The 113064-nt window shown below is 70.3% G+C and carries 104 protein-coding genes and 2 pseudogenes (1 of these 106 cut by a window edge); 42 read left to right on the top strand and 64 right to left on the bottom strand.

What is annotated here, in order from left to right:
• Window positions 1-260: 260 nt before the first annotated feature.
• Window positions 261-1436 (top strand): M23 family metallopeptidase, encoded by a 1176-nt coding sequence (locus J8G10_RS05580; protein WP_251440574.1) that lies wholly within the window; start codon window positions 261-263, stop codon window positions 1434-1436.
• 236 nt (window positions 1437-1672) lie between these two features.
• On the opposite strand, the gene J8G10_RS05585 is transcribed toward J8G10_RS05580, so the two are convergent.
• The 7 genes from J8G10_RS05585 to J8G10_RS05615 all read right to left on the bottom strand — a co-directional run bounded on the left by J8G10_RS05585 (window position 1673) and on the right by J8G10_RS05615 (window position 6257).
• A complete protein-coding gene (locus J8G10_RS05585) occupies window positions 1673-2743 on the bottom strand; it encodes a YifB family Mg chelatase-like AAA ATPase (RefSeq protein ID WP_292888466.1) in 1071 nt (356 codons plus the stop codon).
• Window positions 2740-3102 (bottom strand): YraN family protein, encoded by a 363-nt coding sequence (locus J8G10_RS05590; protein WP_251440577.1) that lies wholly within the window; start codon window positions 3100-3102, stop codon window positions 2740-2742. The genes J8G10_RS05585 and J8G10_RS05590 overlap by 4 nt, the downstream gene beginning before the upstream one ends.
• A gap of 173 nt (window positions 3103-3275) precedes the next feature.
• On the bottom strand, window positions 3276-3602 hold the full coding sequence (locus J8G10_RS05595) for a DUF2469 family protein (protein WP_045252131.1): 327 nt from the start codon (window positions 3600-3602) through the stop codon (window positions 3276-3278).
• Window positions 3603-3647: 45 nt separating this feature from the next.
• Window positions 3648-4307, bottom strand: coding sequence for a ribonuclease HII (locus J8G10_RS05600; protein WP_251440579.1), 660 nt, complete (start codon window positions 4305-4307; stop codon window positions 3648-3650).
• Window positions 4288-5070 carry a signal peptidase I gene (lepB, locus tag J8G10_RS05605; RefSeq protein WP_251440582.1) on the bottom strand — a complete coding sequence of 261 codons (783 nt, stop codon included), beginning with the start codon at window positions 5068-5070 and terminating at the stop codon, window positions 4288-4290. Before lepB ends, J8G10_RS05600 begins: the two co-directional genes overlap by 20 nt.
• Before the next feature lie 119 nt (window positions 5071-5189).
• On the bottom strand, window positions 5190-5540 hold the full coding sequence (rplS, locus tag J8G10_RS05610) for a 50S ribosomal protein L19 (protein ID WP_251440594.1): 351 nt from the start codon (window positions 5538-5540) through the stop codon (window positions 5190-5192).
• Window positions 5541-5729: 189 nt separating this feature from the next.
• The gene (locus tag J8G10_RS05615; protein WP_251440608.1) at window positions 5730-6257 is read right to left on the bottom strand and encodes an MFS transporter permease; all 528 of its coding nucleotides are present in this window, start codon (window positions 6255-6257) and stop codon (window positions 5730-5732) included.
• Between the two features lie 103 nt (window positions 6258-6360).
• Here J8G10_RS05615 and map point away from each other — a divergent pair, with 103 nt between their 5' ends.
• On the top strand, window positions 6361-7143 hold the full coding sequence (gene map / locus J8G10_RS05620) for a type I methionyl aminopeptidase (RefSeq protein ID WP_251440624.1): 783 nt from the start codon (window positions 6361-6363) through the stop codon (window positions 7141-7143).
• A 6-nt stretch (window positions 7144-7149) separates the two neighbouring features.
• On the opposite strand, the gene J8G10_RS05625 is transcribed toward map, so the two are convergent.
• Window positions 7150-7887, bottom strand: a complete 738-nt coding sequence (locus tag J8G10_RS05625; RefSeq protein WP_251440629.1) for a class I SAM-dependent methyltransferase — start codon at window positions 7885-7887, stop codon at window positions 7150-7152.
• A gap of 129 nt (window positions 7888-8016) precedes the next feature.
• On the opposite strand from J8G10_RS05625, the gene J8G10_RS05630 reads away from it, so the two are divergent.
• Both J8G10_RS05630 and J8G10_RS05635 read left to right on the top strand, forming a co-directional pair.
• Window positions 8017-8610 carry a histidine phosphatase family protein gene (locus J8G10_RS05630; protein WP_251440630.1) on the top strand — a complete coding sequence of 198 codons (594 nt, stop codon included), beginning with the start codon at window positions 8017-8019 and terminating at the stop codon, window positions 8608-8610.
• A 79-nt stretch (window positions 8611-8689) separates the two neighbouring features.
• Complete coding sequence (locus tag J8G10_RS05635; RefSeq protein ID WP_251440638.1) at window positions 8690-9196, top strand: DUF4190 domain-containing protein; 507 nt, start codon at window positions 8690-8692, stop codon at window positions 9194-9196.
• A 36-nt stretch (window positions 9197-9232) separates the two neighbouring features.
• Here the strand turns inward: J8G10_RS05635 and trmD are convergent, their stop codons facing one another.
• The 4 genes from trmD to rpsP are packed head-to-tail and all read right to left on the bottom strand — an operon-like array spanning window position 9233 to window position 11221.
• On the bottom strand, window positions 9233-9961 hold the full coding sequence (gene trmD, locus J8G10_RS05640) for a tRNA (guanosine(37)-N1)-methyltransferase TrmD (RefSeq protein ID WP_251440640.1): 729 nt from the start codon (window positions 9959-9961) through the stop codon (window positions 9233-9235).
• The gene (gene rimM, locus J8G10_RS05645) at window positions 9951-10550 is read right to left on the bottom strand and encodes a ribosome maturation factor RimM (protein ID WP_251440655.1); all 600 of its coding nucleotides are present in this window, start codon (window positions 10548-10550) and stop codon (window positions 9951-9953) included. The genes trmD and rimM overlap by 11 nt, the downstream gene beginning before the upstream one ends.
• A 2-nt stretch (window positions 10551-10552) precedes the next feature.
• Window positions 10553-10783 carry an RNA-binding protein gene (locus tag J8G10_RS05650; RefSeq protein ID WP_251440658.1) on the bottom strand — a complete coding sequence of 77 codons (231 nt, stop codon included), beginning with the start codon at window positions 10781-10783 and terminating at the stop codon, window positions 10553-10555.
• 6 nt (window positions 10784-10789) lie between these two features.
• Window positions 10790-11221, bottom strand: coding sequence for a 30S ribosomal protein S16 (gene rpsP / locus J8G10_RS05655; protein WP_233309342.1), 432 nt, complete (start codon window positions 11219-11221; stop codon window positions 10790-10792).
• 362 nt (window positions 11222-11583) lie between these two features.
• On the opposite strand from rpsP, the gene J8G10_RS05660 reads away from it, so the two are divergent.
• The gene (locus tag J8G10_RS05660) at window positions 11584-12768 is read left to right on the top strand and encodes an amidohydrolase family protein (protein ID WP_251440661.1); all 1185 of its coding nucleotides are present in this window, start codon (window positions 11584-11586) and stop codon (window positions 12766-12768) included.
• Window positions 12769-13014: 246 nt separating this feature from the next.
• Window positions 13015-13101: pseudogene (locus J8G10_RS05665) on the top strand (transcriptional regulator); the annotation flags it as partial.
• A 5-nt stretch (window positions 13102-13106) separates the two neighbouring features.
• Here the strand turns inward: J8G10_RS05665 and J8G10_RS05670 are convergent.
• The 7 genes from J8G10_RS05670 to J8G10_RS05700 form a co-directional block, all read right to left on the bottom strand.
• A complete protein-coding gene (locus tag J8G10_RS05670) occupies window positions 13107-14585 on the bottom strand; it encodes an aldehyde dehydrogenase (NADP(+)) (protein WP_251440664.1) in 1479 nt (492 codons plus the stop codon).
• A gap of 8 nt (window positions 14586-14593) precedes the next feature.
• Window positions 14594-15595, bottom strand: coding sequence for a proline racemase family protein (locus J8G10_RS05675; protein WP_251440667.1), 1002 nt, complete (start codon window positions 15593-15595; stop codon window positions 14594-14596).
• The gene (locus tag J8G10_RS05680) at window positions 15595-16527 is read right to left on the bottom strand and encodes a dihydrodipicolinate synthase family protein (protein ID WP_251440671.1); all 933 of its coding nucleotides are present in this window, start codon (window positions 16525-16527) and stop codon (window positions 15595-15597) included. Before J8G10_RS05680 ends, J8G10_RS05675 begins: the two co-directional genes overlap by 1 nt.
• A gap of 176 nt (window positions 16528-16703) precedes the next feature.
• Window positions 16704-18062 (bottom strand): FAD-dependent oxidoreductase, encoded by a 1359-nt coding sequence (locus J8G10_RS05685; RefSeq protein ID WP_251440693.1) that lies wholly within the window; start codon window positions 18060-18062, stop codon window positions 16704-16706.
• A complete protein-coding gene (locus tag J8G10_RS05690) occupies window positions 18059-18304 on the bottom strand; it encodes a (2Fe-2S)-binding protein (protein WP_251440696.1) in 246 nt (81 codons plus the stop codon). Before J8G10_RS05690 ends, J8G10_RS05685 begins: the two co-directional genes overlap by 4 nt.
• Window positions 18301-19521 carry an FAD-binding oxidoreductase gene (locus J8G10_RS05695; RefSeq protein ID WP_251440710.1) on the bottom strand — a complete coding sequence of 407 codons (1221 nt, stop codon included), beginning with the start codon at window positions 19519-19521 and terminating at the stop codon, window positions 18301-18303. Before J8G10_RS05695 ends, J8G10_RS05690 begins: the two co-directional genes overlap by 4 nt.
• Before the next feature lie 220 nt (window positions 19522-19741).
• On the bottom strand, window positions 19742-20404 hold the full coding sequence (locus J8G10_RS05700) for a GntR family transcriptional regulator (RefSeq protein ID WP_251440722.1): 663 nt from the start codon (window positions 20402-20404) through the stop codon (window positions 19742-19744).
• 92 nt (window positions 20405-20496) lie between these two features.
• On the opposite strand from J8G10_RS05700, the gene J8G10_RS05705 reads away from it, so the two are divergent.
• Window positions 20497-21636, top strand: coding sequence for a glutamate--cysteine ligase (locus J8G10_RS05705; protein WP_251440734.1), 1140 nt, complete (start codon window positions 20497-20499; stop codon window positions 21634-21636).
• 21 nt (window positions 21637-21657) lie between these two features.
• Here the strand turns inward: J8G10_RS05705 and J8G10_RS05710 are convergent, their stop codons facing one another.
• Window positions 21658-22620 carry a sugar-binding transcriptional regulator gene (locus tag J8G10_RS05710; protein WP_251440758.1) on the bottom strand — a complete coding sequence of 321 codons (963 nt, stop codon included), beginning with the start codon at window positions 22618-22620 and terminating at the stop codon, window positions 21658-21660.
• Window positions 22621-22728: 108 nt separating this feature from the next.
• On the opposite strand from J8G10_RS05710, the gene J8G10_RS05715 reads away from it, so the two are divergent.
• The 3 genes from J8G10_RS05715 (at window position 22729) to glpK (ending at window position 26824) form a co-directional block, all read left to right on the top strand.
• Window positions 22729-24438 carry a glycerol-3-phosphate dehydrogenase/oxidase gene (locus J8G10_RS05715; protein WP_251440760.1) on the top strand — a complete coding sequence of 570 codons (1710 nt, stop codon included), beginning with the start codon at window positions 22729-22731 and terminating at the stop codon, window positions 24436-24438.
• Between the two features lie 86 nt (window positions 24439-24524).
• Window positions 24525-25280 carry an MIP/aquaporin family protein gene (locus J8G10_RS05720; protein ID WP_251440775.1) on the top strand — a complete coding sequence of 252 codons (756 nt, stop codon included), beginning with the start codon at window positions 24525-24527 and terminating at the stop codon, window positions 25278-25280.
• Between the two features lie 29 nt (window positions 25281-25309).
• Window positions 25310-26824, top strand: coding sequence for a glycerol kinase GlpK (gene glpK / locus J8G10_RS05725; RefSeq protein ID WP_251440798.1), 1515 nt, complete (start codon window positions 25310-25312; stop codon window positions 26822-26824).
• A 146-nt stretch (window positions 26825-26970) separates the two neighbouring features.
• On the opposite strand, the gene ffh is transcribed toward glpK, so the two are convergent.
• Window positions 26971-28521 carry a signal recognition particle protein gene (gene ffh / locus J8G10_RS05730; protein ID WP_251440800.1) on the bottom strand — a complete coding sequence of 517 codons (1551 nt, stop codon included), beginning with the start codon at window positions 28519-28521 and terminating at the stop codon, window positions 26971-26973.
• A gap of 46 nt (window positions 28522-28567) precedes the next feature.
• On the bottom strand, window positions 28568-29155 hold the full coding sequence (locus tag J8G10_RS05735) for a TetR/AcrR family transcriptional regulator (RefSeq protein WP_251440802.1): 588 nt from the start codon (window positions 29153-29155) through the stop codon (window positions 28568-28570).
• Window positions 29156-29240: 85 nt separating this feature from the next.
• On the opposite strand from J8G10_RS05735, the gene lipB reads away from it, so the two are divergent.
• On the top strand, window positions 29241-29882 hold the full coding sequence (gene lipB / locus J8G10_RS05740; RefSeq protein WP_251440804.1) for a lipoyl(octanoyl) transferase LipB: 642 nt from the start codon (window positions 29241-29243) through the stop codon (window positions 29880-29882).
• On the top strand, window positions 29879-30868 hold the full coding sequence (gene lipA / locus J8G10_RS05745) for a lipoyl synthase (RefSeq protein WP_251440821.1): 990 nt from the start codon (window positions 29879-29881) through the stop codon (window positions 30866-30868). Before lipB ends, lipA begins: the two co-directional genes overlap by 4 nt.
• A gap of 72 nt (window positions 30869-30940) precedes the next feature.
• Here the strand turns inward: lipA and J8G10_RS05750 are convergent, their stop codons facing one another.
• The 3 genes from J8G10_RS05750 to smc all read right to left on the bottom strand — a co-directional run bounded on the left by J8G10_RS05750 (window position 30941) and on the right by smc (window position 36034).
• On the bottom strand, window positions 30941-31441 hold the full coding sequence (locus J8G10_RS05750; RefSeq protein WP_251440824.1) for a DUF2004 domain-containing protein: 501 nt from the start codon (window positions 31439-31441) through the stop codon (window positions 30941-30943).
• 68 nt (window positions 31442-31509) lie between these two features.
• Window positions 31510-32385 carry a signal recognition particle-docking protein FtsY gene (gene ftsY / locus J8G10_RS05755; protein WP_251440829.1) on the bottom strand — a complete coding sequence of 292 codons (876 nt, stop codon included), beginning with the start codon at window positions 32383-32385 and terminating at the stop codon, window positions 31510-31512.
• A gap of 76 nt (window positions 32386-32461) precedes the next feature.
• Window positions 32462-36034 (bottom strand): chromosome segregation protein SMC, encoded by a 3573-nt coding sequence (smc, locus tag J8G10_RS05760; RefSeq protein ID WP_251440832.1) that lies wholly within the window; start codon window positions 36032-36034, stop codon window positions 32462-32464.
• 512 nt (window positions 36035-36546) lie between these two features.
• On the opposite strand from smc, the gene J8G10_RS05765 reads away from it, so the two are divergent.
• The 4 genes from J8G10_RS05765 (at window position 36547) to J8G10_RS05780 (ending at window position 40035) form a co-directional block, all read left to right on the top strand.
• Window positions 36547-36825 (top strand): hypothetical protein, encoded by a 279-nt coding sequence (locus tag J8G10_RS05765; protein ID WP_251440835.1) that lies wholly within the window; start codon window positions 36547-36549, stop codon window positions 36823-36825.
• On the top strand, window positions 36825-37931 hold the full coding sequence (locus J8G10_RS05770) for a GNAT family N-acetyltransferase (protein WP_251440839.1): 1107 nt from the start codon (window positions 36825-36827) through the stop codon (window positions 37929-37931). Before J8G10_RS05765 ends, J8G10_RS05770 begins: the two co-directional genes overlap by 1 nt.
• Before the next feature lie 95 nt (window positions 37932-38026).
• Window positions 38027-38722: an ABC transporter ATP-binding protein gene (locus J8G10_RS05775; protein ID WP_251440843.1), complete on the top strand. Its 696-nt coding sequence runs from the start codon at window positions 38027-38029 to the stop codon at window positions 38720-38722.
• Complete coding sequence (locus J8G10_RS05780; RefSeq protein ID WP_251440856.1) at window positions 38719-40035, top strand: permease; 1317 nt, start codon at window positions 38719-38721, stop codon at window positions 40033-40035. The genes J8G10_RS05775 and J8G10_RS05780 overlap by 4 nt, the downstream gene beginning before the upstream one ends.
• Window positions 40036-40038: 3 nt before the next feature.
• Here J8G10_RS05780 and J8G10_RS05785 read toward each other — a convergent pair whose 3' ends face one another.
• Window positions 40039-40677 (bottom strand): HAD-IA family hydrolase, encoded by a 639-nt coding sequence (locus J8G10_RS05785; RefSeq protein ID WP_251440859.1) that lies wholly within the window; start codon window positions 40675-40677, stop codon window positions 40039-40041.
• 120 nt (window positions 40678-40797) lie between these two features.
• Here J8G10_RS05785 and J8G10_RS05790 point away from each other — a divergent pair, with 120 nt between their 5' ends.
• Complete coding sequence (locus J8G10_RS05790) at window positions 40798-41259, top strand: phage tail protein (protein ID WP_251440862.1); 462 nt, start codon at window positions 40798-40800, stop codon at window positions 41257-41259.
• A gap of 34 nt (window positions 41260-41293) precedes the next feature.
• Here the strand turns inward: J8G10_RS05790 and mutM are convergent, their stop codons facing one another.
• The 7 genes from mutM to J8G10_RS05825 all read right to left on the bottom strand — a co-directional run bounded on the left by mutM (window position 41294) and on the right by J8G10_RS05825 (window position 47371).
• A complete protein-coding gene (mutM, locus tag J8G10_RS05795) occupies window positions 41294-42196 on the bottom strand; it encodes a bifunctional DNA-formamidopyrimidine glycosylase/DNA-(apurinic or apyrimidinic site) lyase (RefSeq protein WP_251440865.1) in 903 nt (300 codons plus the stop codon).
• Window positions 42189-42881: a ribonuclease III gene (gene rnc, locus J8G10_RS05800; protein ID WP_251440868.1), complete on the bottom strand. Its 693-nt coding sequence runs from the start codon at window positions 42879-42881 to the stop codon at window positions 42189-42191. Before rnc ends, mutM begins: the two co-directional genes overlap by 8 nt.
• Before the next feature lie 14 nt (window positions 42882-42895).
• Entirely contained in the window at window positions 42896-43105 is a 210-nt protein-coding gene (gene rpmF / locus J8G10_RS05805; RefSeq protein ID WP_013586329.1) for a 50S ribosomal protein L32, read from the bottom strand.
• A 32-nt stretch (window positions 43106-43137) separates the two neighbouring features.
• Window positions 43138-43605 carry a DUF177 domain-containing protein gene (locus tag J8G10_RS05810; protein ID WP_251442367.1) on the bottom strand — a complete coding sequence of 156 codons (468 nt, stop codon included), beginning with the start codon at window positions 43603-43605 and terminating at the stop codon, window positions 43138-43140.
• A 150-nt stretch (window positions 43606-43755) separates the two neighbouring features.
• Window positions 43756-44253, bottom strand: a complete 498-nt coding sequence (gene coaD, locus J8G10_RS05815) for a pantetheine-phosphate adenylyltransferase (RefSeq protein ID WP_251440871.1) — start codon at window positions 44251-44253, stop codon at window positions 43756-43758.
• Between the two features lie 90 nt (window positions 44254-44343).
• The gene (locus J8G10_RS05820; RefSeq protein WP_251440885.1) at window positions 44344-46518 is read right to left on the bottom strand and encodes an ATP-dependent DNA helicase RecG; all 2175 of its coding nucleotides are present in this window, start codon (window positions 46516-46518) and stop codon (window positions 44344-44346) included.
• Between the two features lie 82 nt (window positions 46519-46600).
• On the bottom strand, window positions 46601-47371 hold the full coding sequence (locus J8G10_RS05825) for an alpha/beta fold hydrolase (RefSeq protein WP_251442369.1): 771 nt from the start codon (window positions 47369-47371) through the stop codon (window positions 46601-46603).
• Between the two features lie 103 nt (window positions 47372-47474).
• Between J8G10_RS05825 and rsmD the strand changes: the two genes are divergently transcribed.
• Entirely contained in the window at window positions 47475-48065 is a 591-nt protein-coding gene (gene rsmD / locus J8G10_RS05830; RefSeq protein WP_251440899.1) for a 16S rRNA (guanine(966)-N(2))-methyltransferase RsmD, read from the top strand.
• A gap of 73 nt (window positions 48066-48138) precedes the next feature.
• Here rsmD and thiL read toward each other — a convergent pair whose 3' ends face one another.
• A complete protein-coding gene (gene thiL / locus J8G10_RS05835; protein ID WP_251440902.1) occupies window positions 48139-49167 on the bottom strand; it encodes a thiamine-phosphate kinase in 1029 nt (342 codons plus the stop codon).
• A gap of 23 nt (window positions 49168-49190) precedes the next feature.
• Between thiL and J8G10_RS05840 the strand changes: the two genes are divergently transcribed.
• Window positions 49191-49706 carry a DUF3515 family protein gene (locus tag J8G10_RS05840; protein WP_251440904.1) on the top strand — a complete coding sequence of 172 codons (516 nt, stop codon included), beginning with the start codon at window positions 49191-49193 and terminating at the stop codon, window positions 49704-49706.
• A gap of 30 nt (window positions 49707-49736) precedes the next feature.
• Here the strand turns inward: J8G10_RS05840 and J8G10_RS05845 are convergent, their stop codons facing one another.
• The 7 genes from J8G10_RS05845 to J8G10_RS05875 all read right to left on the bottom strand — a co-directional run bounded on the left by J8G10_RS05845 (window position 49737) and on the right by J8G10_RS05875 (window position 57269).
• Window positions 49737-50819: a D-alanine--D-alanine ligase family protein gene (locus J8G10_RS05845; RefSeq protein ID WP_251440907.1), complete on the bottom strand. Its 1083-nt coding sequence runs from the start codon at window positions 50817-50819 to the stop codon at window positions 49737-49739.
• The gene (locus tag J8G10_RS05850; RefSeq protein ID WP_251440910.1) at window positions 50725-51876 is read right to left on the bottom strand and encodes an NAD(P)H-dependent glycerol-3-phosphate dehydrogenase; all 1152 of its coding nucleotides are present in this window, start codon (window positions 51874-51876) and stop codon (window positions 50725-50727) included. The genes J8G10_RS05845 and J8G10_RS05850 overlap by 95 nt, the downstream gene beginning before the upstream one ends.
• Window positions 51866-52618, bottom strand: a complete 753-nt coding sequence (locus tag J8G10_RS05855) for a 1-acyl-sn-glycerol-3-phosphate acyltransferase (RefSeq protein WP_251440913.1) — start codon at window positions 52616-52618, stop codon at window positions 51866-51868. Before J8G10_RS05855 ends, J8G10_RS05850 begins: the two co-directional genes overlap by 11 nt.
• A gap of 1 nt (window position 52619) precedes the next feature.
• Window positions 52620-53978, bottom strand: a complete 1359-nt coding sequence (gene murA, locus J8G10_RS05860; RefSeq protein WP_251440916.1) for a UDP-N-acetylglucosamine 1-carboxyvinyltransferase — start codon at window positions 53976-53978, stop codon at window positions 52620-52622.
• Window positions 53979-54053: 75 nt separating this feature from the next.
• Window positions 54054-54650: a 3-isopropylmalate dehydratase small subunit gene (gene leuD / locus J8G10_RS05865; RefSeq protein ID WP_251440919.1), complete on the bottom strand. Its 597-nt coding sequence runs from the start codon at window positions 54648-54650 to the stop codon at window positions 54054-54056.
• A gap of 2 nt (window positions 54651-54652) precedes the next feature.
• The gene (gene leuC, locus J8G10_RS05870; RefSeq protein ID WP_251440921.1) at window positions 54653-56092 is read right to left on the bottom strand and encodes a 3-isopropylmalate dehydratase large subunit; all 1440 of its coding nucleotides are present in this window, start codon (window positions 56090-56092) and stop codon (window positions 54653-54655) included.
• Between the two features lie 175 nt (window positions 56093-56267).
• Window positions 56268-57269, bottom strand: coding sequence for a TerC/Alx family metal homeostasis membrane protein (locus J8G10_RS05875; protein WP_251440944.1), 1002 nt, complete (start codon window positions 57267-57269; stop codon window positions 56268-56270).
• A gap of 292 nt (window positions 57270-57561) precedes the next feature.
• Here J8G10_RS05875 and J8G10_RS05880 point away from each other — a divergent pair, with 292 nt between their 5' ends.
• On the top strand, window positions 57562-59025 hold the full coding sequence (locus J8G10_RS05880) for an HNH endonuclease signature motif containing protein (protein WP_251440947.1): 1464 nt from the start codon (window positions 57562-57564) through the stop codon (window positions 59023-59025).
• Between the two features lie 33 nt (window positions 59026-59058).
• Here the strand turns inward: J8G10_RS05880 and J8G10_RS05885 are convergent, their stop codons facing one another.
• Window positions 59059-59868 (bottom strand): isoprenyl transferase, encoded by an 810-nt coding sequence (locus J8G10_RS05885; protein ID WP_251440962.1) that lies wholly within the window; start codon window positions 59866-59868, stop codon window positions 59059-59061.
• The gene (gene recO, locus J8G10_RS05890; RefSeq protein ID WP_251440963.1) at window positions 59865-60593 is read right to left on the bottom strand and encodes a DNA repair protein RecO; all 729 of its coding nucleotides are present in this window, start codon (window positions 60591-60593) and stop codon (window positions 59865-59867) included. The genes J8G10_RS05885 and recO overlap by 4 nt, the downstream gene beginning before the upstream one ends.
• Window positions 60594-60628: 35 nt before the next feature.
• Here recO and J8G10_RS05895 point away from each other — a divergent pair, with 35 nt between their 5' ends.
• The gene (locus J8G10_RS05895) at window positions 60629-61315 is read left to right on the top strand and encodes a TRIC cation channel family protein (protein ID WP_251440977.1); all 687 of its coding nucleotides are present in this window, start codon (window positions 60629-60631) and stop codon (window positions 61313-61315) included.
• A gap of 170 nt (window positions 61316-61485) precedes the next feature.
• Here the strand turns inward: J8G10_RS05895 and leuA are convergent, their stop codons facing one another.
• Window positions 61486-63249 carry a 2-isopropylmalate synthase gene (gene leuA, locus J8G10_RS05900; protein ID WP_251441012.1) on the bottom strand — a complete coding sequence of 588 codons (1764 nt, stop codon included), beginning with the start codon at window positions 63247-63249 and terminating at the stop codon, window positions 61486-61488.
• Between the two features lie 271 nt (window positions 63250-63520).
• On the opposite strand from leuA, the gene thrC reads away from it, so the two are divergent.
• Together thrC and J8G10_RS05910 are read left to right on the top strand one after the other, a co-directional pair.
• Window positions 63521-64942 (top strand): threonine synthase, encoded by a 1422-nt coding sequence (thrC, locus tag J8G10_RS05905; protein WP_251441059.1) that lies wholly within the window; start codon window positions 63521-63523, stop codon window positions 64940-64942.
• 86 nt (window positions 64943-65028) lie between these two features.
• Window positions 65029-66597, top strand: a pseudogene (locus tag J8G10_RS05910) (DUF2207 domain-containing protein); the annotation flags it as partial.
• Between the two features lie 228 nt (window positions 66598-66825).
• Here J8G10_RS05910 and J8G10_RS05915 read toward each other — a convergent pair.
• From J8G10_RS05915 to hrcA, 9 genes are read right to left on the bottom strand one after another with little or no spacing between them, the layout of a single operon-like run.
• Window positions 66826-67767, bottom strand: coding sequence for an NADP-dependent oxidoreductase (locus J8G10_RS05915; RefSeq protein WP_251442372.1), 942 nt, complete (start codon window positions 67765-67767; stop codon window positions 66826-66828).
• 1 nt (window position 67768) lies between these two features.
• The gene (era, locus tag J8G10_RS05920; protein ID WP_251441062.1) at window positions 67769-68689 is read right to left on the bottom strand and encodes a GTPase Era; all 921 of its coding nucleotides are present in this window, start codon (window positions 68687-68689) and stop codon (window positions 67769-67771) included.
• On the bottom strand, window positions 68679-69995 hold the full coding sequence (locus J8G10_RS05925; RefSeq protein WP_251441065.1) for a hemolysin family protein: 1317 nt from the start codon (window positions 69993-69995) through the stop codon (window positions 68679-68681). The genes era and J8G10_RS05925 overlap by 11 nt, the downstream gene beginning before the upstream one ends.
• A complete protein-coding gene (ybeY, locus tag J8G10_RS05930; RefSeq protein ID WP_251441092.1) occupies window positions 69992-70456 on the bottom strand; it encodes an rRNA maturation RNase YbeY in 465 nt (154 codons plus the stop codon). Before ybeY ends, J8G10_RS05925 begins: the two co-directional genes overlap by 4 nt.
• Window positions 70453-71478, bottom strand: coding sequence for a PhoH family protein (locus J8G10_RS05935; RefSeq protein WP_251442375.1), 1026 nt, complete (start codon window positions 71476-71478; stop codon window positions 70453-70455). The genes ybeY and J8G10_RS05935 overlap by 4 nt, the downstream gene beginning before the upstream one ends.
• Before the next feature lie 52 nt (window positions 71479-71530).
• Window positions 71531-71878 carry an HIT domain-containing protein gene (locus tag J8G10_RS05940; RefSeq protein WP_251441107.1) on the bottom strand — a complete coding sequence of 116 codons (348 nt, stop codon included), beginning with the start codon at window positions 71876-71878 and terminating at the stop codon, window positions 71531-71533.
• Between the two features lie 39 nt (window positions 71879-71917).
• On the bottom strand, window positions 71918-72646 hold the full coding sequence (locus J8G10_RS05945; protein WP_251441121.1) for a 16S rRNA (uracil(1498)-N(3))-methyltransferase: 729 nt from the start codon (window positions 72644-72646) through the stop codon (window positions 71918-71920).
• A gap of 5 nt (window positions 72647-72651) precedes the next feature.
• Complete coding sequence (dnaJ, locus tag J8G10_RS05950; RefSeq protein WP_251442379.1) at window positions 72652-73758, bottom strand: molecular chaperone DnaJ; 1107 nt, start codon at window positions 73756-73758, stop codon at window positions 72652-72654.
• Between the two features lie 49 nt (window positions 73759-73807).
• Window positions 73808-74842 (bottom strand): heat-inducible transcriptional repressor HrcA, encoded by a 1035-nt coding sequence (gene hrcA / locus J8G10_RS05955; RefSeq protein WP_251441135.1) that lies wholly within the window; start codon window positions 74840-74842, stop codon window positions 73808-73810.
• A gap of 151 nt (window positions 74843-74993) precedes the next feature.
• Here hrcA and J8G10_RS05960 point away from each other — a divergent pair, with 151 nt between their 5' ends.
• A complete protein-coding gene (locus J8G10_RS05960) occupies window positions 74994-76436 on the top strand; it encodes a carboxylesterase/lipase family protein (RefSeq protein ID WP_251441181.1) in 1443 nt (480 codons plus the stop codon).
• A 27-nt stretch (window positions 76437-76463) separates the two neighbouring features.
• Here the strand turns inward: J8G10_RS05960 and hemW are convergent, their stop codons facing one another.
• The 3 genes from hemW to J8G10_RS05975 are packed head-to-tail and all read right to left on the bottom strand — an operon-like array spanning window position 76464 to window position 79319.
• Window positions 76464-77714, bottom strand: a complete 1251-nt coding sequence (hemW, locus tag J8G10_RS05965) for a radical SAM family heme chaperone HemW (RefSeq protein WP_251441184.1) — start codon at window positions 77712-77714, stop codon at window positions 76464-76466.
• A 13-nt stretch (window positions 77715-77727) separates the two neighbouring features.
• The gene (locus tag J8G10_RS05970; RefSeq protein ID WP_251441199.1) at window positions 77728-78378 is read right to left on the bottom strand and encodes a DUF1990 family protein; all 651 of its coding nucleotides are present in this window, start codon (window positions 78376-78378) and stop codon (window positions 77728-77730) included.
• A gap of 32 nt (window positions 78379-78410) precedes the next feature.
• Window positions 78411-79319 (bottom strand): DMT family transporter, encoded by a 909-nt coding sequence (locus tag J8G10_RS05975; protein ID WP_251441213.1) that lies wholly within the window; start codon window positions 79317-79319, stop codon window positions 78411-78413.
• A 33-nt stretch (window positions 79320-79352) separates the two neighbouring features.
• Between J8G10_RS05975 and J8G10_RS05980 the strand changes: the two genes are divergently transcribed.
• Entirely contained in the window at window positions 79353-79574 is a 222-nt protein-coding gene (locus J8G10_RS05980; protein ID WP_251441227.1) for a hypothetical protein, read from the top strand.
• 9 nt (window positions 79575-79583) lie between these two features.
• Here J8G10_RS05980 and lepA read toward each other — a convergent pair whose 3' ends face one another.
• Complete coding sequence (gene lepA / locus J8G10_RS05985; protein WP_251441255.1) at window positions 79584-81437, bottom strand: translation elongation factor 4; 1854 nt, start codon at window positions 81435-81437, stop codon at window positions 79584-79586.
• Window positions 81438-81781: 344 nt separating this feature from the next.
• Between lepA and J8G10_RS05990 the strand changes: the two genes are divergently transcribed.
• The 5 genes from J8G10_RS05990 to J8G10_RS06010 all read left to right on the top strand — a co-directional run bounded on the left by J8G10_RS05990 (window position 81782) and on the right by J8G10_RS06010 (window position 88407).
• Window positions 81782-82765, top strand: a complete 984-nt coding sequence (locus tag J8G10_RS05990; RefSeq protein ID WP_251441354.1) for an ABC transporter permease — start codon at window positions 81782-81784, stop codon at window positions 82763-82765.
• Between the two features lies 1 nt (window position 82766).
• Window positions 82767-83687 carry an ABC transporter permease gene (locus J8G10_RS05995; RefSeq protein ID WP_251441357.1) on the top strand — a complete coding sequence of 307 codons (921 nt, stop codon included), beginning with the start codon at window positions 82767-82769 and terminating at the stop codon, window positions 83685-83687.
• Window positions 83684-85738, top strand: coding sequence for an ABC transporter ATP-binding protein (locus J8G10_RS06000; protein WP_251441364.1), 2055 nt, complete (start codon window positions 83684-83686; stop codon window positions 85736-85738). The genes J8G10_RS05995 and J8G10_RS06000 overlap by 4 nt, the downstream gene beginning before the upstream one ends.
• A 122-nt stretch (window positions 85739-85860) precedes the next feature.
• Window positions 85861-87570: an ABC transporter family substrate-binding protein gene (locus J8G10_RS06005; protein ID WP_251441371.1), complete on the top strand. Its 1710-nt coding sequence runs from the start codon at window positions 85861-85863 to the stop codon at window positions 87568-87570.
• Window positions 87571-87669: 99 nt separating this feature from the next.
• The gene (locus J8G10_RS06010; protein WP_251441390.1) at window positions 87670-88407 is read left to right on the top strand and encodes an alpha/beta fold hydrolase; all 738 of its coding nucleotides are present in this window, start codon (window positions 87670-87672) and stop codon (window positions 88405-88407) included.
• Here the strand turns inward: J8G10_RS06010 and J8G10_RS06015 are convergent.
• Complete coding sequence (locus J8G10_RS06015; RefSeq protein ID WP_251441420.1) at window positions 88358-89641, bottom strand: MFS transporter; 1284 nt, start codon at window positions 89639-89641, stop codon at window positions 88358-88360. The two genes, J8G10_RS06010 and J8G10_RS06015, sit on opposite strands and share 50 nt — an antisense overlap.
• Window positions 89638-90993 (bottom strand): GH1 family beta-glucosidase, encoded by a 1356-nt coding sequence (locus J8G10_RS06020; RefSeq protein WP_251441533.1) that lies wholly within the window; start codon window positions 90991-90993, stop codon window positions 89638-89640. The genes J8G10_RS06015 and J8G10_RS06020 overlap by 4 nt, the downstream gene beginning before the upstream one ends.
• 235 nt (window positions 90994-91228) lie before the next feature.
• On the opposite strand from J8G10_RS06020, the gene rpsT reads away from it, so the two are divergent.
• A complete protein-coding gene (rpsT, locus tag J8G10_RS06025) occupies window positions 91229-91489 on the top strand; it encodes a 30S ribosomal protein S20 (RefSeq protein WP_251441545.1) in 261 nt (86 codons plus the stop codon).
• Window positions 91490-91706: 217 nt separating this feature from the next.
• Here rpsT and holA read toward each other — a convergent pair whose 3' ends face one another.
• From holA to J8G10_RS06045, 4 genes are all read right to left on the bottom strand, one after another.
• The gene (gene holA / locus J8G10_RS06030) at window positions 91707-92759 is read right to left on the bottom strand and encodes a DNA polymerase III subunit delta (protein WP_251441547.1); all 1053 of its coding nucleotides are present in this window, start codon (window positions 92757-92759) and stop codon (window positions 91707-91709) included.
• 29 nt (window positions 92760-92788) lie between these two features.
• Window positions 92789-95134 carry a ComEC/Rec2 family competence protein gene (locus J8G10_RS06035; RefSeq protein WP_251442384.1) on the bottom strand — a complete coding sequence of 782 codons (2346 nt, stop codon included), beginning with the start codon at window positions 95132-95134 and terminating at the stop codon, window positions 92789-92791.
• Window positions 95135-95223: 89 nt separating this feature from the next.
• Window positions 95224-95859 (bottom strand): ComEA family DNA-binding protein, encoded by a 636-nt coding sequence (locus tag J8G10_RS06040; protein WP_251441569.1) that lies wholly within the window; start codon window positions 95857-95859, stop codon window positions 95224-95226.
• A gap of 180 nt (window positions 95860-96039) precedes the next feature.
• The gene (locus tag J8G10_RS06045) at window positions 96040-97131 is read right to left on the bottom strand and encodes a zinc-binding dehydrogenase (protein WP_251441578.1); all 1092 of its coding nucleotides are present in this window, start codon (window positions 97129-97131) and stop codon (window positions 96040-96042) included.
• Window positions 97132-97355: 224 nt separating this feature from the next.
• Here J8G10_RS06045 and J8G10_RS06050 point away from each other — a divergent pair, with 224 nt between their 5' ends.
• The 4 genes from J8G10_RS06050 to J8G10_RS06065 all read left to right on the top strand — a co-directional run bounded on the left by J8G10_RS06050 (window position 97356) and on the right by J8G10_RS06065 (window position 102782).
• Window positions 97356-98297, top strand: coding sequence for an alpha/beta hydrolase fold domain-containing protein (locus J8G10_RS06050; RefSeq protein WP_251441586.1), 942 nt, complete (start codon window positions 97356-97358; stop codon window positions 98295-98297).
• Window positions 98294-99772, top strand: a complete 1479-nt coding sequence (locus tag J8G10_RS06055) for an NAD(P)/FAD-dependent oxidoreductase (protein ID WP_251441588.1) — start codon at window positions 98294-98296, stop codon at window positions 99770-99772. The genes J8G10_RS06050 and J8G10_RS06055 overlap by 4 nt, the downstream gene beginning before the upstream one ends.
• A gap of 84 nt (window positions 99773-99856) precedes the next feature.
• Window positions 99857-101176: an MFS transporter gene (locus tag J8G10_RS06060; protein WP_251441596.1), complete on the top strand. Its 1320-nt coding sequence runs from the start codon at window positions 99857-99859 to the stop codon at window positions 101174-101176.
• A gap of 19 nt (window positions 101177-101195) precedes the next feature.
• Window positions 101196-102782 carry an AMP-binding protein gene (locus J8G10_RS06065; RefSeq protein ID WP_251441613.1) on the top strand — a complete coding sequence of 529 codons (1587 nt, stop codon included), beginning with the start codon at window positions 101196-101198 and terminating at the stop codon, window positions 102780-102782.
• Between the two features lie 24 nt (window positions 102783-102806).
• Here J8G10_RS06065 and J8G10_RS06070 read toward each other — a convergent pair whose 3' ends face one another.
• Window positions 102807-104045 carry a helix-turn-helix domain-containing protein gene (locus tag J8G10_RS06070; protein ID WP_251441615.1) on the bottom strand — a complete coding sequence of 413 codons (1239 nt, stop codon included), beginning with the start codon at window positions 104043-104045 and terminating at the stop codon, window positions 102807-102809.
• Between the two features lie 468 nt (window positions 104046-104513).
• Here J8G10_RS06070 and J8G10_RS06075 point away from each other — a divergent pair, with 468 nt between their 5' ends.
• The 7 genes from J8G10_RS06075 to J8G10_RS06105 all read left to right on the top strand — a co-directional run.
• On the top strand, window positions 104514-105566 hold the full coding sequence (locus J8G10_RS06075; RefSeq protein ID WP_251441617.1) for a hypothetical protein: 1053 nt from the start codon (window positions 104514-104516) through the stop codon (window positions 105564-105566).
• 369 nt (window positions 105567-105935) lie between these two features.
• Window positions 105936-108287, top strand: a complete 2352-nt coding sequence (locus J8G10_RS06080) for an arylsulfatase (protein ID WP_251441619.1) — start codon at window positions 105936-105938, stop codon at window positions 108285-108287.
• Between the two features lie 135 nt (window positions 108288-108422).
• Window positions 108423-109454 (top strand): LacI family DNA-binding transcriptional regulator, encoded by a 1032-nt coding sequence (locus tag J8G10_RS06085; RefSeq protein WP_251441626.1) that lies wholly within the window; start codon window positions 108423-108425, stop codon window positions 109452-109454.
• Window positions 109451-110707, top strand: a complete 1257-nt coding sequence (locus tag J8G10_RS06090; RefSeq protein WP_251441628.1) for a sugar ABC transporter substrate-binding protein — start codon at window positions 109451-109453, stop codon at window positions 110705-110707. The genes J8G10_RS06085 and J8G10_RS06090 overlap by 4 nt, the downstream gene beginning before the upstream one ends.
• Before the next feature lie 17 nt (window positions 110708-110724).
• On the top strand, window positions 110725-111621 hold the full coding sequence (locus J8G10_RS06095; RefSeq protein WP_251441629.1) for a carbohydrate ABC transporter permease: 897 nt from the start codon (window positions 110725-110727) through the stop codon (window positions 111619-111621).
• Entirely contained in the window at window positions 111621-112457 is an 837-nt protein-coding gene (locus tag J8G10_RS06100) for a carbohydrate ABC transporter permease (protein WP_374208765.1), read from the top strand. Before J8G10_RS06095 ends, J8G10_RS06100 begins: the two co-directional genes overlap by 1 nt.
• Window positions 112458-112472: 15 nt before the next feature.
• Window positions 112473-113064: the 5' portion of a glycoside hydrolase family 130 protein gene (locus tag J8G10_RS06105; RefSeq protein WP_251441633.1), read on the top strand. Its footprint extends 383 nt past the window's final position; the window shows 592 of its 975 coding nt (coding positions 1-592); the start codon lies at window positions 112473-112475; its stop codon lies off the right edge, out of view.

Consider the following 113064-nt stretch of genomic DNA (forward strand, 5'->3'; position numbering starts at 1 on the left):
GCGATGCCCGGGACTATGGAATCGTCGGAGGCCGCCACAACACCGAGCACCGTTCCCTCCCGACTTGACACGCCGCTCCAATCGCCCACCGAAAGGGCAAAGTGAACGACCAGACTCCGAAACACCCCCGACGAGAAGCTGAGCCGCGAGGATTCGGCTCCACGACGACGGCACGCGACTCTGTTTGGAAGTTGCACGTCAGCCGACGCGGGGCCCTGGGAATCGGAGCACTGAGCCTCGCGGCCTTCTCCTCGCTCGGCATGGGCATCCCCGCCGCGTTCGCATCGTCGTATCCCAGCTGGGACGACGTACAGCGCGCAATGAACGACGAGGGCGCCAAGGCAACAGAGGTCGCTCGCATCCAAGCGCTCATTAGCGACCTGACGCAGAAGGTCGCCGACACTCAATCCGCCGCCGCCGCAGCCTCGGACCAGTTGTATGCCGCTCAGCAACAGTTCTTCGCCGCGATCACCAAAGCAGATCTCCTACAGGCGCAAGCTGACTCGAGTGCACAAGCCGCAGACCAGGCGGCACGCAAAGCGAATCAGGTCGCCGCGCAGCTGGCCCGCGACGAGGGCAACGACCCCTCCCTCCGCCTTTTCTTCGCCGGTAACGCGGAGAACACCGATGACCTGCTCACCCGTCTGGGCACGATGGACAAGTTCCTCGACTACAGCCGGTCTGTCTACGAAAACGCAGTCTCGACGCGGAATACTGCGCAATCGCTCGCCGACCAGGCAAAGGTCGCGCGAAACGAGAGAGACCGGCTCAAGCAGGCCGCGGAAGAGAAGATGAAGGCCGCGCAGGCAGCAGCCCAAGCAGCCAAAGCGGCCCTGGACGAGCAGGCTTCCAATGTCGAGACCCTGAAGGCACAACTCGCGGCGTTGAAAGACACGACGACCAACACCGTCGCGGGGTACCAAGCCGGCGTTGCCGCCCGAGCGGCGGAAGAGCAGGCACGACGTGAACGCGAAGCGGCCGAAGCCGCAGCGAACGGAGGTGGCGCGGCCGCCGGATCAGGCGGATGGGTCCGACCCCACGGCGGCGCACGCAGCTCGAGCTACGGCCCCCGCACACCCGACTGCGGTCCACAGGGCTGCTCCTCCAGCTACCACTATGGCGCTGACCTCGCGAACGGGTGCGGAGCCCCCATCTATGCCGCCAACTCCGGCACGGTGGACTACGCCGGCCGCAACGGAAACTACGGCAACTACATCCGCATCCAGCACGGCGCAGGCATCAGCACCGGCTACGCGCACATCATGGATGGCGGCATCATCGTCGACAGCGGTCAGCAGGTCGGCTCGGGCCAAATCATCGCCTACGCCGGCGACACCGGACGCTCCTTCGGATGCCACCTGCACTTCGAGGTCTACATCGACGGCGGATACACCAACCCCATCCAATTTATGGAAGACCGCGGAGTCTACGTCTGATCTCAACGCACTCCACGAAGCAGAGCTCGCAGTAGACCTCAGATACGCCCTTGTCGCCGAGCAGCGTCCACCCGCAGAACGGCCGGCTTCGCCGACGACATCTGATGGGCGCCTTCTCGCTCGTTTGACGCACGCAACTTCCGCAGGCCGTGACCTCGGAGTGCGCTCCGTCCTCGTTGATTCTGCGTTTGGGTCCGAGGTTGCTCGTGGTCCGACGTGCCGTGGTCGCCGAGTGCCTACTGGACAGTGTCGAGACGTACACAATGTGCAACCAACTGGAAACGGGCGGGGAACCGTGCTGTGAAACCCGCGCGGTGGATCTCGATGGATCCCGACTCCAGGGGCTGACGCAGGGCATCGAGCACCGCGCCGGGGGCTTCGGCGGCCTCATCGAGGAAGAGCAGTCCGCCATGCGCCCGCGCGATCGCGCCAGGACGTGCGGTGCGCGAGCCCCCGCCGATCATCGCCACCGCGGAGGCGCTGTGGTGCGGGGCCACGAACGGCGGACGCAGCTCCAAGCGGCTCAGCGTCTCGCCGGCGAGCGACCGGATCGACGCGGCCTCCAGCGCGAGTCCCTCGTCCAGATCGGGCAGTATGCCGGCAAGCCGCCGCGCCAGCATGGTCTTGCCGGCCCCGGGTGGGCCGGAGAGCAGAAGGTGGTGCCCCCCGGCCGCCGCCACGACCAGCGCGGCCACGGCATCGTCCTGCCCGATCACGTCGGCGAGCTCGAGAGCGGGCGCACTCGTCTGGGGAGTGGCGGCGGACAGCACCGGCTCCGGCTCCCCCAGCTCCGGGACATCCGCTCCGTGCAGGAGGGCCACCTGCGCGAGGCTGACCGCCGCGTGCACCTCCATCCCGGGCACGAGACGCGCCTCCGCCTCGTTCGCGAACGGGACCACGGTCCGCTCGAACCCGGCCTCGCGCGCGGCGTGCAATGCGGGGAGCACGCCCGGCACCGGGCGCAGCCTGCCGTCGAGCCCCAGCTCGCCCAGATGCACGGTGCGCGCGAGGGACACCGGATCGAGGGCGCCCCCGGTGCCGAGAGCGGCGATGGCGATCGCCACGTCGAACGCCGAGCCGTGCTTGGGCAGACTGGCCGGTGACAGGTTCACCGTGAGCTTGCGGCGCGGCAGGTCGAGTCCGCTGTTCCTGCAGGCGTTGTGCACGCGCCGCGCCGCCTCTCCGAGCGCACGGTCCCCCAGGCCGATCAGGTCGAACCCCGGTGTCTGCTGCGAGAGATCGGCCTCCACGTCGACCATGTGCCCGTTCAGGCCGGTCAGCGCGACCGCCCAGGTGCGCGCGGTCACCGCAGATCCTGCAGGTGCTCGAGCGCCCCGCGGGCCGGATCCGCGCCGACGATGCCGATCGCCTCGAGTCGCAGGACGGCCCCGGGAGCCGTCGCCGGATGCGCGCGCACCCAGAGCTGCGCGAGTCGCCAGAGGCGTCGGCGCTTCGGGCGGTCGATGGCCTCGAACGGGTGCCCGTAGTCGAGCGTCCGCCGTGTCTTCACCTCGACGAAGGCGAGCGCGTCCCGATGGTGCGCGACGATGTCGAGCTCACCCTGCTCGCATCGCCAGTTCCGGTCGAGGATCGCGTATCCGCGCCCGATCAGGTACGCGACGGCGCGGTCTTCGCCCGCGCGTCCGAGTTCGTCCTTGGCTGCCATGATGGACAGCCTGATCGAGCGCGCAGCTCCTCGGCGCCCTGATCCCGCAACCGGTGGGAAAGTCCGCAAGAGGTCGACCTGTGGAGGACATCACCCTCTCGGTCGGCACCGCCGATCGGCGAGCGTCCCGCCCCGCCACCGCGGGCGAGAAGCCGCGGCGGGCGCCTCCTGCGTCACTCGCCGTCGAGCGACAGCTCCTGCGGGAGCTCGAACTCGCGGCGGGACAGCTCCTCGACGTTGACGTCCTTGAAGGTCAGCACCCGCACCGACTTGACGAAGCGATCGGCCCGGTAGATGTCCCACACCCAGACGTCGTTCATCGCGACCTCGAAGTAGAAGTCGTGCTCGGTGTCGCGGCGGACCACGTTGACCTCGTTCGCGAGGTAGAAGCGACGCTCGGTCTCGACCACGTACTGGAACTGCAGGACCACATCGCGGTACTCGCGGTACAGGGCGAGCTCCAGCTCGCGGTCGTAATCGTCGAAGGCGTCGTCATCCATGATCCCTCCATCCTACGAGAGGCCGCCGCATCCCGAACGCGCGGCTCAGAACAGCGTCGGCGCGTCTGCGATGGCCCAGGAGGAGCGGTGGTGGCGGGTGAGCCCGCCACGCCGGATGGCGTCACGGTGCTCGATGCTGGCGTACCCCTTGTTACGCTCCCACTGGTAGTCGGGGAACTCCCCCGCCAGCTGAACCATGAGCGCGTCGCGCGCGACCTTCGCCAGCACCGACGCCGCCGAGACGGACGCGCAGTCCCGGTCGGCCTTGACGATCGAACGCACGGTCAGCGCACCGGGGTGCACCGCCGACACGTAGTCGTGGTTGCCGTCGAGGATCACGAGCCCGGCCGCGGGATCCCAGACGTCTCCGCAGGCGGCGATGATCGCTCGCGACGCGGCGAGGCCGAGGGCGCGCATGATGCCCACATCGTCGATCTCCGCGTTCGACGCCCAGCCCACCGCGCTCGCGGGCGCCCACGCGCCGGCCCGCGCCGCGACCTCGGGGCGCCGCTTCTCCGGGACGAGCTTGGAGTCGCGCAGCCCCTGAGGAACCCGCCGTCGCGCTGCGGCCGCGTCCACGACCGTGGCGCCCACGGCGACCGGGCCGGCCAGGGCGCCGCGTCCGACCTCGTCGAGGGCGATCACGTGCGTGTGCTCGCGCAGCAGCCGCCGCTCGAGCACCAGGCTAGGCTCGGCGACCGCCACGGCGGCGCCCCTGCGGTTTCGGATTCGAGACCCCGTTGAACACGGCGTAGTGCCCGTCGATCAGGCCGAACCTGTCGAAGGGCCAGGTGATCAGGAACGCCCGTCCGACGATGTTGTCCATCGGCACGAAGCCGCCGCCGGGCTGATCCTGGTGATACCGGGAGTCCTCGGAGCGGGTGCGATTGTCGCCGAGCACCCAGATGGCGTTCTTGGGAACCGTGACGTCGAACGGGATGCTGGACGCCCGATCGTCGCCCACCCCCTGCTTCAGATACGAGGACTCGTCGATCGGCGCGCCGTTGACGGTGAGCTGGCCCAGGGAGTTGCAGCACACCACGTGGTCTCCCGGCAGTCCGATCAGGCGTTTGACGAGATGGTCATCCGAATCGGGTGCGGCGATGCCGATGAGCGTCAGGAACCATTCCCCCGCCTCGAGCAGGGGGGATCGGGGCGGGACCTGCGGCGCGGGCGGAAGCCAGCCTCCCGGATCCTTGAACACGACGACGTCGCCGCGGTGGTAGCCGTTCCAATGCGGCGTGATCTCGTCGACCAGGATGCGGTCCTTGACGAGGAGCGTGTTCTCCATCGATCCCGAGGGGATGTAGAAGCTGCGGACCACGAACGTCTTGACGAGGAAGGACACGAGCACGGCGATGAGTAGGATCACCACGATGTCGCGGAGGAAGACGACCCAGCCGCGTCTGCGCGGCGCCGCCGGCTCCCGCACTGCGTCGACGGGTCCGGCCGCGATCTCTTCCGTCATGCGTCATCCTTCACGGCTCGGGCCGTCGGACGACGGCGCCCTCCAGCTTCTCATGCCCGGTCACGAAGAAGCGCCCCGGGACGCGTGTCCCGGGGCGCTTCTTCTCACACGGAGAGGGATCAGCGCGCGTCGCGCTTCTCCTTGATCTTCGCCTTCTTGCCGCGCAGGCTGCGCAGGTAGTAGAGCTTCGCGCGGCGCACGTCACCGCGGGTGACGACCTCGATGTGGTCGATCACCGGGGAGTGCACCGGGAAGGTGCGCTCGACGCCCACCTGGAAGCTGATCTTGCGGACCGTGAAGGTCTCGCGCACGCTGTCGCCCGAGCGGCCGATGACGACGCCCTGGAAGACCTGGATACGGGAGCGGCTGCCCTCGATGATGTTGACGTGCACCTTGACGGTGTCGCCGGGGAAGAACTCGGGGATGTCGGAGCGGAGCGAAGCCGCGTCGACGACGTCGAGGATCTGCATGATCGTCTCTCTCTGCACTCGCCTCAGGTCGCATGCATGTAGGAAGGGATGAAGGTGTGGTGTGTGCCGAACGGAGCGCTGAGCGTCCGCGGGCTCCCCTGAGGCAGAACCGGGTCACGGCACAAGGAACAATTCTGCCATGGATCCGGGTCCGCGCCAAAACCGGACGCGGCGCAGGACCCGACGGCGTCAGCGCTCCGGACGGTCCCCGTCGGACTGCCCCGTCTCGGTGATGACGATGACGTCGCCGTTCCGGCTCGCCCGCTCCCGCACGGGGCCGCTCGGATCCCCGTAGACGGGGGGACGCATCGCGTCGCCGTCGATCACGAAACCCGCCCTTCCGCGCTCCGCCACATCCTTCCAGAGCTGCCAGAGCGTCGACCAGAACAGGCCGAGGAAGGCGACGATCGTGCCGGTGAGGAGCCAGCCGAAGGCGCTCTCGGGGAAGAACCCGAGCGCGATCGTGAGGCCGTGCCACACGGTGAAGCCCAGGACATCGCGCCAGGAGACGGCGCGCTCCGCACGCACGGTCGGGCGAGCGCGCACGAGCAGCCCGAGCGCCACCTCGCCGACGAGCACGGACGGCAGCGCGATGAACAGCACCCAGAGGAACGCCCACCCGCCGGCGTGGAACACGCCCCAGCCGATGAAGAGCCACAGCGGCAGCACGAGGGCGGCCGGGAACAGCCAGGAGAAGAAAGCGCGCCGGATCCACATACCGCGATGGTACGTCGGGGGCGCCGGCCCGGATCCGGGCGTTCGCTGTGAGCGTCGGCCCGCAGAGAGGTAGGAGAGAATGGACAGGACGAGAGGACTGGGAATGATCGAACTGCGCACCCCCGCCGAGATCGAGGAGATGCGGGCGGCCGGACGCTTCGTGGCGGAGACGCTGGCGACGCTGCGCGCCGAGACCAAGGTGGGCACGAACCTGCTCTCGATCGATCGGCGCGCGCACGACATGATCCGCAAGGCCGGTGCCGAGTCCTGCTACATCGACTACCACCCCTCGTTCGGCGCCAGCCCGTTCGGGAAGGTCATCTGCACGTCGGTGAACGACGCGGTGCTGCACGGTCTGCCGCACGACTACACGCTGCGCGACGGCGATCTCGTCTCCCTCGACTTCGCGGTCTCCGTCGACGGCTGGGTCGCCGATTCCGCGGTCTCCTTCGTGGTGGGCACCCCGCGCGACGAGGACCTGCGCCTCATCGACACCACCGAGCGCGCACTGGACGCCGCGATCGCGGCGGCCGTGGTCGGCAACCGCATCGGCGACATCTCGGCCGCGATCGCCGGCGTCGCGCACGGCGAGGGCTACTCGATCAACACCGACTTCGGCGGGCACGGCGTGGGCCGCATCATGCACGGAGACCCGCACGTGCCCAACGACGGCCGCCCCGGACGCGGATTCCCGCTCCGCGCGGGCCTGGTGATGGCCCTGGAGCCGTGGTTCCTCGCCACGACCGATGAGCTCGTGACCGATCCGGACGGCTGGACGCTGCGCAGCGCGGACGGCTCGCGAGGCTCCCATTCCGAGCACACCGTGGCGATCACCGAGGACGGCCCCCTCATCCTCACCGACCGCTCCTTCCTCGGCGTCGACTGACGCCGTTCACACCGCCCGGTACACGTACACGTCCGTGACCTGCGGCAGCTCGAAGGCGTCGCGCCCGGCCGTCTCGGGGTCCTCATCGAGGATGCGCTCGACCCGCGCGACCATGCCCGCGCGCACGTCGTCGTCGGCGGCGAGGAAAGAGCTGACGGTCAGCCAGCGGGCCACGTAGTCGGCACGGGTGATCGTCTCGCGCCAGGAGACCTGCGTGAACCTCGGCGGCGCGAAGCCCGGCAGCAGCTCCTTCGTGACGTCGTCTCCCGAGAGCCCGCCGCTGAGCGCCGGGTGCGCGACCCGCGTGCAGGCGCGATCCCAGCTGCACGACGGATCGGAGTGGTTCCAGACCAGGCCCAGCACGCCATCCGCGGTCAGCACCCGTCGGATCTCGGCACTGGCGGCCTCCCGGTCGAACCAGTGGAACGCCTGCGCGACGGTCACCACCTCGACGCTCCCATCAGGGACCGGGATCCGTTCCGCAGATCCGTCGAGGGCCTCAACCTCCGGCAAGCGGCGCCGGAGCACGTCGAGCATGGCGCGGGACGGCTCGACGGCGATCACCCGTTCCGCGAGTGCGGTCAGCAGAGCCGTGAACTTGCCGGTCCCCGCACCGAGATCGAGGATGGTCCGCACCGGGACGGGGACGATCTCATCCGCGGTCGCCGCGGGGAAGCCGGGCCGCCTCCGGTCGTACTCCTCGCCGATGGTGCGGAACGATTCGGCCAGACGGTGATCCACCATGCCGCCGACGCTACCGCGTACGGCCGGAGAAGCGCCGTCGGCCGGCGCCGGAAGGAAGGCGCGGGGCATGCCGCTCGGCGGTGGCACGCGCTGCCGCCCTGCGGAGCCGAGGTGTGCCATTCTGTGGACATGTCCCGACACGACCTGCGGATGCCGGAGCGCCTGTTCCTGGCACGGCACGGCCAGACGGCGTGGAACCACGAGCATCGGCTGCAGGGACGGCTCGACTCCCCTCTGACCGACGCCGGCATCGGGCATGCGCGCGAGATCGCCCACCGGCTCGAGGGCGCCGGCGTCGGCATCGTCTGCACCAGTCCCCTCGGGCGTGCCCGCCGGACGGCGGAGATCGTCGCGGAGCACCTCGGTGCAGAGATCGTCGTGGTGGACGAACTCGCCGAGGTCGATCACGGCTCCTTCGCGGGCCGCACCTGGGCCGAGCTCGAGGAGGCGTACCCGGGCGTGCGCGCCCTGCGGTCGGAGAATCGGTACGGCTGGGCCTTCCCCGGCGGCGAGAGCTATGCATCGGCCCGGCCGCGGGCTCTGCGCGCGCTCGAGGAGTGCGCGTGGGCGGGCACCGGCACCCCGCTGCTCGTCACGCACGAGATGATCGGCCGGCTTCTGCGCGGGGCGATGCGCGGATACGGCCACGGAGACACGCTCGCGCTCCGGCACCCGCACGGCATCGTCCTCGAGGTCTCCCGGGCATCCGAGCGCGTGCTGTGACCCGAGACCCCTGTCCCGCGTGCCGTCGGCGCTCTAGGATCTGTGCTGTCCGTTCCATCGCGATGAAGGAGAGAGCGTCATGACGTACCCCGAGCAGCCCGGCCAGCCCTCTCCGCAGGGCGGGCAACCTCCGCAGTACCCCGCCGCCCCGGTGCCGCCGGCGGGACCGGGATACGCCCCCGCTCCGGCGCAGGGCGGCTATCCGGCCCAGAACGGCTACCCGACGCCGCAGCCCAGCACCGCTCCGGATCCGTACGCCGGGCAGGTCCCCGCGTATCCCGCCAGCCAGGGCCCCTACGCGGCCCCGGTCCCCGGCAAGGGTCTTGCGATCGCCGGACTCATCCTCGCGTTCCTGCTCCCGCTCGTCGGGTTCATCATCAGCCTCGTCGCCCGCGCCAAGCTCAAGAAGGCGAATGCGCCGACCGGCCTGGCCGTCGCCGGCATCATCATCGGGGCGGTGCTCACGGTGCTCGCGATCATCGGCATGATCATCGGCGGCATCGCGATCGCGAACGTCGTGTCGATGTGCGCGCAGCTCGGCCCGGGAACGTGGCAGGTCGGCGGGGTCACCTACACCTGCGGCTGACGATGGTCGGCGACCACGCCTGGAGGCGGGACGAAGTCAGTCCTCGTCGCCCGGGAGCAGATCGGGCCGACGACGCCGGGTCCGCTCCCACTGCTGCTCGCGTCGCCAGGCGGCGATGGCGCCGTGGTTGCCGCTCAGCAGGATCGGCGGCACCTCCCGGTCACGCCACACCGACGGCTTCGTGTACGAGGGGTACTCGAGGAGGCCGTCCTCGTGCGACTCCTCGACCAGGCTCTCGGGGTTGCCGACCACACCGGGGATGAGCCGGCCGATGGCCTCGATCATCGCCATGACGGCGACCTCTCCCCCGTTCAGCACGTAGTCGCCCAGGCTGATCAGCCGCACCTCGCCGAGGGTCGCGGCTTCTTCGAAGACCCGTTCGTCGATGCCCTCGTAGCGGCCGCAGCCGAAGATGAGGTGCTCCCGATCGGCGAGCTCGCGCGCGGTGGTCTGATGGAAGACCTCGCCGGCCGGCGACGGGAAGATGATGGTGGGCCGGGCATCGGCGGAACCGGCCGACGAAGCCGTACCCCTGGACGCAGCCGTGAGGTCGTCGAGCGCGAGGCCCCAGGGTTCCGGCTTCATGACCATGCCGGCGCCGCCGCCGTAGGGCGTGTCATCGACCGTGCGGTGCCGATCGCCGGTCCAGTCGCGCAGATCGTGGACGTTCAGGTCCAGGATGCCGTTGCCCTGCGCCTTGCCGAGCAGGGAGAGGGTCAGCCCGTCGAAGTACGACGGGAAGATCGAGACGACGTCAATCCGCACCGGGAGCGTCCTGCTCGGCGGCATCGTCTTCGGCGAGCTCTTCGAAGAGCCCGGCCGGAGGGGTCACGACGATCCTGCCCCCGGGGATGTCCACCGTCGGCACGATCGCCGAGACGAACGGCACCATGATCTCGGATCCGGTCCCCGTCGCGGGCCGCACGATGAGCAGGTCCTGTGCGGGGAGGTGGTCGACTCGGATCACACGGCCGACGACGACATCGTCGCGGACGACGTCCAGCCCGGTGAGCTGGTGGTCGTACCAGGCGTCGTCCTCGGGCTCTTCTGCGTCGTCCTGGTCGATCCAGAGGATCGCCTTCACCAGGCCCTCGGCCGCGGTGCGATCGTCGACGCCCTCGAAGAACACGACGGAGCTGCCGTTCATCACGCGGTGCTCACGGACGGTGATGGACTTGCCGTGCCACGGAGATGCCTCGGGCACCTGCAACGTGAACTCGGCTCCGGGCACGAAGCGCCCGGCGGGGTCGTCGGTGTAGAGCTCCAGCTTGAGTGCGCCCTTGAGCCCGTGCGCCTTGACGAGGCGCCCCACGCGCAGCTGGTTGCGTCCGGAGGGGCGATCGGTGACGGCCACGCTCAGTCGTCCGCGACGTCGACGCGAACGCGACGTCCGTCCGCGAGCGCGGTGATCAGCGTCCGGAGGGCCTTGGCGGTGCGGCCGCCGCGCCCGATCACGCGACCCCTGTCGTCGGGGTGCACATGCACCTCGAGGACGTCGCCGCGGGGCGACGAGGTGGCGGTGACGGTCACGTCGTCCGGGTGATCGACGATCCCCGAGACGATGTGCTCGAGCGCGGCAGCCAGCACGACGGATTACTCCGCGTCGGCCGCAGCGTCCGCTGCGTCCTCGGCGGGGGTCTCGACGGGAGCCTCCTCGGCGGGAGTCTCCTTCTTCTCGACCTTGGGCTTGATGACCGACTTCTTGGAGGAGTCGGCCTCGAAGGCGACCTTCTCGCCGGCGACCTTGAGGGTGGACTTCGCGTCCTTGTCACCCTTGAAGATGCCCCAGTCGCCCGTGATCTTGAGGATCGCGGCGACCTGCTCGGTCGGCTGCGCGCCGACGGACAGCCAGTACTGCGCCCGCTCGGAGTCGACCTCGATGAACGAGGGCTCCTCGGTGGGGTGGTACTTGCCGATCTCCTCGATCACACGACCGTCGCGCTTGGTGCGCGAGTCGGCGACGACGATGCGGTAGTAGGGCGCACGGATCTTGCCCAGGCGCTTGAGACGGATCTTGACAGCCACGATTCTCCTGAATGGTGTGGAAGGAAGACGAACTGATCACCGACCGCGTGGGGTGCACATCCGGTGGAAGCTCTGAGGGTGGATCACGGCCGGATAGAGGGTCGAGCGGCGATCCAGCTATCTATTCTGCCAGATCTCGGGCGAACCCGCGAAACCGCCCCGGCCCGTGTCGCTCCGGGCAGGGTCCTTCCATGTACTGCATGACATATTACGGATAGGGTCGGGGCATGACCGATGTGATCGGATCTGGCGGTCGGTCGCACGAGCCGTCTCGGCTTCGGCCGTTCGCCCGACCGGATGGGCACCGCACCGCGTGATGCGCACCCGCACCACGCACCCTCACCACGAACACAAGGAGCCCCATGCGCACCGGATCCCTCAGCATCCTCGGCGCCGCCGTCTGGGACGGCGAACGCTTCACCGACCGCGACGTGTACATCGTCGACGGGGTCGTCGCCGATCGTCCGCTCGGCGATCCGGTCTCCATCGACGGACGCGGCCGATCGCTCATCCCCGGCCTGATCGACGCGCACTTCCACGCCTACGCGACCAGCCAGGACGGGCTGGAGGACGAACGGGGCCCCCTCAGCTACGCGGCCATCAACGGCACCCGCCGGCTCCGCGCGGCCCTGCACCGCGGCTTCACGACGGTGCGCGACGTCGCCGGCGGCGACATCGGCCTCGCCCGCGCCGTGGACGGGGACCTGTTCGACTCGCCGCGCTATCTGTTCACCGGGCCGGCGCTGAGCCAGACCGGCGGCCACGGCGATCCGCGTTCGGCGCACGTCGACATCTGCTTCGCGCACGGTCACCTCAGCGAGATCGTGGACGGGGTGGATCCGCTGCGGATCGCCGTGCGCAACCGTCTGAGGACGGGAGCACACGCGATCAAGGTCATGGCGTCCGGAGGCGTGTTCTCGCTGACGGATCCGATCCGGGTGCCGCAGTACTCGGATGAGGAACTGCGCGCGGTCGTCGAGGAGGCCACCCGCCGCGGCTCCTATGTCGCGGCGCATGCGTACTCCTCCGAGGCCGTGCTGCACGCGATCACCAACGGGGTCCGCTCGATCGAGCACGGCAACCTCATCGACGCGACGACCGCCGGTCGCATGGCGGACGCCGGCGCGTTCCTCGTGCCGACCCTTGCCGCCTACGACGCCATGGACCGGCGCGGCGCGGGGATCGGCCTGAACGCGATCTCCCTGGCCAAGAACGCCGAGGTGCTCTCGCAGGGACAGGAGGCCGTGGCTCTCGCGCTCGCCGCCGGCGTGCAGGTGGGCTTCGGCACCGACCTCATGGGCGAGCTGGAGGACGACCAGCTCTGCGGAGTGCGTCTGCAGATCGAGGCGAGCGACGCGGCGACGACGCTGCGGTCGATGACCACGGTCAATGCGGCGCTCATCCGCGATCCGCGCGCCGGGCATCTCGGCGTCGGCGCCCACGGCGACGCCGTGCTGCTGTCCGCCGATCCGATCTCCGACCCCTCGGCGCTCTGGGAGCAGGACGCCCGCGTCGCCGTGGTGCGCGGCGGCATCGTGTTCGACTGAGTCCCGGCACGGAGAGCCCCCGTCCGGCGAGGACGGGGCGCACGCAGTAAGGAACCGGCGGAGAACCCGCGCGCCGAGCTTCTGGCGAAGGCGCGGGCGTGATGAGCGCCTCCGCTCGGGCCCGCTCCGTGCCGAGAACGGGCGAACTGACCGAGATCAGGTGGATCCCTGTGGATTCTCCTGATCTCGGTCAGTCGACCTTGTGCCGGCAGAGCCGAAACGCGGTGCGCCATGGGCGATGAGCGCATGAGCGCCGACACCCCGATCTTCGCGATCGCGGTCGCCGCCGAACTGGCCGGCATGCACCCACAGACCCTCCGCCAGTACGGACGGCGTGCTCAGCGCGAGAGGGCTCCCCACTCGGTGGAACGGCCTGCAGCGCTGCGGTGCTGCGGCACGCGCCACGGATTGTCGTCCCGCAGCGGTGGAGGAAGCAGCTCCTGAGGCGCGTTCTGATAGGCCACGCCGCGCAGGAACCGGGTGATTCCCGCGGTGCCGACGCTGGTCGCATCGGTCGTCGTCGCCGGATACGGCCCGCCGTGCTGCATCGCCGGAGTGACGGAGACCCCGGTGGGCCAGCCGCCGAACAGCACCCGGCCGCTCGTCTCGGCGAGGGCGTCGACGAGCGCATCCAGGGAGCCGTCCGTCAGCTCCGCCGGGCGCGCGTGCAGGGTGGAGGTGAGGTTGCCCGGGAACAGCTCGCGATGCACCGCAGGCAGATCCGCGACGCCCTCGTAGCGCACGATCACCGACAACGGCCCGAAGGACTCCTCGAGCAGTTCGTCGCGGTGGGTGCGGAGCGTGTCCAGGTCCACCGCCACGACCGTCGGCGTCGCGTGCCGCTGACCGTCCTCGTCCTCGCGGATCCCCCCGGCCGCCAGCACCGTGGCGCCGTCCGCGGCGAGCACCGCGGCACGGCGTCCCTCGAACGCGCGGCCGATGCCCGGGTTCAGCAGCCGGTGCTCGGCGACGAGGTCGGCCGCGGGTGAGACCGCGGAGAGGTCGGCGTCCGCGGGCACGAAGAGGAAGCCGGGCTTGGTGCACAGCTGCCCCGCGGAACCCGCGACGGAGGCGACGAAACCCTGCAGCAGCGTCTCGTCGACGTACGTGGCGTACACCGGGTTCACACTGCCGAGCTCGCCGAAGAACGGGATGGGACGAGGCCGCGCGGCGGCGATGTCGGCGAGCAGGCGGCCGACGTGCGTGGAGCCCGTGAACGCGCCGGCGCGGATCCGCTCGTCCTGCAGCAGCTCGACGCCGTTCTGCTGCCCCTCGATGAGCTGGAAGACCCCGGGCGGCATGCCGGCGGACTCGAGCGCCTCTGCGACGATCGCCGCGGTCCGCCGGGACAGCTCCGGGTGTCCCGAGTGCGCCTTCACGATGACCGGGCACCCCGCGGCCAGCGCCGCCGCCGAGTCCCCGCCGGCGACCGAGAACGCGAACGGGAAGTTCGACGCGGCGAAGTTCAGCACGGGCCCGACCGGTTCGAGCACGCGACGCACATCGGGTCGCGGGCCGATCGCGTAGTCGGGATCCGCGTCGTCGATCCGCGCGTCCAGGTAGGCGCCACAGACGATGGTGTCGGCGAAGAGCCGCAGCTGCCCCGTGGTGCGCCGCACCTCGCCGGTCAGGCGCGGCTCGGTGAGTCCGGTCTCCCTCATCGCGATGGCGACGAGTTCGGCGGCGTGGGCATCGAGTGCGTCGGCCGCGGCCACGAGAGCTGCGGCGCGCTCGCGCGGAGAGGTGGCCGCATACGGCCCGGCGGCGCCCGCGGCGCGTGCCGCGGTCTCGGACACGGCGATCGTGCTGTCGGTCATCTGTCCTCCTAGAAGACGAAGCCCTCGGGGAACGGATCGTTCTCGTCGAGCATGTACTGGGCTGTGCCGGTGATCCAGGCGCGCCCGGTGATCGTCGGGATGACGGCGGGGCGTCCGCCGACGGTCGTCTCGCCGATCAGCCGTCCGGTGAACTCCGTGCCGATGAAGGACTCGTTCACGAACGGGGCGTCCAGCGCGAGCTCGCCGCGCGCGTGCAGCTCGGCCATCCGCGCGCTCGTACCCGTCCCGCAGGGCGAGCGATCGAACATGCCGGGGTGGATGGCCATCGCGTGCCGTGACCGCACCGCGTCCGATCCCGGCGCGATGAACTCGACGTGGTGCACGTGGTCCGTGCCGTCGATCTCCGGGTGGTGCGGGGGCCGCTGCGCGTTGATCGCGTCCATGATCGACAGGCCGCAGCGGAGGATCTCGTCCTTGTGCGCGCGATCGAACGGCAGGCCGACGTCGTCGAGCGAGACGAGCGCGTAGAAGTTGCCGCCGAAGGCGACCGAGTATCCGATCTCGCCGTAGCCGGGCACGTCGATCCGCTCGTCCAGCCGTTCCACCCAGCTGGGCACGTTCTCGATGGTGACGGCGGTCGCCCGGCCGTTCTCGACCGCGACGCGTGCGATCACCAGCCCTGCGGGCACGTCGAGCCGGATCTCCGTGACGGGTTCGGTGACCTCGACCATCCCGGTCTCGACCAGGACGGTGGCGACCCCGATCGTGCCGTGCCCGCACATCGCGAGGAACCCCGAGGACTCGATGAAGACCACACCCCAGTCGGCGTCCTCGCGGGCCGGCGGCTGCAGCAGCGCACCGGACATCGCCGCATGCCCGCGCGGCTCGTTCATGAGGAGGCGGCGGAGACCGTCGAGATGCTCGATCGCGTGGATCCGCCGCTCCCCCATGGTCTCGCCGGGGATGCGCCCCACTCCTCCGGTGATGACCCGCACCGGCATGCCCTCGGTGTGCGCGTCCACCGCGTGCAGGATGCGGCTCGTGCGCATCAGGCGACCACCGCGCGGCGGGCGGCGAGGGCAGCGAGAGCCCGCTCGGTGTCGGCGGTCACCTGCGCGTGCTGCTCCGCGCTCAGCGGGCCGCGCGGCGGCCGCGTGGGGCCGCCGTAGGAGTTGCCGCAGATGTCCATGGAAAGCTTGATCGCCTGCACGAACTCGGTACGCGAATCCCAGCGGAACACCGCGACGAGCTGCTCGTACAGCGACCTCGCCTGGTGCCATTCGCCGTCCCTGCAGAGGTTGTAGAGCTCCACCGCCTCGCGCGGGAAGGCGTTCGGGTACCCCGCGAACCAGCCGACCGCTCCGTTGACCATGAGTTCGAAGAGCACGTCGTCGGCGCCCGCGATGATGTCGATGTCGCAGAGCTCCTTGATCTCGTAGACGCGTCGCACGTCGCCGGAGAACTCCTTGATCGCGACGACCTCGGGGATGTCAGCGAGCTTGGCGACCAGCGACGGCACCAGATCGACCTTGGTGTCGTAGGGGTTGTTGTACGCCATGATCGGCAGACCCGCCTTCGCGACCTCGGCGAAGTGCGCGACCACCTCGCCCTCGTTGGCGCGGTAGAGGGTCGGCGGCAGCAGCAGCACACCGTCCGCACCGTCCTCCCGGGCGAGCTCCGCCCACTTCCGCGCCTGGTGGCTCCCCACGCCGTGCACACCGGCGATGACGATGCCCCGCCCGTCGACCGCGTCGACCGCGACCTGGATGACCTTGCGCCGCTCCTCGTCGGTGAGCGACGAGTACTCCCCGAGCGAGCCGTTCGGGCCGACGCCCCGGCAGCCGTTCGACATGAGGAAGTCGACGTGCTCGCCGAACCTGTCGTAGTCCACGGCGAGCCCCGCCGGGGCCGCGGCGTCCTCGGTGAAGGCCAGCGTCGTGGCGACGACGACGCCCCCGAGATCCATGGTCTGCTCAGTCATTGCGTTGTCCGTGCTCTCTGCTCGTGGCCGCTCAGGGCCGATTCTCGTCCAGGATCCGGGAACCGTTCCGGCTGTCGCCGTGACGTCCGACCGGAAGTCGCACCGAGGACGACTTCGTCCTCGGTAATACGTAACATATCACCCACTACTTGCCGATATCAAGGGGCGGGGCCCCGTCAGGCCCCGCTCTCGGGCCGGATCGCAGCGAGCTCGCCGACGCGGACCGAACCGAGCACGGGGCGCCGATCGAACCCCACCGTCTCGCCGACGATCTCCTCCACGCTGCGTCCGCAGGTGCGCCCCTGGCAGGCGCCGAGCCCGACCCGCGTCGCCAGACGCACGGCGCGCGACGACGCGCCGGCGAACCCGTCGAGCGCGCTCCTGCGCACCGACTCGCACCGGCAGACGACGGTCTGCGCATCCAGCCAGCCGGTCCAGCCTGCCCCGATCCGATGGGTCGCCAGCCTGCCGGCGAATGCGCGCATCCGGCGACGCTCGGCGAGCGGGCGGCGGTACCGGAGATCGGCGGGGGCGACGCCCGCCGCCGCGAGCCCCGCGACCGCACCCTCGGCGAGAGCCGCATCGGCACCGCCGATGCCGGTGATCTCGCCGGCCGCGTACACGCCGACCGCGCTCGTCTCCTGCTGCGAACCGACCCGCACGAAACGGTCGGGCGCGATCTCGCAGCCCGCCTGGATCGCCGCCTCGAGCCGGGGCGTGAAGCCGTGACCGAGCGCGACCGAGTCGCACTCCACGGTGCGCGCCGTGCCCTCCACCGGGCGCCAGTCGGCGTCGATCCGCTGCACCGTGACGGCCTCGACGGCGGAGCCGCCGTGGATGCGGGTGACCGCCGCGCCGAATCGGTACGGCGTGCGCCGCGCCGCGAGGGATCCGAGATAGGAGGCGAGCTCCCCCGCCTTCGCCGCGGCGGCCGCGAGCTCCCAGGGACGGCGCCCCCAGCCCCTCAGCACGGCGCCGGGTGCCGCCGCCTCCACGATCTCGGCGACCACGCCGCCGACGAGGCCGATGCTCTGCGCCACGGGCAGCAGGAAAGGGCCGGCGCCCGCCACGACGGTGCGGGATCCGAGCCGTGCGCCGTCCCGCTTGGCGAGCGCCTGCGCCGCGCCCGCCGAGGCGACCCCGGGAAGCGTCCAGCCCGGCACCGGCAGCACCCGGTCGTGGGCACCCGTGGCGATCACGAGGGCGTCGGCCTCGATCGTCTCGCCCCGCCGCTGCGCGGCATCCGCGGGGCCGACGAGGACGTGCACGCGCACGGGTGCCCCGGGCTCGATCCGCCACACCACGGCCGAGGAGACGACCCTGGCTGCCGCGATCTCGTCCTGCAGTCGACGGAACCGGCCGGTCTGGTGCTGCAGACGCGGATCCGTGAGCTCCGGATGATGGCGCCAGAACTGCCCGCCGATGCGCTCGCCCTCGTCCAGCAGGGTGACCTCCGCCCCCGCGGAGAGGGCCGCAGCGGCGGCCGAGAGACCGGCGGGCCCCGCACCGATCACGACCACGCGTCGCGACGTCATGCCCGGACCTCCCGCTCGACGACGTCGCCGTCGCACGCCGCGCGCTGGCAGGCGCGCACGCCCTCGACGCCGTTGACCGTGAGCACGCAGTCCTGGCAGATGCCCATCCCGCAGAAGATGCCGCGCTCCTGACCCGCCGCGGCGCGCCAGGTGCGTCGCCCCGCGCCGAGCAGGACGCCCGCGATGGTCTGCCCGTCCCGTCCCTCCAGGTCGACCCCGTCGACCGTGATCCGCACGCTCATGCCGCGACCCCCTTCCCGTGCCGGGCGTCCGGCTGCGCACCCCGGCCGTCGGCGCCCCGGCCGTCCGCCCCCTGCAGCGTCGCCCGCGCGGGCAGGAAGGGCGTCGGGTCCAGAGGGGCCGGCGCGCCGAGCAGGGCGTGGGCGATGAGGGCGCCCGTCGTCGGGGCGAGGCCGATGCCCGCCCCCTCGTGGCCGGCCGCATGGAACAGCCCGGCGACCGTGGCGTCCGCGCCGATCGCGGGGAGGTGGTCCGGTGCATACGGCCGGAACCCGTGATAGGTCCGCAGCAGCATGGTGTCGCGCAGGAAGGGGAACACGCGCTGCGCCTTCGCCGCGATCTCCGACAACGGGGCGAGCAGCCCCCGGTCGGAGAAGCCGACGCGCTCGCGACTGGATCCGATCAGCACCGTGCCCGACGGCGTCGACTCGACGACGGTGGACGTCTGCAGCGCCGCGTCCCCGGATCCGACGGCGCCGACGTAGTCCGCGTCGTAGACCTTGTGGAACACCCGCTGCGGCATCGCCGCGGTGACCAGGATGGTGCCGCGACGCGGCCGGATGTCCAGGATGCTGCCGAACAGCGCCGCCGCCTCACCCGACCAGGGACCCGCGCAGTTCACGACGGCGTCTGCCTCGATCGCGCCGGTGCGGGTGCGCACGCCTGTCGCTCGGCCGGCCGCGACGACGCCCGCGACCACCTCGTCGACCACCAGGCGCGCGCCGAGGTGCACGGCACGCGCCAGCATGGCCTGCGTCGCGAGACTCGGCTGAACCTGCGCGTCGTCCGGGTAGTGCATCCCGAACGCGATCTCGGGGCTGAGGTGCGGCTCCGCTTTTCGAAGTGCCCGCGCATCGAGCGCGTCGGAGCGGATGCCGATGGCGTGCTGCGAGAGGGCGAAGGATCGCAGCGCCTCGGCGCCGGCGCCGAACGCGACGACGATGCCGCCCTTCGCCTCGAACTCCGTCGCCCGCTGGCCGGGCACCCGCTCGGCGTCGAGCCGTTCCGCGAGCGTCCGCCATGCTCGGTTCGCCTCGATCGCCAGCTCCGCCTCGGGTCCTGGCTCCTTGTCCGAGACCAGGATGTTGCCCTCACACCGGCTCGAGGTCTCCCCCGCCACCCCTGCGCGATCGATGACGACCACCTCGGCGCCCGCTTCGGCCAGGGCCAGCGTGCACGCCGCGCCGATGGCTCCGGCGCCGATCACGACGACCTTCATCCGCGCTCCCTCCTCGCTGCGGAGCGGAGCACGGACCCCGGCGTCCGGGGTGACATCTTCGTCCTCATCCGTCGCGTCGCCGAGCAGGACGGAGGTGCGATGAGCGTTGAATGTGCATGGCGGATCTCCTGGCTGCGTGATCGCACGAGTGATCTATAACACGTGACATATTACCTGCTCGGCGTCCGGGCCGGAAGGATCGGTCCTGCCTGCAGGACTCTCAGTGCTCCTCGTGCCCGCTCCAGACGCCGCCCACATGTCCGATGTGCCGGCGCATCAGCTGCTCGGCGCCCTCGCCGTCACCCGCGACCAGGAGGTCGACGAGTTCGGCGTGCTCCCGCGCGGTGGACACGAGCGTGTCGGAGTCCGCCAGCTGGACGAGCCCGACCAGCCGCGTCTGCTGACGGAGCTCCCGGACGGTCTCGACCAGCTTCTGGTTGCCGGTCACGGCGAGGATCCGGAGGTGGAAAGCCGTGTCCGCCTCCAGGTACTCCTCGAACTGCCGGTCCTTCGCCGCGACGACGATCCGATCCGCCAGCGCGCGCAGCTCCGCCTCCAACGGCGCACCGACCGTTCCGGCGATCCGGCGCATGGGCGGCGCCTCCAGCAGCAGACGCACGTCGGTGAGCTGATTCAGCTCCTCCGGCGACACCTCCGTGACCTGGAAGCCGCGATTGCGGATCGGGCGCAGGAAGCCGCGGCGGGCGAGATTGAGCATCGCCTCGCGCACCGGCGTCGCACTCACCCCGAAATCACCGGCGAGAGTGGGAACCGTGAGCACCTCCCCCGGCGGCGTCTCCCCCGACACGATCCGTGCGGCGATCATGCGCTCGACCTGCTCGCGCAGACTCTCGGCAGGCACCAGAATGGACCCGGCGCTCATGCCCTGAACCCGTCGCAAAACGTCATACGGCACATGCTAGCGCCGGGCGTGCGATCATTGGCCGACGATCTCCCCTCCCGAATCGAGGTCCCATGCCGATCGAGTTCGCCTCCTCGCGGCGTTCCACCGTGGGCCTGGAGTGGGAGCTCATGCTCGCCGACCCGGCATCGGGTGATCTCGTGGGCCGCGCCCCCGAACTGCTGCAGGAGCTGGAGCAGGCGAGCGCGGACGAACGGCACACCGTCACCGGAGAACTGCTGACGAACACGATCGAGGTGACGAGCGGGGTCGGATCCAGCGTGTCCGCCGCGGTCGGCGACATCGCCGCCGCGATCGCCGCCGTCCGGGCCGCGACCGATCCGGCGGGCATCGAGCTGCTGTCCGCCGGGAGCCACCCGTTCGCGCAGTGGTACGACCAGCAGGTCACGGACAAGACGCGTTACCACTCGCTCATCGAGAAGACCCAGTGGTGGGGTCGCAACATGATGATCTGGGGCATCCACGTGCACATCGGGGTGGAGAACCGCGCCAAGGTGCTGCCGATCATCGGCGCGCTCACCTCCTACCTCCCCCACCTCCAGGCCCTCGCCGCATCCAGCCCGTTCTGGGCCGGCGAGCGCACCGGCTACGCCTCGAACCGCGCGCTCGTGTTCCAGCAGCTCCCCACCGCGGGACTCCCCTGGCCGCTCCCCGACTGGGCCGCGTACGAGGCGTACCTCGACGACATGGCCCGCACCGGCGTGATGTCCGACGCGACCGAGGTGCGCTGGGACATCCGCCCCGCGCCGCGCTGGGGCACCATCGAGGTGCGCGCCTGCGACGGGATGTCCACGCTGCACGAGCTCGCGGCCGTGGCTGCGCTCACTCAGGTGCTGGTGGAGTCGTTCTCCCGCGATCTCGACGAAGGACGCGTCCTTCCCGTGCTAGCACCGTGGTTCCACCGCGAGAACAAGTGGCGCGCGGCGCGCTACGGTCTCGACGCCGAGGTGATCATCGCCCCCGGCGGCGCACAGCGCTCGGTGCGCGCGCACCTCGCGGATGAACTCGACCGGCTCGCTCCCCTCGCGGCCGATCTGCAGTGCTCCGCGGAGTTCGCCGGCGTGGCGGACATCCTCGAGGGCGGCGCGAGCTACGAGCGACAGGTGGCTGTCGCCGATGCGACCGGTGGGGACCTGCACGAGGTGGTCGATCACCTCATCCGCGAGTTCCGCTCCGGACCCGAGACTCTCTGACCCCCGGCCCGCGGTGCCGCCTCACCCCTCCACGAGCTGCCGGGCGAGCCCCTCGTCCAGCACGACGTCGGTCACCAGCCGAGCACCGATCGCCGCGCGCAGCGACGGCAGCTTCTGAGAGCCGGCGACGACGCAGAAGCGCCGGGCGACGCGGCGCAGCCGGTCCAGTCCCGGGCCCGTCGCCCGGGCGTTCACGGCGATGTCCTTCCAGGTGCCGTCCGCACGGAAGAAGACGGTCGCGACATCGCCGATCGCCCGATCCTCGCGCAGGCTCCGGTAGTCGTCCCGGCCGAGATAGCCGCCCACGTACACGCGGCTCGGCACCTCCGCACTCGGCGAGCCCACGCTGAACACCGCGAGATCCATCTTCGCCTGCAGGTCGAGCACGCGCAGCGTGCTGCGCTCGCGCCACATCGCCTCCCGCGTGCGCGGGTCGTCGAAGAACGCCGGCACGGGGAACTGCTGCACCTGCGCTCCGAACGCCGAGCCGAAGCGCTGCAGGATCTCACTGGAGTACTCCACCCCACTGGTGAGCGTGTTGCCCGCGCCGTTGAGCTGCACGATCGTCGTGCCCCGCGTCTCCTTCTGTCCGAGCTCGCGGCTGACCGCGCTGATCGTGGAGCCCCACGCCAGGCCGACGACCATGTTCGAGTCGATGACCTGGGTGAGCAGCCGCCCGGCGGTGAGCGCCACGCGCTCCAACCGCTCCACCTCGGTCACGCTCTCGGGCATCGGCACCACGTGCGCGGTCACCTGCAGCCGGTCGTGCAGCTGCTGCTCGAGCTCGCCGGCGTGCTCGAGCGGCGAGTTGATCCTGATGTCGACGAGTCCCACCTCGCGCGCGTAGCTCAGCAGGCGTGACACGGAGGAGCGCGATGTGCCGAGCTCCTCGGCGATCACGTCCATCGTCTTGTCCTGCAGGTAGTACAGGCGGGCGGCCGTGAGAGCCGCGACGGCCTTCGACTGGCGCTTCCGTTCAGACATTTCGGACCCTTTACATATCGATTCAGGCGATTCTTGCACATTCGTGCAGCTTGCTTGACCATAAGGGCGGCTGGGGGAATGCTGTGAGAAATCGGGAAGGAGACGATGATGACCGATCACATCCACAACGCCGCGGAACGCCCTGAGGTGACCGAGGTGCGCGAGGCAGGACGCACCACGGTGCTGGTGATCGGCGGAGGGATCAACGGCATCTCCACCTTCCGCGATCTCGCCCTGCAGGGCGTCGACGTCGTCCTCGTCGAGCGCGGCGACTTCGCCTCCGGCGCGTCCTCGGCCTCCAGCCACATGATCCACGGCGGCATCCGCTACCTGGAGAACGGCGAGTTCCGCCTCGTCAAGGAGTCGGTGACGGAGCGCAACGGCCTGATCAGGATCGCGCCGCACTACGTCAAGCCACTCGAGACCACGATCCCGATCTACTCGACCTTCTCCGGGATCCTGTCCGCACCGCTGCGCTTCCTCACCCACAAGTCCGGCAAGCCGCAGGAGCGCGGGGCCTTCCTCATCAAGATGGGCCTGACCATCTACGACACGTTCTCGCGCGACGGCGGAATGGTTCCGCGGCACAAGTTCCTCGGCCGCAAGAAGTCGCTCGCCGAGCTTCCCGCGATGGATCCGAAGATCAAGTACACGGCGACCTACTACGACGCCTCGATGCACGACCCCGAGCGACTGGCTCTGGACGTGCTGCAGGACGGCCGCGCCGCGCACCCCGGCGCACACGCGCTCAACTACGTCGAGGCGATCGGCCACGACGGCGACGCCGTGCTCGTGCGCGATCGCGAGAGCGGCACGGAGTTCCCCATCGCCGCGGACGTCGTCGTCAACACCTCCGGCCCGTGGACGGACCTCACGAACGAGGCCATGGGCGAGCTGACCCGCTTCATGGGCGGCACCAAGGGCTCGCACATCGTGCTGGACAACCCCGAACTGCTCGCCGCCACCCGCGGCCGTGAGATCTTCTTCGAGCATTCCGACGGTCGCATCGTGCTCATCTACCCGCTCAAGGGCAAGGTCATGGTCGGCACGACGGACATCGACGCCGACCCGCGCGAGGTGCCGCTGTGCACCGAGGAGGAGATCGACTACTTCTTCGACCTCGTGCACCACGTGTTCCCGAGCATCGACGTGAACCGGGACCAGATCGTGTACCGGTTCAGCGGGATCCGTCCCCTCCCCCGCCATGAGGACACGGCACCGGGGTTCGTCTCGCGCGACTACCGCGTCGAGGTGGACGACAGCCACGCCGTTCCCCACCTCAGCCTGGTGGGCGGCAAGTGGACGACGTTCCGCGCCCTCGGCGAGTCGCTCTCGGACAAGATCCTCGAGCTGCTGGGCCGCACCCGCGTCGTCTCGACGCTGGGACGGGCGATCGGCGGCGGCAAGGACTACCCGCAGAACGATGCCGCTCGTGCCGCCTGGATCTCGGCGCACCTCGCGGGCGCCGGAGAACGCGCCGAGCTGCTGCTCAAGCGCTACGGCACCCGAGCCGCGGACGTGTGGCAGTACGTCGAGCAGGGTCCCGACGCGCCCCTCGCGGCCGGGCAGCTGTCCACCCGTGAGCTGGAGTGGATGGTGCAGAACGAGCTGATCGTGCGCCTCGAGGACGTCATCCTGCGCCGCACCAGCCTGGCCTTCACGGGCGACGTCACCGAGGAGATCCTCGAGGAGGTCGCCGAGGCCCTGGCTCCGCTGAAGGGCTGGGATCGCGCCAGGACCGCGCGCGAGATCGACCTGACCCGGGAGCTGCTCAACACCCGGCACGGACTTTCCCTCACCGCCCGCACCCACGGGTAGCGGGGTTCCACCGCCGCCCTCATCGGCGTCCATCTCGAACACCGCATCGGCAGAGGGGCCGATGTCTGCGAAAGGTCAATGGAGACATGACTGAACCGAATCTCGGACTGTACTTCCTGTCCGAACTGGTCGGAACGGCGATGCTGCTGCTGCTCGGCTGCGGCGTCGTCGCGAACGTCGCCCTCGCCAAGAACAAGGGCAACGGCGGCGGATTCCTCATGGTCAACTGGGGATGGGGCCTGGCGGTCTTCGCCGGTGTGCTCGTCTCGGCGTACTCGGGTGCCATCCTGAACCCGGCTGTCGGAATCGGCCTGCTGGTCGCCGGCAAGATCACCTTCACGATGTTCCTCGTCGCCACCGGCGCGGAGCTGCTCGGCGCCATCATCGGCGCCGTCCTGTGCTGGCTCGCCTACAAGCAGCACTTCGACGACGAGCCCGACCCGGCCAACAAGCTCGGCGTCTTCTCGACCGGCCCGGCGATCCGCTCCTACGGCTGGAACCTCGTGACCGAGATCATCGGCACGTTCGTCCTCGTCTTCGTGATCTTCGCCTTCGCGGACTACGGCGACGTCAAGGTCGGCACGCCCGGAGGCCTCGGCCCGCTCACGGCGCTCCCGGTCGCCCTCCTCGTGGTCGCGATCGGCGCCTCCCTCGGTGGTCCGACCGGCTACGCGATCAACCCCGCCCGTGACCTCGGCCCGCGCATCGCGCACGCGATCCTGCCGATCAAGGGCAAGGGCTCGAGCGACTGGGCCTACTCCTGGGTGCCCGTCGTGGGCCCGCTCATCGGCGGCGTCCTCGCCGCGCTCCTCGCACCGGTGCTGCTGCACCTCGTGAAGTAACCCGACCCTGATTCAAAGGAGAACAGCACATGGCTGACTACGTCATCGCCATCGACCAGGGCACGACCTCGAGCCGCGCCATCATCTTCGACCGCAAGGGCAGCACCATCGCCACCGGTCAGAAGGAGCACGAGCAGATCCTGCCGCAGGCCGGCTGGGTCGAGCACGACGCCTCGGAGATCTGGGCAAACGTCCAGGAGGTCATCGGTCTCGCCCTCACGCGCGCGCACCTGACCCGCCACGACATCGCCGCGGTCGGCATCACCAACCAGCGCGAGACCGCGGTGGTCTGGGACAAGACCACCGGCAAGCCGGTGTACAACGCCATCGTCTGGCAGGACACCCGCACGCAGCCGATCGTCGACCGCCTCGCGGCGGACGGCGGCGTCGAGCGGTTCAAGCCGATCGTCGGCCTGCCCCTGGCGACCTATTTCTCCGGCACCAAGATCGCGTGGATCCTGGAGAACGTCGAGGGAGCGCGCGAGAAGGCCGAGGCCGGAGACCTGCTCTTCGGCACGACCGACTGCTGGGTGCTGTGGAACCTCACCGGCGGCGTGAACGGCGGCGTGCACGCGACCGACGTCACCAACGCCTCGCGGACCATGTTCATGGACCTCGAGACCCTGCAGTGGCGCGACGACATCCTCGAGGCGTTCGGCGTCCCGAAGTCGATGATGCCGTCGATCCGCTCCTCCTCCGAGGTGTACGGCGCGGCGGAGGACTCCTCGCTCCTGCGCGAGACCCCGATCGCGGGCATCCTCGGCGACCAGCAGGCGGCGACCTTCGGCCAGGCGGCGTTCAACTCCGGCGAGAGCAAGAACACCTACGGCACGGGCTGCTTCCTCATCTTCAACACGGGCGAGGAGATCGTCCATTCGAAGAACGGACTGCTCACCACCGTCGGCTACAAGCTCGGCGACGGCCCGACGCACTACGCGCTGGAGGGCTCGATCGCGGTCACCGGATCCCTGATCCAGTGGCTGCGCGACCAGCTCGGCATCATCGACTCCGCGCCTCAGGTCGAGGAGCTCGCCGACAAGGTCGAGGACAACGGCGGCGTGTACATCGTGCCCGCGTTCTCGGGTCTGTTCGCACCGTACTGGCGTCCGGACGCCCGTGGTGCGATCGTCGGCCTCACCCGCTACGCGAACAAGAACCACATCGCCCGCGCGGCGCTGGAGGCCGTGGCCTTCCAGACCCGCGACGTGCTCGACGCGGTCAACGCCGACGCCGGCGTGGACCTGACCGAGCTCAAGGTCGATGGCGGCATGGTCGCGAACGACGCTCTCATGCAGTTCCAGGCGGATGTGCTGGGCGTGCCGGTCGTGCGCCCGGTGGTCGCGGAGACCACGGCTCTGGGCGCCGCCTACGCGGCCGGCCTCGCCGTCGGGTTCTGGACGGGTCTGGACGACCTGTCCGCGAACTGGCAGGAGGACCGTCGCTGGGAGCCGAGCATGGACGTCGCCGAGCGCGACCGCCAGCTGCGCCTGTGGCACAAGGCCGTCACCAAGTCGATGGACTGGGTCGACGAAGACGTGAAGTGATCTGACACGACGAAAAGGCGGGCCCGGAGGAGCGATCCTCCGGGCCCGCCTTTTCGTCTCCGATGCGCGAGGCTTCTTCGTCTCCGATGCGCGAGGCTTCTTCGTCTCCGATGCGCGAGGCTTCTCGCGATGCCCCGCGGCCGCGGTCAGTTCTTGCCGAAGAGCTTCTGGATCTCCGCCATGTCGGCTTCGGACGGGGCCTTCTGCCCGCCGAGACCGAAGCCGGTGCCGCTCGGCGCCTGGCTCGTGGCGAGCCCGGAGTTCTCCGCCGCACGCTTGGCGGGGTTGCCGGAGCGCGATCCGGCGCTCTTGCCCTTCTTGCCGCGCTTGGACGACGCGCCGGGGCGGCCCATGCCGGGCACCGATCCCATGCCGGGGATGTTCGGGGTGCCGCCGCGGGCGACGGTCTTCATCATCTTCGCGGCCTGCTCGAACCGCTGCACGAGCTGATTCACGTCGGTCACCGTCATGCCGGAACCGCGCGCGATGCGCAGGCGGCGGGAGCCGTTGAGCACCTTCGGGTTGCGCCGCTCCCCCGGGGTCATCGAGCGGATGATCGCCTCGGTGCGATCGATCTCGCGCTCGTCGAAGTCCTCAAGCTGCTGCTTCATCTGGCCCATGCCCGGGAGCATCCCGAGCATCTTCTTCATCGAGCCCATCTTCTTCAGCTGCTGCATCTGCTCGAGGAAGTCCTCCAGCGTGAAGGTCTGGGTGGCGAGCTTCTCGGCGACCTTGAGGGCCTCGGCCTCGTCGAACGCATTCTGCGCCTGCTCGATGAGGGTGAGGATGTCGCCGAGGTCGAGGATCCGGCTCGCCATCCGGTCGGGGTGGAAGGGCTCGAGATCCTCGAGGCGCTCGCCCGTGGAGGCGAACATGATCGGGCGTCCGGTGATCGAGGCCACGGACAGCGCGGCGCCGCCTCGGGCGTCGCCGTCGAGCTTGGAGAGGACGACACCGGTGAAGTCGACGCCGTCCTGGAATGCCTTGGCCGTGTTCACCGCGTCCTGGCCGATCATCGCGTCGATGACGAACAGCACCTCGTCCGGGTCCACAGCACGGCGGATGTCCGCCGCCTGCTTCATGAGCTCGGCGTCGACGCCGAGCCGGCCCGCGGTGTCGATGATGACGATGTCGTGCTGCTGGCGGCGGGCGTGCTCGACGCCGTCCCGCGCCACGCGCACGGGGTCGCCGATGCCGTTGCCCGGCTCCGGCGCGAAGATGGTGGCCCCGGCCTGCTCCGCGACGACCGTCAGCTGGGTCACGGCGTTGGGGCGCTGCAGGTCGGCCGCGACGAGCAGCGGGGTGTGCCCCTCGCCCTGCAGCTGCTTGGCGAGCTTGCCGGCGAAGGTCGTCTTGCCGGATCCCTGAAGACCGGCGAGCATGATGACCGTGGGCGGGTTCTTCGCGAACTCCAGTCGGCGCTGCTCGCCGCCGAGGATCGCGATGAGCTCCTCGTTGACGATCTGCACGACCTGCTGCGCGGGGTTGAGCGCCTTGTTGACCTCGTCGCCGAGGGCGCGTTCGCGCACCTTCGCGGTGAAGTCCTTGACGACCGGCAGCGCCACGTCGGCGTCGAGCAGTGCGCGGCGGATCTCGCGGACGGTGCCGTCCACATCGGACGCGGACAGCTTGCCCTTCGTGCGCAGATTGCGGAAGGTCTCGGTGAGCCGATCGGAGAGCGTGCCAAAAGTAGCCATGGTGCTGCAATTCTACGCGAGCGGATCCGCCGCCCGCGCAGGGCGCTCAGCCCCAGTGCAGGTTGGTGATCCGCGGCAGGGCGTGCTGCAGTTGCGCGAGCGGCGAGCCGTGCCCCGCACCCCCCTCGGCCCACACCCGCAACGACGACAGGACGGCCACCGCGTAGGCGGCGCCCAGCACGTCGGCCCGGATCCGCTCGACGCCCGCATCCCGCGCAGCCGCGGACAGGGCTGCGGCGAGCCGGCCCTGACGCAGTGCCGACTCCCGCTGCAGCTCGTCGGCCAGCCCCATCGCCTGGACGTTGCCGAACGCGAGCGCGAGCGGATCCGGCTCCAGTCCTTCCAGGATCGCGGCGAGCACCGCGGCGATGGCCGCGGGACTCTCGCCGGCGCCGGGCTCGGCCAGCGCCGCCACGGCGCGGTCGATGCGCTCGTCCAGCCCCGACCAGAGCACGTCGCTCTTCGAGGAGAAGTAGTTGAAGAAGCTCGACCGGCTCACTCCGGCCCGCTGCGCGATACCCGCGATCGAGGTGCCCTCGTAACCGGACTCGAGGAACAGCTCGCAGGCCGCCTCGGCGATCGTCTCGCGCGAGGAGACCCGGGGACGGCCGACGCCGCGGGCGGGGATGCTCACCCCGCCACCGTATCGCGCGACGCGCCCGCCGCCGTTCGGGGCTATTGTTGAACTGCATTCAACAACTCGATCAGAAGGATCGGTCATGCTCGACATCCAGACGGTGGGCCTCGCCCCCGACTACGTCCCGTACCTCGAGGGGTGGGATCTGCAGCGACGCGTCCACGCCGACGTCGTCGCGGGTTCGCGCCCTGACACGCTCCTGCTGCTGGAGCACGAGGCCGTGTACACGGCCGGCAAGCGCACCGAGCCTCAGGAGCGCCCGCAGGACGGCACTCCTGTGGTCGACGTCGACCGCGGCGGCAAGATCACCTGGCACGGTCCGGGACAGCTCGTGGGCTATCCGATCGTGCGCCTGCCCGAGCCGATGGACGTCGTGGCGCACGTGCGCCGGCTGGAGCGACTGCTCATCGACGTGCTGCGCCCGCTGGGCGTGGACGGATACCAGGTCGAGGGCCGCAGCGGCGTGTGGGTGCGCCGGCCGCTCAGCGAGGACAAGGTCGCGGCGATCGGCGTGCGCGTGCAGCAGGGCGTCACGATGCACGGCTTCGCGATCAACTGCGACAACACCCTCGCGGGCTTCCGCGGGATCATCCCGTGCGGCATCACCGACGCCGGAGTGACCACCGTGAGCGAGGTCGTCGGCCGCGAGACCTCCCCCGCCGACATCGTCGACGCCGTCGCCGCGGCGTTCGCCGCCGAGTACGCGACGGAGGTGGCCGCATGAGCGCCGCCCCCGAGGGCCGCAAGCTGCTGCGCCTGGAGATCCGCAACGCCGAGACGCCGATCGAGCGCAAGCCGGAGTGGATCAAGACCAAGGCCCGGATGGGGCCGGAGTACAAGGCGCTGCACTCGCTCGTCAAGGACGAGGGCCTGCACACGGTGTGCCAGGAGGCCGGCTGCCCGAACATCTTCGAGTGCTGGGAGGACAAGGAGGCGACCTTCCTCATCGGCGGATCCCAGTGCACACGACGCTGCGACTTCTGCCAGATCGACACCGGCAAGCCCGACGCCTACGACACGGACGAACCGCGCCGCGTCGCCGAGAGCGTGCAGCAGATGGGCCTGCGCTACGCGACCGTCACGAGCGTCGCCCGGGACGACCTGCCCGACACCGGCGCGTGGCTCAATGCCGAGACGGTGCGCAAGATCCACGAGCTCAACCCGAACACCGGGGTCGAGCTGCTCGCGAACGAGCACAACGCGGATCCGGCGTTCCTCGGGCAGATCTTCGACGCCCGGCCCGAGGTCTTCGCGCACAACGTCGAGACCGTTCCGCGCATCTTCAAGCGGATCCGCCCGGCGTTCCGCTACGAGCGCTCGCTCGACGTGATCACGCAGGGCCACGAAGCCGGCCTCATCACGAAGTCGAACCTCATCCTCGGCATGGGCGAAGAGCCGGAGGAGGTCGTGCAGGCGCTGCAGGACCTGCACGACGCGGGCTGCGACATCATCACCATCACCCAGTACCTGCGTCCGACGCCGCGGCACCTTCCCGTGTCGCGCTGGGTCAAGCCGGACGAATTCGTCGCCTTCAAGCAGGAGGCCGAGCGGATCGGCTTCCTCGGCGTGCTCGCCGGCCCCCTGGTGCGATCGTCCTACCGCGCCGGCCGCCTGTGGGCGCAGTCGATGATCTCGAAGGGCCGGGAGATCCCGCCTCACCTCGCGCACATCGCCGAGGGCGCCGACCTCGGCTTCGCGCAGGCCGTCTGAGACCCGGATCGCCGGACGGGCAGCAGGGGGCCACTCCCGTCCGGCGGTTCGTCATTCCGACGGGCCGGCTCCTCAGTCGGCGCTCATGACCGACAGCACGGCGCCGTCGGATCCGAAGTTCACCAGGAGCACGTCGTCGTCGCCGTCGGCGTCGAGGGCGTACTCGAGCACCGCGAACGGCTCGCTGCCGCCGTGCTCGTCCACGAGCAGCGTCATGCTCATCAGGCGCAACGACCGGATGATGTCGACGGCCGCGTCGCCGCTGACGTCGACGAGGTAGTCGTTCAGCTCGTCGCCGTACTCCTCCTGCTGCTGCAGGATGTACTCGGTCACCTCGCTGGTGCGGTCGTCGACCTCGGACAGCATTCCGCGGCGGGCCTTGTCGTCGATGGCCTCGAGACCCGAGACGAAGGCGGCCGCGATGTCGAGCGACTCCCGCGACACGTCCTCCTGGTCGGGCGCGGTCAGGTCCACGGTGAGGGCATGGTCGCCGAACTCCACCGTCTCGGACCAGAAGATCGATCCGTCCGGTCCCGAGGACAGCAGTCCGAAGAAGTCGTGTTCGATCGCCATAGGCCTATAAAACCAGCCTTGCGGGCGGGACGGTAGTCCGCGCGGCGCGTGCCGGGAATCGGCTCGGATCAGGAGCCCACGAGAGCCTGCACGAACACGTGCGGCGTGAAGCCGGTGAGGTCGTCGATGCCCTCGCCCTGCCCCAGGAGCTTGACCGGGATGCCGGTGCGCTCCTGCACTGCGAGCACGAAACCGCCCTTGGCCGAGCCGTCGAGCTTGGTGAGCACCAGGCCGGTGACGCCGGCGTGCTCGAGGAATGCCTCGGCCTGGAGCACGCCGTTCTGGCCGGTCGTCGCGTCGAGCACCAGCAGCACCTCGCTGATCGGCACCTGCTTCTCGACCACCCGGCGGATCTTGGAGAGCTCGTCCATCAGGCCGCCCTTGGTGTGCAGGCGGCCCGCCGTGTCGATGATGACGATCTCGGTGCCGTTGTTCTTCGCGTACTCGACCGTCTGGAAGGCGACCGAGGCCGGATCCTGCCCCTGCTGCTGGGGACGCACGATCGCCGCTCCCGCGCGCTGCGCCCAGGTGCCGAGCTGCTCGACCGCCGCGGCGCGGAAGGTGTCGGCCGCGCCGACCACGACGGACCGCTGGTAGCCGCGGAGGAACTTCGTGAACTTGCCGATCGTGGTCGTCTTGCCCACGCCGTTCACGCCGACGACGAGCACCACGGCCGGACGCTCGGTGAGCTTGAGCGTCGTGTCGAACTTCGCGAAGTGCTCCTCGAGCGTCTCGCGGAGCATCCGCTGCAGATCCTTCGGATCCGTGGTGCGATACCGCTCGACCTTCGCGCGCAGCTCGTCGACGAGGCGCTCGGTGATGTCGGGCCCGAAGTCGGCGGTGAGCAGGGCCGTCTCGAGGTCGTCCCAGGTGTCGTCGTCGATCGTGGGCTTGACGAACATGCCGCGCAGCGCGCGGCCGAGGGACCAGGACTTCTCCGCCATGCGTCCAGCCTACGGGGAGCAGCCCGGCGAACCCGGCGTGTTCGCCGAGGGCGCGCTGTCGCGGACGCGCGTGCGCTCAGGCGGTTGCCGCGGCAGCGCGGTCGCCGACCCTCTGGCCGACGACCGCCGAGACGCCGTCCTGCCGCATCGAGACGCCGTAGAGCGCGTCCGCGATCTCCATCGTGCGCTTCTGGTGGGTGATCACGAGCAGCTGCGAGCTCGCGCGGAGCTGCTCGAACACCGTCAGCAGACGCCCGAGGTTCGCGTCGTCCAGCGCCGCCTCCACCTCGTCGAGGATGTAGAACGGGCTCGGGCGCGCCTTGAAGATCGCCACGAGCAGGGCCACGGCCGCGAGCGACCTCTCGCCGCCGGAGAGCAGCGAGAGCCGCTCGATCTTCTTGCCGACGGGGCGCACCGCGACCTCGATGCCGGTGTTCAGCAGGTCGTCGGGGTTGGTCAGCGAGATGCTTCCGGCGCCGCCCGGGAAGAGCAGCGGGAACACCTCGCCGAACGCCTGCCGGGTGTCCTCGAACGCCGACGCGAAGATCGTCTGCATCCGCTCGTCCAGCTCGGCGATGATCGTCAGCAGATCCTGACGCGTCTTGGTGAGGTCGGCGAGCTGCTCCGTGAGGAAGGCGTGCCGCTGCTCGAGAGCGGCGAACTCCTCGAGCGCGAGCGGGTTCACCCGACCGAGCTGGGCGAGCTTGCGCTCGGCCTCCTGCAGCCGGCGCTGCTGGATGCGCCGATCGAAGGGGATCCCGGTGGGGACGACATCCGCCTCCGCGGCGTCCGCCGCCTCGACGAGGTCGTCCGGCTCGGCGGCGAGAAGCACCGCGTCACGGGGAACCAGCTGATCCGGGCCGTATTCCGCGACCAGGATGTCTTCGTCCAGGGCGAGCTCCGACTGCACGCGCTCGAGGAGGCTGGTCAGGTGCAGCTTCTTCTCGTGGATCTGCAGCTCGAGCCCGTGGACGCTCTCCGTCAGCCCTGCCAGGCGTTCGCGGATCGACGAATCCTGGCGGCGCAGCTCGCCGAGCTCCTGATTCTGCGCCGAACGCGCGGCTTCCGCCGCGGCGAGGGCGACGCGCGCCTCGGCGACCGAGCGGTCGATCGAATCCAGGATCCGAGGCAGCTCCGCTGCGACCCCGGAGGCCGTCTCGCGCTGGGCGCGCCGGATCACCGCGCGGCGGGCCGCCTCCGCGGCCGCCTCGCGCTCCCGCTCGCGCTGCCGCTCGAGCGACGTCACCCTGGTCTGCGCGGCGCGCACGCGCTCCCGCAGGGTCTCGATGCCCAGGCGCGCCTCCATCTCGGTCTCCCGCGCCGCCTCCAGCGCCTCCAGCAGCCCCTCGCGGGCGGAGGCGTCCAGCACCGGCCGGGGCGCGGCCTCCGCGGCGGCCAGGGCGTCCTTGACGGCATCGGCGTTCGCCTCGGCGTCCGCGACGGCGGACTGAGCCTGCTCCAGGCCCGCCTCGAGGCGATCGCACTCCGCGATCGCGGATTCGTGCTGCACGCTGACGCGGTTCACCTGCTCGGTGTGCGCGGCCAGGGCCGCATCGTGCTCGCGCAGGGTGCGCAGGGCGTCCCGGGAGACCCGGCGCGCCGTCTCCAGCGCCTGGGTTCCGTCCTCGCGGGCCTCGCGCAGCGAGTCGACGACGACGCGCACCTCGCCCAGCCGGTCGACGGCGGCGTCGCGCTCCGCGACCAGCTCGAGCCGCGACCGCTCCCCTCCCGATCCGGTGTGCAGGGTGTGCGCGGTGAGCACCTCGCCCGCCTTCGTCACCACGGTGAGCGGCACGCCGGCCGCGGCGACCGCGGCCGCGTGCGCCGATCGGGCCGCCGTCAGGTCCTCCACGATCACGACATGCGACAGGATGCCGAGGACACCCGGCGGTGCCGTCACCACCTCGGTCGCCGGAGTGGCCCCGGCGATCCGGGCATCGGACACCGCCGCGGCCGCGCCTTCGGCGATGACGATGTCGTACGCCCCCGCAGCCTCGCCGTCGGCGGCGACGGCGAAGGCCGCCGCGACGTCGTCGACCAGGACGCCTTCGGCGAGGGGCCCGAGCACGGCCGCGATCGCCGCTTCATAGCCGGGCGTGACCTGCACCGCATCGCCCACGAGTCCGCGCACGCCGGCGAGCCCCGCGGCGACGATCTCGGCCGCGCCGCCCGTGACGGCGATCGCGCTTCCCAGCGCCGCGGCCTTCGCCGTGAGCGCCTCCGATTCCCGCTCGGCGGCGTGCAGCCGCTCGCGCAGGCCCTCGAGCTCCCCTTCTGCGGCGACGGCGCGAGCCTGCGCCCGCTCGTAGGCCTCGGCATGCTCGGCGGCGGTGCCCTCGGGGGCCTCGCCCTCCTCGATCCGCTCCCGCGCCTCGGCGGCTTCGCGGCGACGCTGATGAGCCGCTTCCAGGGCGTTCTCCTGTCGCAGCACGGCACCGCGGACGGCGGCCAGGGCCGAGGCCGCGGCCTCCGCCTGTCCGCGCAGCGTCGTCAGGCGCATGTCGTGCGCCGACACGAGGGCGCTCTGCTCGGCGATGTCCACATCGAGGGCGTCGAGCTCCGCACGGGCCTCGGCGACGCCCCGCGTCGCCTGCTGGGCGGCGTCCTGTGCACGACCGATGCCCGAGGAGATCTCCTCGACTTCGTCCTTGGCCTCGTCGATCGTCGCCTGGGTGACGGTCACCGCGGTCACCGCGTCGTCCTCATCGGTCCCGAGCAGCGCAAGACGCTGGTTGGCGAGGGTGAACAGGCCGCGCGTGCGCTCCTGCACCTGCTCGAGACCGAACGCGATGCGGCGCGCCTCGTCGACCGCGACCGAGTTCTGCAGCCCTTCGAGCCGCGTGATCTCCGCGCGGATGAGGTCGCCCTGCTCGCTCAGCACGACGCGCTCCGCATGGCGCTCGTGCTCGTTGCGCGTGTGATCGGCGAGGGCCGAGCGCAGGGTCACAACGTCGTCGGCGAAGATCCGGGCCTTGGCGTCCCGCACGACGGCGGCGATGGTCTGGGCCTCCCGGGCGATCTCGGCCTGGCGCCCGAGCGGCTTGAGCTGACGGCGGATCTCCCCGGCCAGATCGCTGAGGCGCGTGAGGTTCGTCTCCATCGCGTCGAGCTTGCGGAGGGTCTTCTCCTTGCGGCGCCGGTGCTTGAGGATCCCCGCCGCCTCCTCGATGAAACCGCGCCGGTCCTCCGGCGAGGCCTGCAGCACGGTGTCCAGACGCCCCTGGCCGACGATGACATGCATCTCGCGTCCGAGGCCGGAGTCGCTGAGCAGTTCCTGGACGTCGAGCAGGCGGCAGCCCTCGCCGTTGATGGCGTACTCGCTCGATCCGTTGCGGAACAGGGTCCGGCTGATCGTCACCTCGGCATACTCGATCGGCAGCGCGCCGTCGCTGTTGTCGATCGTGAGCTGCACCTCGGCGCGCCCCAGCGGGCCCCGCGTCGACGTACCGGCGAAGATGACGTCCTCCATCTTGCCGCCGCGCAGGGTCTTCGCCCCCTGCTCGCCCATGACCCAGGCGAGGGCGTCGACGACGTTGGACTTCCCGGAGCCGTTCGGTCCGACGATGCAGGTGACGCCCGGCTCGAAGGCGAACGTCGTCGGCTGCGCGAAGGACTTGAACCCCTTGAGGGTCAGGCTCTTCAGATGCATGGGCACGCTCGACGTTCGGCGGAGTTCACGGCCTCTACGCTATCGCGGCCCCTCCCCGCCTCCGCGCGGGAAACGCCCGAGGTCCAGGGATTTCTGAGTGTCGGCTTGACGCTTCCTGTGAAGCTCCGCTAGCGTGACAACCCGAGCCGAGAAAGGAGGTTGCCGATCATGATGAACATCCGCATTGCATTCACCCCATCCCGTGGGATCGATGCGTCCTCGGCGACTTCCGCCGGCCTGCGCGTGCGTTTCGCCGCGTAACAGGCGCATTCTCCCCCGCTCCGGCTTGAGGCCGGCCTGACGCCTCGTGCGTCCGCGATCCGATCCGCGATCCTCGCGTCGATCTCCGATCGCCTCACCTGATCCGGGACACCTGTCTCCGGATCCACGCCGATCCGGACACCGCGTCCTGGATCCGGCTCCCTCACCCGTGACACGTCGCGGCACCCCACCGGGCGACCGCGCCGTGGAGCGAAACCGCCTTCCGGCACGACCAACGAAAGCGAACCACCGTGAACACCGCATTGCACGCTTCGCCTCCCACCGAGTCGACGCAGAGCGCTCTCCCCGAGCGCGACCTGTCCATCCAGCTCCCCCGCGAGGAGGAGCTCCGCAACCTGTCGTTCGCCCAGCGAGTGGCCCTGCGCGTCGCCCTGCACCTCATCGTGCGGACACGTCCTGCGGCGCAGGACCGGGCTCGGGCCGCTCAGGCCGCGTCCCGTCGCCTCCGCCTCCTGGAGCAGGACGAGGCCGACCGCCTGTCCCGCAGCGCGACGCGGCAGGTGCTCTGATGACCGACGCCGGCACCGCCGACCCGATCATCGCCCTCACCGCCGGCGCGACCCTGCATCCGCTCGTGCTCCCCGCACGGGCGGATGCAGGGTCCTCCCCCGCGTTCCGTGCCTATGCCGAGGTCCGCAACCGCTGCCTCGAGGAGGCCTCCGGCCGCGACGACGACAGCTTCACCGCCGACGAGCTGCTTCCGCTGCTCACCTCGGACGCCCACACGCACCGCCGCCAGTGGCGGATCGTCCGCGGGGAACGCACCATCGGGGTGGCCTTCCTGAACATCTCGCGCGACGGCGCCGGAGACACCGCCATGTCGGCGATCAGCATGCTCCGCGAGGAGCAGGGCCGGGGCATCGCGACCGCGGTCGCCGGCCACCTGGAGCCGCTCGCGCGGGCCGAGGGCATGCGCACCCTCCAGATGTGGACCGAGCACCTCTCCTCGGGCGAACCGGCCCTGGAGCCGCCGACGGGCTTCGGCAGCGTCCCCCGCGATCACACCGCGCGCTTCCTCCTCGCCCAGGGCTGGACCCTGGAGCAGGTCGACCGCGTCAGCGAGTACCGCTGGGACGGGGACGACCGCCTCCTCGGGCTGCGAGCCGCCGCGGAAGAAGCCGCATCCGGCTACCGCGTCGTGCAATGGCTGCTGCCCACGCCCGAGGCCTTCGTCGACGGGTACGCGTGGATGAAGTCCCGCATGTCCACCGACGCCCCGGACGCCGACATGGACTCGCCGGAGGAGACCTGGGACGCCGACCGCGTCCGCGAGCAGGACTCCCGCTGGCTCGACATGGGCCACACCGTTCAGGTCACCGCGGCCCAGCACATCGAGACCGGCGAGCTCTGCGCGTACAACGAGCTCTCCCTCAAGGGCGCCGACGACAGCGTGACCCAGCAGAACGACACCCTCGTGCTCGCGGAGCACCGCGGCCACCGGCTGGGCCTGCTCGTGAAGACCGCCGGTCTGCTCTCCTGGCATGAGCGCCACCCGCGCTCGCAGCGCGTCGTCACCTACAACGCAGAGGAGAACCGCCCGATGCTGTCCATCAACGAGCAGCTCGGATTCGCGCCGATCGGATACGGCGGCGCCTGGAAGAAGGTGCTGGACTGATCGCTCGCCAGGATCATCCCGCAGGATGACGTCCCGGCGCGATCCTCACTCCCCGGACCGATGATCCGCCCGACGGCGCCGGCCAGGCTGGAGGCATGAGCACAGCAGTCGTCGAAGCACAGGGTCTGATCAAGTCGTTCGGATCCACCCGAGCCCTCGCCGGGGTGGACCTCCGGATCGCCTCCGGCGAATCCGTCGCGATCATGGGAGCATCCGGATCCGGGAAGACGACCCTGCTGCACGTGCTCGCCGGGATCACCCGGCCCGATGGGGGCCGCGTGACGTTCCTGCCGCCCGCCGGGGGCGTCGTCGAGGTGAGCGCACTGAGCGAATCGGCGCGGTCCCGGCTGCGCCGCGAGTCGTTCGGGTTCGTGTTCCAGCAGGGACTGCTGATGCCCGAGCTCACCGCCGTGGAGAACGTCGCGCTCGCGGCGATGATCACCGGGGTCTCCCGTGCCGAGGCGACGCAGCGCGCGGCCGGGTGGCTCGCGGCTCTCGGACTGCAGGGCATGGAGGATCGCCGGATCGGCGAGCTCTCCGGAGGCCAGGCCCAGCGCGTCGCGATCGCCCGCGCCCAGGTCACGGGGGCGAGCGTCGTGTTCGCGGACGAGCCGACCGGCGCGCTGGACTCGACGACGTCGTCGGAGGTCATGGACGCGCTGCTCTGGTCGACCACCGGGCAGGGCCGCACGCTCGTCGTCGTCACGCACGACCCGCAGGTCGCCGCGCGCTGCTCCCGGACCATCGCGGTCCGCGACGGTCGCGTGCTGGGCTCGGCGGTCGCCGCATGAACGCCGCGACCCTGCGTCTGCTCCTGCGTCCCGCACCGGGTTCCGCCGGAGTCGTCGTGATCCCCGCGGTCGCGTTCGCCGTGGTCTCCGCACTCGTGCTCACGGTCGTGGGCGGTGCGCAGGCGTTCTGGGGATGGACGGACGAGTACGCGATGATCTACCAGATCCTCGCCGCCGTCGCGCTGGTGCTGCTGGTGCTGCCCCTCGCCTCGCTCGGCGGGGCGGCCGCCCGGCTCTCCGCCCGCCGGCGGGACGAGCGACTCTCGACGCTGCGGCTGCTGGGTGTCAGCGGGTTCGGCGTGGGCGTGGTGGCGGTCGTCGAGGCGACGCTCGTCGCCGCAGCGGGTGTGCTCGCCGGGGTGCTGCTGACGATCGGGATCGCGCCGCTCGTCGGTCTCATCCCGTTCCGCGGCGCTCCGCTCGGATCGGCCGTGATGCTGCCGCCACTGCTGACCGCGGCGATCGCGATCGGGACCGTGCTGCTCGCGACCGTGAGCGCCGTGATCGGGCTTCGTCGGGTGGTGATCTCACCACTGGGCGTGCGCACCAGGACCACTCCCCGCACACCCCATTGGGTGCGCGCCCTGATCGCCGTCGTCGTCATCGCGGCAGGGTTCGCGGCCGGCCGGATCGTGCCCGGCATGGGCGAGGCGATCGCGATCATCACCGGCCTCGTCGCCATCTTCGCCATCGGCCTCCTCGTGCTGAACCTCATCGGGCCGTGGGTGCTGACGGTCGGCGCGCGGATGCAGCTGCGTCGCGCCGGGACTCCCGCACGGCTCATCGCGGCTCGCATCGTGCTCGACGACGCGAAGGGCGCCTGGCGTCAGGTGAGCGGCATCGCGATGTCGAGCTTCATGGCGGTGTTCGCCGGCACCGGCGTCGCCCTCATGAATGTGATCGGCAGCGAGAACACCCGCACCGACGACGTCGGGCTCGTGACCGACATGCGCACCGGCCTGATCATCACACTCGTCGCGTCCTTCCTGATGGTCGCCTGCTCCGTGGCGGTGACCCAGGCGTCGGACATCCTCGACCAGCGCGAGCTCCATCGCAGCCTGCACTATCTCGGCGTTCCCGCGGACACGGTCGACGCGGCGCGGCGCCGCGCGGTCATGTCGCCCCTGCTGGTGACGTCGATCGGCTCCGCACTGTGCGCGGCCGTCCTCATCTTCCCGCTCCTCGGGATCGCCCTGATCACCGCGCCGGCTTCGCTCCTCACGATCGCCGCCGTGCTCGCCACCGGGGTCGCGCTCGTCTGGATCGCGACGCGACTCACCCGTCCGATCCTGCTGCGGGCGTTCGCGGGCTGACCCTCAGGAACCGGTGGCGGTCGTCAGGAACTCCTCGACGGCCGCGACCGTCGTGGCGTTGTCGCGATGCACGATGCCGCGGATCCCGACCCGGGCGGCGCCGTCGATCTGCTCCTGCCGATCGTCGATGAAGAAGACCTGTTCCGGGGTCGACTGCATCGCCCGGAGCGCCGCCTCGTAGGCCTCCGGTTCCGGCTTGTTCGCGCCGATCTCGTGGCTGTAGCAGATCGGGTCGAAGACGGCGGAGAATCCGTGCCGACGCTCCTCCTCTTCGCGCGCACCGTCGGCGGAGTTGGAGAGGATCGCCACTCCCGCCCGCCCCCGCAGCGACCGCGCGTACTCGATCAGTTCGACGTTCGCCTCGCCGCAGTAGGCGTCCCACAGCTCCTGCACGGCTTCCTCGCGCTGGACGTCGGTGAACCTCAGCGCACGAGCGAAGCCGCTCCAGTACGCCTCGGCCGTGCCCGGCTCGACATCGATGCGCGGCAGGTCCGCGACGGCGAGCCGCTCGTCGTACTCCGCGCGGGTGAGTCCGGCACGGGTCGCCCACCGATTCGCGAGCTCCTCCTGCCAGACGCCGTCCTCGACGAGCTCGAGCACGCCGCCGATGTCGAACAGGATCCACGGCCTGGGCTGGGTCATGGTCCGACGCTAGCCGACGCCCGTGAGGCCGGCGATGGGGAGCGCTCCCCCTGTCGATCTCGCCCGCGGCGAGGTGCTGCAGGAGAATGAGAGGATCACCGCCTCCCGGAAGGACTCCGTATGAGCAGGGTCGTCGACTTCGTCACCGTCTCGACCACAGGACTGGAGGCATCGCCGATCGCCGAGGCGCTCGCCGGCCTGCGGGCGAACGAGGCACGCTACATCACCAACAAGTACGGCACGCCGTTCACGGTCAGCACGCCCGGGGAGGATCCCGAGACCCTGGCCTGGGTCACCGAGATCCTGCAGGAGGAGCGCGGCATCGTGATCGCGAGTCCCGCCCTCGAGGTCAGCGGGTTCGAGGCCGACGGGATCCGGTTCGGATACGTCTTCTACGCCTCGGGGCTCGCGATCAACGTGATGTACACGCTCGCCGACGCGGGCAAGCGCGCGGTCGGCTTCAAGCTGTCGCTCGGGATGGAGATCCCGGAGGAGCTGTCGGCGTTCAAGTTCGCCCGGCAGCGGTCGAAGCTGGCGGGAGAGATCCGCGGCTCCTACTTCGTCATCAAGGGCGAGCACTGACGGCGACCGCCCTGCGCCGGACGCCGGCACGCGGTCAGCGTCGTCGCTGACACCGCGGGCAGAAGTGCGAAGAACGGTTCATGAAGGACTCGCGCCGGATCGGTCCACCGCATCGCGGGCAGGGCTGATCGCCACGACCGTACGCGTTCAGCGAGTGCGCGAAGTAACCGGCCTGGCCGTTGACGTTGACGTACTGGGCGTCGAAGCTCGTTCCGCCCTCGGCCAGCGCCTTCTCCAGCACGGCGCGCACCTCCGCCAGCAACCGGTTCACCGCGACGGTCGACAGCGCGGAGGCCGGCGTCTCGGGATGGATCCTCGCCGCCCACAGCGACTCGTCGGCGTAGATGTTGCCGACCCCGCTGATCACGGCCTGGTCCAGGAGCACCCTCTTGATCGCGCTCGACCGCGTGCCCAGGATCTCACGGAAGAGGCGGTCCTGGAACGCGTCGTCCATCGGGTCGCGGGCGATGTGCGCCACCTGCGAAGGGATGAGCGGGTCCTCGCTCCCCCATCCGGCAGCGCGACCGTCGTTCGTGGGCACGAGCGCGTCGACGGCGAGGGATCCGAACGTGCGCTGGTCGGCGAAGACGACGGCGAGCTCCCCATGCCGGGGATGCTCGATGTGGATCCGCACCCGCTCGTGCCGGTCCGCGGCCGCGTCCGGTCTGCGCAGCAGCAGCTGACCGGACATGCCGAGATGTCCCACCACCGCCGAGCGCGCCCCCTCCCCCGACGCGAGCGGCATCCAGAGGAACTTGCCGCGGCGCGCCACGGTGGAGACCTCGGCCCCCTCCAGCCGTGCGGCGAAGTCGGCCGCGCCCGCCGGGTGACGGGTCAACGCGCGCTCGTCGTGGACGGCCACGGAGACGATGCGCGCCCCGGTCATCGCAGGAGCGAGACCGGCGCGGACGACCTCGACCTCGGGAAGCTCAGGCACGGTTGCTGAGCACGTGCCAGGCTGCCAGCGCGGCAGCCATCTCGGCCGTCTTCTTGCTGGTGCCGGTGCCGGTCGTCGAGACCTCGCCGGTCGTCACTGTCGCGGTGAAGCGCCGGTCGTGATCCGGGCCGGTCGACACGACCTCGTAGACCGGAGCGCTGAGCCCGTGCCGGGCGGACATCTCCTGCAGCGCGGTCTTCGGATCCATGGCCGCGCCGTAGCGCTCGGGGTCGGCGAGGAGCGGTTCGATGAGGCGCAGCACGAGCGAGGTGGCCTGCTCGGGACCGGCCGACAGATAGGTGGCGCCGAAGACGGCCTCCATCGTGTCGGCGAGGATCGAGTCCTTGTCGCGACCGCCGGTGCGCTCCTCGCCGTTGCCGAGCAGGATGTGCGCGCCGAGGCCGATGCCGCGGGCGACCTCGGCGAGGGCGACGGTCGAGACCACGCTCGCGCGGCGCTTCGCCAGCGACCCCTCATCGAGGTCGGGCAGGGTCGTGTACAGCATGACGGTGACGGCCTGGCCGAGCACGGAGTCGCCGAGGAACTCGAGGCGCTCGTTGTGCGGGATGCCGCCGTTCTCGTACGCGTACGAACGGTGCGTGAGCGCAAGCTGAAGCAGCTCGGGGTCGATATCGACCCCGAGCTGCTCAGAAAGTGGGACCGTCCCAGTGGGGACTGATGCCATGATCGACCGATCGATCAGACGTCGGCGACCTTGCGGCCCTTGTACTCGAGGAACAGCTCCGTGCCCTGCGAGTCGGTGACGACCTTCGCCTGGTGGGGACGGCTGTAGACGACCTTGCCGTTCTCGATGGTCTTGACGAGGGCGGGAGCCTCAGCCTTCCACTGCGCGCGACGCGAGCGGGTGTTGGAACGGGAGACCTTGCGCTTCGGGGGGTTACCGGCCATGGTTGCTTACCTTCTGTGTTCTGGGCGCGCAGCTATTCCGCTGCGTTCCCGTGGTCTGTGATCTGCTGGAGCGCGGCCCATCGAGGATCGACGGGAGCGTCATGCTCTTTCCCGGCGCTTCCGGTCAGCCGCTCGCCGGTCTCGGGATCGAGTCCAGGGCAATCCGGCTGACACACCGGCTGAAACGGGAGCGCCAAAACCACCGCGTCCCTGACCAGAGTTTCAAGATCCACGTGGTCGTCTTGAACCTCGAAGTCGTTCGCTTCCTCTCCAGGGTACGCGAAAAGCTCCTGAAACTCGACTTCGACAGGCGCTTCGATCGGATTCAGGCATCGTCCGCACTCTCCGCGGTACGTCGAATCGACCTCGCCGGTGACGAGGATGCCCTCGTGCACGGACTCGAGACGCACGTCGATGTCGAGCTCCTCGCCCTTCGAGACGGCGACGAGGCCCTCGCCCCATTGCTCGGCGAGAGGGATCGTGAGCCGGTGCTCGCGCATCTCGCCGGGTCGGCGAACGATGTCGCGCACGGGCAGCACGAAAGGTCCATTGCGTCGGGTTTTCACCCCGCAAGTCTATCGGCTCCGCCTGGACGACGGCCCGACGCCGCGGCGGCTCTCACCGGTCGCACCCGGTCGCAGGGCCGGATGTCAGAGGCCGCGCGCCCCCGTGTCGAGGAACCGCGACACCGCAGGCGGCACGAACGGCGACACGTCGCCGCCGAGGGCGGCGACCTGCCGCACGAGAGAGCTGGACACCAGCGCGTGAGCGGGATCCGGCAGTAGGAACACCGTCTCGATGTCGGCGAGGTGCCGGTTCACGATCGCCATGGGCGATTCGTACGCCACGTCGATCTGCGAGCGGATGCCCTTGACCAGGACCCCGGCGTTCACGTCCCGCGCATAGTCGACGAGCAGACCCATGCTCCAGGATCCGACGATCACGGATCCGGAGACCCCGGCCTCGGCGATCGACTCCTCGAGCAGCGCGAGCCGCTGCGCGACCGGCAGCATCGCCTGCTTGTCGGGGTTGTGCACCACGAGCACGTGCAGCTCGTCGTACAGGGCGGCCGCACGACGGATGACGTCGAGGTGGCCGAGGGTCGGCGGGTCGAAGGAACCGGGGACGACGGCGATCCGAGCGCTCACTTCGTCTCCTCACGTCGCTCAGTGCATCGCATGGGACCAGCCTAGCGGCGGGCTCCTCGGTACGAGCCGAGCGCAGGCCTCGCCCAGCGCTCAGTTCTTGGCGAGCGCCGCACGGTCCTCGATGGTCAGGCGCTGGGCCATCGCGTCCCGGAGACCCTCGTGCTCCTCGAGCGCGGGATCCTCCTCGATGATCCCCTCGGCGATCGCCCTGGCCTGCGCGATCAGATCCGCGTCCTTGATAACCCGCAGGAGTTTGAGCGACGATCTTGCCCCCGACTGCCGGGCCCCGAGCACGTCGCCCTCCCCGCGCAGATCGAGATCGACCTCGGCGAGCACGAACCCGTCCAGCGTCGCCGCGACCGCGTCGACGCGGTCGCGGGCTGGCGTTCCCTGCTCCGCCTCGGTGACGAGGAGGCAGAGGCCGGGGACGCCGCCACGACCGATGCGGCCGCGCAACTGGTGCAGCTGCGAGACCCCGAACCGATCGGCCTCGAGGACGATCATCGTGGACGCGTTCGGGACGTCCACACCGACCTCGATCACCGTCGTCGCCACGAGCAGATCGATGTCGCCGCGGGCGAAGGACTGCATGATCGCGTCCTTCTCGTCCGCGGCCATGCGCCCGTGCAGGCCGGCGATGCGCACCGCGCTCAGCGACGGATGCGTCGCCAGCGCCTCCTGCAGCTGGACCACGCCCCACCGGGGACCACGGCTCCCCTCCTCGTCGGCGAAGCGCTCCTGGTCGGCCTCCTCGGCGCCGTCTGCCGTATCGATCGCCGCGCACACCGCGAACACCTGGCGTCCCTGCGCGATCTCCTCCGCCGCACGCTCCCACACCCGCGCGAACCAGCCCGGGTGGTCGGCGAGCGGGGCGACGAAGGTCTCGATGCCCGCGCGCCCGCTCGGCATCGTGCGGATCACCGAGGTGTCGAGATCGCCGAAGACGGTCATCGCGACCGTGCGTGGAATGGGGGTCGCCGTGAGCACGAGCGCGTGCGGGCTGGTGCCCTTCGCGCGCAGCGCCTCGCGCTGCTCGACGCCGAAGCGGTGCTGCTCGTCGACCACGACGAGCCCGAGGTCGGCGAAGGTGGTCTTCTCGCCGAGCAGCGCGTGCGTGCCCACCACGATGAGAGCCTGCCCCGCCGCGACGCGCAGAGCGGCCTTGCGCCGTTCGGGCGCCGACATCTGCCCCGTGAGCAGCGTCGGCATCACGAGCGGCGCGAGCTGAGGGCCGAGCATCTTCGTGATCGAGCGCAGGTGCTGGGCCGCGAGAACCTCGGTCGGTGCGATGAGCGCCGCCTGACCGCCCGTCTCGGCGACCTGCAGCATGGCGCGCAGCGCGACCAGCGTCTTGCCGGATCCGACCTCTCCCTGCACCAGCCGGTTCATCGGCGCACCGCCGATGAGATCCGCCGCGATCGTCTCGCCCACCGCCTTCTGGTCGGGCGTGAGCTCGAACGGCAGTGCCGCGTCGAAACGCTCCAGCAGGCCCCCGGGCTTCGCCGGCCGAGCCGTGGCGTCGAGCATGCGCACCAGGTAGCGCTGCTGCATGAGCGCCGTCTGCAGGGTGAGCGCCTCGTGCATCCGCAGGGTGCGGATCGCCGGCGCGATCTCGTCCTTGGTGCTCGGCCGGTGGACGCGCTCCAGCGCCGTGCGCGCATCGAGCAGGCCGTCCTCGCGGCGCACCTCGTCGGGCACCGGCTCCGGCACCGGGCCCAGCGCGTCGAGGACCGTGCCGATCATCTTCTCGATCTGCCAGGTCGTGAGGCTCGCCGTCGCCGGATAGATCGGCAGCGGGGTGGTCACGAGCACGTCGGCCTGCGTGCGCGCGCGCAGCTCGTCGTCGAACATCTCGTACTGCGGATGAGCGAACTGGGTGACGCCGCGGTAGTCGCCCACCTTGCCCGTGAACACCCCGCGCCGGCCGATGCGCAGCTCCTTCTCGCGCCATTCGAGCTGGCCGCGGTACTTGGCGAAGAACGTCAGCACCATGCGCCCCACCCCGTCGCCGATGTCGACGGTCATCATCGCGCCGCGACGGTTCTTCATGTCGCGCACGTCGACCTTCATCACCTCGGCGACGATCGTGACGGTCTCCCCCTTCGGGAGATCGAGGATCGGAGTGAGCTCGCCGCGGTTGGCGTAGCGACGCGGGTAGTGCGTGAGCAGGTCGGCGACCACGGACATGCCGAACGCCTTCTGCAGGGTCTTCGCATTGCCGTCGCCGACCGCGACGGCGAGCGGCGAATCGAGACGGAGCGGCATGCTCAGAATTCTAGAGCGGGGCCCGGACGCCGCCGCGCGGCTGTGCACAACCCCGCCGCCGCGCGACCCGGATCCCGGCTGCTCAGCCCTGGAGGAAGGCGAGCGCCGCCTCCCGGAACGGCTTGGATCCCGGCGCGTTGAAGTGGTGCCGTCCGGGGATCTCGAAGAACGTCCCGTTCGGCGAGGCGTCCGCAAGACGCCGCGAGCCCTCGATGATGGGGTCGTCGGAGCCGGTCGCGAACAGGATCGGCTGGCCGGGGGCCGTCGCCGGATCCGGATCGATCGTGCGGGACTCGCCGCGCATCCCCAGGGCCAGCGCGAGCATGACCTCGAGGTCGTTGCCGGGCACCCGCTCGGTGAGCGCGATGTAGTCGCGTGTCGCGGGGTCGGACACCGGCGCCCCGTCGGCGATGTACGCGCGGACCTCGTCGACGTCGAGCCGCTCCAACGGCCGGCCGTCCGGAATGCCGCCGAGCACCGCGCGCGGGATGCGGTCGCCGAGATCGCGCAGCACCTCCCAGCCGACGCGCGCGCCGAGGGAGTAGCCGACGTAGAGGGCCTCGTCGACGAGATACGTGTCGAGCACCTGCTCGATGTCGGTCGCCAGCGTCCGCATCCCGTAGTCCTCGGGCTGGTGCGGCTTCTCGCTGGCGCCGTGGCCGCGCTGGTCGATCCCGAGCACCCGATAGCCGGCGCGTTCGAGCATCCTTGCCCAGCCGGTGAGCACCCAGTTGTCGCGCGTGCTGGATGCGAAGCCGTGCACGAGCAGCACGACGGGCGCCTCGGGCTCTCCCCAGGAGTACGTCGCCAGCCCCACCCCCTCGCCCGCCTCGATGATCTGGGGACGGGGCATGCTGATCAGCTCTGCAAGAGGTTCGGCCACTCCCCTATCCTGCCCCTCCCCGCGGGTCGCGGACGGATCGCGACACCCGCGGCACGCCCCATAGGGTGAACGGGTGACGAGAATCATCGCGGGCTCGGCGGGCGGCACCCGCCTGGAGGTGCCGGGCCACGGCACGCGTCCGACGAGCGACCGGGTGCGCGAATCGCTGTTCGGCGCCCTCGAGTCCATGGACGCGATCGACGACGCGCGCGTGCTGGATCTGTACTCCGGATCCGGCGCGCTCGGCCTGGAGGCGCTCAGTCGCGGCGCACGCGGCGCGGTGCTCGTCGAGCGCGGACGTCCGGCCGCCGCGATCATCCGCCGCAACGCCGGCGCCGTGCGCAAGGCGCTCGCCGCGCCGAAGGGGCCGGACGCGGATCGGCGCGAGGCGGTCGTCGTCGAGAGCGCCGTCCAGGCGTACCTCGGCCGCGCCGCCGGGCCATTCGACCTCGTGTTCACGGATCCGCCCTACGACCTGTCCGATGCGGACATGACCGCCGACCTCGTCGCCCTGACGCCGCTGCTGTCCCCCGACGCCGTCGTGGTCATCGAACGGGCTCGGCGTGCCACCGCCCCGGACCTCGACGCCGCGGGACTCGCGCTGATCCGCGAGCGCTCGTACGGCGACACGGCGCTGTGGTGGGCGGAACCGGCGCACCGCTGACCGGTGGGGCACCGGCGGGTGGCCCGCCGACGGGTAGCCCGCGATCTCGGCTCGCGCTCCGGCTCCCTGCCGCTCAGGTGCCGACGTCCGCGCCCGCGTCGCGGTACGGGTCCCAGCCGAGGGGTCCCACCGGCTCGCCGTCGTACAGCACCGGCGCGCCCTCCGACGCCGGCACCACGGATCCGATCCGGTGGAAGCCCGGCGGCAGCGCGCCGGCGGGGAACGTCGCGAGCAGCGCGTGGTCCTCGCCTCCGGCCAGTGCACGACGCGGATGCGCGCCGAGGGCCGCCTGCTCGAGCGCGATCGTCACGCCGGAGGCCTCCGCCATCCGCCCCGCGTCCAGGGCGAGGCCGTCGGAGACGTCCATCATCGCCGTCGCGCCTGCGACCGCTGCCACGGGGCCGAGCCCGATGGGCGGCACCGGGCGCACCTGCGCGGCGATCGCCTCCGCCTCGCCCTCGGCGAGCAGCGCGGGATCGACGGGCACCGCGGCGCCCGCCGGATGGAAGCGGCCGAAGAGCACCGACAGTCCGTGCGCGGCATGTCCCATCTCCCCCGCGATCGCGACGTCGTCACCGACCCGAGCCCCGGCGCGGGTGACCGGCGCCCGCCCCTCCAGATCTCCGAGCGCCGTGACCGCGATCATCAGCGTCGCCGACACGGTCAGGTCGCCGCCGACGACCGCACAGCCCGGCGCCAGAGCCGCGCAGGCGTCCCTGAATCCGTCGGCCAGGGCCGCCACGAACGACAGGCGTCGATCCTTCGGCACGGCGAGGGCGACGAGCAGCGCCGTCGGCCGCGCTCCCATCGCGGCGACGTCGGCGAGGTTGACCGCCGCGGACTTCCAGCCGAGGTCATAGCCCGTCGACCACGCCGCGCGGAAGTCCGGCCCTTCGACGAGGGTGTCGGTGGTCGCCACGACGGAACCCGAGGGTGCCGCGATGACCGCCGCGTCATCGCCCGGGCCGAGGAGGGCGTCACGACCCGCCGGGGTCCGCGCGAGGATCGTCCGCAGTACACGGCCCTCGCTCACCTCGCCGATCGTCGGATCCTCGGATCCTGCCGCGACCGCGTCGGGGCCTGGAGCTGAATGGTCCACCATGGTGTCAACGGTAGCCTGGAGGGATGCCCCGTCGTCTCGCCGTCGTCACCGTCCTCGTGCTCGCGGCAGGGCTCCTCGCCGGCTGCAGCTCGACCGTTCACCTCAACCCGGCGGACGACGCGAACGACCCGCGCTGCGCCGATGTCACGGTGCGCCTCAAGAACGTGCCTTCGATCGACGGTCACGACCGGCGCTGGACGGACGCCCAGTCGACGGCGGCGTGGGGCGACCCGTCGGTGGTGCTGCTCACCTGCGGTCTGCCCGAGGCGGAGCCCACGAGCGCCCTCCAGTGCATCACCCGGCAGGGCATCGACTGGCTCGTGGACGACTCCCGGAGTCCCAACCTCACGCTCACGACCTACGGTCGCAAGCCGGCCGTGCAGCTGTTCATCAACAGCAAGCCGGGATCCGGCGTGAGCGGCAACGACGTCATCGACAACAAGAGCCTCGCCGCCGCGATCGCCACGATCCCGGCCACCCACGCCTGCATCGAGCGGCCCGGGGCGGATCCGACACCCGCCCCGAGCCCGTCGAACTAACGGCTCCGTCGCTCCGGGGCGCGCGTCGGACTAGCGACGCAGCCCCGCCTCGATCAGCTCCGTGATGAGGTCCCGGTAGCTGAGCCCGGAGGCGATCCAGCACTTCGGGAACATCGAGATCGGCGTGAAGCCCGGCATCGTGTTCAGCTCGTTGACGACGAGGGTGCCCTCCGCGGTCAGGAACATGTCCACGCGCGCCAGGCCGCGTCCGTCGACCGCCTCGAACGCGCGGATCCCGGCGTCCTGGATCGCTGCGATCTCGGCGTCGGCGAGCTCGGCCGGGCAGACCACGTCCACGCCGTCGCCGCCGAGGTACTTGCCCTCGAAGTCGTAGAAGCCGCGCGAGGTCAGCACGATCTCACCGGGCACCGACGCACGCGCGCCGTCCGCGCCCTCGAGGATCGCGACCTCGATCTCGCGTCCGACGACACCGCTCTCGATGAGCACCTTGTCGTCCTCGGCGAGGGCGATCCGCATCGCCGCGTCGAACTCCGCGGGCTCCGTGACCTTCGAGACGCCGACGCTGGATCCGGCCCGGGCGGGCTTAACGAAGACCGGGAGACCGAGCTCGGCGGCCGCCGCGCGCACGCCCTCGGCGTCCTGCGCCCACTGCCGTGCGCGCACGGTGATCCACGGCGCCACGGCGATGCCGGCCGCCTGCAGGGCGATCTTCATGAAGTGCTTGTCCATGCACAGCGCCGAGTCGAGCACTCCGCCGCCCGCATACGGCACCTCGAGGGTGTCGAAGTAGCCCTGCAGCGTGCCGTCCTCGCCGTGCGGGCCGTGCAGCAGCGGCAGCACCACGTCGATCGGGCCGAGGTCGTCCACCGCGCCGTCGGCGCGCGTCACGCGCAGCGTGCGGACCCCGCCGGGCTCCGGCCACTGGATCCGGGTGCCGTTGTCGGCGACCTCGGGCAGATGCGCGGCGTCGAGCGGGAACTTGTCCGGCTCGTCGTCCTCGAGGACGAAGGCGCCCTCACGGGTGATCCCGACCGGGATGACGTCGTACCGCTCGCGGTCAAGCGCCCGCAGCACCCCTCCCGCCGTGGCGGAACTGATCGAATGCTCGCTGGAGCGCCCTCCGAAGAGCACCACCACCGTCTGCTTGTCCATTGCCCGTCCCTTCCCCCTGAGGGGTGTCGTCGTCGGTGGTCAGATGGGGGGCGATGTCGCGCGGGTCCATGGCGCCGTCCAGCACCATCTTCACCTGCTCGACGATCGGCATCTCCACGCCGGCGGCGCGGGCCAGCTGCAGCACCGGAGCGACGGACGCGAGTCCCTCGGCCGTCTGCTGCATCTGCTTGACCACGTCCTGGAAGCTGTATCCCTGGCCGAGCAGGCGCCCGGCCGTGTTGTTGCGGCTGAGCGGCGACTGGCACGTCGCGATCAGGTCGCCGAGGCCGGCGAGACCCTGCAGGGTCCCCGGCTGCGCGCCGTTCGCCACCGCGAAGTCGGTCATCTCGACCAGTCCCCGGGTGATGATCGACGCTTTGGTGTTCTCGCCGTAGCCGACGCCGTCGACGATGCCGATGGCCACCGCGATGAGGTTCTTCAGCACGCCGCCGAACTCGGTGCCGATGACGTCGGTGTTCACGAAGCTGCGGAAGTAGCGATTGCGCGCGGTGCGCGCGACGATGTCGGCCGTCTCCTGGCTGTTCGAGGCGATCACCGCCGCCGTCGGCTGTTCGCGGGCGATCTCGAGGGCGAGGTTCGGTCCGCTCGCCACCGCGATGCGGTCGGGATCGCAGCCCAGCTCCTGCTCGATGACCTGGCTCATCCGCAGGCCGGAGCTCTTCTCCACGCCCTTCATGAGGCTGACCACCGGGATGTCGGAGCCCTGCAACAGCGGACGCAGCGCCTTGAGGTTCTCACGCAGGGTCTGGCTCGGGACCGACAGGTACACCTGCTCGGCTCCGGCGACGGCCTCGACGAGATGATGCGTGGCCGTCATGTTGCGCGGCAGGTTGATCCCGGACAGATACTGGGAGTTCCGCTTGGCCTCGGCGATCTCGTGGGCCAGCTCCTGCCGGCGCGCCCACATCGTCACCTGGGCGCCCCCGTCGGCGAGGATCTTGCCGAAAGTGGTCCCCCAGCTGCCGGCGCCGATCACCGTGACCCTGGGCCCGAGCGGGATCGAGGCCGTGCGGGGCTGCGCGTTCCTAGGAGTCAAGGCGCCCCGTCTCCTTCTGCCCGTGCTCGGCCGGGTTCCACCGCTGGGCCGGGGCCTTCTCGCCGCGCACCTCTTCGAGGAGGGCGGTGATCGCCGCCATCAGCCGCTCGGTCGCCTCGATCAGCGCGGCGTTCTCGCCCGCGCGGTCGTACAGGTCGGAGATGTCGACCGGATCCCCGATCACGACGTCGATCTTCTTGCGCGGCGGCCAGAGGCTGAGCCCCTTCTGGTAGCGGCCCATGATGTTCTGGGTGCCCCACTGCGCCATCGGGATCAGGGGGATCCGCCCGGCGAGGGCGAGGCGCACGGCGCCCGACTTGCCGCGCATCGGCCACAGCTCCGGATCGCGCGTGAGCGTTCCCTCGGGATACACGATCACACCGCGACCGTGCTCGACGAGCTCCTTCGACTGCGCGATGGTCTGCTTCGCCGCGGCCACGGATGTCGCCCGCGCCACGGGGATCATCCCCGTGCCGCGCAGCGCCCAGCCCAGCACGGGCACGCGGAACAGGCTCTCCTTCGCCATGAAGCGCGGGGCGCGGCCGAGCCGCCAGACGGCGACGGCCACGATCAGCGGGTCGAACTCGGAGTAGTGGTTCGGCGCCAGCACGAAGGCTCCGGAGCGCGGCAGCTTCTCGGCGCCGCGGAAGCGGATCTTCGCGAGGAAGGAGACGAAGGGCACCACGAAGACCGCCAGGAACCAGAACAGGCTCGGGCGGGTCTTCTCGGCGGTCGCGCGCATCTCAGCCGATCACGTCGAAGTCGGCACCCAGCGCGGTGAGCTTGTCGAGGAACTTCTCGTAGCCGCGGCTGAGGATGTCGACACCCGAGACCTTGGACTCGCCGGTCGCCGTGAGCGCCGCGATGACGTGGCTGTAGCCGCCGCGCAGGTCGGGAACGACGATGTCGGCGCCGTGCAGCGGGGTCGGGCCGGTGATGACGGCGGCCTGCTCGAGGTCGCGGCGGGCCACGCGGCGAGGGCCGTCCTGCAGACCGTGCGGGTGCACGACGATGTCGGCGCCCATCTTCACCAGCGCGGCCGTGAAGCCCATCCGGTTCTCGTACACGGTCTCGTGCACGACCGAGCGGCCGGGTGCCTGCGTGAGGGCGACCACGAGCGGCTGCTGCCAGTCGGTCATGAAGCCGGGGTGGACGTCGGTCTCGACGATGACGGGCTTCAGCTCGCCGTCGCGGCGGAACAGGATCCCGTCCTCGCGCACGTCGAACCAGCCGCCCGCCTTGCGGAAGACGTTGAGGAAGGTCAGCATCTCCTGCTGCTTGGCGCCTCCGACGAAGATCTCACCGTCGGTGGCCAGCGCGGCGCAGGCCCAGGAGGCCGCCTCGTTGCGGTCGAAGATCGACCGGTGGTCGTAGCCGCGGAGCGTCTCGACGCCCTCGATGAGGATGACCCGGTTCGGCTCGTAGGAGATGATCGCGCCCATCTTCTGCAGCACCGCGATGAGATCCATGATCTCGGGCTCGATCGCCGCGTTGCGCAGCTCGGTCTGGCCCTGGGCGCGCACCGCGGTGAGCAGCACCTGCTCGGTCGCGCCCACGCTCGGATACGGCAGGTGGATGTTCGCGCCCTTCAGTCCGTTCGGCGCGGAGAGGCGGATGCCGCTGGGCAGCTTCTCGACGACCGCGCCGAACTTGCGCAGCGCGTCGAGGTGGAAGTCGATGGGGCGGTCGCCGATGCGGCAGCCGCCGAGGTCGGGGATGAAGGCCTGGCCGAGACGGTGCAGGAGCGGGCCGCAGAACAGGATCGGGATCCGTGAGGCCCCCGCGTGCGCGTCGATCTCCTCGAAATGCGCCGACTCGACGTCGCTCGGGTCGAACACGAGCGCGCCGGGCTCGTCGCCCTCGGTGACGCGCACGCCGTGCACCTCGAGCAGCGAGCGCACCACGGCGACGTCGCTCAGGTCGGGGACGTCGCGCAGCGTGCTCGCGGTCTCGCCGAGGAGGGTCGCGACCATCGCCTTGGTCGCGAGGTTCTTCGCGCCCTTCACGTCCACCCGGCCGTGCAGTGGACGTCCGCCGCGGATTGCCAGTACGTCGCCCGAGGGCTTCGAAGCGAGCGTGGTCTCGTGCAGCGGTGTCGTCATTCAGGGCCTCTTCTTGTGGAACGGGCGCGGCCGGAGCCGCCGGGCGGATGCCCTGGGCTCACGGCCGCGTCCGGTTCAGAGAACAGGAAGCGTACGTGGCCGCCACGACTCGCGGCGGGCCTCGAACTGCGCGATCTTGTCTTCGTTGCGCAGCGTGAGCCCGATGTCATCGAGCCCTTCGAGGAGCCGCCATCTAGTGTAATCGTCGATCCCGATGGAGGTCTGGAAGTCGCCGATCGTGGCGGTGCGCGCCTCGAGATCGACCGTGATCTCCCGGCCGGGATCCTCGTCGATCAGCGCCCAGATCCGCTCGATGTCGGCCTCCTCGACGGTCGCCGCGAGCAGGCCCTGCTTGCCGGAGTTCCCCCGGAAGATGTCGGCGAACCGGGGGCTCAGCACGACCGCGAAGCCGTAGTCGCGCAGCGCCCAGACCGCGTGCTCGCGGCTGGATCCGGTGCCGAAGTCGGGTCCGGCGACGAGCACGGACGCGTTCCGGAACGGCTCCTGGTTGAGCACGAAGTCGGGATCCTGACGCCAGGCGTGGAACAGCGCGTCGTCGAAGCCCGTCTTGGTGACGCGCTTCAGGAACACCGCGGGGATGATCTGGTCCGTGTCGACGTTGGAGCGCTTCAGCGGCGCGGCGACACCGGTGTGGGTGGTGAACTTCTCCATGATCAGGCCTCCTGCCCGTTCTCGACGAGGTCGCTCGGGCTGGACAGCGTGCCGCGCACGGCGGTCGCGGCCGCGACCAGCGGCGACACCAGGTGCGTGCGTCCGCCCTTGCCCTGCCGGCCCTCGAAGTTGCGGTTCGAGGTGGACGCGCAGCGCTCCCCCGGGGCGAGCTGGTCGGGGTTCATCCCCAGGCACATCGAGCAGCCGGCGAAGCGCCACTCGGCGCCGAAGTCGGTGAAGACCTTGTCCAGTCCCTCGGCCTCGGCCTCGAGGCGCACGCGGGCGGATCCGGGGACCACCATGACGCGCACGCCGTCGGCCTTCTTCTTGCCCTGGATGACCGAGGCGAAAGCGCGGAGATCCTCGATCCGGCTGTTCGTGCACGATCCCATGAAGACCGCGTCGACCTTCACCTCCTTGAGCGGGGTGCCCGGAGTCAGGTCCATGTACTCGAGCGCACGCTCGGCGGCGCTGCGCTCGTTCGGGTCGACGATGTCGGCGGGGTCCGGCACGTCCGCGGACAGGGAGACGCCCTGACCGGGGTTCGTCCCCCAGGTGACGAACGGCTCGAGCGCGTCCGCGTCGATGAACACCTCGGCGTCGTACGTCGCGCCCTCGTCGGTGGGCAGGGTGCGCCAGTAGGCGACCGCGTCGTCCCAGTCCTGCCCCTGCGGCGCGTGGGGCTTCCCCTGCACGTACGCGAAGGTGGTCTCGTCGGGGGCCACCATGCCGGCCCGGGCGCCGGCCTCGATCGACATGTTGCAGATCGTCATGCGACCCTCCATGGAGAGGGCGCGGATCGCGCTGCCGCGGTACTCGAGCACGTAGCCCTGTCCCCCGCCGGTGCCGATCTTCGCGATCACCGCGAGGATGATGTCCTTCGCGGTGACACCGGGGCGCAGGGTCCCCTCGACGGTGATCGCCATGGTCTTGAACGGCTTCAGCGGCAGCGTCTGCGTGGCCATGACGTGCTCGACCTCGCTCGTGCCGATGCCGAAGGCCATCGCGCCGAACGCACCGTGCGTGGACGTGTGCGAGTCCCCGCAGACCACGGTGATGCCGGGCATGGTGAGACCGAGCTGGGGTCCGACGACGTGCACGATGCCCTGCTCGGCGTCACCCAGCGAGTGCAGGCGCACGCCGAACTCCTCGGCGTTGCGACGCAGCGTCTCGATCTGGGTGCGGCTGGTGAGGTCGGCGATCGGCTTGTCGATCGCCAGCGTCGGAGTGTTGTGGTCCTCGGTGGCGATGGTCAGATCGAGGCGGCGCAGCGGGCGCCCCTCGGTGCGCAGGCCGTCGAAGGCCTGGGGGCTGGTGACCTCGTGCACGAGGTGCAGGTCGATGTAGATGAGGTCGGGCTCGCCGTTCTCGCCCTTCACGACGAGGTGGTCGTCCCAGACCTTCTCGGCCAGGGTCCGGGGGCGGGGGGCTGCGTCATTCATGCGTGCTTCTCCAGAGGGTCAAGGTGCGGCCCACGCGAGACTCCGCGGCGAGAGAGGCCTAGATCGAGGTCTCGCCGCGGCTGCTAAGGAGAAGCACCGCCTGCATGGCCACGAGCTTACCCCCGGTCAGGGTGGGTGTTTCCCACCCACCCTGACCGGGGGTAGAGGCGTGCGGTCACTCGGCGAGGGCGCGCTCGCGGCGCTTCTCGCGGCCCGACGCGATGAGGCTCGCCCCGGTCGCGCCGAGCATCGCGACGACGATCACCGTCAGCGACAGCCAGATCGGCACGTCGGGCGCCCACTCGATCGGCTTGCCGCCGTTGATGAACGGGACGCTGTTCTCGTGCATCGCGTGGAGCACGAGCTTCACGCCGATGAATCCGAGGATCACGGCGATGCCGTAGTGCAGGTAGCGCAGGCGGTCGAGCAGGTCGCCGAGGAGGAAGTAGAGCTGGCGCAGGCCCATCAGCGCGAAGATGTTGGCGGTGAACACCAGGAAGCTGTTCTGCGTGATGCTGAAGATCGCGGGGATCGAGTCGATCGCGAACATCAGATCCGTGACGCCGATCGTGACGAACACGATGATCATGGGCGTCCACACGCGCTTGCCGTCGACGACCGTCCGCAGCTTGGGGCCGTCGAAGTCGTCGCTGACGGGGACGAGCCGGCGGACCATGCGCACCGCGAAGCCCTCCTTCGCCGCGGTCTCGTCCTCCTGCTCCTTCTCCGGCATGGCCTGGCGGATCGCCGTCCAGATGAGGAACGCGCCGAACAGATAGAACACCGGCGCGAAGTTCTCGATGATCGTCACGCCCAGGAGGATGAAGATGCCGCGCAGCACGAGGGCGATGATGATGCCCACCATCAGCACTTCCTGCTGCAGCTTCCGCGGCACCGAGAACTGGGCCATGATCAGCACGAACACGAAGAGGTTGTCGATCGAGAGGCTGTACTCGAGCGCCCACCCGGTCAGGAACTCGCCGGCGTGCTGTCCTCCGGCCACCGCGAGCAGGAGACCGGCGAAACCGAGCGCGAGCGCGACGTAGAAGACGACCCAGAGGGTGGACTCCTTGGTCGAGGGGATGTGCGGGCGCCACCGCACGATGAGCAGATCGCCGATGAGGATCAGCAGCAGGACGGCGAGCGAGACGACTTCGAACCAGACGGGAACGTCCACAGGGGCCTTTCGGAGGGGTCGGTCAAACGGCCGAAAGTCTCTCCCTCCGCCGCACGGCGGTCACACGCCCGGAGGCCCGGCGGCGGGCCTCGTGATGACGATCGTGTGAAGTCGGAATACTCCCCTTCGCGGAATCAGTCTACCGGACGCACGCGATCGATGCGTCGTGTCCGCACCGGCAGGATTCGCGGATCGTCCTCCACAATCGGCCGTTCGGCGCAATTCTCCACAGCTCGGAACATATCGCTGATCAGGGGATTCGAATGTCGGTGGCCCCGAGAAGAATCGGGGTATGACGACGTTGGAAGCGATCGCGGCACTGATCCCGACCCTTGCGGGGCGGATCCGTGCCGGCGCGAGCGCGTCCGACGTTCAGGAGGTCATCGCGGGACTCGGTGATGCGGAGACGATCGCGGCATGTCAGGAGGCGGTCGAGATCGGCCGTCTCACGGAGCAGATCCAGCTGCTCTGCGCCGGGCAGATCGCACGCCGGTCCAGCCGATCGGCGGGGCACGCAGGGCTGGCGCAGTCGCGAGGGCACCGCTCCGCGGCGTCGTTGATCCAGGAGCTCGCCGGCACAACCAAGAGCGAGGCGGCACGCCAGGTGCGCGTCGGAGAGGCGCTCCTCGAAGACGAGGTGCGCGACGACAGCCCGGCGGAGACCGGCGATGCCACACGGTCGTCGGAACCGCCGTCGTCAGAACCGTCCTCGGGCGATTGGCGGGAGCCGCTCCGAACCGGGCTGCGATCGGGAACGCTGACCTCCGCCCAGTTCGACGCGATCCGCAGCGGACTCGGCGATCCGCCGGAGGACGCCGCGGCCGCCTGGGCGCAGGCCGCCGCGCAGCTCATCGAGGAGGCGCCGCAACGCACCGTGGAAGAGCTGGGGGCGTCGGCGCGAGCGATCCGAGACCTGCTGGACCCGGAGGGCACCCAGGCGCGATTCAACGCCCGATACGAGCGCCGCTCGTTCCGGACCTGGTTCGACCATGAGGGCGTACGGCATGCCTCGGCGGTCTTCGACGACGAGGGCGGAGCTTTCGTCGATGCGGTCTTCGCGTCTGCACTGCGTCCGCGCCGGGGCGGCCCGCGGTTCGTCGACGCCGACGAGAACGCACGAGCGGCGGACCTCACCGCCGACCCCCGCACGAACGAGCAGCTCTCCTACGACCTGCTGCTGGATCTGATCCGCGCCGGCGCGCTCGCCGAACCGGAAGTCGTCTTCGGAACGCGCCAGGCCGGGCTGCGACTGGTGCAGACCGTCGACCGGCACGGCGATTCTGCCCCGATCGCGATCAGCGAGGACGGACTGACGGCGCTGCCGGCGGCCGTTGCAGAACGGCGGATCTGCGAGGCCGGCACCGTTCCCGTGACCGTAGACGGGTGCGGGAATCCCCTCGACGTCGGTCGCGAATCGCGGCTGTTCACGCCCCGGCAGCGCATCGGCCTCGCGATCCGCGACGGCGGATGCCGGTGGACCGGCTGCGATCGGCCCGCGTCATACTGCGAGGCGCATCACATCGACGAGTGGGCACGCGATAACGGACGCACCGACATCGACCGCGGGATCCTGCTCTGCCGCTTCCACCACATGCGGTTGCACCACGGCGGATGGCGGATCACCCGTATCGGGACGGACGACTTCGTGCTGCACGACCGCGGCGGTGAACGCACCACGCTCCGACCGAGGCTCCCCGTCCGCTACGCCTGGGGCGACGTGGATCCTCCTACGAGGCGGTTCCACCCCGCCGCCTGACGCGCCCCGGCACCCAGCGATCCGACGGCCGGCTCAGACCTCGTCGAGCGCGTCGGGCGTGTCGACCGCGCCGCCGAAGCGACGGTCACGGGAGAGGTAGATCCCGATCGCACGCCACAGCTCCTCGCGCGAGAAGTCCGGCCAGAGCGTGTCCAGGAAGACCATCTCCGCATACGCCGACTGCCAGAGCAGGAAGTTCGACGTGCGCTGCTCCCCCGAGCTGCGCAGGAAGAGATCGACGTCCGGCATGTCGGGGATGTACAGGTGCCGGCGGATCGCCTTCTCCGTGATCGCACTCGGGCGCATCCGCCCGGCCTTCACGTCCTCGGCGATCGCGCGCATCGCATCCACGAGCTCCACCCGGCCGCCGTAGTTGATGCACATGGTCAGCGTGAGCGTGTCGTTGCCGCGCGTCAGCTCCGACGCGTACTCCAGCTCCTTGATGACGGATCCCCATAGGCGTGGTTTGCGCCCCGCCCACCGGATCCGCACTCCCCACTCGTTGAGCTGATCGCGGCGCCGGTGCAGCACGTCGCGGTTGTACCCCATGAGGAAGCGCACCTCCTCCGGGGAGCGCGCCCAGTTCTCGGTCGAGAACGCGTACACGCTCAGGTGCTTGACGCCGGCCTGGATCGCGCCGGCCACGACATCGAGCAGCACCTCCTCCCCCGCCTTGTGCCCCTCGATGCGGTTGAGTCCGCGTCGGTTCGCCCATCGGCCGTTGCCGTCCATGACGATCGCCACGTGGTTCGGCACCGCCGGGAACGCAGGCGGTTGAACGCCGGTCCAGTCCAGCGGGCGGTACGGGACGGCGTCCTTATGCGTGTACGGCTTGGGGCTCAACGGTTTCCCTCCACGAGCGAGAGCGAGCGGATCCCCCGCTCGAGATGCCACTGGGCATAGGCGGCGATGACGCCGGACGCGGCCGCGGTCTCACGATCGGACGCGGCGTCCACGCGCTCCCAGTCCCCGGCGAGAAGGGCGCGGAGCACCTCGATCGCCGTAGCCGGGATCCGCGGACTGCCGACGGGAGCGCACTCGTCGCAGACGATGCCCCCCATCTGCGCCACGAAGACCGTGTGCGCTCCGGGCTTCGCGCACCGGGCGCAGTCGCTGAACGACGGGGCCCAGCCCGACAGCGCCATGACGCGCAGCAGATACGAATCGAGGATGCTGCGACTCGCGTGCTCGCCCCGGGCGAGGGCGCGCAGGCCGCCGACGAGCAGCAGATACTGCTCGGGCGTCGCCTCCGCGTCGTTGAGCCGGTCCGCCGTCTCGACCATGGCGTTCGCCGCCGTGTAGCGGTCGTAGTGCAGCGCGATGTCGGCGCCGTAGGAGCCGAGCGACTCCGCCTGCTGCACGATGTCGAGCGAGCGCCCCTGGTACAGCTGCACGTCCGCGACCATGAACGGCTCGAGGCGCGAGCCGAACTTCGACGAGGTGCGCCGCACCCCCTTCGCCACGGCCCGGACCTTGCCGTGCGCGCGCGACAGCATCGTGACGATCCGGTCCGCCTCACCGAGTTTGTGGGTGCGCAGGATCACCGCTTCGTCTCGGTAGGTGGGCATTCCTCGATCATCCCACTCCCGGGGACAATAGAGCTGTGACCGAACCGACCTTCACCATCCCGCTCTGGGCCGATCTGCTGGGCGTGGGCCTGGGCGGCGTGCAGGGCGCGATGTTCGCGAGCGGCTTCCGGGGCGAGCGCCGCCTGGACCTTCTCGGCGTGGCCATCATCGGCATCATGATCGGCATGGGCGGCGGACTCATCCGCGACATCCTGCTGGGGCAGCCGCCCGCATCCCTCCAAAGCAACGGGTATCTGCTCACCGCCGGCGGGGCAGCTCTCGTCGGAATGCTGCTGGCCGGGCTCTTCCAGCGGCTCAACGCCGTGGTCGTGGGGCTCGACGCTGTCGTGATCGGCATGTTCGGCGCCTTCGGGACGAGCAAGGCGATCGCGTTCGGTTTGCCGGAGGTCCCGGCGATCTTCATCGGGGTGTGCGCCGCCGCCGGCGGCGGAGTGCTGCGCGACGTGCTCATGGGCCTTCCGGTGTCGATCATGCACGTGGGTTCGCTGTACGCGGTCGCCGCAGGGGCCGGCTGCGCCTTCATCGTGATCGCGCACGGTCTGGGGATGGGGATCGTGCTCGCGGCCGTCATCGGGATCGTCGTGACCGCCGTGATCCGCGTCCTCGCCGTCGTCTTCGATCTGTCGCTGCCGGAGCAGCGCGCCCTCTACCGTCGCCGTGTCGCGGCCGAGACGGGCATGATCCCGATCATCAAGCCCTGACCCGCGTCGCGGCTCTCCGGGAGCAGGCCGAAAGACCCGGGCAGACGTCTGCGCCCCGGTCCCGGCAGATCTGCCGGGACCGGGGCGCGGGCGCAGTCACGCGGGCTGTGGCGCCGCGGACGTGTCCTCCGCACACGGGGTGACGGTGCGGAGAAGCGTGGTGGGGCCGCTCAGGCCGTGACGAGGTCGGCGTCGGCGGCGACCCGGGCGCGGATGGAGCGGTTCACGCAGGAGACGATGGCCTTGAGCGACGCCGTGGAGATGTCGCCGTCGATGCCGACGCCCCAGAGGCGCTGATCGCCGACCTGCAGCTCCACGTAGGCCGCAGCCTGCGCGTCGCCGCCGGTCGAGAGCGTGTGCTCGACGTAGTCGTACAGCGAGATGTCGAAGCCGCGCTCACGCAGCACCTCGATGAACGCCGCGACCGGACCGTTCCCCCGGCCCTGTGCCTCCACACGCTCCTCGTCGTCGCGCAGCACCACGTCCAGGCTGACCTCGCCGGACATGTCGCTGTTCGTGCGGGTGCCGAGCAGCTCGAACCGTCCCCACTTCGCCTCGTCGGCGGACGCGGGCAGGTACTCGTCGGTGAAGATGTCCCAGATCTGCTCGCTCGTGACCTCGCCGCCCTCGGCGTCGGTCTTCGCCTGCACGACGCCGGAGAACTCGATCTGCAGCTTGCGCGGCAGATCCAGCGCGTGGTCGGTCTTCAGCAGGTACGCGACACCGCCCTTGCCGGACTGCGAGTTGACGCGGATGACCGCCTCGTAGGAGCGGCCCAGATCCTTGGGGTCCACCGGCAGGTAGGGCACGCCCCACTCGATGTCATCGACCGTGACGCCCTGCGCCTCGGCCTGCGCAGCCATCGCCTCGAAGCCCTTCTTGATCGCGTCCTGGTGCGAGCCGCTGAACGCCGTGAAGACGAGGTCGCCGGCCCAGGGGCTGCGCTCGGGCACGGGCAGCTGGTTGCAGTACTCGACCGTGCGCTTGACCTGGTCGATGTCGCTGAAGTCGATCTGGGGATCGATGCCCTGCGTGAACATGTTGATGCCCAGCGCGACCAGATCGACGTTGCCGGTGCGCTCGCCGTTGCCGAACAGGCATCCCTCGATGCGGTCGGCGCCGGCCATGTAGCCCAGCTCGGCGGCGGCGATCGCGGTGCCCCGGTCGTTGTGCGGGTGCAGCGAGAGGATCACGTTCTCGCGGTGGTTCAGGTGCCGGCTCATCCATTCGATCGAGTCGGCGTAGACGTTCGGCGTCGCCATCTCGACGGTCGCGGGCAGGTTGATGATGACCTTGCGTCCCGGGGTGGGTTCCAGGATCTCCAGCACCTCATTGCAGACCTCGACCGCGTACTCCAGCTCGGTGCCGGTGTAGCTCTCCGGCGAGTACTCGTAGTACACCTCGGTGTCGGGGATGCGCTTCTCGAACTCGCGGCACAGCCGGGCGCCCTCGAGGGCGATCTGCTTGACGCCCTCCCGATCCGAGCGGAACACGACCTCGCGCTGCAGCACGCTCGTGGAGTTGTAGAAGTGCACGATGGCCTGCTTCGCGCCGGCGATCGCCTCGTAGGTGCGCTCGATCAGATGCTCGCGGCACTGCGTCAGAACCTGGATCGTGACGTCGTCGGGGATCAGGTTCTCGTCGATGAGCTGGCGCACGAAGTCGAAATCGGTCTGGCTCGCCGACGGGAAGCCGACCTCGATCTCCTTGTAGCCCATGCTGACGAGCAGCTCGAACATCACGCGCTTGCGCTCGGGCGACATCGGGTCGATGAGGGCCTGGTTGCCGTCGCGCAGGTCGACCGCGCACCAGCGCGGCGCCTCGGTGATGCGGACCGACGGCCAGGTGCGGTCGGGCAGGTCGACGCGGATCTGCTCGTGGAACGGCCGGTACTTGTGGACCGGCATGGCGGTGGGGCGCTGATTGTTCTTCATGAGGGTGTGCTCTTCTCGTCGCTTCAAGTGTGGGGGCGGGCCAACACGAACACCGCGACGAGTGGGGCCCTCAGATACGGGACTCGTCGCGGCAGCTAAGAAGGAGCAGACCGCCTGCGCGCATGCGGCCATGCTAGCACGGCCCATCGGGTGCCCCTCCCGAGGCGTCACGCGGGGAGAGAAGGACCGAGGAACCTGCGACAATCGATGGACGCGGATCCGCGCGCGTGCGGACGGATCCGAGACGCCCGACTTTTATCGAGGAGCAGCCGTGCAGTACATCTCCACCCGCGGCGGCGGGGAGCCGAAGACCTACAGCGAGGCGCTCCTGGAGGGCCTCGCCATCGACGGCGGCCTGCTCGTGCCGGAGCGTCTTCCGATGGTGGACGCCGCGACGCTGGAGTCCTGGCGCGGGCTCGGCTATGCGGAGCTCGCCACCGAGGTGCTGGGGCTCTTCGCCACTGACATCCCCCGCGACGACCTCGCCGCGCTGTGCGCCGCCGCCTACTCCCCCGAGGTCTTCGCGGCTCCGGTCCCGCTCACCCCGATCGGGGACGGGATCTCCCTCGTGGGTCTTTCCGAGGGGCCCACACTCGCGTTCAAGGACATGGCGATGCAGTTCCTCGGGCAGGCGCTCGAGTACGCGCTGGAGCGCACCGGCGGCGTGCTGAACATCGTCGGCGCGACCTCGGGCGACACCGGTTCCGCGGCCGAGCACGCGCTGCGCGGCAAGGACCGGATCAGTGTGTTCATGCTCTCGCCGCAGGGACGGATGAGCGCGTTCCAGCGTGCCCAGATGTACTCGCTGCAGGACGCGAACGTGCACAACATCGCGGTCGACGGCGTCTTCGACGACTGCCAGAACCTCGTCAAGGACCTCGCCGGCGATCTCGACTTCAAGAACGCGCAGCACCTCGGCGCCGTGAACTCCATCAACCTCGCCCGGATCACCGCCCAGGTCGTCTACTACTTCTGGGCCTGGCTGCGGGCCACCGACGCCGTCGCACCGTCCGAGCGGGCGGGCTTCGAGGTGTCGTTCGCCGTGCCGTCCGGGAACTTCGGGAACATCCTCTCCGGCTTCTTCGCCCGTGGGATGGGCCTGCCGATCCGCCGGCTCGTGCTCGCCGCGAACGAGAACAACGTGCTGGACGAGTTCTTCCGCACCGGGGTCTACCGTCCGCGCAGCGCGGCGCAGACGCTCGCGACATCCAGCCCGTCGATGGACATCTCCAAGGCGTCGAATCTGGAGCGCTTCATCTACGACCTCGTCGGCCGGGATGCGGAGCGCGTCCGCGCGGCGTGGAGCGATCTCGCATCGAGCGGCAGCTTCGACTTCACCGCGGATCTCCACCGCTTCGCCGACGAGTTCGGGATCGTCAGCGGCACCAGCACCCATGCCGACCGGCTCGCCACGATCCGCGCCGTCCACGAGGAGACCGGCACGATCATCGATCCGCACACCGCGGACGGCGTGAAGGTCGCGCGGGAGTTCGTCGAGGACGCCGTGCCCATGCTCGTTCTGGAGACCGCGAAGCCCGAGAAGTTCGGGGAGACGATCACCGAGGCGCTCGGGATCGAGCTGCCGCTCTCCGCAGAACTGCAGGCTCTGCTCGCCGCCCCGCAGCGCGTCACCGAGATCCCGAACGACGAGGCCGTGCTCCGCGAGATCATCGAGACGAGCGCTCTGCACTGATCCTCGCCCGAGCAGGCCGGAATCGGGAGCGACTCTCAGGCCGACGGGATCCCGCGGCGGCCGGCGTGGCGGATAGTCTGGCTCGCATGACGGCTCGATCGCGCGCCCGCCTATTCGCCCTGCTCGGCGCCTTCGCGCTCGTGCTGGCCCCTCTGCTCGCGGTCCCGGCCGCGCACGCCGACGCGAACGACTTCTCCTACGCCTCCTGGGACGCCCGGTACGACCTCGGTCGAGACGCCTCCGGCCGGGCGACCCTCGCGGTGACCGAGACCCTGGTGGCGGACTTCCCGGAGTTCGATCAGAACCACGGCATCATCCGCGGCCTGCCGACCTGGTACGACGGCGCACCGCTCGGCTTGCACATCGTCTCGATCACCGACGGCTCCGGTCGTGCGCTGCCGTACGACGACGGCGACACGGAGAACGGCGAACGCCAGATCCGGATCGGCGATCCCGACAGCTTCCAGCACGGTCCCACCACCTACGTGATCCGCTACACGATGCGCGACGTCGTGCACCGTCCGACGGACCGCCGGATCGACGAGTGGTACTGGAATCTGCTGCCGTTGAGCTCGCAGCAGCCGATCGCCCGCTTCTCCGCCACCCTCGGCATCGCGCCGGAGCTGGCGTCGGCGAGCATCGCGGCGCCGTCCTGCTACATCGGGGCGATCGGATCCACCACGCCGTGCACGCTGTCCGCCGGCGCTGACGGCGCCTACTCCGTCTCCGCCGAGGACCTCCCCGCAGCGAGCGGCGTGACGGTGGCGTTCCCGATGCGCGCCGGCACCTTCGCCCCCGCGCCGGCCCGCCAGCCCGACCCGATGACCGACGTCGTCCCGTATCCGGTCGCCGGAGCCGGAGTGATGCTCGCGATCGGCGGCCCGATCCTGGGGATCGCCCTGCTGCGGCGAAGGGGACGCCGAGGCGGACGCGGGATCGTGGTCGCCCAGTACGACGTGCCGGCGACGCTGCCGCCGCTGCTCGCCGCCGAGATCGAGGGACGCCGGTCCGTCGCTAACGCCGCGGAGATGGTGCACCTCGCCGTGCACAAGGCCCTGCGCATCGCCGACGGGGAGAGCAAGCCGGTGCTGGAGCTGAGGGATCCGACGATCGCCCCGGATCCGCTCGACGCAGCAGCGCTGCAGGCGCTGTTCCCCTCGCAGCCCGTCGGCACGACCCTCGCCCTCGCGGTTCCGGACGACGCCCTCGTCGGGCGCCTGAAGGCCCTGGACGCTTCCGCCCGCGCCGCCGCGTTCGACCGCGGACTGCTCGTGCGGCGCCGGGCGGCGCTCGCGATCGGACTGAGCGCCCTCGGAATCGTCGCGGGCCTCACCGCCGTCGCCCTCGCCGTGCCGGGTCTGGCGGTCGGCCGCCCGGCCGCGATCGCCACTTTCGTCGTCGCCATCGTGGCGACGGTCGTCGCGGTCGTATCGCTCATCGTCTCGCTTCCGCGGCGCGCCGTGCTCACCCCGCAGGGCGCCGAGACCCGCGAGTACCTGCTCGGCGTGCGCGAGTACATTGGGCTCGCCGAGGCGGACCGGATCCGGATGCTGCAGTCGTATCGCGGCGCCGAACGCCGCGCGGACGGCAGCGTGGATGTCGTGGTGCTGTACGAGCGGCTTCTGCCGTACGCGATGCTCTTCGGCCTGGAACGCGAATGGGGCGAGGTGCTGACCGTGCAGTACGAGCGCGACGGCACCGTGCCCGGCTGGTACCCCGGCTATTCCGGAAGCAGCTTCGCCGGCTCGCTGTCCGGCATGAACAGCTCGCTCAGCGCCACCCCGACGCCCAGCTCTTCGTCGTCATCGTCGAGCGGATCCTTCGGCGGCGGTTCGTCGGGAGGGGCGGCGGAGGCGGATCGTCCGGCGGATGGTGACGGGCGCCTAGGGGATCAGCGCGAGCTTGCCGCCCGGATGCTCCTCGGCGAGGAACCGGGTCGCCTCGACGGCGTCCGCGAGCGGATAGGTCCGCGCGAGCGGAACCACGAGGAGCCCTTCGTCGGCGAGCCGGACGAGTTCGCCGCGGATCCCGTCCCGGAACGCGGCGCTCGCCGGCTGCGATCCGGCGATGCTGAGGAAGCCGTGCTCGGCGGCGCGCGCGGGGGCCGCGATCGTGACGATCCGGGCGCGGTCCGCGACGAGCGCGAGGGACACGTCCACCGCCTCGTCGGTGCCGACCGCATCGAGAGCCGCGTGCACCGGGAGATCGAGCGCCCGCACCCGGCCGAGGAGTCCCTCTCCGTACGCCACGGGGATCCCGGCGAAACGGCGCACGCGCTCGGCGCCCGCCGCGCTCGCGGTGCCGATCACCCGGATGCCGCGCAGCGCGGCGAGCTGCAGCACCATGACGCCGACCGCACCCGACGCGCCGTGCAGGAGGATCGTCTCCCCCGCGCGGGCCTGCACGCGCTCGAGCATCTCGGCGGCCGTCGTACCGGCGAGCAGCAGATTCGCCGCCTCCGCGTGCGACAGAGGGGCCGGTTTGCGGAACGCCTTCTCGGCAGGGAACGTGAGCGAGGTCGCATAGCCGCCCTGCACGCGGAACGCGATCACCTCGTCGCCGAGCCGTGCCTCGCCGGATCCGATCGTCGTGCCGGGACCGATCGCGGTGATCTCGCCCGAGATCTCGTAGCCGATCGGCACGGGGAGGGCGACACCCGCGCGAGGGGCCGCGACGTGCTTGCGGTCCGCCGGGTTCATCCCCGCGGCCCGCACGCGCACCGTGACCTCCCCCGGACCCGGTGCCGGCACCGTCGCATCGACGAGGCGCCACTGCTCCGGCGGCCCCCAGACCGGGGCGATCCACTGCCGCGCCGCGGAGCCCATGTCAGAAGCCCAGCCGGCCGAGCTGCTTCGGATCCCGCTGCCACTCCTTGGCGACCTTCACGTGCAGCCCGAGGAACACCCGGGTGCCGAGCAGCTCCTCGATCCCCGCGCGGGCGGTGGCGCCCACCTCGCGGAGCCGGGCGCCCTTGCGTCCGATGATGATCGCCTTCTGGCTGTCGCGCTCGACCACGATCGAGGCGTGGACGTCGGTCAGGTCCGAGTCCTCCCGGGGCGAGATGTCGTCCACGACGACCGCGATCGAGTGCGGCAGCTCGTCCCGGACGCCCTCGAGCGCGGCCTCTCGGATCATCTCGGCGATGCGGTCCTCCGTCGACTCGTCGGTGACGACGTCGTCCCCGTACAGCGACGGCCCCTCGGGCATCAGGGACAGCACCTCGTCCGCGAGCACGTCCAGCTGCACCCGCGTCAGCGCCGAGAGCGGGATCACCGCCGCCCAGTCCTCGCGCAGGGAGTCCACCTCCATGAGGCGCTCGGTGATCTCGTCGCGGTCGGCGACGTCGACCTTGGTCACGATCGCGACCTTCTTCGCCCGCGGGTAGCCGTCCAGCGAGGCCGCGATGCGGCGGTCGCCCGGACCGACCTTCTCGGTCGCCGGCACGCAGAAGCCGATCACGTCGACGTCGCCGAGCACCTGCTCGACGAGGTCGTTCAGCCGCTCGCCGAGGAGCGTCCTCGGGCGGTGGATCCCGGGGGTGTCGACGATCACGAGCTGCCCGTCGGGGCGGTTCACGATGCCGCGGATCGCGCGCCGGGTGGTCTGCGGCTTCTCGCTGGTGATCGCGATCTTCTCGCCGACGAGGGCGTTGGTGAGCGTCGACTTGCCCACGTTCGGGCGGCCGACGAACGTCACGAAGCCGCTTCGGTGCCCCGTCTCGTCCTTCGCTTCGCGCTCATCGCTCATCGTGGTTCTCCTTGCTGGACCGGTCGGATCCGTGCTGATCCTCCGCGAGCGGCTCCTCGGCCCGCTCGACGAAGACGTACTCGATGCCGCGCCCGCGTCCGCGCGAGGCGCCGCCGGTGAGGAGGAGCCCGCGCACGACGGCCGTCGCGCCGGGAGTGGGGATGCGGCCGAGCTCCTTGCCGAGGAGCCCGCCGATGGAGTCGACGTCGTCGTCCTCGAGCTCGACGCCGAACAGCTCCCCGACGTCCTCGAGGTCCATGCGGCCGCTCACGCGGTAGCGACCCGGCTCGAGCTCGACGACCTCGCTGCCGGGACGGTCGTACTCGTCCGAGATCTCGCCGACGAGCTCCTCGATGAGGTCTTCGAGCGTCACGAGTCCGGCGATGCCGCCGTGCTCGTCGATGACGATGCACACGTGCACGGCATCGCGCTTCATCTGCTGCAGCAGGGTCTCGGCCCGCATCGACTCGGGGACGAAGACGGCGGGGCGTGCGATCTGCCGCACGGACGCCGCCCGCCAGCTGAGGTCGTCGCGGTAGGCGAACTGCACCAGGTCCTTGAGGTAGAGCACGCCCACCACATCGTCGGCGTCGTCGTCGACCACCGGGATCCTCGAGACGCCGCGGCGGAGGAAGAGATCCATCGCCTCGGACGTCGTCGCCGCGGCATCGACGGTGACCATGTCGGTGCGAGGCACCATGACCGCACGCACGAACTGGTCCGTGAAGTCGAACACGGAGTGGATGAGCTCCCGGTCGTCGGCCTCGATGAGATCGTGCGAGGCGGCCTCGTCGACCATGCTGAGCAGCTGCGTCTCGCTGGCGAAGGTGCTGCGACCCGCGCCCGGCGTCACGCGGCTGCCGAAGACCGCGAGGCCCTGCGCGATGGGACCGAGGATCACCCGGACGGCGCGGATCGTCGGCGCGCACACCCGCAGCATCGCGTCGGCGTGCTGCCGGCCGAAGGAGCGCGGGCTGGCGCCGACGAGCACGAACGTGATGCCCGTCATGATGACCGCCGCGGCGAGCATCGCCCACCAGATCTGGTCGTCGAAGAGCAGCACGAGAGCGACCGTGACGAGCACCGCGGCCGCCGTCTCGACGAACACGCGCATGAACGCGACGGCGTTCGCGTGCGGCTCGGGATCCGCGGCGATCCGGGCGAGGGCCGACGCGTTTCGTCCCTCCGCGCCCATCTCGACGAGATCGGCACGGGAGGTCACCGAGAGCGCCGCGTCGATCGCCGCCATCAGACCGCCGAAGGCGACCAGCAGGATCGCGCCCGCGAGCAGCAGGAATGGAGTCATCGACCGTGGGAGCGCTCGTCGGCCGCGAAGCCGGCGATGAGCTCGCGCTGCAGGCCGAACATCTCCTTCTCGTCCTCGGGCTCGGCGTGGTCGAACCCGAGGAGATGCAGCAGACCGTGCGTGGTGAGCAGGATGAGCTCATCCATGAGGGTGTGCTTCGCGGTGGCGGCCTGGGTCTCCGCCACCTGGGGGCACAGCACGATGTCGCCGAGCAGCCCGGGCGGCGTCGGGCGGTCGATCGTGCCGGGGCGCAGCTCGTCCATCGGGAAGCTCAGCACGTCCGTGGGACCCGGCTCGTCCATCCACTGCACGTGCAGCGCCTCCATGGCGCCCTCGTCCACGAGCACGATCGCGACATCCGCGTCCGCGCTGACGTTCAGCTCGGCCAGGTTGCGCTCGGTGAGGCGCAGCAGCACCGTCTCGTCGATCGCGATGGCCGACTCGTTGTTGATCTCGATCATTTCAGGCCTCGTTTCGGCATGCGGTCTCGGGGGCCGGGGCGCTGCTGCCCCGCTCTGCGCTCCGCCCGGTTGGCGAACTCGGCGGCCTGCTCCCGCTCGGCGCGCACGGCGGTGCGCTGCTCGTCGTACTCGGTGTAGGCGTCGACGATGCGGCCGACCAGGGAATGCCGGACGACGTCGTCGCTGGTGAGCCGGGAGAAGTGGATGTCGTCGATGTCCTTCAGCACGCGGGTCACGACCCGGAGACCGGATGCGGCGGTGGGCAGGTCGATCTGGGTGATGTCCCCGGTGACGACCATGCGCGTGCCGAACCCGAGGCGGGTGAGGAACATCTTCATCTGCTCGGGCGTCGTGTTCTGCGCCTCGTCGAGCACGACGAAGGAGTCGTTGAGCGTGCGTCCGCGCATGTACGCCAGCGGCGCGACCTCGATCGTTCCGCTCGCCATCAGGCGGGGCACGATCTCCGGATCCATCATCTCGTTCAGCGCGTCGTAGAGCGGGCGCAGATACGGATCGATCTTGTCGGTGAGGGTACCGGGGAGGAAGCCCAGCCGCTCCCCCGCCTCGACCGCCGGGCGGGTGAGGATGATCCGCTCGACCTCCTTGCGCTGCAGCGCCTGGACGGCCTTCGCCATCGCGAGATAGGTCTTTCCGGTGCCCGCGGGGCCGATGCCGAACACGATCGTGTTCTCGTCGATCGCGTCGACGTACTCCTTCTGACCGAGGGTCTTCGGACGGATCACGCGTCCTCGGGTCGAGAGGATCGCCTCGCCGAGCACCTCGCTGGGTCGCACGCCCTCGCGCTCCAGCATGCGCGCCGACTGCGCCACATCGCTCGGGGCGAGCGCATGGCCGGACCGCGTGAGCTCGATGAGCTCGTCGACGAGCTTCCGCGCCGCGCCGACCGCGCCGGGATCCCCGGTGAGGGTGACCTCGTTGCCCCGGACCAGCACGTCGACCGCGGGGTGCTCCTTCTCGAGCATGCGCAGCAGCCGGTCCTGCGGGCCGAGCAGCTGCACCATCGCGACGCCGTCCACCTCGATCCGCGCCGAGATGACGGATTCAGCCGTTTCGTCAGAAGCCAACGAGCTTGTTCTCCTCGAGATCGCCGAGCACATGGGCGTGCACGTGGAAGACGGACTGCGCGACGCTCGCGCCGTTGTTGAAGATGAGGCGGTACTCGCCGTTGGCGTGATCGACCGCGATCTGCTTGGCCGCGGCGACGATCTTCGCCAGCAGGGCGGGATCCCCCGCGGCGAGCTCGGTGACGTCGCGATACTGCTCGGACTTGGGGATCACGAGCACGTGCAGCGGCGCCTGCGGGTTGATGTCGCGGATCGCGAAGACGTCATCGGTCTCGAGCAGGATCTCGCCGGGGATCTCCCCGTTCAGGATGCGCGTGAAGATCGAGGGTTCGCTCATGCCATCAGTCTATCGGCGCGGTGCCGCGGGTCGGCGGACCTACCAGCGTCCGCGGGCCACGTTCAGCACCGCGAGCGCGGCCGGGCCGGCCGTCGACGTGCGCAGCACCGTGTCGCCGAGCAGCACCCGCTCGGCGCCCGCGGCGACGAGGCGCTCGATCTCCTCCGGCGCGACGCCGCCCTCCGGCCCGACGACGAGCACGATGTCGCGCTCGTCCGGCACGACGCGGGACAGCCGCTCCGAGGCGGAGGGATCCAGGATCAGCACCCGCTGGGCCCCGGCGCGACGCACGAGATCCGCCGTGGACTCGACGGCGACGACCTCGGGGATCCAGGAGCGGTGCGCCTGCTTCGCGGCCTCGCGGACGATGCTCGCCCAGCGCTCGCGGCCCTTGGCCGCCTTCGCGCCCTCCCAGCGCGACACGCTGCGCGTGGCCTGCCAGGGCACGATCCCGTCGACGCCGAGCTCGCAGGCCGCCTGGACGGCGAGCTCGTCGCGATCGCCCTTCGCGAGCGCCTGCGCGAGCAGGATCCGCGGCGTCGGCAGCGGATCCTCGCGCCGGGCCAGAACCCGCACCTCGACGAGCGACGGCGCGGCCGCGACGACCTCGGCGTCCAGCCAGACGCCGGCGCCGTCACCGAGGGTGATCGGCTCGCCGACGCGCACCCGGCGCACCACCGCGGCGTGCTTGGCCTCGGCGCCGGTCAGGGCGATCGTGGTCCCCGGTCGGGCCGAGGTCGCCTCGGGCGTGACGAAGTGCAGCGCCATGTCCGTCAGCCGCGGAACCGGTCGCGCAGCTTGGAGAACAGTCCCTGATGGAACTCGGCGAGCCGCGGTGCCGGCGCCTTCGTGCGCTTGGCGAAGTCCTCGATGAGCTGACGCTGCTTGTGGTCGAGCTTCGTGGGGGTGAGCACCTGCACGCCCACTCGCAGGTCTCCGCGCTGCGTGCCCCGCAGCGGCGTGACCCCACGGCCCTTGATCGTGAGCACGTCGCCGGACTGCAGACCCTGGCGGATCTCCAGGTCCACCGGGCCGTCGAGCGACTCGATCGTCGTCGTGGTGCCCAGGATCGCGTCGCTCATCGCGACCTCGAGGGTCGCGAGCAGGTCGTCGCCCTCGCGGCTGAAGCGCGCGTGCGGCGTCACCGTGACCTCGACGTACAGATCGCCGTTCGGACCGCCCGCGCGGCCCACCTCACCGGAGCCGGGGAGCTGCAGGCGCAGACCGGTCTCGACGCCGGCGGGGATGTCGAGCCCGACCGTCCGGCGCGAACGCACCCGGCCCTGGCCGTTGCAGGTCTGGCACGGGAACGGGATCGTCGTGCCGAAGCCCTCGCACGACCCGCAGGGCGCGGTCGTGAGGACGTTGCCGAGCAGGCTCCGCACCTGCTGCTGCACGTGACCGGATCCGCCGCAGATGTCGCAGGTCACGGGCGAGGTGCCCTCCGCGCAGCAGGAACCCTGACAGGTCTCGCACAGCACCGCGGTGTCGACCTCGATGTCGCGGTGCACGCCGAACACGACATCGCCGAGGTCGAGCGTCACCCGCACCAGGGCGTCCTGGCCGCGCTCCCGGCGTGAACGGGGCCGGGCGGACCGCGCCCCTCCGCCGCCGAAGAAGGTCTCGAAGATGTCCCCGAAGCCGCCGAAGCCGCCGAACCCGCCGTTGCCGTTCTGGTCGCCGCCCATGTCGTAGCGGCGTCGCGAATCGGCGTCGCTGAGCACGTCGTAGGCGTGCGTGACCGACTTGAACCGCTCCGCGGCCTCCTCGCTCGGGTTCACGTCGGGGTGCAGCTGCCGGGCGAGCCGTCGATACGCCTTCTTGATCTCGTCCTCGCTCGCGTCGCGCGAGACGCCGAGGACCTCGTAGTGATCCGTCACCATCGCCTTTCCGGGCCGCCCTGCGGCGGCGTGTCTGTCGTGCGGCCGGTCACCGGCCGGACTCGTCCTCTTCGAGCAGCCGGGACAGGTAGCGGGCCACGGCCCGCGCCGCCGCGAGGTTGCTCTGGTAGTCCATGCGGGTCGGGCCCATCACGCCGACGCGTGCGGTCCCGGAGTGGGTGAGATAGTCGCTCGCGACGATCGAGGCCTCGCCGAGACCGAACGCGGCGTTCTCCGTGCCGATGCTCGCCGCGAGCCCGTGCTCGTCGACGCGCATCTCGCTCATCAGCCGCAGCAGCGTCACCTGCTCCTCGATCGCCTCGAGGAGCGGATGGATGCTGCCGCGGAAGTCGTGCTCGCGGCGTGCCAGCGTGGCGGCGCCCGCCATGACCAGGCGCTCCTGGCGGAACTCGGCGAGCTCTTCGGCCACCGCCCGCAGCAGCGCGGCCCGCGCGGCGTCGACACGGGGGCCGTACGAGGTCTCTCCCGCCGCCTGGACCCGCTCGGCGCCGCGGCGCACCGAGTGTCCGGTGAGCAGTTCGGTGATCGCGGCGCGGAGCATCCCGAGCTCGGACTCGTCGAGCTCGACCGGCAGCGGGACGATGCGCTGCGACACGCCGCCGGCGTCCGTCACGAGCACGATGAGCAGGCGGTTCGGGGCCAGCGCGACGAGCTCGACGTGCGTGACATGTGCGCGCGCGAAGGACGGATACTGCGCGAGGGCGACCTGCCCGGTCAGCCGGGTGAGCACGCGCACGGTGCGCACCATGAGGTCATCGAGGTCGGCGGGGTCCGCGAGGAACGCGGTGATCGCGCTGCGCTGCGCCGCGGAGAGCGGCCGCACCTGCGCGAGGTGGTCGACGAAGACCCGATAGCCCTTGTCCGTCGGCACCCGCCCGGAGGAGGTGTGCGGCGCCGCGATGAGGTCCTCGTCCTCGAGCTGGGCCATGTCGTTGCGGATCGTCGCGGCGGACACGCCGAAGGCGTGCCGCTCCACGATCGACTTGCTGCCGACCGGCTCATTCGTCTCGACGTAGTCCTCGACGATGGCGCGGAGCACCTGGAGTCCCCGTTCTGAGACCATCGCCCCTCCTCACCGCTGGCACTCGTGCATCCTGAGTGCCAATCCTATCCTGCCGGGCCTCCCGGCGGGCTCAGGGGCCGCGGACGCCTCCAGAACCGCGGGAGCGCCCGGGCCCGGAGGCCGGGGACGCGGTTCTGCCTAGGATGGCGCCATGGACCACGACGCCGTGCGCACGCGGATCTCCACCGGCGAGCTCATCGGACGCCGCATCGACGGCGTCGACCGCCATCTCGGCATCCCGTACGCCGCACCGCCGTTCGGGCCCCGCCGCTTCCGCAGCCCCGAGCCGCCTGAGGCGTGGTCGGCGCCGCGCGATGCCTCGGCGTTCGGCCCGACCGCTCCGCAGCTGCCCTACGCCGGGGCGACGGCCGAGATCCTCGGCAGCCTCCGCATCGACGGCGAAGACATCCTCACCGCGAACGTGTGGGCCCCGGTCGGCGCCCGTTCCGCACCGGTCGTGCTGTGGATCCACGGCGGCGCGCTGGAGCGGGGAACGGCGGCGCTGTCCCTCTACGACGGCACCGCGTTCGCCCGCGACGGGATCGTGTTCGTCAGCATCAACTACCGGCTGGGATCCGAAGGCTTCTCGGTGCTCGACGGGGCGCCGCGCAACCTGGGGCTCCAGGACGCGGCGGCGGCCCTCCGCTGGGTGCACGAGGAGATCGCCGCGTTCGGGGGCGACCCGGATCGGATCACCCTCATGGGCGAGTCCGCCGGCGGGGCGCTCGTCGCCGCGCTCCTCTCCCGCCCGGACACCCGGGCGCTCGTGCGCGGCGGCATCATCCAGTCCGGTCCGCTGCTGGCGTCGTCCCCGGCGCGCGGCGGCAGAGTGACCCGGCAGCTCGCCGCACGTCTCGGAGTGCCCGCCACCGCGGAGGCGTTCACCGCCCTCGCTCCGGACGCGCTCCTCGAGGCGCGGCGCGCCCAGTCCGCCGGATCCTCGCCGCTCGGCGGCGCACCGGGGTTCGCCCTCGTGATCGACGAGGAGACCCTGCCGAGCTCGCCGCACGAGGCGCTGCGGGACGCCGATGTGCCGATCCTGATCGGCACCAACACCGACGAGTACCGGCTCTGGTTCCCGCCGGAGGCGCTCACCGCCATCCGTCCGGCGAAGCTGCTCCTCGCCCGGCTCGCGCTGCGCATCCCCGCGGCGGCGGTCCGCGCCGTGCGGACGGATCACCCGGGCGCGAGCACCGGCGAGGTGTTCGGCCAGCTCGCGACGGACCTGCTGCTCCGCGCGCCCGCCACCCGGGCCGCACAGGCGCGGTCCGGCACGGCGACCCACCTCTACGAGTTCTCGTGGCCGAGTGCCGTGCGCGACCTCCGCGCCGCCCATGCCCTCGAGATCCCGTTCGTCTTCGACGTGCTCGCAGACCCGGAATCCCTCCGGATCGCCGGCGCCGACGCACCGCAGTCCCTCGCCACGACGATGCACGACGCCTGGGTGCGGTTCATCCACGACGGCGATCCCGGCTGGCCCGCCTACGGCGCGCAGCGGACGGCGGCGCTGTTCGCCGGTTCCGGCGGCGATCCCGTGGTCGGCCCGCAGCGCCGCACCGTCGTGGTGGATCTGCTGCCGACGCCCCGGGCCTGAGCTCCGAGACGATCGGCCGGTCCCGGGTCAGTCCGTCAGCGCCCGCACCACGGCGTCGGCGAGCAGGCGCCCGCGCCGGGTGAGGACGAGCGTCCCCCGCAGAGCCGCCCCTGCATCGACCAGGCCGTCGGCGATGAGCCCCGCGACCCGGGTCCTCGCCTCAGGAGCGAGGTCGTCCAGAGGCAGGCCTTCGGCCATCCGCGAGCGGAGCAGGATCCGCTCCAGCTGGGCCGCCTCCGCGTCGGGACGCTCGGCGCCGGCCGCAGGGGACTCCCCCGTCGCGAGTCGCTGCGCGTAGGCGGCGGGATGCTTCACGTTCCACCAGCGGAGCCCAGCGACGTGGCTGTGCGCACCGGGACCGAAGCCCCACCAGTCGGTGCCGCGCCAGTACGCCATGTTGTGGCGGGAGCGCCGGTCGCCGCCGCCCTTCTCCGAGCCGGCGTCGCCCGTGCTCCGCCGGGCCCAGTTGCTCACCTCGTACCAGTCGAATCCCGCGTCCGCCAGTGCGGTGTCGGCGAGCTCGTACATGTCGGCCTGCAGGTCGTCGTCCGGCGCGGGCACCTCGCCGCGGCGGATCTGACGCGCGAGCTTCGTGCCGTCCTCGATGATCAGCGCATAGGCGGAGATGTGATCGGGACGCAGGTCCACCGCGGTCTCGAGCGAGGCGCGCCAGTCCTCCAGGGACTCCCCCGGCGCCCCGTAGATGAGATCGACGCTGACCGCGAGCCCGGCGGCGCGCGCCGCCTCGACCGCGGTGCGCACGTTCTCCGGCCGGTGCGTGCGGTCGAGCGCCGCCAGCACGTGAGGCACGGCGGACTGCATGCCGATCGACATCCGGGTGACGCCCGCGGCGGCGAGCTCCTCGGCGACCGCCGGGGTGACGGTGTCGGGATTGGCCTCCACGGTGACCTCGGCGCCGTCGACGATGCCGAACGCGTCGATCGCGGCGCCGAGCATGCGCCCGAGATCGCCCGCCGGCAGCAGGGTCGGCGTGCCGCCGCCGAAGAACACGGTGCTCAGCGGACGCAGCGGGGCGTGCTCGGAGAGCACCGCACGCGCCAGCCCGATCTCCCCGATCAGCGTGTCGGCGTAGGCGTCCTGACGTGCGCCGCGCAGCTCGGACGCGGTGTACGTGTTGAAGTCGCAGTAGCCGCAGCGCACGCGGCAGAACGGCACGTGCAGGTACGCGGAGAACGGAGCGGCGGGATCGATCGACAGGTCGGCGGGCAGACGTCCGTCCGCCGGTGCCGGATCCCCGAGCGGGAGCGGTCCGGCCATCAGAGTCGGACCATCAGACGGGAGTCGCGTACAGCGGCGAGATCGCCCGCAGGTAGCGCGCGAACAGCTCACGGCGACGGCGCTTCACGAGATACGGCACCGTTCGATACAGGAAGCTGTTCGGCCGATCGAAGGCGCGCACGGTGAACCACACCTCGTCGGCGTCGTTCCACTCGATGTCGAAGGACTCCTCGCCGCTCACGACGGAGCCGTCGACCGTGCCGAGCACGAAGCCGATCCGGTGCGTCTGCTCGGTCACCGAGATCACCCGCAGCTCGGCGTCGGCGCGCATGCCGCCGACGCGGCCGTGCAGCTTCAGGGTCATGCCGGGACCCGCCCACGGCGTGCCGTCCTCGTCGTAGCGCGGCTCGACCTCGGCGTGGCTCGGCGCGATCGGGTTGCCCTCCGCGTCGAAGCTGACACCGGCGTACCCGGGGCTGGAGGCGGGGCGCACATCCGTCAGCTGCAGACCCGCCGCGCGCTGCGCCGTCCACGACAGCAGCGCGTCACCGGCCGTGCGGAACCGCTCCTCGCCGCTTCCGAGCCGCCAGGACTCCTCGGCCGGGATGCTGCGCTCCGGCGGATACTGCATCAGGTCGGGCGCGTGGGTCGCCCCCACGGCGGCATAGTCCACCGTTCCTTCTCGGAATGTCCCGCGACGCATGACAACCAGACTACTGGCCGGGCCCGACGGACTCACCCAGGTTCTCCCAAGGCTGGGATGCTGTTCACACGGGCGCGCGCGTCGTCCCCGTTCCCGGAACGGTCGGATCTCGCCGCGAGAGGGCGGTCGTCACCGAGTCGCAGCGCAGAGGCGGCCGCCCCGAGGACCAGCCCGGCCACGCCCGCGACGGACAGCGGCTCGCCCAGCACGATCAGGGCTGCGACGGCGGTGGCTGCCGGGATCACGCTGAACAGGATCGACGCAGCATCCGCGCCGACGCCACGGACGAGCGCCGAGTACAGCACGGTGCCGCCCAGGCCGATCGCGACGATGCCGCCGAGGAGCGACCAGGACGCGAGGCCGGCGGGTGGACGCGCGGGTTCGGTCACCGCGAGCGCCCCCGCGACAGGGGTGGAGACGACGACTCCGATCAGTGTGAACATCGCGGGATGGACCCGGCGCAGGGACCGCCCCTGCCAGAGCGCCCCGAGCGCGACCGCGAGCAGCGACCCGCCCACGGCGAGGATCGTCGGCCCGATCCGCGGATCCGCGAGCACGGTCGGCAGGCAGGCGACGATCACGGCCGCGGCTCCCAGAACAGTGGACAGCAGCGCCCGGCGGGAGGCCCGCCGTCGCAGGATCCACCGGGAGAGGAGCGCGGTGACGACGGGATTCATGGCGATCACGAGCGCGGTGAACCCCGCGCCGACGCCGTGCCCGAGCGCCCAGTAGGTGCCGACGAACTGCCCCGCCTGCGAGAGCAGCCCCGCACCGGCCGCGGCGGCCAGCAGGCGGCCGCGCGGGACGGGTGTGCGCAGCAGCGCGCAGACCACGAGCAGCACCAGGACGGAGAGGGCGAAGCGCAGCAGGAGCAGCAGGAAAGGACTCGTCGTGCGCAGGGCGAGCGAGGTCAGCGCGTAGTTCACGGCGTAGAGGGTCACCTCGCGACGACGGCGGGCGAGTCGCGCACGGTCGTGCGCGAGTGCCTCGACCTCTCGAGCGTCCTCGCGACCGTGCGCTCCGGGGCGGGCATCACCGCTCTGCCCGCCTTTCACCGGACCGAGTCGCAGCTCCGCGAGCTCGACCTGCCGGCTCCCCCGCCGCTGCCGCTGACGATGGTCGCGTCAGACCGCATCCCCGCCGATACCCGGAACGCCCTGATCGAAGCGCTCCGACGCGCGGTCGCGAGTGTCTGAGGCTGCCGCCTACTTCTTGTCCTTGCCCTCGACGTCGCCGGAGAGCGCCGCGATGAACGCCTCCTGGGGGACCTCGACGCGGCCGACCATCTTCATGCGCTTCTTGCCCTCCTTCTGCTTCTCGAGGAGTTTGCGCTTGCGGGTGATGTCACCGCCGTAGCACTTGGCGAGCACGTCCTTGCGGATCGCGCGGATCGTCTCGCGGGCGATGATGCGCGCGCCGATCGCGGCCTGGATCGGCACCTCGAACTGCTGGCGCGGGATGAGCTTGCGCAGCCGCTCGGCCATCATCGTGCCGTAGGCGTAGGCCTTGTCCCGATGCACGATCGAGCTGAACGCGTCGACCTTCTCGCCCTGCAGCAGGATGTCGACCTTGACCAGGTCAGCCTCCTGGGATCCGCTGGGCTCGTAGTCGAGCGAGGCGTAGCCCTGGGTCTTCGACTTGAGCTGGTCGAAGAAGTCGAACACGATCTCGCCGAGCGGCATGTTGTAGCGCAGCTCGACGCGCTCCTCGGAGAAGTACTCCATGCCCAGCAGCGAGCCGCGCCGCGACTGGCACAGCTCCATGACGGTTCCGACGTAGTCCTTCGGAAGCAGGATCGCGGCCTTGACCATCGGCTCGGAGACGGATCCGATCCGCCCGTCCGGGTACTCGCTCGGATTGGTCACCGTCACCGTCTCGCCGGTGTCGCTCGTGAGCACCTCGTAGATCACGCTCGGCGCCGTCGTGATGAGGTCGAGGCCGAACTCGCGGCTGAGGCGCTCGGTGATGATCTCCAGGTGCAGCAGTCCGAGGAAGCCGCAGCGGAAGCCGAAGCCGAGCGCGACCGAGGTCTCCGGCTCGTACTGCAGCGACGCGTCGGAGAGCTTGAGCTTGTCCAGCGCCTCGCGCAGCTCGGCGTAGTCGCTCCCGTCGATCGGGTAGATGCCGCTGAAGACCATCGGCTTCGGGTCGGTGTAGCCGGCGAGAGCCTCGGCCGCGGGCTTGCGGGCGTGGGTGATCGTGTCGCCGACCTTGGACTGGCGCACGTCCTTGACGCCGGTGATGAGGTAGCCCACCTCGCCGACGCCCAGGCCCTTGGAGGGCACGGGCTCGGGACTGGAGACGCCGATCTCGAGGAGTTCGTGGTTGGCGCCGGTGGACATCATCTGGATCCGCTCGCGCGGGGCGAGCTTGCCGTCGACCATCCGGACGTAGGTCACCACGCCGCGATAGGCGTCGTAGACGGAGTCGAAGATCATCGCGCGGGCCGGGGCGTCGGCGTCGCCGACCGGGGCCGGGATCTCCTGCACCAGCCGGTCGAGCAGGTCCTCGACGCCGGCGCCCGTCTTGCCGGACACGCGCAGCACGTCGTCGGGGCTGCCCCCGATGAGGTCGGCGAGCTCCTTCGCGTACTTCTCCGGCTCGGCCGCCGGGAGATCGATCTTGTTCAGGACCGGGATGATCGTGAGGTCGTTCTCGAGCGCGAGGTAGAGGTTCGCGAGCGTCTGCGCCTCGATGCCCTGCGCCGCGTCGACGAGGAGGATCGCGCCCTCGCAGGCGGCGAGCGAACGCGACACCTCGTAGGTGAAGTCGACGTGTCCCGGCGTGTCGATCATGTTGAGGGCGAACGTCTCGCCGTCGATCTGCCAGGGCATGCGCACGGCCTGGCTCTTGATCGTGATGCCGCGCTCGCGCTCGATGTCCATCCGGTCCAGGTACTGCGCGCGCATGTCGCGGTCGGAGACCACACCGGTGATCTGGAGCATCCGGTCGGCCAGGGTCGACTTGCCGTGGTCGATGTGGGCGATGATGCAGAAGTTGCGGATCTGCTGCGGGGGCGTGGCGGCCGGCTGCAGCGGAGTGAGGGCGCGAGGTGACATGGGGTCCTGAACGATGCGGGGTCCGGCGGGCGGATCGGGCTTTCCCGGAGCGAACCGGGTATCCCATCGATTCTACGGGAGCGCCGGCACGCCCGCGGTGGCCGTTCCCCTCCGCGGACGGGACACGGCGGGTGGCGCGTCCGATATACGGGCGAGCGTGCGGCCGGTGATAGTCTCGCGAGGTTGCCGCGATCCGGAACCGGGTCTCAGAGTCGGCAGCACTCCGTCCCGCGAAGCGCGGACGGAGCACCGCGTCACCGGTCTCGGGTGGTGTTGAATGACATCGACCCAGCGCTGCGTCGGAGATCCCGTGCGGCGTCTGTGACAAGAGAGAGAACACCGTCTTGATCAAGTTCCTGCTGCGCCGAACCCTCGGCTGGCTTCTCATGATCGTGGTGGCGACCAACGTCACGTACTTCCTCGCATGGGCCTTCCTGGATCCGCGCAGCAACTACATCGGACGTCGCCCTCCGCTGAGCGAAGACCAGATCAACCGCCTCCTCGAACCCCGCAACCTCAGCGACACCGTGCCGTTGCTGCAGCGCTGGTGGCACTGGTTCACGGACATCCTGCTGCACTGGAACTGGGGCGTGAGCCCGGTCGGCCAGTCGGTGAACGCGCAGATCGCGTACCGCATGTGGGTCTCCGGAGAGCTCGTGCTCGGCGCGACGATCATCGCCGCCGTCCTCGGCATCGGGCTCGGCGTCTACACGGCGTCCCGGCAGTACAAGCTCGCGGACCGCGTGTGGCAGGGCATCTCGATCGTCACCATGAACATCCCGATCGTCGTGGCGGCGCTCGTCATCGTGCTCGGCGCGATCGCGATCAACGACGCCCTCGGCTTCCGGCTGTTCTACGTCACCGGCGCCAGCAGCGACGGGGTGACCGGGTTCTTCCCCGTGCTGATCGACACGCTGCAGCACCTGGTCCTGCCGACCATCGCCCTCGTGTTCATCGGCTACTCCAGCTACCACTTCCTGCAGCGCTCCCTGCTGCTGGACAACATCAAGGCCGACTACGTGCGCACGGCGCGCGCGAAGGGCCTCACCAAGCAGCAGGCCATCCGCAAGCACGCGCTGCGCACCTCGATGATCCCGGTCGCGACCCAGCTCGCGTTCAACATCCCCGCGGTCTTCACGGGCGCCGTGCTGACCGAGACGATCTTCGCGTGGAACGGCATGGGCCGGTACTTCGTGCAGACCATCGGAACCAACGACGTGCACGGTGTGGTGGCGATCGCCGCCTTCACCGCTGTGCTCACGGCGATCGGCGCCATCCTCGCCGACATCGCCGTGGTGATCCTCGACCCACGAGTGAGGGTGAGCTGACATGACCTCCGCAACCGTCCAGCCCCCCGTCGGGCCCGACACGACCGCCGCGCGCATCCCGCGCAAGCGCATCGGCACGTTCCGGCTCTACTACCGCCGATTCGTGCGCAACCGCCCCGCCGTCGCCGGCGTGTTCATCTTCGCGCTCCTCGTGCTGTTCGCGGTCTTCGGCCCGCTCGTCGCGCGCTTCAGCTTCAGCGAGCTCGACTTCCTCTCCCTCGGCACCCCGCCGGACGGCACGCACTGGTTCGGCACCGCGGCGGACGGCGGCGACCTGTTCGCCCAGACGACCGTCGGCCTGCAGCGCTCGCTGATGATCGCCCTGACGGTCTCCATCGGCACGACCGTCATCTCCGCCGTCGTCGGCACGGCTGCGGCCTACTTCCGCGGCACGACCGAGCGGATCATCCTGCTGATCATCCACTTCCTCATGGTGGTGCCGACCTTCCTGATCCTCTCGCTGGTCTCCTCCAGCGCGGGCGGCGACTGGCGCGTGATCTCACTCGCGATGATCTTCATCAGCTGGTTCGTGCCTGCCCGCGTCATCTGGACGCTGTCGCTGTCGCTGCGCGAGCGCGAGTACGTGCACGCCGCGCGCTACATGGGCGTTCCCGGCATGACGATCGTGCTGCGCCATCTGCTGCCGAACATCGGCTCGCTGCTCGTGATCAACTTCACCCTCGGCGTCGTCGGCGCGGTCATCACCGAGACTGGACTGTCCTTCATCGGCTTCGGCGTGAAGATCCCCGACGTCTCGCTCGGATCCCTCATCGGGATCGGCGCGAACTCGCTCGCGAGCGCCCCGTGGACCTTCTACTTCCCCGCCGCCGCGCTGACGCTGCTCACCGTCTCGATGGCGCTCATCGCCGACGGCCTGCGCGACGCGCTCGATCCCACCTCGGCGGCGGGAGGCCGCGCATGACCGCTCCTCTTCTCTCCGTCCGCGATCTGCACGTCAGCTTCGCCTCCGAATCCGGACGCGTCGACGCCGTCCGCGGCGTCTCCTTCGACCTCGAGCCGGGCCGCACGCTCAGCATCGTCGGCGAGTCCGGCTCCGGGAAGTCCGTCACCTCCCTCGCGATCATGGGGCTGCTCGACGAGAACGCCAAGGTCACCGGGTCGATCATGTTCGACGGGATCGAGCTCGTCGGCAAGAGCGACAAGGAGCTCTCCGCGCTGCGCGGCAACGGCATCGCGATGATCTTCCAGGATCCGCTCACCTCGCTCACCCCGGTGTTCACCGTGGGCGACCAGCTCATCGAGGCGCTGACGGTGCATCGCAGCATGTCGAACGCGGACGCCACGGCGCGCGCGATCGAGCTGCTCCGCCTGGTCGGCATCCCGAGCCCGGAGCGGCGCCTGAAGTCGTTCCCGCACGAGTTCTCCGGCGGCATGCGCCAGCGCGTCGTGATCGCGATCGCGATGGCGAACAACCCCAAGCTGATCATCGCCGACGAGCCCACGACGGCGCTCGACGTGACGATCCAGGCGCAGATCCTCGATCTCATCGCCACGGCGCAGCGGGAGACCGGCGCTGCGGTCATCATGATCACGCACGACATGGGCGTGGTCGCGAAGACCGCCGACGACGTGCTGGTGATGTACGCGGGCAAGCCCGTGGAGCAGGCGCCGGTGCGCGAGCTGTTCCACGAGACCCGGATGCCGTACTCCATCGGGCTGCTCGGTGCGATCCCGCGCGTCGACAAGGCCGAGAAGCAGCCGCTGGTGCCGATCAAGGGCAATCCCCCGCTGCTGATCAACCTCCCCGACGAGTGCCCGTTCGTGGCGCGCTGCCCGATCGCCACCGAGGCATGCCGCGCGAAGGAGCCCGAGCTGCGCGCCATCGCGACGAGCGAGGGCGGCGACCACCGGGTCGCGTGCGTGCGCGCCGACGAGATCGAGAACGGCCTCATCGGCGGCGTGCCGGTGTACCCCGTCCCCGAGCTGCCCACGAGCGCCCTGGACCGCGTGCCGCGCGAGGCGCGCGCGGTGACGCTCGACGTCCGCAACATGCAGAAGACGTTCCCGCTCACCAAGGGCGCGTTCCTCAAGCGCAAGGTCGGCGAGGTGCACGCTGTCAAGGGGCTGACCTTCGACGTCCGCGAGGGCGAGACGATGGCCATCGTCGGCGAGTCCGGCTGCGGCAAGACCACGACCCTGCTGCAGATCATGGATCTGGCGAAGCAGTCCGACGGCGAGATCACGATCGCCGGCACCAAGGTGTCGGAGCTGCACGGCGGCAAGGCCGAGCGCACCGTCCGCCGCGACCTGCAGATCGTCTTCCAGGACCCGATGGGCGCCCTCGATCCGCGCCTGACCGTCGCCGACGTGATCGCCGAGCCGCTGCGCGCGATCGGCGTGCCGCGTGCGGAGGCGGATCTCAGGGTGGACGAGCTCATGGATCTCGTGGGTCTCGACCCGGCGCACGCCAGCCGCTTCCCCGGGGCGTTCTCGGGCGGCCAGCGCCAGCGCATCGGCATCGCCCGTGCTCTCGCCACGAACCCGAAGATCGTCGTCCTGGACGAACCGGTCTCGGCGCTGGACGTGTCCATCCAGGCCGGCGTGATCAACCTGCTGGACGAGCTCAAGGTGAAGCTCGGGCTGTCCTATCTGTTCGTCGCGCACGACCTCTCCGTGGTCCGCCACATCGCCGACCGCGTCGGGGTCATGTACCTCGGCGAGTTCGTCGAGCACGGCGACGTGGACGAGATCTTCGACGACCCGCAGCACCCGTACACGCAGGCGCTGCTGTCGGCGATCCCGGTGCCGGATCCGGACATCGAGCGCACCCGGGAGCGCATCGTCCTCCAGGGCGATCTGCCGAGCCCCGCCGACCGCCGCGCCGGCTGCTCGTTCACGTCGCGCTGCCCGCTGTACAAGATGCTCCCGGAGGAGCAGCGCACCCGCTGCGAGACCGTGGCTCCGGCCCTGCACGGCACGGACGCGCACGCGAACGCCTGCCACTGGCGCTGAATCCGCCCGCGTCCGTTGAACTCGAAACGGTAACGGTTGCCTTGATGTGCCGGGAAGTTCCGGTTCACGCAGGTTAACTGTCCCCTGTCCCCAAAAAGCCGAAAGGCATTCGAAGGAGAACCATGAAAAGGCAGCACAAGCTGTGGGGCGTCATCGCCCTCAGCGGGGCGCTGGCAATCGCCATCAGCGGTTGCTCGGCGACCGGAGGATCGACCGGCGGCAGCACCGACAAGCCGGCGGAGACCAAGACCGCGGACTACAATCCGCAGCCGCGCGAGAACCTCAAGCAGGGCGGCGAAGCGCACTTCTGGATCAGCGAAGTTCCGGCGCAGATGAACTTCATGAACGGTGACGGCACCGCCGACACCTCGCGTCTGGCTGCGTGGTACACCCCCCAGGTGTTCCTCATGGACCCGGACGGCACCGTCAAGGCGAACCCGAACTACCTCGACAAGTGGGACACCACGGTCAAGGACGGCAAGACGGTCGTCACGATGAAGATCAACGAGAAGGCCGTCTGGAACGACGGCTCGCCGATCGACTGGACCGCCTTCGAAGCCACGTGGAAGGCCAACAACGGCACTAACGAGGCCTACAAGGCCAGCGCGACCGACGGGTACAAGGACATCGAGTCCGTCACGAAGGGCGACACGGACAAGGACGTCATCGTCACGTTCGACCGCGAGTTCGCCTGGCCGTCGATGCCCTTCCTCACCGGCATCCTGAACCCGCACGTCAACACCCCGGAGATCTACAACGAGGGGTACAACGGCAACGCGCACCCCGAGTGGGGCGCCGGCCCGTACAAGATCACCAACTTCGACGTGAACGGCCAGAAGGTCACCCTCGAGCCGAACGACAAGTGGTGGGGCGACAAGCCGCTGCTCGACAAGGTCACCTTCACGGGCATGGACCGCGCCGCATCGCTGAACGCCTTCAAGAACGGCGAGATCGACCAGGTCGAGACCGCCTCGGCCGACGCGATCAAGCAGGTGAAGGACGTCAAGGACGCCGTCATCTACCGCGCTCAGCAGACCGCCAAGACCGTCATCCAGCTCGACGGCTCCAAGCCGCAGCTGAAGGACCCGAAGGTGCGCCAGGCGTTCTTCATGGCGATCGACATCGACCAGCAGAAGAAGGTCGCCTGGAACGGTCTCGACTACACCGAGCCGTCCGCCGGCTCGCTGATCCTCTACCCCTTCCAGAAGGGCTACGAGGACTCCTTCAAGGCCGCCGGCCTGAAGTTCGACGCCGCCGGCGCCAAGAAGCTCCTGGACGACGCCGGCTGGAAGGCCGGCTCGGACGGCGTGCGTGAGAAGGACGGCGTCAAGCTGACCGTCACCTACCCGGTGTTCAGCGACAGCCCCGTCCAGGCAGCCCTCGCCAAGTCGCTGCAGCAGCAGGAGAAGGCCGTCGGCATCGACCTGAAGATCGACACGCGTGCGCCGTCGAACTTCTCGAACGACGTCGCCACGAAGAACTGGGACGCCCTCGGCCTCCGGTTCACCGACTCCGACCCGTTCGGCCCGGCCTGGTTCTGCCAGATGTACTGCTCGGACAGCAGCCTGAACCTGTCCAGCACCGGCACCAGCGCGATCGACGACAAGATCAAGAAGGACGTCGAGTCGCAGACCACCGCCGAGGCGTGGACCGCCGCGGCGATGAAGCTCGAGCCGGAGATCATCAAGGAGACCTGGGGCGTCATCCCGCTCTACAACGGTCCCTCGATCCAGGTCGCGAAGAAGGGCCTCGCCAACCTGACCCCGGAGACCTACGTCGGTCTCGACCTCTACCGGGTCGGCCCGGTGGAGAACGTGGGCTGGGAGAAGTAAGCACCCGCGGTACCGGAGCGGGGTCGGTGGTTCGCCACCGGCCCCGCTTCTGCGTGCACGGGGGCGCCGCTCCCCTCAGCGCCGCCTAGACTGGCGCCCATGTCCCGCCTCGCCGATGCCCCGCCGGCGTCCGTGGTCTTCGTGCACGGGATCCGCACGTCGGCGACCATGTGGCGCGCACAGGAGCAGTACCTCGCGGAGCGCGGCACCGCGTTCGTCGCCGTGGATCTGCCCGGGCACGGCACGCGCATGGACGAGCGGTTCACGCTCGCCGAGGCGCTGCGCACCGTCGACGAGGCGGTGCGCGCAGCCGAGGGCCGGGTGCTCCTGGTGGGCCACTCGATGGGCGGGCTGCTCTGCACCGCGTACGCCGGGGCGGAGGCGACGCCCCCGATCGCCGGTCTCGTCGCCGCGTCGTGCACCGCGCTGCCCCGCGGCGCCGGACTCGCCGCGTACCGGGTGCTGGCCGGAGCGCTCAACGCGATGCCCGACCGCGGGATGTGGCTGAGCCGCCAGGTGCTGGATGCGACCCTCCCCGCCTCGACGCGGGACGACTTCGGCGCCGGCGGTTTCGCGATGGATGCCCAGGACGAGGCGCTGCGCGCGCTGGCGGCGCTGGACCTGGTCTCCGCTGTGCCCCGGATCCGGGTGCCGACCTGGTTCGTGAACGGTCAGTTCGACCAGCTCCGCACCCACGAGACCCTCTACCGCAGGCTCGCCCCCGACGCGGAGTTCATCATCGTGCCGCGGACCACCCATCTCGTCACGGCGATGCGCCCGCGCGTGTTCAACGCGGTGCTGGAACTGGCGCTGACGACGCTGGAGACGTCGTCCTGACCGCATAGGTCATCACGGCGCCCACGAGCGACAGCACCGCCGCCGCACCGAACAACAGCCAGAATCCGCCGACGAGGGCGACGAGGCCGGCGCCGAGGAGCGGGCCGAGGAGCTGCCCGAGCTGCGCCGACACGTTGACGAGTCCGAGGTCGCGGGCGTGGTCGTCCGGATCCGTCAGCAGATCGGTCGCGAAGGCGAGACTCACGGCCATGTAGGCGCCATAGCCGGCGCCCATGATCGCCGCCGCGACGGAGGTCATCACGAGCGACGGGCTGACGAGGATCACGACGCCGGAGATCGCCTGCACCACGGCGGACACGGCGGTGAGCGTGCGCCGTCGGCGCAGCGGATTCGCGGCGGCGCGGTCGGACAGCATGCCGGCGACGATCGAGGCGATCACCACGAACACCGTGTAGATGACGATGAGCAGCAGCAGGTCGTCCTGCGCCTCCACGGAGGGGACCTGCACGCCGTACAGCAGGAAGAACAGCAGCAGCGAGGTGCCGAACGCGTTGCCGATGTTGACGACGAGCCGGCTGACCAGCAGCCAGAGGAAGTCCCGGTCCCTCCAGGAGGCGCGGCGGGAGGCCGAACGCCGGGCAGGCGCCGCGAACTCGTGCGCGGGGGCGTCCGGCAGCAGCACGGCGGTGCCGACGCCGACCACCGCGATGATCGCCGCCAGCAGCAGATACGCGGGCCAGATCTCCAGTCCCAGGAGCACCACGGCGCCCACGCCGACGACGATCCCGACGGCCTGCGCCGAGCTCGCGGCGGCCGAGGCCGAGCCGCGCTGGACCGTCAGCTGATCCGCGATCATCGCCGTGAGCGCCGCCATCGCGACCGAGACGCCCACCGAGACGACGATCCAGGCCCCGCCGACGGCGACCGGTCCCGTGGCGAGACCGGTGAGCACGAGGCCCACGGCGGCGAGCAGGGATCCGCCGATCGCCCAGGGGCGCCGGCGTCCCCAGCGCGAGCGGGTGCGGTCGGACCAGCGACCCGACACGGGACCCGCGATGATGCCGACCAGCCCGCCCACCGAGAGCACGATGCCGGCCCAGACGACACCGGCGATCCAGTCGTGCCCCTGGCTGTTCGTGTCCAGCTGCAACGGCAGCAGCAGCTGGATCGGCGTGAGCTGGACGGTCCAGATCGCCAGCCAGGCGAGGGTGAACAGTGTCATCCAGAGCGGACCGACCCGCTTCGCCGTCGTGTCCGCGTGCCGTCCGTTCACGATCGTGCCTCCTCGATGAGCGCGCGATACCAGGCGTAGGAGGCCTTCGGGGTGCGCTGCCCCGTCGCCATGTCGACGTGGACGAGACCGAACCGCTGGGTGTAGCCGTCCGCCCACTCGAAGTTGTCCAGCAGCGACCACACCGTGTACGCGTCGACCCTCACCCCGGCGCGCACGGCGTCGAGGACGGCCGCCAGGTGCCCGTGCAGGTACGCGATCCGGTCGCCGTCGTGGAGCGGACCGGCGACGTGGTCGGGCTCGGGGAACGACGCCCCGTTCTCGGCGATGACCACGGGCGGCAGCGCCGCACCGTAGCGCTGCTTCGCGTCGACGAGGAAGGCGGTGAGCGCCTCCGGAACGATCGGCCACAGCGGACCGAACCCGGTCACCGGTGCTCCGGGCGTCGGGACCACCTCGAAGGGCACGGGACCGTCCGCGGCGGCGACGGTCGTCGGGTTGTAGTAGTTGACTCCGTAGACGTCGCAGGGAGCGCTGATGAGGGCGAGGTCGCCGTCCTGCACCGGAAGGGCCGGGATGCGCGGATCCAGGTCGGGGTACCGGCCGAGCAGCACCGGATCCGCGTACATGCGGTTGTGCAGCAGGTCGTAGAGGTACGCCGCCTGCAGATCCGCGTCCGAGCCGGAGGCGGGGAGCACCTGCGTGTGGTTGTTGACGATGCCGACCGTCGTGGCGCCGCGGCCGCGGAGGATCCGCACGGCGTATCCGTGCGCGAGCAGCTGATGATGCACGGTCGGGAGGGCGTCGAAGAGCAGGGTCCGTCCTGGCGCGAGCTCGCCGATCGCATAGCCCTGCAGCGTGGTCGAGACGGGTTCGTTGATCGTGTACCAGTGCCGCACGCGGTCGACGAGGGTGTCGGCCACCACCTCGACGTACTGCGCGAAGCGTTCGGCCGTGCTGCGGTTCAGCCACCCGCCCTGCGCCTCCAGGCGGGACGGCAGGTCCCAGTGATAGAGCGTGGGTGTCGGCGTGATCCCGGCGTCGAGGAGGCGGTCGACGAGGCGGTCGTAGTACGCGAGGCCCTGCGGGTCGGGGCGCCCCTCCGGCAGCACCCGCACCCAGGAGAGGGAGAACCGGTACTGGTCCACGCCGAGGTGCGCGAGCAGGGCCACATCCTCCGCGACCCGGTGGTAGCTGTCGGGACCGGGATCCGCCGTGCTGCCGTCGCGGATCCGCCCCGGGATGTCGACGAAGTCGTCCCAGATCGATCGCGATCGTCCGTCCTCGGTTCTCGCCCCTTCGATCTGGAAGGCCGCAGTCGCGGCCGAGAACTCCAGACGGCGCAGCAGCGCACGATCGAGCGGGGGCATGCCGGAGGCAGCGGGTGCGGGCATGGACGACTCCTTCGGGTCCTCCGCCAGCATGCACCATGCCCTCGCCGCCTCACGCGCGCGACGCGCCCCGATCCGCGCGATCCCGCACCCGATGCGTCGGTTCGGCGCCGGAGCGGATCCCTGATAAGATCGGTGATTGGCTTGCGTGTCAGGTCCCACCCCTGCACGCTGCCGGAGGCGCCCCTCTACCGCCAGGCCGGCACGACCATCCATCACTCGAACGAAGGTTCCATCCGTGGCGAACATCAAGTCGCAGATCAAGCGCAACAAGACCAACGAGAAGGCGCACGAGCGCAACAAGGCCGTCAAGAGCGAGCTGAAGACCGCCGTCCGCAACACCCGCAAGGCGATCGCCGGTGGAGACAAGGCCGCCGCCGAGGCCGCCCTGAAGACGGCGACCAAGAAGCTCGACAAGGCCGTCAGCAAGGGTGTCATCCACTCCAACCAGGCCGCGAACCGCAAGTCGTCGATCGCGAAGCAGGTCGCCGCTCTCTGAGCCGGACCCGATCCTGACGAAGGCCCGTTCCCGCTGGGAACGGGCCTTCGTCGTCTCCCGCGGTCTTGGTCGCCGGAGCGTCCCGCCCCGCAGCTCCGCAGGATGATGACGACTCCGAAGGACGGATCAGCCGGAATCATCCTGCGGAATGGCAGACGTCCTGCAAAGTTGCCGGGCCCGCGACGCACATGCGGATCCAGGACCGTGCGGATCCGCGTCAGCGCGCGGTCTCGCCGTAGGGCGCCCGCGTGGCGATCACGGTGATCATGCGCTCCAGCGCGAAGATCGGGTCACGCGCCGCCCCCTTGACGTCGGCGTCGGCGCGCGCGGTCGCCTGGATGGCGAGACCGAGCGTGCGCTCGTTCCACCCGCTGAGATCACGGCGCGCCCGGTCGACCTGCCAGTCCTTCATGCCGAGGCGCGCGGCGAGGGCCGCGTTCGACTCCCGCGACCCGGCGACGCGCGCCATCGACCGCAGCTTCATGGCGAACGCCGCCACCATCGGCACCGGATCCGCTCCCGACGCCAGCGCGTGCCGGAGCGCCACCAGCGCCTCGCCGAGGCGGCCGGCGATGGCCGTGTCGGCGACGACGAAGGCCGAGACCTCGACACGCCCGCCGTAGTAGCGCTCGACGAGCTCAGGGGTGACGTCGCCCTGCACGTCGGTGATGAGCTGCTGACAGGCGGCGGCGAGCTCCGTGACGTCGTCGGAGAAGGCCGAGACCAGCGCCCGCAGCGCCTGCGGCGCGATGCGCCGGCCTGCCGCGCGGAACTCCCCGGCCGCGAAGTCGGCCTTCTCGTCGTCGCGCTTGATGGCGGGGCAGGCGATCTCGATCCCGCCGCCGGTGCCGGCGCGGATCGCGTCGAGCAGCTTCTTGCCGCGCACGGTCGCACCGGTGTGACGGAGCACGACCGTCGCCCCCTCCTGAGGATGCTCGAGGTAGGACACCGCCTCGGCGAGGAACGCATCGCTGCAGCGTTCCACCCCCGACACCCGCAGCAGTCGCGGCTCTCCGAAGAGCGACGGGGATGCGAGGCCCAGCAGGCTCCCCGATTCGTAGTCGTCGGCACGCAGATCGCTGACCTCGAGTGCCGGATCCTCGGCCCGCAGGTATGCGCGGACCCCCGCGATCGCCCGCTCGGCGCAGATCTCCTCGGGCCCGGAGACGAGCACGATCGGGGCAGGACGAGGCTCGCGCCAGGACACCTGCGGGATGTTCGTCGCCTTGCCCCCGCGTCGGGCGGCGGAGGACGAACGCGGTGCGGGCATTCTCCCAGCGTACCGGCGGCGACCGACGTTCACGGCGCCCTGGCCGTCGACGGCGGCGTCGCTCTCGGCCCCTCGACCGGCGCCGGCCGCTCGCTCCACACGCGCAGCCCCTCCCCGCCCTGGGAGACGAGGATCGTGCCCCGCTCGTCCGTGCGCAGGATCGGCGCGCGCAACGCGCGCAGCATGTCGAGGGTGACGGCCCGCGGGTGACCGTAGTCGTTTCCCGCACCGACGGAGATCAGCGCGAGCGCCGGATCCAGATCCGCGTAGAGTTGCGGATCCTGATCCGCGCTGCCGTGGTGCGCGACCTTCACGACGGTCGCATGCCGAGGATGCGCGATCCGCCTCAGCATGCCCTGCGAGAGGGCGGAGAGGTCGGCGAGGAACAGCGACCGCGGGACTCCTCCCCCGGCGACCTCGAGGATCACCCCCGCATCGTTCCCCGGCGGGAACACCCTGTCGTCCCGGCGGGGCCACAGCACCCGCCAGTCCGCCGCGCCCAGCCGCCCGGTCATCCCGGCCGATGCCTGCACGAGCCGCGCTCCCCCGCGCCGGAGACGCTCGAGCTGCGCCCGGTGCGCGGCCGTGTCGACCGGTCCGTGCAGCACGACATCGGCGCGGCCCACGAGCACATCGGAGGCGCCCGCATGATCGTGGTCGAAGTGCGTGAGCACGAGCGCGTCCAGCCGTCCCACGCCGAGATCGGAAAGGCAGCGCCGCAGCGTCTCGGGATCGGGCCCGGTGTCGATGAGCAGTGCGTGCGTCTCGCTGCGCACCAGCACGGCGTCCCCCTGGCCGACGTCGCACAGGCCGATTCCCCAGTCCGCGGGACGCTGCAGCACGGCCACCGGTCCGGTCACGATTCCCCATCCGGTCACCGAGCCGAGCGCCACCGCGACGAGACCGCCGACCAGCGCCCGCCACGGGCCTCGGAGAGGGCGATGCGAAGCGATCGCCCAGAACGTCGCGGCGCTCAGCACCGCCATGATCAGGGCCATGCCGACCCCGGCCGGCGCCTCGATCGTCGCCAGCGGGAGTCCGGCGGTGACGAGTGCGGTCTGGGCGATCCAGGCGGAGGGCAGCCAGGCGGCCGCCGCAAGCAGATCCGCGAGCGGCGGTATCGGCATGGCGAGGCAGGCGAGCAGTCCCAGCACCGTCGCGATCGGCGAGGCGGGCTCGGCGAGCAGATTCGCGACCACCGAGATCAGGGACTGCTGCGCGGCGAAGAGCGCGATGATCGGCCCGCACGCCAGCTGGGCCGAGAGCGGCACGGCGACAGCGAGGGCCACCGGGCGCGGCAGCCACCGCGCGAGCCCTGCGGCGAGCGGCGGGGCGAGCACCACGAGACCCGCGGTCGCGGCGGCCGAGAGCGCGAACCCCGGTGCGGCCGCGAGATGCGGATCCGCGAGGAGCAGGACCGTCACGGCGAGCAGCAGGACCGACAGGCCCGCGCGCGGTCGTCCGAGCAGCAGCGCGCTCAGGGCGACGCCCGCCATGGCCGCGGCCCGGATCACGCTCGGCTGCGGGGTCACGAGCACGACGAACCCGGCCAGGGCGAGCACCGCGGCGAGGACGCGCAGCCGCCGTCCTCCGCCGCACAGCGCCACGACGCCGAACGCCGCGGCGGCCACGAGCGCCAGGTTGCTGCCGCTGACCGCAGTGAGGTGTGAGAGGCCGCTCGCCTTCATCGCGGCGTCGAGCTCGTCGCTCACCGCGCGGACGTCGCCGACCGCCAGTCCGGGCAGCAGCTCGGATCCTGGCTCGGGCAGCAGCCGGGCGCGGGCGATGAACGCGGCCCGCACGTCGCCCGCGAGCGTCTCGATCGGCCCTCCCCGGGACACCTGCACCACCGCTCCGCGCGCGAACAGCACGGCGGCCGCCCGCTCGCCGGCATCGGCGCCCGTCACCTCGGCGGTGAACCGCAGCACCGTCCCCGGCCCGAGCGTGGCCAGGGCAGGGCCGGGCGGCACTCCGATCCGCACGGGGACGGACAGCGCTCCCGGGTGTTCCCCCGGGCCGATCCGGATCGTGTCCGCGTCGGCCCAGAGACGCCCGTCGGCGCCGACCGACGGCAGCGACCGCACGCTCACCTCCACGGTCACCGCATGCCCCGCCAGCGTCGCCGCCTCCGCTCGTGCCGGGGCCGCCCACGCCGCCGAGAGCCCTATGACACCGGCTACGGCGAGGCAGACGGCTCCGAGGGGCGCGGCACCGACCACGACCGCACGCAGCCGCGCACCGCCTCGGCACCACCGGAGCACGACGAGTGCCGAGACCGTCCCGAGCACGGACCCGCCGATGAGGAGTCCGGCAGACCACGGGAGGAACGAGACGAGCAGCGCGACCGCCCACGCGGTCACGGCCACCGGGACCATCCGCACGTCCCGCAGCCTGTCCGGTGCCGGCGGGCGCTGCGCGCGCGGACCTCCGGGGTGCGCCTCCGCACGGCCCCCGGTGCGCACGTTCACACCCGCACCCGGTCGCGGATGCCGGCGAGCAGCTTCTCACCGATGCCGGACACGCCGAGCAGGTCGTCCACACTCGTGAACCGCCCGTTCGTCGTGCGCCACTCGACGATGCGCTGGGCCAGAGCCGGCCCGATCCGCGGCAGCTCCTCGAGCGCCGTGGCGTCGGCGGCATTGAGGTCGAGGAGCCCTCCGGCCCCCGCGCTGTGTCCTGCCCCGCCTTCGGCTGCGCCCGACGGCGCGGCCCCGATCGCGGGGACCAGGATCTGCTCGCCGTCGACGACCGCCCTCGCCAGGTTCACCGCCGTCAGATCCGCCGTGGGCAGCGCGCCTCCCGCCGCCGCGAGGGCTTCGGCCACCCGCGCGCCCTCGTCGAGCACGTAGACCCCCGGCTTCGCGACATCGCCCAGTACGTGGACGTACGCGCTCCCCGCCGAGATCCCGATCGATGCGCTCGGCTCGGGTGTCACGGCGATCTCCTCGCCCGCGGTCGCCCTGCCCAGCAGCCCGATGCCCACGACGATGGACACCGCGGTCAGCGCCAGCACCACCGCGGCCCCCAGCCCGAGGCGCAACCGGCGCGGCGCTGGCACGGGGTCCGGTCCCGGGCCGTCGGTCTTCGTCTGCTCGCTCACACGCCGACGGTAGGCTTCCGCGACGGCGGGCGACGCCGGGCCGGCGGAACACGGGGAGAACGGCCGGCCCCGCTCCCCTGTGGAGGCCGGAGGCGGGGTCGGCGATCGTCACGTCACGGGGACTCGAACTGACCGCCGAACGACCCCCGTATCGGGCCTTTGCGAGGGAAGCACGGCGGACTACCCGTCCCGGCGCCTGTGCGCCCTCCGCCCCGTCGCCCCGTCTCCGCGATCCCCGGGGGCGACGAGGATGCGGACGGGCCGCTCGTCATCCGAGCGAAGCCGATCGATCGCGGCGGCGATGTCGTCCAGCGCGACGACATCGCTGATGGAACCGCGGAGATCCAGACGCCCGGTCTCGACGAGGCGCAGCAGGGCGGGGATGTCCGAGTTGCGGTACCCCAGATGCCCGAGCACCCTCTTCCTGGTCACCGCGAACGTCGCACTCGGCCCCAGCGGCACCGGGTCGGCACTCAGCCCGATGAGGACGAGGCAGCCGTCGTTGCGGATGCTCGCCAGCGCCTGAGTCATGGTCGCGGTGATCCCCACGGAGTCGAACGCCACGTCGACGCCGGCGCCGCGCGTCAGCTCGTCGAGGCGGGCGGGGGTCGACGGATCACGAGGATCCAGAGCATGGTCGGCCCCGACCTCCAGCGCGCGGGCGCGGACACGCGGATCGACGTCGAGCGCGATGATCGGTGCAGCGCCGACCAGCCGGGCGATCTGGACGAGGTGCGTCCCAACGCCGCCGATGCCCCACACGGCGACAGACTCGCCCACGCGCACGTTCCCCGTGTGGACGACGGCGCCATACGGCGTCGCCACGGCGTCGGCGAGAATCGCCGCCTGATCCAGCGGCACGGCCTCGGGCACCCGGCTCAGGCCTCCGGCGTGGACGACCGCGTACTCCGCCCACGCGCCGTCGAACTGGAAGGCCATGACATCGGGGCTCGCGCAGTCTCCCTGCTCCTGGAGACAGGAGCGGCACGTGCGACAGGGCCGGCCTGCGGGCAGCACGACGCGGTCGCCTGGCGCCCAGCCGCGGACGCCCTCCCCGATCTCGGCCACGATCCCCGACGCCTCGTGGCCCTGCGTAATGACGGGAAGGGGCGAGGAGAGCACGCCATCGATGAGGCTGAGGTCCGAGTGACAGATGCCGCAGTACGCGACGCTCACGAGGACCTCGCCCGCGCCCGGGCGCGGAAGGGGCACCTCCTCCACGGCGAACGTGTGGGTGGCGGTGTTCAGGCGCTGTGCGCGCATGCTGCGCATGATTCTCCTCGTCGAGCGATCGCGGGATGCTGGTGCACCCGTACCCCGTCGTAACACCCGTCGGCTTGGCCGCACAACTTCGGGACACCAATTACCCCGAGCATCGCGCAAACCTTGTGCGCGGAAGCCATACCCGCGACACGAATTGGTTTCCCGGGGACATGGTTCGACGCGAGTCCGATTCCTAGCGTTGGGGGATCCCCTTCCCCGAACGAGGAGCAATGATGCTCGATCCGCAACTTGCCGCCGTGATCGCTCCCGGCGCCGGCCCGCGCCTGGAGGACGTGACGCCCCCTGATGCCCGCCTGATCTACCGCGAACAGTGCCAGGCCCTCGCCGCAGCCGTTCGGGACGTCGCTCACGTCGACGTGCAGGACTTCACGGTGCCCGGCGCCGAGGGGCCTCTCGCCGCGCGTGTCTACCGGACGCCCGAGGAAGGATCCCGGCCCACCATCGCCTTCTTCCACGGAGGCGGGTATGTCGTCGGAGATCTCGACTCCCACGACGCGATCGCCCGTGTTCTCGCGCGGGACCTGGGCGCGGTCATCGTCTCCGTCGCCTACCGGCTCGCTCCCGAGCACCCCTTCCCCGCTGCGGCGGAGGACGCGATCGCCGCCGCCACCTGGATCGCCGAGCACGCGGCCGGCCTGGGCGGGGAACAGGCTTTCGCCGTCGCGGGCGACAGCGCCGGCGCGGCCCTCGCCGCGGTGGCGGCGCTCGCCCTGCGCGACGACGCAGCGGCCGTGGCCGGCCAGCTGCTCTTCTATCCCGCCGCCGATCCGGCGACGGAGTACGCATCGGTCCGCGAGAACGCCGAGGGGTACCTGCTGGAGCGGGCCACGATCGCGTGGTTCCTGTCCCACTACGCACCGGAGGCGCAGCCCGACGACTCGCGCCTCGCACCCCTGCGCGCCGACGCCCTCGCCGGGGTCGCACCGGCCGTCGTCGTGGTCGCCGAGCACGACCCGCTGCGCGACAGCGGCGAGGCCTTCGCCCTCGCCCTCGAGGCGGCCGAGGTACCCGTCACGCTCCGCCGCTGCGACGGCATGGTGCACGGATTCCTCTCCTTCGCGGGGGTCTCCGATGCCGCAGCGGCGCACACGCACGGTGCACTGGCGAGCTTCCGCGAGATCCTCGACGCGGCCCGGGAAGGTGCAGAGCGATGAGCGTCTCCCGGCCGGAACACGTCGACACCCTCATCGTCGGAGGCGGCCTCTCCGGAATCGGCGCCGCCTGCCGCCTCCAGCAGCGCTTCCCCGGACGCTCCTACGCGGTGCTCGAGGCCCGGGACGCCGTCGGCGGAACCTGGGATCTCTTCCGGTACCCGGGCGTCCGGTCGGATTCGGACATGGCGACGCTCGGCTATCCGTTCCGTCCCTGGCGTGACGTCAAGACGCTCGGCAGCGGCGCCGGCATCGCCGAGTACATCCGTGACACGGCGCACGACATCGGGGTCCTCCCGCACATCCGCGTCCGTCATCGGGTCATCTCGGCGCAGTGGTCCACCGCCGACGCCCGCTGGACCGTCGAGGTGGACACCCCGGGCGGACGCCGGACGATGACGACCCGATTCCTCCTCCTCTGCAGCGGCTACTACCGCTACGACCGGGGATACCGACCCGACTTCGCCGACGAGGACGCCTTCCGCGGCTCCGTCATCCATCCGCAGCACTGGCCGGAGGACTACGACTATCGCGGGAAGCGCGTGGTCGTGATCGGCAGCGGAGCCACGGCGGTGACGCTCGTACCGGCGATGGCGCAAGACGCCGCACATGTGACCATGGTGCAGCGTTCGCCCACCTACATCGTGTCGGCGCCGTCCGTCGACCCGGTCGTGGTGCGCGCGCGGCGCTGGCTCCCCCGTCGCCTCGCGTCCTCAGTGGTGCGCTGGCGCAGCATCATCCAGGGACAGCAGCGCTATGCGTACCTGCGCGCCAACCCGGAGAAGGGCGCCGCCGCCATCAAGGCGGGCGTAGCCGCGCAGCTTCCCGATTTCGCACGCTACGAGGCCGACTTCACCCCGCGCTACCGGCCCTGGGATCAGCGCCTCTGCCTGGTGCCGGATGGCGACCTCTTCGCGGCGATCCGGGATGAGCGCGCCTCGATCGTGACCGGCCGCATCGAGCGGTTCACCCCGTCCGGTCTACGGCTGGAGGACGGACGCACGATCGACGCGGAAGCCATCATCACCGCGACCGGGCTGGAGATGCACGCGGGCGGCGGGATCCGCCTCGAGGTGGACGGGCGTCCCGTCAGCCTCGGGGATTCGATGCTGTACAAGGGCGTGCTGCTGACCGGCATACCCAACGCGGGCTTCTGGCTGGGGTACGTGAACTCCTCCTGGACCCTCCGCGCCGACGCATCGGCGCGCTACGTCTGTCGGCTGCTCGCCCATCTCGACCGCACGGGATACGACTGGGCGGTGCCGGTTCCCGAGGGAACGCAGCACACGCACCCGGCTCTCGACCTCGCGTCCGGCTACGTGGAACGCGGATCCGCCGCGTTCCCGAAGGTCGGCGAGAACGCGCCCTGGACGCGCAGTCACTACGTCCGCGACGTCATCGAAGCACGGTTCAGCCGTGTCACCCGATCGATGTCCTTCGGACGCCGCGTCCCGCACGCGGCCTCCCCCCGCTCCTGACCCGGCTGCGGGATCGCCGGGCGCCGCGTCCGCCGATCCCGCAGCAGAATCCCGACCCTCATCCGTTTGCCGAAGGAGACAGACATGACCACCCTTTCCCGCACGAAGAGAAGGACGCAGGTCAACGCCGGCGCCGGCGGACCGACCGGCTCGCGTCGCGCGTGGGCGATCACCCTGCTCCTGCTCGGGTTCATGCTCGTGAACTTCGGCGACCGGGCGGTGCTCGGGCTCGCCGCGGCGCCGCTGATGAAGGAGACCGGGATCAGCCCGAGTCAGTACGGACTGATCTCGAGCGGCTTCTACCTCCTGTTCAGCGTGTCGGCCATCGTCGTCGGCTTCATCGCGAACCGGGTGTCGAACAAGGTCCTCATCCTGATCATGGCGATCGTCTGGTCGCTCGCTCAGCTGCCCATCCTGTTCGTCGCCAACGTCGGCGTCCTGCTCGCGAGCCGCGTCGCGCTCGGGGCGGCGGAAGGGCCGTCGGCGCCGGTCGCGATGAACGCCGTGCAGAAGTGGTTCCCGGACCACAAGCGCAACGCGCCGACAGCGCTGCTGAACTCCGGATCGGCTCTCGGCGTGGTGATCCTGGCCCCCGTGCTCGGGGTCGTCATCGGCCAGTTCGGCTGGCGGGCGGCCTTCGGCGTGATGTGCGCCCTGGGCGTTCTGTGGGCCGCTCTGTGGGCGGCGCTCGGCCGGGAGGGCACGGCCGACCGCACGCCCGGGCCCGCGACGATCGGCGAGACGGAGACCGGCGGTCTTCGCGTGCCCTATCGACGGATCTTCCTCACCGGCACCGCGCTCAGCGTCGTGTTCTCCGGCCTGGCGCTCTCCTTCGGCCTGGCGACGCTGGTCTCGTGGATCCCGGTGTATCTCGCGGGTCCGCTCGGATTCGACGCGGGCACCGCCGCCCTCCTCATCATCCTGCCCTGGCTCGCCTCCGCCCTCCTGATGTCCACGCAGGGCGCCGTGAGCGACGCGCTCATGTCGCGCGGCGTCCCTTCGCGCGTGGCCCGCGGAGTGCTGGGAGCCTGCGGAATGCTCGCCGCCGCCGCCTGTCTGGTCGGTGTCGTCGCCGCGCCGTCCCTCCCGTTCAAGATCGTCTGCATCACCCTGGCGTTCTCGGTCTCCGGGATGCAGTTCACCATCGGCACGACGATGATGGCGGAGCTCGCACCGCCGCGTCAGCGCGCCGCGGTCCTCTCGATCGTGGCAGCCATCACGGCGCTCGCGGGTCTCGTCTCCCCTGCGATCACCGGCGTGCTCGTCCAGTCACACGGCATCGCCTCTCCGACGGGATTCCACCAGTCCTTCCTGCTCAACGCGGCCCTCCTCGGTGCGGCCGGACTGGTGGCGCTTCTCCTCGCCCGCCCGGCGCGGGACGCCGCCCGCATCGCGGCCCGCTGACGTACTGAAAGGAACAGAGATGCCCTTCTCCGGCCCCTATCCCGACCTCGTCATCCCCGAATGCAGCGTCTACGACCTGCTGTTCGCCTCCCTCGAAGGAGCCGACGAAGGACGCACCGCGTTCATCGATGCGACCTCGGGCGCCAGGACCACCTATGGCCGCCTGCGCGAGCAGGTGGATGAGCTGGCGATGCTGCTGGCGCGGAACGGCATCCGCCCGGGCGACGTCGTCGGGATGCTCTCCCCGAACTCGCCCCGCTTCGGCGTCGGCTTCCACGCGATCCTGCGCGCGGGGGCCGTCGCGACCACGCTGAACGCGATCTGCACGGCGGGTGACGGCGCGGCGCAGCTGACGGACGCGAAGGCGTCCGCCCTGCTCACCGCGGAGGCGACCGCGGAGACGGCTCGCGCCGCGGCCGCCTCCGCCGGCATCCCGCCTCATCGTGTGTTCGTGCTCGACGGAGCCGACTCCGTCATGGAGCGGGCGCGGACCGAACGCGACGCGGTCGTGGACCTGCCCACCGTGACGGCGGGCGATCTCGCGGTCCTGCCTTACTCCTCCGGTACCACAGGCCGCCCCAAGGGCGTGATGCTCACCCACGGCAACCTCGTGGCCAACGTCTGCCAGGTCGAGCCGCTCTTCCCCGTCGCGCGAGAGGACGTCGTCAGCGCGATCCTGCCGTTCTCCCACATCTACGGCATGACGATGCTGCTGAACGTGTCCCTCCGCGCCCGCGCCGCGCTGGTCACTCTGCCCCGGTTCGAGATCCAGGCCTTCCTCGGCTCCATCGAGACCCATCGGTGCTCCCTGCTCCTGGTCGCCCCGCCGGTCGCCGTGATGCTCGCCAAGAGCTCGGCCGTCGAGGAGTACGACCTGACGTCGGTGCACACCGTGTTCTCCGGCGCGGCACCGCTCGACAGAGCCCTCGCCGGTGTCGTGGCCGAGCGTCTCGCCTGCCGCATCCGGCAGGGCTACGGCATGTCCGAGATGGCACCGGTCAGTCACCTCGTGCCGTTCGAACGCGATGACGTCGATCCGAGCTCGGTCGGCTTCACGGTGCCCAACATGACCTGCAAGCTCGTGGACATCGAGACCGGCGAGGAGATCCGCGTGCCGGAGGAGGGATCCAGTCCGCCGGGTGAGCTGTGGTGCGCGGGGCCGAACGTGATGTCCGGCTACCTCGGCAACGACGAGGCGACGCGGCAGACGATCGATGCCGAGGGGTTCCTGCACACCGGCGACATCGCGACGGTCGACGCTCGCGGAGTCGTCACGATCGTGGATCGCCTCAAGGAGCTGATCAAGTACAAGGGCTATCAGGTGCCGCCCGCGGAGCTCGAGGCGCTGCTGCTCACGCACCCTGCCGTGGCGGATGCGGCCGTCGTGGGGGCACACGATGCCGATGGTGAGGAGGTCCCCAAGGCGTTCCTCGTGCGTCAGCCGGGCGGAGACCTCAATGCGGACGAGATCCTGCGGTTCGTCGCCGAACGTGTTTCCCCTCATAAGAAGGTCCGTGCTGTCGAGTTCATCGACGAGATCCCGAAGTCGCCGTCGGGAAAGATTCTGCGCCGCGAGCTTCGCGCGCGCGAATCGGTCGTGGCCTGACGACTGAAGGTGGTTCTGGCGGTGCTACGGCACCGCCAGAACCACCTTCCCCAGCAGACGGCAGGTGCGCAGTGCGAGTTCGACATCCGGCCGCTGCGTCGCGAGCGGCTGGGGCAGCATCCGCCTCGCCTGGTCGACGCGGTATTTGACGGTGTTTCGGTGCAGAGTCAGCTCCGCGCCGGCCGCGACGAAACTCTGATCCAACCGCAGGAACACGGCGAGCGTTTCGCGAAGACGCGCGCACGTCGTCGTGTCGAGAGCGAGATCCCCGAGTGCGGATGCCACCCAAGCCCGCGTCACAGCGAGATTCTGGGAGAGAATGCCTACGACCCCGGCATCCGCGAACGTGACCGCGTTCGAGGGGGCATCCTGACCCGCGGCCTCGAGAACGGAGAAAGCAGTCAGCGCCTCGGAATGAGTGAGACGGAACCCGGAGAGGTCCGCGTGCACACCTCCGGCGGCGAGTCTGAGCAGGTCATTGCCGGTCCATCCGGATGCCGCGAGGACGAGATCGTCGGCATCCGCATCACCGAACCACGCCCACGCAGTGGTCTCGTCTTCCAGTGTGACGAGGGGGGAGGCCGCCCCGATCTCCGTGGCGAGGCGTCCGACCGCTGACGTCAGCGCGGCAGAATCGGAACGACCGTCCCCGAGACGCGCGACGATTCCGACATGCCGGCGTCCGAGGCGGTAGCCGAGTGCTCGTTCGGCGTCGACCGCATCCGTGGGGGAACCAGAGAGCAACTGCAGCACCCTCGCTTTGTGGGCGGCTACCCGTGTCTGCGCGAGGCGGTCGACTTCTGCGTCGTAACTGCCGGCGATCTGCAGCAGGAAGACTCGCTGATGCAGTTGGGAACTCAGCTCGTTGATTCGCAGAACTCCAGCGATGGCCAGCTCGCGGGACGGGCTGGCGGCATCGATCCGCTCGACATATTGCCGCATCAGCAACGAGTGCTCCAACTGGTAAGCGCGCAAGATCGAACTCAGCGGATAGCCCCGCTGAGCGACGCGACGCGCCCACATCGTCACTGATGGTGGAGCATGAACGTCAGCGGGATCGATCCCGTGCGCAACGACCTCGATCTCAGTCGACAGCGTGTCCCGCACCGTCGTGCGCATGAGAGCCAGCAGCGGCGGGTCTGCGGCGATCCCCGGAAAGGCATCGAGCTGCATCCTCAGATGCTCGTCTTCGAGCGCGCCGAGGTCATCGCCCATCGACCGCGACACCCCCATGAGGAGCGAGTCGACGGCCGAGACTTCCACGATGCAAACATAGCGTTCTCGGGTGCGGACGCGCGTGCTCGGATGCGCGGCCCGCCCGAGGACAACCCGAGCCCGCGGTCAATCGCCGCGCCGCTGCCGCCGGAGCCCCAAGGAACCAGGTGTGCGAGCGCGCACTGACATCGGCACCTGGTTCGTCCGCCGGGCGCTCGCCGCGGATCGCTCCTCGCCGCCTCCCCATAGCCCGCATCCTGCTTCTCCGCTCGAGCCCCGCGATCTGCGATCTGCGATCTGCGATCTGCGATCTGCGATCTGCCATATCGCACAGGTAGTGCAACAGGTAGAAGTACGGATCGACCCCGATGGCGCTCAACGCGAGCATTGAGGCTGATCGTGTGCGTCGTTCGATCTCCCGCCTGGAGCGGGGCGGAGGGCGCATACGGACACCGCCGACGCGCAGGGATTGTTTCGTCCCGCGTCAAGACGAATCGAAGGCTCAAGGGGAAAAGTATGTCCGACGACCAGCACGCAACACAGCCCGCATCCAAGAAACACGACATGATACGCCGGCGCACGATCGTCAAGGGGGCGGCGTGGAGCGTGCCAGTCATCGCCGCCGCCGCTGCCGCACCGATGGCGGCAGCCAGCTGCGGCACGTCCTCAGGCACGTTCACGACGCCGTCAGCGGGGGAATTCGCTGTGACCATCCCCGCGTGCGCCACCAGCGTGACCTTCGTCGTGGCCGGCGGCGACGGGCAGCGCATCTCCGCCACAGACGTCGGCCGCGGCGCCGTGATCTCTGGCACGCTCGCGCTCACATCCGGTACCTCGCACGTCATCACCCTCATCGCAGGCGAGTCGCCGAACGGAGGAGCGATCCCCCGTGTCGGCGGCATCGGCTTCGGGAACGGCGGCACAGGTTACGGAGCAGTCGGTGGTGGCGGCGGTGGGAGCGCCATCCTGCTCGACGGCGTCCCGAGTGTGGTCGCCGGTGGAGGCGGTGGCGGGGGAAACCCCAACGTCACGGCAGGAAACCCGGGCGACAGCGTCATCCGGTTGCTGGCACCTGAATCCGGCGTGAATGCCGGGAAGGGAACGGCGGACGACCCTGCGGGAACGTCCACGGGTTATGGCAACAAGAGCACCTACAACGGCGCACTGGTACTCGCCGTGGGTGGCGGCGAGGGAGCGACCGGCAGCACGGGAGGCGCTGCCGCGGCACCCGTCGTCTACGGTGCAGGAGCTGCGGGAACAGAGTATCCGGGTACGGCCGGCGGAAATAACGGGACGGGGAACCACGGAGGCGGCAACGGCGGCGACGGCGGGCTCGCTTCGCTCCCGTCGGGCGCGGGGGCCGGCGGCGGGGGCGGCGGCTGGGCCGGCGGCGGCGGCGGCCGCGCGGTGAGCAAGACCGCAGGGGGGAACCCCACCGGCGTCCTCTACCTCGGCACTCAAGGAGGAGCAGGCTCGAGCTTCGTCGGCGGGACCGGGGTGACTGTCGCGAGTGACGGCCCTCGGACCGATGCGCGCGGAAACGGTTCGATCGTGATCAGCTGGTCCTGAACCACGCCAGCAAGTCGCACACCCCGGAACCGCCCGTATCCGGTGGCGGATCGGGAAGCCGCCGCCACCGGATTGGCAGTGTTCCTTCCCCGTTCTCTTCGATCCACCCGTAAGAGGTGACCCGTGCGGCGGGTGCGCTCGTGGGGAGAGCGCGCCCGCTCGCTTTCAGAACCGTTCGCTGGAAGCTGTTGGTAGTTTCTTGCTTGTCTGCCGTCACGGTTGCTTTCGGAAACACAGAACACGCGTGAGTTGCAGACAGGGGGAATCAGCAACCACGACGAAGCTAACGAAAGCCTTCTCGGTTCGCCGTGACTCTCCTAGCTGTTCCAGGTCGAGTTATCGACGAGCATGAATGATGGGAGTTCCCTCATGCCGTTACCGTTCGCCGGCAGGATCGCTGCAGATGTTCGAGAGTCGGAACCGGACTGGAAGCCGTATCTCGAACCCACGGCCCCAGAGGGTGCTCCGAACGTGCTGTTCGTGGTGTGGGACGACATCGGTTACGGCGCCTGGGACCTCTACGGCGGCCTTATCGAGATGCCGACGATGCGGCGCATAGCTGAGCGGGGTGTGCGCCTGTCGCAGTTTCACACCACTGCTCTGTGCTCGCCGACTCGCGCCGCTCTTCTGACGGGACGCAACGCGCAGAGCAACGGCATGGGAACGATCGGCGAGATGGCCGACGGGTTCCCCGGCCTCAGCTGTCTGATCCCGCGGGAGAACGGCATGCTGCCCGAGGTGCTGCGCGATCGGGGCTATAACACCTTCGCGATCGGCAAGTGGCATCTGAGCCCGGCCGTCGAGATGGGAATGGGGGCTTCCAAACGCACCTGGCCGCTCTCCCGCGGCTTCGACCGGTTCTACGGCTTCCTCGGCGGTCTGACCGACCAGTGGTATCCCGACCTCACCTACGACAACCACCCCGTGGATCCGCCGTCCCGTCCTGAAGACGGCTACCACCTGTCTGCGGACCTCGCGGACAAGGCGTTGGAGTTCTTGCGCGACTCCCTCTCGGCAGCCCCCGGCAAGCCCTGGTTCGCATATCTGGCACCCGGCGCCGGGCACGCCCCGCACCACGCCCCGCGAGCGTGGAGCGACCGATACGCGGGGGCCTTCTCGATGGGCTACGAACGCTACCGCGAGATCGTGCTGGAGAACCAGAAGCGCCTCGGCCTCATGCCCGAGAGCACGGTGCTGCCTCCGGTGAATCCCTATTCCGACGTGGTCGGGCCCGCAGGGCAAAGCTGGAACGAGAGCGATCGGGTGCGCGAATGGGATTCGCTCTCACCCGACGAGCACCGCATGCTGGAACGGCAGGCCGAGGTGTTCGCCGGGTTCCTCTCGTACACGGACGCCCAGGTCGGTCGTGTCATCGACTTCCTCGAACAAAGCGGCCAACTCGACAACACCGTCATCGTCGTGGTCAGCGACAACGGTGCGAGCGCGGAGGGCGGGCCCACCGGTTCCGTCAACGAGAACCGCTGGTACAACGGAGTCCCAGAGGATCCCGACCTGAACCTCTCCCTCCTGCAGGATCTCGGTCTGGAGAACACCCACCCGCATTACTCCAACGGCTGGGCCATGGCGTTCAACACACCCTTCAAGATGTACAAGACCCACGCCTCGTTCGAAGGAGGAGTCGCAGATCCTGCCCTCATCTCATGGCCCGCTCGCATCCCGGCGCGCACGGATCCGATCACGGCATACGCCCACGCGATCGACATCGTTCCCACCGTGCTCGAGGCGATCGGGATCGAGGCTCCTGAGGGTATCGCAGGTATCCCGCAGTCCCCCATCGAAGGTGTCAGCTTCTTCCGCTCGCTCCTCGACGAGGGAACGGCCACCACCAAAGCGCATCAGTTCTACTCGATGCTCGGCACCCGCGGAGTCTGGGCGGACGGCTGGCATGCCAGCGCAGTCCATCCCCCCACGCCCTCCGGTTGGGGGCGCTTCGACGAAGATCGTTGGGAGCTTTACCACCTGCCCTCCGACCGGAACCAGCTGCAGGACCTCGCAGCCGAGCGGCCAGCGAAGCTCGCCGAGCTCGTGCGGCTTTGGGATGAGCTCGCCACGAAATACAACGGCTACCCCCTCGACGACCGCAACTCCGAGGAAATCCTCGCGGTCGAGCGGCCCAACATGACCGGCCTTACCGACACGCTCGTGCTCTATCCCGACGGTGCGCCGATCTCCGAACACGGCGGAGGCCCCGAACTGCCGCATCGGTCATTCTCGATCACCGCCGATCTCGACATCGAGGACGCACAGGCCGCGAAAGGGGTCATCTACTCCCTCGGTGCGCGCTTCGGCGGACACGCACTGTTCCTTAAGGAGAACCGGGTCCGCTACGTCTACAACTGGCTCGGCGAGCAGGAGCAGGAACTGGCCGCTGCGGCGCCGGTATCTGCGGGCCGCCACGTCATCGAGGTGCGCTACGAAATCGACGGCTTCGCCGGCATCGTCCCCGAGGGCGTCGCGACCTTGACGATCGACGACGAGATCGTCTCGCAACGCCGGATCCGCACGCAACCCGGCTACTTCAGCCTCTCCGGCGAGGGGGCGACTGTCGGCCGCGAAGTCGGACAGCCCGTATCGACGACATACAGTCCCCCGTTCGCTTTCACCGGGGGCGCCATTGACCGGGTCGTCGTCCGCCTGATCGGAGACCAGATTCCGCGGGATCCTGCGGCGCAGATCAACGAAGCGTTCGGTCGCGACTGATCCGATCCGGCGAAGCATGATCCGAGGGCGGCGTTTCCTTCGGATGGGAAACGCTTGACACAAGGAATCAAACCGGTTTACCGTCAAGGTATCAAACCGGTTAACCACCCGGTTTGAGAATGGTAGGGGGACGCCATGAGCAAGGCCACGATCGCTGACGTCGCGCGCATGGCGGGCGTCACCAAGGCGACCGTCTCGCACGCCCTCAGCGGCAATCGGCCCATCTCGGAGGAGACCAGGGCCCGGGTCCTCGCCGCCGCGGAGGAGCTGAACTGGGTTCCGAGCCAGAGCGCACGCGCACTCGCGACCCGCCGCGCGAACGCGATCGGGGTCGTGCTGGCGCGGGATCCGGACGTCATCGCGAACGACTCGTTCTTCGCCGCGTTCATCTCGGGCGTCGAGTCCGTGCTCGCCGAGACGGAGACCGCCTTGATGCTCCAGGTGGTCCCCGATCGCGCGGCCGAGGAGCGCGCCTACCGGACGATGATGCACGGACGCGCCGACGGCGCGATCCTGCTGGACCTGCGGGTGGACGACTGGCGCGTGCCGCTGCTCGAGGAGCTGGATCTGCCGACGGTGATCGTCGGCGCCTACGATCAGCGCCACGACTTCTCCTGCGTGCGGACCGATGACGGCGCGCCGATCCGCGAGATCGTGGAGCATCTGAAGACCCAGGGGCATCGCCGCATCGCGCATGTCTCCGGTCCGCTGGACTACGTCCACTCGCGCGTGCGAGCGGCCGCATACGTCGGCGCCGTGGGAGATGCCACGCTGCTGCGCGAGGGCGACTTCACGGCGCGCAGCGGTCGAGAACGGACCGCGGAGCTGCTCGCGCTCCCCGAGAAGCCGTCGGCGATCCTCTACTCGAACGACACCATGGCGATCGCCGGCCTCTCCTACGCGCGGGCACAGGGGCTCGTGATCCCCCGTGACCTCGCCATCTCCGGCTTCGACGACGATCAACTGTCCGCCTACCTCTCGCCGGGACTGACGAGCGTGTCGTCGGATCCGGCCGCCCGAGGACGTGCGGCTGCCCGCCTGCTCCGCGCCGAGATCCTCGGGGCCCAGCCGCGCACGGAGGTCGTGGACTGCAACGTGGTCCATCTCCGCGAAAGCACCCAGGGACCCGCGGCAGCGGGCCCCGACATGTCAAGGAGGACATCATGAAGAAGCTCAGCGCCGCGGCGGTCATCGGGGCCGCGGCCCTCGTCGTCACCGGCTGCTCGGCCGGCAACGGCCCGGCGCAATCGTCCGACGGCACCGGCCCCATCGACGTCTGGCTGTCGAACAACGAGCAGGAACTGGCCTGGGGCCACTCGGTGGTCGACGCATGGAACAAGGCGCACCCCGATCAGAAGGTCAAGGCGCAGGAGATCCCGGCGGCGAAGTCGTCCGAAGAGGCGATCACCGCCGCGATCACCGCCGGGACCGCGCCCTGTCTCGTGTTCAACATCGCTCCCGCGGCGGTCTCCGGCTGGGTGAAGCAGGGCGGCCTCGTCGATCTCAACACGATGAAGGACGGCGCGGACTACATCTCCGGACGAGGCGGCGACGTCGACGCCTACGCGACGGACGGACACTTCTACCAGCTGCCGTGGAAGTCCAACCCCGTCATGGTGATGTACAACAAGAAGCTCTTCGCCGCGGCCGGCGTGGATCCCGCCACCATGAACACCTACGACGGGTTCCTCGCCGGGGCTCACGCCCTCGTCGCCTCGGGCGTGCAGAGCGCGATCTGGCCGGCTCCGACCAGCGAGTTCTACCAGCCGTGGTTCGACTACTACCCGCTCTACCTCGCCGAGACGAACGGCACGAAGCTGGTCGAGAAGGGCAAGGCGACGTTCGACAGCGCGGAGGGCAAGAAGGTCGCCGACTTCTGGGCGGAGATGTACGCGCAGAAGCTCGCTCCCCAGGAGGCCTCCACCGACGATGCGATGTCCGCGGGCACCACCGCCATGCAGCTCGCCGGCCCGTGGGCCATTCCGTCGTACGCGGACACGGTCGACGTCGGGTTCATGCCCGTGCCCACCTCCGACGGCCGCGCGAACCCCACGACGTTCGCCGACTCGAAGAGCGTGTCGATGTTCACCTCGTGCAAGAACCAGGGCACGGCGTGGGCCTTCCTGCAGTTCGCCACGGACGAGGACAACGACGGACTGCTGCTGAAGACCACCGGCCAGATGCCGATGCGCACGGGACTGGCGAAGACCTACTCCGAGTACTTCACGGCCAACCCGAGCTACGTCGCCTTCGCCGCGCAGTCCGAGCACACCGCGGACGTCCCGAGCATCCCCAACTCCGTCGAGGCATGGCAGGCCTTCCGGGACCAGTACTCGGCATCGGTGATCTTCGACAAGAAGCCCGTCTCGGCGTTCCTCAGCGACGCGTCCCAGAAGATCGACACGCTCGTGAGCAAGTGAGCCGGATCGAGCCGACCATGTCGCACAAGGCACGGCTGCGCACCCGTCTGCTGGGTGCGCAGCCCCTGGGCGGGCTGTTCGCGCTGCCCTACTTCGTCTTCATCCTCGCGATCTTCGCGTATCCACTGGCCTTCGCCGTCTACATCGCGTTCCACGACTACTTCTTCACCGCGCCGGGCGTCGAGCCGAACCGGCCGTTCGTCGGCTTCGACAACTTCGTGACGGTCCTGACCGACCCCAAGGTGTGGGACGCGTTCCGCAACACCCTGGTGTTCCTCGTCATCAACGTCCCCCTGACGGTCGTGCTCGCGATGGTGCTCGCGACCGCGCTGAACTCGGGCATCCGAGGGGTGGCCGCGTACCGGGTCGCCTTCTACGTGCCCTACCTCACCGCCAGCGTGTCCCTCGTCGGCGTCTGGATGCTCCTGTTCTCGAAGAACGGGCTCGTGAACACGGTGCTCGGCCCGCTCGCACCCCACCCGTCCTGGCTGGTCAACAGCGCCCTGGCGATGCCGATGATCGCCCTGTACGTCACGTGGAAGCAGCTCGGCTTCTACATCCTCCTGTACCTCGCGGCCCTGCAGAACGTGCCCAGGGAACTCTACGAGTCGGCCGAGACGGACGGCGCGGGAGTGCTCGCACGCTTCCGCCACGTCACGGTGCCCGGGGTGCGCAACGCCACCGCCCTGGTCCTGATCCTCTCGATCATCACGGGCGCGAACCTGTTCACCGAGCCCTACCTGCTCACCAGCGGCGGCGGGCCGGACGGGGCGTCGACGACCCCGGTCCTGCTCATCTACCAGCAGGGCATCCAGCAGCAGAACCCGGACACGGCGGCGGCGATCGGCATGCTGCTCGTGCTCCTCGTCGGGGCTCTGTCCCTGGTCGCCAGCCGAGCCACGAGGGAGAGATGATGCACACCCGCCGTCCCGCCCGATGGATGAGCATCGCCCTGCTCACCGTCGCCGCGATCGCCTTCGCCTTCCCGTTCTACTTCATGGTCGTCGGAGCGTTCCAGGAGAACCCGACCAACTCCCCGGCATCCCTGATCCCCACGGGCGGGTGGACCTGGGACAACTTCGTCCGCATCGACTCGCGCATCGACCTGCTCGGCTCCCTGGCGAACTCCCTCATCTTCACGGGCGGAGTCCTGCTCGGCACCGTGGTGTTCGGCCTCCTCGCCGGATTCGCCCTCGCCCGGCTCGACTTCCGCGGCCGCGGGGTGCTCTGGGTGCTGATGATGCTCGTGCAGATGGTCCCGTTCCAGCTGCTGATGATCCCCCTGTACGTGCAGATCACGCGCAGCTACGGGCTCGGGGACTCGTACGCGGGCATGATCCTGCCGTTCGCGATCAACACGACGGCCGTCTTCATCTTCACCCAGTTCTTCCGTTCGCTGCCCGCCGAGATCTTCGAGGCGGCGCGCATCGACGGCGCCGGCGAGCTCCGCACGCTCGTGTCCGTGGCGGTGCCCCTCATCCGCCCCGTGCTCGTGACGGTGATCCTGGTCACCTTCATCGGACCCTGGAACGAGTTCCTCTGGCCCTTCCTGATCACCAAGGACGCGGCCCTGCAGCCGCTCGCCGTGTCTCTGGCCAACTACATCTCGAACGTCGCCCAGTCCACCGCGAATCCGAACGGCGCGATCCTGGCCGGGGCCACGGCCCTCGCTCTGCCCGTGGTCGTCCTGTTCGTCGTCTTCCAGCGCTTCTTCACCGCAACCGACCTCGGCGCAGCCGTCAAGGGCTGACGCAGAAAGGGCCCCATGTTCACCGGCGCCGCCTTCCCCCTCGGACCGTTCACGCCCTACGCGGGCAACCCCATCCTGCGCCCGCGCGGCGACAGCTGGGAGTCCTCGAACCTGTACAACCCCGCCGCGCTCGTCGTCGGCGACGAGGTGCTGCTGCTGTACCGCGCGCATGCGGAGGACATCGTCTCGCACATCGGCCTCGCCCGCTCGAGCGACGGGATCCACTTCACCCGCGAGGACGCTCCCCTCCTGTCGCCGTCCGAGGACTACGAGCGCTTCGGCTGCGAGGACCCCCGCATCGCGGAGATCGACGGCACCTACTACCTCACCTACACGGGGTGGGATCGCCGCAGCGCGCAGCTGTGCCTCGCCACGTCGACGGACCTGCGCACGTGGACCAAGCACGGCCCCCTGTTCGACGACTTCGACACGTTCAGAACCGTGGATCCCCGCGGATTCAACTGGTCCAAGGCCGGGGTGATCGTCCCTCGCCGCATGCACGGCAAGTGGTGGATGTACTTCGGGGAGGGGGCGATCTACTGGGCCACGAGCGACGATCTCCTCCACTGGACCCCGGGCACCCCGGACACCGAGCCGATGTACTCGC

This window comes from Microbacterium sp. USTB-Y (assembly GCF_023703415.1).
Lineage (GTDB): Bacteria > Actinomycetota > Actinomycetes > Actinomycetales > Microbacteriaceae > Microbacterium.

What these genes read in the sequence shown, in the direction of transcription:
- J8G10_RS05925 (WP_251441065.1), bottom strand. Translation starts at nt 69,995, where the DNA reads ATGACTCCATTCCTGCTGCTCGCGGGCGCGATCCTGCTGGTCGCCTTC.
- J8G10_RS05715 (WP_251440760.1), top strand. Translation starts at nt 22,729, where the DNA reads ATGACCGATCACATCCACAACGCCGCGGAACGCCCTGAGGTGACCGAG.
- ftsY (WP_251440829.1), bottom strand. Translation starts at nt 32,385, where the DNA reads ATGGCGGAGAAGTCCTGGTCCCTCGGCCGCGCGCTGCGCGGCATGTTC.
- J8G10_RS06055 (WP_251441588.1), top strand. Translation starts at nt 98,294, where the DNA reads ATGAGCGTCTCCCGGCCGGAACACGTCGACACCCTCATCGTCGGAGGC.
- J8G10_RS06080 (WP_251441619.1), top strand. Translation starts at nt 105,936, where the DNA reads ATGCCGTTACCGTTCGCCGGCAGGATCGCTGCAGATGTTCGAGAGTCG.
- J8G10_RS05785 (WP_251440859.1), bottom strand. Translation starts at nt 40,677, where the DNA reads ATGACCCAGCCCAGGCCGTGGATCCTGTTCGACATCGGCGGCGTGCTC.
- hemW (WP_251441184.1), bottom strand. Translation starts at nt 77,714, where the DNA reads ATGGCCGGACCGCTCCCGCTCGGGGATCCGGCACCGGCGGACGGACGT.
- J8G10_RS05660 (WP_251440661.1), top strand. Translation starts at nt 11,584, where the DNA reads ATGCGCACCGGATCCCTCAGCATCCTCGGCGCCGCCGTCTGGGACGGC.
- J8G10_RS05995 (WP_251441357.1), top strand. Translation starts at nt 82,767, where the DNA reads ATGACCTCCGCAACCGTCCAGCCCCCCGTCGGGCCCGACACGACCGCC.
- leuD (WP_251440919.1), bottom strand. Translation starts at nt 54,650, where the DNA reads ATGGAGAAGTTCACCACCCACACCGGTGTCGCCGCGCCGCTGAAGCGC.
- J8G10_RS05635 (WP_251440638.1), top strand. Translation starts at nt 8,690, where the DNA reads ATGACGTACCCCGAGCAGCCCGGCCAGCCCTCTCCGCAGGGCGGGCAA.
- era (WP_251441062.1), bottom strand. Translation starts at nt 68,689, where the DNA reads ATGAGCGATGAGCGCGAAGCGAAGGACGAGACGGGGCACCGAAGCGGC.
- J8G10_RS06075 (WP_251441617.1), top strand. Translation starts at nt 104,514, where the DNA reads ATGTCCGACGACCAGCACGCAACACAGCCCGCATCCAAGAAACACGAC.
- lipA (WP_251440821.1), top strand. Translation starts at nt 29,879, where the DNA reads ATGAGCGCCGCCCCCGAGGGCCGCAAGCTGCTGCGCCTGGAGATCCGC.
- leuC (WP_251440921.1), bottom strand. Translation starts at nt 56,092, where the DNA reads ATGAATGACGCAGCCCCCCGCCCCCGGACCCTGGCCGAGAAGGTCTGG.
- J8G10_RS05915 (WP_251442372.1), bottom strand. Translation starts at nt 67,767, where the DNA reads ATGGGCTCCGCGGCGCGGCAGTGGATCGCCCCGGTCTGGGGGCCGCCG.
- J8G10_RS05690 (WP_251440696.1), bottom strand. Translation starts at nt 18,304, where the DNA reads ATGAGCGTGCGGATCACGGTCGACGGGGTCGACCTGGAGGGACGGGAC.
- J8G10_RS05680 (WP_251440671.1), bottom strand. Translation starts at nt 16,527, where the DNA reads ATGACTGAGCAGACCATGGATCTCGGGGGCGTCGTCGTCGCCACGACG.
- J8G10_RS06020 (WP_251441533.1), bottom strand. Translation starts at nt 90,993, where the DNA reads ATGCCCGCACCCGCTGCCTCCGGCATGCCCCCGCTCGATCGTGCGCTG.
- J8G10_RS05970 (WP_251441199.1), bottom strand. Translation starts at nt 78,378, where the DNA reads ATGCGTCGCGGGACATTCCGAGAAGGAACGGTGGACTATGCCGCCGTG.
- J8G10_RS06095 (WP_251441629.1), top strand. Translation starts at nt 110,725, where the DNA reads ATGTCGCACAAGGCACGGCTGCGCACCCGTCTGCTGGGTGCGCAGCCC.
- J8G10_RS05770 (WP_251440839.1), top strand. Translation starts at nt 36,825, where the DNA reads ATGACCGACGCCGGCACCGCCGACCCGATCATCGCCCTCACCGCCGGC.
- J8G10_RS05670 (WP_251440664.1), bottom strand. Translation starts at nt 14,585, where the DNA reads ATGACCGACAGCACGATCGCCGTGTCCGAGACCGCGGCACGCGCCGCG.
- J8G10_RS05615 (WP_251440608.1), bottom strand. Translation starts at nt 6,257, where the DNA reads ATGTGGATCCGGCGCGCTTTCTTCTCCTGGCTGTTCCCGGCCGCCCTC.
- J8G10_RS06100 (WP_374208765.1), top strand. Translation starts at nt 111,621, where the DNA reads ATGCACACCCGCCGTCCCGCCCGATGGATGAGCATCGCCCTGCTCACC.
- lipB (WP_251440804.1), top strand. Translation starts at nt 29,241, where the DNA reads ATGCTCGACATCCAGACGGTGGGCCTCGCCCCCGACTACGTCCCGTAC.
- lepA (WP_251441255.1), bottom strand. Translation starts at nt 81,437, where the DNA reads ATGTCACCTCGCGCCCTCACTCCGCTGCAGCCGGCCGCCACGCCCCCG.
- ybeY (WP_251441092.1), bottom strand. Translation starts at nt 70,456, where the DNA reads ATGATCGAGATCAACAACGAGTCGGCCATCGCGATCGACGAGACGGTG.
- J8G10_RS06090 (WP_251441628.1), top strand. Translation starts at nt 109,451, where the DNA reads ATGAAGAAGCTCAGCGCCGCGGCGGTCATCGGGGCCGCGGCCCTCGTC.
- J8G10_RS06035 (WP_251442384.1), bottom strand. Translation starts at nt 95,134, where the DNA reads ATGGTCCCGGTGGCCGTGACCGCGTGGGCGGTCGCGCTGCTCGTCTCG.
- J8G10_RS05580 (WP_251440574.1), top strand. Translation starts at nt 261, where the DNA reads ATGGGCATCCCCGCCGCGTTCGCATCGTCGTATCCCAGCTGGGACGAC.
- hrcA (WP_251441135.1), bottom strand. Translation starts at nt 74,842, where the DNA reads ATGGTCTCAGAACGGGGACTCCAGGTGCTCCGCGCCATCGTCGAGGAC.
- holA (WP_251441547.1), bottom strand. Translation starts at nt 92,759, where the DNA reads ATGCCCGCACCGCGTTCGTCCTCCGCCGCCCGACGCGGGGGCAAGGCG.
- J8G10_RS06060 (WP_251441596.1), top strand. Translation starts at nt 99,857, where the DNA reads ATGACCACCCTTTCCCGCACGAAGAGAAGGACGCAGGTCAACGCCGGC.
- murA (WP_251440916.1), bottom strand. Translation starts at nt 53,978, where the DNA reads ATGACGACACCGCTGCACGAGACCACGCTCGCTTCGAAGCCCTCGGGC.
- J8G10_RS05710 (WP_251440758.1), bottom strand. Translation starts at nt 22,620, where the DNA reads ATGTCTGAACGGAAGCGCCAGTCGAAGGCCGTCGCGGCTCTCACGGCC.
- J8G10_RS05960 (WP_251441181.1), top strand. Translation starts at nt 74,994, where the DNA reads ATGGACCACGACGCCGTGCGCACGCGGATCTCCACCGGCGAGCTCATC.
- ffh (WP_251440800.1), bottom strand. Translation starts at nt 28,521, where the DNA reads ATGGCTACTTTTGGCACGCTCTCCGATCGGCTCACCGAGACCTTCCGC.
- J8G10_RS05820 (WP_251440885.1), bottom strand. Translation starts at nt 46,518, where the DNA reads ATGCCGCTCCGTCTCGATTCGCCGCTCGCCGTCGCGGTCGGCGACGGC.
- J8G10_RS06065 (WP_251441613.1), top strand. Translation starts at nt 101,196, where the DNA reads ATGCCCTTCTCCGGCCCCTATCCCGACCTCGTCATCCCCGAATGCAGC.
- J8G10_RS05700 (WP_251440722.1), bottom strand. Translation starts at nt 20,404, where the DNA reads ATGAGCGCCGGGTCCATTCTGGTGCCTGCCGAGAGTCTGCGCGAGCAG.
- J8G10_RS05625 (WP_251440629.1), bottom strand. Translation starts at nt 7,887, where the DNA reads ATGGTGGATCACCGTCTGGCCGAATCGTTCCGCACCATCGGCGAGGAG.
- map (WP_251440624.1), top strand. Translation starts at nt 6,361, where the DNA reads ATGATCGAACTGCGCACCCCCGCCGAGATCGAGGAGATGCGGGCGGCC.
- rplS (WP_251440594.1), bottom strand. Translation starts at nt 5,540, where the DNA reads ATGCAGATCCTCGACGTCGTCGACGCGGCTTCGCTCCGCTCCGACATC.
- J8G10_RS05935 (WP_251442375.1), bottom strand. Translation starts at nt 71,478, where the DNA reads ATGGTGCAGCTGCTCGGCCCGCAGGACCGGCTGCTGCGCATGCTCGAG.
- J8G10_RS05840 (WP_251440904.1), top strand. Translation starts at nt 49,191, where the DNA reads ATGCCCCGTCGTCTCGCCGTCGTCACCGTCCTCGTGCTCGCGGCAGGG.
- leuA (WP_251441012.1), bottom strand. Translation starts at nt 63,249, where the DNA reads ATGAAGAACAATCAGCGCCCCACCGCCATGCCGGTCCACAAGTACCGG.
- glpK (WP_251440798.1), top strand. Translation starts at nt 25,310, where the DNA reads ATGGCTGACTACGTCATCGCCATCGACCAGGGCACGACCTCGAGCCGC.
- rnc (WP_251440868.1), bottom strand. Translation starts at nt 42,881, where the DNA reads ATGGCATCAGTCCCCACTGGGACGGTCCCACTTTCTGAGCAGCTCGGG.
- J8G10_RS05705 (WP_251440734.1), top strand. Translation starts at nt 20,497, where the DNA reads ATGCCGATCGAGTTCGCCTCCTCGCGGCGTTCCACCGTGGGCCTGGAG.
- J8G10_RS05945 (WP_251441121.1), bottom strand. Translation starts at nt 72,646, where the DNA reads ATGGCGCTGCACTTCGTCACGCCCGAGGCGACCTCGGCCCGACCGGGG.
- J8G10_RS05590 (WP_251440577.1), bottom strand. Translation starts at nt 3,102, where the DNA reads ATGGCAGCCAAGGACGAACTCGGACGCGCGGGCGAAGACCGCGCCGTC.
- J8G10_RS05675 (WP_251440667.1), bottom strand. Translation starts at nt 15,595, where the DNA reads ATGCGCACGAGCCGCATCCTGCACGCGGTGGACGCGCACACCGAGGGC.
- J8G10_RS05790 (WP_251440862.1), top strand. Translation starts at nt 40,798, where the DNA reads ATGAGCAGGGTCGTCGACTTCGTCACCGTCTCGACCACAGGACTGGAG.
- J8G10_RS05695 (WP_251440710.1), bottom strand. Translation starts at nt 19,521, where the DNA reads ATGAAGGTCGTCGTGATCGGCGCCGGAGCCATCGGCGCGGCGTGCACG.
- J8G10_RS05825 (WP_251442369.1), bottom strand. Translation starts at nt 47,371, where the DNA reads ATGCCCCGTCCCCAGATCATCGAGGCGGGCGAGGGGGTGGGGCTGGCG.
- J8G10_RS05780 (WP_251440856.1), top strand. Translation starts at nt 38,719, where the DNA reads ATGAACGCCGCGACCCTGCGTCTGCTCCTGCGTCCCGCACCGGGTTCC.
- J8G10_RS06005 (WP_251441371.1), top strand. Translation starts at nt 85,861, where the DNA reads ATGAAAAGGCAGCACAAGCTGTGGGGCGTCATCGCCCTCAGCGGGGCG.
- J8G10_RS05775 (WP_251440843.1), top strand. Translation starts at nt 38,027, where the DNA reads ATGAGCACAGCAGTCGTCGAAGCACAGGGTCTGATCAAGTCGTTCGGA.
- J8G10_RS05685 (WP_251440693.1), bottom strand. Translation starts at nt 18,062, where the DNA reads ATGACGTCGCGACGCGTGGTCGTGATCGGTGCGGGGCCCGCCGGTCTC.
- J8G10_RS05720 (WP_251440775.1), top strand. Translation starts at nt 24,525, where the DNA reads ATGACTGAACCGAATCTCGGACTGTACTTCCTGTCCGAACTGGTCGGA.
- J8G10_RS05750 (WP_251440824.1), bottom strand. Translation starts at nt 31,441, where the DNA reads ATGGCGATCGAACACGACTTCTTCGGACTGCTGTCCTCGGGACCGGAC.
- J8G10_RS05845 (WP_251440907.1), bottom strand. Translation starts at nt 50,819, where the DNA reads ATGGACAAGCAGACGGTGGTGGTGCTCTTCGGAGGGCGCTCCAGCGAG.
- thiL (WP_251440902.1), bottom strand. Translation starts at nt 49,167, where the DNA reads ATGGTGGACCATTCAGCTCCAGGCCCCGACGCGGTCGCGGCAGGATCC.
- J8G10_RS05880 (WP_251440947.1), top strand. Translation starts at nt 57,562, where the DNA reads ATGACGACGTTGGAAGCGATCGCGGCACTGATCCCGACCCTTGCGGGG.
- J8G10_RS06085 (WP_251441626.1), top strand. Translation starts at nt 108,423, where the DNA reads ATGAGCAAGGCCACGATCGCTGACGTCGCGCGCATGGCGGGCGTCACC.
- lepB (WP_251440582.1), bottom strand. Translation starts at nt 5,070, where the DNA reads ATGACGGAAGAGATCGCGGCCGGACCCGTCGACGCAGTGCGGGAGCCG.
- J8G10_RS05940 (WP_251441107.1), bottom strand. Translation starts at nt 71,878, where the DNA reads ATGAGCGAACCCTCGATCTTCACGCGCATCCTGAACGGGGAGATCCCC.
- J8G10_RS05595 (WP_045252131.1), bottom strand. Translation starts at nt 3,602, where the DNA reads ATGGATGACGACGCCTTCGACGATTACGACCGCGAGCTGGAGCTCGCC.
- J8G10_RS06050 (WP_251441586.1), top strand. Translation starts at nt 97,356, where the DNA reads ATGCTCGATCCGCAACTTGCCGCCGTGATCGCTCCCGGCGCCGGCCCG.
- J8G10_RS05810 (WP_251442367.1), bottom strand. Translation starts at nt 43,605, where the DNA reads ATGCGCGAGCACCGGCTCACGATCCCTCTCGCCGAGCAATGGGGCGAG.
- J8G10_RS06045 (WP_251441578.1), bottom strand. Translation starts at nt 97,131, where the DNA reads ATGCGCAGCATGCGCGCACAGCGCCTGAACACCGCCACCCACACGTTC.
- J8G10_RS05630 (WP_251440630.1), top strand. Translation starts at nt 8,017, where the DNA reads ATGTCCCGACACGACCTGCGGATGCCGGAGCGCCTGTTCCTGGCACGG.
- J8G10_RS05855 (WP_251440913.1), bottom strand. Translation starts at nt 52,618, where the DNA reads ATGCGCGCGACCGCCGAGAAGACCCGCCCGAGCCTGTTCTGGTTCCTG.
- rpmF (WP_013586329.1), bottom strand. Translation starts at nt 43,105, where the DNA reads ATGGCCGGTAACCCCCCGAAGCGCAAGGTCTCCCGTTCCAACACCCGC.
- J8G10_RS06010 (WP_251441390.1), top strand. Translation starts at nt 87,670, where the DNA reads ATGTCCCGCCTCGCCGATGCCCCGCCGGCGTCCGTGGTCTTCGTGCAC.
- smc (WP_251440832.1), bottom strand. Translation starts at nt 36,034, where the DNA reads ATGCATCTGAAGAGCCTGACCCTCAAGGGGTTCAAGTCCTTCGCGCAG.
- recO (WP_251440963.1), bottom strand. Translation starts at nt 60,593, where the DNA reads ATGCCCACCTACCGAGACGAAGCGGTGATCCTGCGCACCCACAAACTC.
- J8G10_RS06000 (WP_251441364.1), top strand. Translation starts at nt 83,684, where the DNA reads ATGACCGCTCCTCTTCTCTCCGTCCGCGATCTGCACGTCAGCTTCGCC.